The 112,443-nt window shown below is 69.7% G+C and carries 112 protein-coding genes, 1 tRNA gene and 2 riboswitches; of the genes, 64 read left to right on the forward strand and 49 right to left on the reverse strand.

Annotated features, from left to right (window positions below; genetic code table 11):
- Positions 1-269: 269 nt before the first annotated feature.
- Together ABZX02_RS33820 and ABZX02_RS33825 are read right to left on the reverse strand one after the other, a co-directional pair.
- Positions 270-872: a LytR C-terminal domain-containing protein gene (locus tag ABZX02_RS33820; protein ID WP_355304405.1), complete on the reverse strand. Its 603-nt coding sequence runs from the start codon at positions 870-872 to the stop codon at positions 270-272.
- Entirely contained in the window at positions 872-1,150 is a 279-nt protein-coding gene (locus ABZX02_RS33825) for a DUF3263 domain-containing protein (protein ID WP_089910320.1), read from the reverse strand. Before ABZX02_RS33825 ends, ABZX02_RS33820 begins: the two co-directional genes overlap by 1 nt.
- Before the next feature lie 108 nt (positions 1,151-1,258).
- Between ABZX02_RS33825 and ABZX02_RS33830 the strand changes: the two genes are divergently transcribed.
- Positions 1,259-1,840, forward strand: a complete 582-nt coding sequence (locus ABZX02_RS33830) for a peptide deformylase (protein WP_355304407.1) — start codon at positions 1,259-1,261, stop codon at positions 1,838-1,840.
- Here the strand turns inward: ABZX02_RS33830 and ABZX02_RS33835 are convergent.
- Complete coding sequence (locus ABZX02_RS33835; protein WP_355304409.1) at positions 1,837-2,775, reverse strand: aldo/keto reductase; 939 nt, start codon at positions 2,773-2,775, stop codon at positions 1,837-1,839. The two genes, ABZX02_RS33830 and ABZX02_RS33835, sit on opposite strands and share 4 nt — an antisense overlap.
- A gap of 71 nt (positions 2,776-2,846) precedes the next feature.
- Here ABZX02_RS33835 and ABZX02_RS33840 point away from each other — a divergent pair, with 71 nt between their 5' ends.
- The 4 genes from ABZX02_RS33840 (at position 2,847) to ABZX02_RS33855 (ending at position 7,200) form a co-directional block, all read left to right on the forward strand.
- Entirely contained in the window at positions 2,847-3,449 is a 603-nt protein-coding gene (locus ABZX02_RS33840) for a LysE family translocator (protein ID WP_355304411.1), read from the forward strand.
- Between the two features lie 709 nt (positions 3,450-4,158).
- A riboswitch (TPP riboswitch) is annotated at positions 4,159-4,283 on the forward strand.
- Positions 4,273-5,928 (forward strand): phosphomethylpyrimidine synthase ThiC, encoded by a 1,656-nt coding sequence (thiC, locus tag ABZX02_RS33845; protein ID WP_355304413.1) that lies wholly within the window; start codon positions 4,273-4,275, stop codon positions 5,926-5,928. Its footprint overlaps the riboswitch before it by 11 nt.
- Positions 5,925-6,740, forward strand: a complete 816-nt coding sequence (gene thiD, locus ABZX02_RS33850; protein WP_355304415.1) for a bifunctional hydroxymethylpyrimidine kinase/phosphomethylpyrimidine kinase — start codon at positions 5,925-5,927, stop codon at positions 6,738-6,740. The genes thiC and thiD overlap by 4 nt, the downstream gene beginning before the upstream one ends.
- A 34-nt stretch (positions 6,741-6,774) precedes the next feature.
- Positions 6,775-7,200 (forward strand): SRPBCC domain-containing protein, encoded by a 426-nt coding sequence (locus ABZX02_RS33855; protein WP_355304417.1) that lies wholly within the window; start codon positions 6,775-6,777, stop codon positions 7,198-7,200.
- 2 nt (positions 7,201-7,202) lie between these two features.
- On the opposite strand, the gene ABZX02_RS33860 is transcribed toward ABZX02_RS33855, so the two are convergent.
- The 4 genes from ABZX02_RS33860 to ABZX02_RS33875 form a co-directional block, all read right to left on the reverse strand.
- On the reverse strand, positions 7,203-7,646 hold the full coding sequence (locus ABZX02_RS33860) for a MarR family transcriptional regulator (RefSeq protein WP_355304419.1): 444 nt from the start codon (positions 7,644-7,646) through the stop codon (positions 7,203-7,205).
- Positions 7,647-7,721: 75 nt separating this feature from the next.
- Positions 7,722-8,477, reverse strand: coding sequence for a thiazole synthase (locus ABZX02_RS33865; protein ID WP_355304421.1), 756 nt, complete (start codon positions 8,475-8,477; stop codon positions 7,722-7,724).
- 1 nt (position 8,478) lies between these two features.
- Positions 8,479-8,679 (reverse strand): sulfur carrier protein ThiS, encoded by a 201-nt coding sequence (gene thiS / locus ABZX02_RS33870; protein WP_355304423.1) that lies wholly within the window; start codon positions 8,677-8,679, stop codon positions 8,479-8,481.
- Positions 8,676-9,638, reverse strand: coding sequence for an FAD-dependent oxidoreductase (locus ABZX02_RS33875; protein WP_355304425.1), 963 nt, complete (start codon positions 9,636-9,638; stop codon positions 8,676-8,678). The genes thiS and ABZX02_RS33875 overlap by 4 nt, the downstream gene beginning before the upstream one ends.
- Positions 9,624-9,735: riboswitch (TPP riboswitch) on the reverse strand. Its footprint overlaps the gene before it by 15 nt.
- A 26-nt stretch (positions 9,736-9,761) precedes the next feature.
- Between ABZX02_RS33875 and thiE the strand changes: the two genes are divergently transcribed.
- Both thiE and ABZX02_RS33885 read left to right on the forward strand, forming a co-directional pair.
- Entirely contained in the window at positions 9,762-10,400 is a 639-nt protein-coding gene (thiE, locus tag ABZX02_RS33880) for a thiamine phosphate synthase (protein WP_355304427.1), read from the forward strand.
- 31 nt (positions 10,401-10,431) lie between these two features.
- Positions 10,432-11,193, forward strand: a complete 762-nt coding sequence (locus tag ABZX02_RS33885) for a class III extradiol ring-cleavage dioxygenase (protein ID WP_355304429.1) — start codon at positions 10,432-10,434, stop codon at positions 11,191-11,193.
- Here the strand turns inward: ABZX02_RS33885 and ABZX02_RS33890 are convergent.
- Positions 11,176-11,739, reverse strand: coding sequence for a helix-turn-helix domain-containing protein (locus ABZX02_RS33890; RefSeq protein WP_355304431.1), 564 nt, complete (start codon positions 11,737-11,739; stop codon positions 11,176-11,178). The genes ABZX02_RS33885 and ABZX02_RS33890 overlap by 18 nt on opposite strands.
- 49 nt (positions 11,740-11,788) lie before the next feature.
- On the opposite strand from ABZX02_RS33890, the gene ABZX02_RS33895 reads away from it, so the two are divergent.
- The gene (locus ABZX02_RS33895; RefSeq protein ID WP_355304433.1) at positions 11,789-12,688 is read left to right on the forward strand and encodes an NADP-dependent oxidoreductase; all 900 of its coding nucleotides are present in this window, start codon (positions 11,789-11,791) and stop codon (positions 12,686-12,688) included.
- Between the two features lie 52 nt (positions 12,689-12,740).
- On the opposite strand, the gene ABZX02_RS33900 is transcribed toward ABZX02_RS33895, so the two are convergent.
- Both ABZX02_RS33900 and ABZX02_RS33905 read right to left on the reverse strand, forming a co-directional pair.
- A complete protein-coding gene (locus ABZX02_RS33900) occupies positions 12,741-13,727 on the reverse strand; it encodes a S1 family peptidase (RefSeq protein WP_355304435.1) in 987 nt (328 codons plus the stop codon).
- Positions 13,728-14,276: 549 nt separating this feature from the next.
- Positions 14,277-14,774 (reverse strand): hypothetical protein, encoded by a 498-nt coding sequence (locus tag ABZX02_RS33905; RefSeq protein WP_355304436.1) that lies wholly within the window; start codon positions 14,772-14,774, stop codon positions 14,277-14,279.
- Between the two features lie 63 nt (positions 14,775-14,837).
- Here ABZX02_RS33905 and ABZX02_RS33910 point away from each other — a divergent pair, with 63 nt between their 5' ends.
- Both ABZX02_RS33910 and ABZX02_RS33915 read left to right on the forward strand, forming a co-directional pair.
- Positions 14,838-15,767: a threonine/serine dehydratase gene (locus tag ABZX02_RS33910; RefSeq protein ID WP_355304438.1), complete on the forward strand. Its 930-nt coding sequence runs from the start codon at positions 14,838-14,840 to the stop codon at positions 15,765-15,767.
- The gene (locus ABZX02_RS33915) at positions 15,764-16,672 is read left to right on the forward strand and encodes a threonine/serine dehydratase (RefSeq protein ID WP_355304440.1); all 909 of its coding nucleotides are present in this window, start codon (positions 15,764-15,766) and stop codon (positions 16,670-16,672) included. Before ABZX02_RS33910 ends, ABZX02_RS33915 begins: the two co-directional genes overlap by 4 nt.
- Here the strand turns inward: ABZX02_RS33915 and ABZX02_RS33920 are convergent.
- Together ABZX02_RS33920 and ABZX02_RS33925 are read right to left on the reverse strand one after the other, a co-directional pair.
- A complete protein-coding gene (locus ABZX02_RS33920; protein WP_355304442.1) occupies positions 16,646-18,106 on the reverse strand; it encodes an MFS transporter in 1,461 nt (486 codons plus the stop codon). The two genes, ABZX02_RS33915 and ABZX02_RS33920, sit on opposite strands and share 27 nt — an antisense overlap.
- Positions 18,103-18,858, reverse strand: a complete 756-nt coding sequence (locus ABZX02_RS33925; RefSeq protein ID WP_089910302.1) for a GntR family transcriptional regulator — start codon at positions 18,856-18,858, stop codon at positions 18,103-18,105. Before ABZX02_RS33925 ends, ABZX02_RS33920 begins: the two co-directional genes overlap by 4 nt.
- A gap of 223 nt (positions 18,859-19,081) precedes the next feature.
- Here ABZX02_RS33925 and ABZX02_RS33930 point away from each other — a divergent pair, with 223 nt between their 5' ends.
- The 5 genes from ABZX02_RS33930 to ABZX02_RS33950 are packed head-to-tail and all read left to right on the forward strand — an operon-like array spanning position 19,082 to position 24,645.
- Positions 19,082-20,356, forward strand: a complete 1,275-nt coding sequence (locus ABZX02_RS33930; protein ID WP_355304444.1) for an extracellular solute-binding protein — start codon at positions 19,082-19,084, stop codon at positions 20,354-20,356.
- Between the two features lie 10 nt (positions 20,357-20,366).
- Positions 20,367-21,365, forward strand: a complete 999-nt coding sequence (locus ABZX02_RS33935; RefSeq protein WP_355304446.1) for a sugar ABC transporter permease — start codon at positions 20,367-20,369, stop codon at positions 21,363-21,365.
- Complete coding sequence (locus ABZX02_RS33940; protein WP_355304448.1) at positions 21,365-22,183, forward strand: carbohydrate ABC transporter permease; 819 nt, start codon at positions 21,365-21,367, stop codon at positions 22,181-22,183. Before ABZX02_RS33935 ends, ABZX02_RS33940 begins: the two co-directional genes overlap by 1 nt.
- 3 nt (positions 22,184-22,186) lie before the next feature.
- Entirely contained in the window at positions 22,187-23,605 is a 1,419-nt protein-coding gene (locus tag ABZX02_RS33945) for a glycoside hydrolase family 3 N-terminal domain-containing protein (RefSeq protein ID WP_355304450.1), read from the forward strand.
- A complete protein-coding gene (locus ABZX02_RS33950) occupies positions 23,602-24,645 on the forward strand; it encodes an SIS domain-containing protein (RefSeq protein WP_355304452.1) in 1,044 nt (347 codons plus the stop codon). Before ABZX02_RS33945 ends, ABZX02_RS33950 begins: the two co-directional genes overlap by 4 nt.
- A gap of 57 nt (positions 24,646-24,702) precedes the next feature.
- On the opposite strand, the gene ABZX02_RS33955 is transcribed toward ABZX02_RS33950, so the two are convergent.
- Both ABZX02_RS33955 and nagA read right to left on the reverse strand, forming a co-directional pair.
- Positions 24,703-25,752, reverse strand: a complete 1,050-nt coding sequence (locus tag ABZX02_RS33955; protein WP_355304454.1) for a serine hydrolase domain-containing protein — start codon at positions 25,750-25,752, stop codon at positions 24,703-24,705.
- A gap of 244 nt (positions 25,753-25,996) precedes the next feature.
- The gene (nagA, locus tag ABZX02_RS33960) at positions 25,997-27,196 is read right to left on the reverse strand and encodes an N-acetylglucosamine-6-phosphate deacetylase (RefSeq protein ID WP_355304456.1); all 1,200 of its coding nucleotides are present in this window, start codon (positions 27,194-27,196) and stop codon (positions 25,997-25,999) included.
- 189 nt (positions 27,197-27,385) lie between these two features.
- Here nagA and ABZX02_RS33965 point away from each other — a divergent pair, with 189 nt between their 5' ends.
- On the forward strand, positions 27,386-28,060 hold the full coding sequence (locus ABZX02_RS33965) for a FadR/GntR family transcriptional regulator (RefSeq protein WP_355304458.1): 675 nt from the start codon (positions 27,386-27,388) through the stop codon (positions 28,058-28,060).
- Here the strand turns inward: ABZX02_RS33965 and ABZX02_RS33970 are convergent.
- Positions 28,046-28,924: a LysR family transcriptional regulator gene (locus tag ABZX02_RS33970; RefSeq protein WP_355304460.1), complete on the reverse strand. Its 879-nt coding sequence runs from the start codon at positions 28,922-28,924 to the stop codon at positions 28,046-28,048. The genes ABZX02_RS33965 and ABZX02_RS33970 overlap by 15 nt on opposite strands.
- 71 nt (positions 28,925-28,995) lie before the next feature.
- Here ABZX02_RS33970 and dapA point away from each other — a divergent pair, with 71 nt between their 5' ends.
- Positions 28,996-29,853 (forward strand): 4-hydroxy-tetrahydrodipicolinate synthase, encoded by an 858-nt coding sequence (gene dapA, locus ABZX02_RS33975; RefSeq protein ID WP_355304462.1) that lies wholly within the window; start codon positions 28,996-28,998, stop codon positions 29,851-29,853.
- Here dapA and ABZX02_RS33980 read toward each other — a convergent pair.
- The 9 genes from ABZX02_RS33980 to ABZX02_RS34020 are packed head-to-tail and all read right to left on the reverse strand — an operon-like array spanning position 29,850 to position 38,380.
- A complete protein-coding gene (locus ABZX02_RS33980; protein ID WP_355304464.1) occupies positions 29,850-30,680 on the reverse strand; it encodes an amidohydrolase family protein in 831 nt (276 codons plus the stop codon). The two genes, dapA and ABZX02_RS33980, sit on opposite strands and share 4 nt — an antisense overlap.
- The gene (locus ABZX02_RS33985) at positions 30,677-31,633 is read right to left on the reverse strand and encodes an aldo/keto reductase (protein WP_355304466.1); all 957 of its coding nucleotides are present in this window, start codon (positions 31,631-31,633) and stop codon (positions 30,677-30,679) included. Before ABZX02_RS33985 ends, ABZX02_RS33980 begins: the two co-directional genes overlap by 4 nt.
- Positions 31,630-31,941, reverse strand: a complete 312-nt coding sequence (locus ABZX02_RS33990) for an L-rhamnose mutarotase (protein WP_355304468.1) — start codon at positions 31,939-31,941, stop codon at positions 31,630-31,632. The genes ABZX02_RS33985 and ABZX02_RS33990 overlap by 4 nt, the downstream gene beginning before the upstream one ends.
- Before the next feature lie 3 nt (positions 31,942-31,944).
- Positions 31,945-32,958, reverse strand: coding sequence for an ABC transporter permease (locus tag ABZX02_RS33995; RefSeq protein ID WP_355304470.1), 1,014 nt, complete (start codon positions 32,956-32,958; stop codon positions 31,945-31,947).
- Positions 32,955-34,424 (reverse strand): sugar ABC transporter ATP-binding protein, encoded by a 1,470-nt coding sequence (locus ABZX02_RS34000; RefSeq protein WP_355304471.1) that lies wholly within the window; start codon positions 34,422-34,424, stop codon positions 32,955-32,957. The genes ABZX02_RS33995 and ABZX02_RS34000 overlap by 4 nt, the downstream gene beginning before the upstream one ends.
- The gene (locus ABZX02_RS34005) at positions 34,424-35,458 is read right to left on the reverse strand and encodes a sugar ABC transporter substrate-binding protein (RefSeq protein WP_355304473.1); all 1,035 of its coding nucleotides are present in this window, start codon (positions 35,456-35,458) and stop codon (positions 34,424-34,426) included. The genes ABZX02_RS34000 and ABZX02_RS34005 overlap by 1 nt, the downstream gene beginning before the upstream one ends.
- Before the next feature lie 14 nt (positions 35,459-35,472).
- Positions 35,473-36,219: an SDR family oxidoreductase gene (locus ABZX02_RS34010; RefSeq protein WP_355304475.1), complete on the reverse strand. Its 747-nt coding sequence runs from the start codon at positions 36,217-36,219 to the stop codon at positions 35,473-35,475.
- Positions 36,216-37,523, reverse strand: a complete 1,308-nt coding sequence (locus ABZX02_RS34015) for an enolase C-terminal domain-like protein (protein ID WP_355304476.1) — start codon at positions 37,521-37,523, stop codon at positions 36,216-36,218. The genes ABZX02_RS34010 and ABZX02_RS34015 overlap by 4 nt, the downstream gene beginning before the upstream one ends.
- 2 nt (positions 37,524-37,525) lie before the next feature.
- Positions 37,526-38,380: a fumarylacetoacetate hydrolase family protein gene (locus tag ABZX02_RS34020; RefSeq protein ID WP_355304478.1), complete on the reverse strand. Its 855-nt coding sequence runs from the start codon at positions 38,378-38,380 to the stop codon at positions 37,526-37,528.
- Positions 38,381-38,493: 113 nt separating this feature from the next.
- Between ABZX02_RS34020 and ABZX02_RS34025 the strand changes: the two genes are divergently transcribed.
- Both ABZX02_RS34025 and ABZX02_RS34030 read left to right on the forward strand, forming a co-directional pair.
- A complete protein-coding gene (locus ABZX02_RS34025; RefSeq protein WP_355304479.1) occupies positions 38,494-41,310 on the forward strand; it encodes a S8 family serine peptidase in 2,817 nt (938 codons plus the stop codon).
- A gap of 51 nt (positions 41,311-41,361) precedes the next feature.
- Positions 41,362-42,285: a BadF/BadG/BcrA/BcrD ATPase family protein gene (locus tag ABZX02_RS34030; protein ID WP_355304481.1), complete on the forward strand. Its 924-nt coding sequence runs from the start codon at positions 41,362-41,364 to the stop codon at positions 42,283-42,285.
- Here ABZX02_RS34030 and ABZX02_RS34035 read toward each other — a convergent pair.
- The gene (locus ABZX02_RS34035) at positions 42,282-43,190 is read right to left on the reverse strand and encodes a LysR family transcriptional regulator (RefSeq protein ID WP_355304482.1); all 909 of its coding nucleotides are present in this window, start codon (positions 43,188-43,190) and stop codon (positions 42,282-42,284) included. The two genes, ABZX02_RS34030 and ABZX02_RS34035, sit on opposite strands and share 4 nt — an antisense overlap.
- Positions 43,191-43,394: 204 nt before the next feature.
- On the opposite strand from ABZX02_RS34035, the gene ABZX02_RS34040 reads away from it, so the two are divergent.
- Genes ABZX02_RS34040 through ABZX02_RS34080 form a run of 9 tightly spaced genes read left to right on the forward strand, consistent with a single transcriptional unit; the run spans position 43,395 to position 51,028 of the window.
- Entirely contained in the window at positions 43,395-44,189 is a 795-nt protein-coding gene (locus ABZX02_RS34040; protein ID WP_355304484.1) for a 2-amino-3,7-dideoxy-D-threo-hept-6-ulosonate synthase, read from the forward strand.
- Positions 44,186-45,259 carry a 3-dehydroquinate synthase II gene (locus ABZX02_RS34045; protein WP_355304486.1) on the forward strand — a complete coding sequence of 358 codons (1,074 nt, stop codon included), beginning with the start codon at positions 44,186-44,188 and terminating at the stop codon, positions 45,257-45,259. The genes ABZX02_RS34040 and ABZX02_RS34045 overlap by 4 nt, the downstream gene beginning before the upstream one ends.
- Position 45,260: 1 nt before the next feature.
- Positions 45,261-46,646: a class I adenylate-forming enzyme family protein gene (locus ABZX02_RS34050; protein ID WP_355304488.1), complete on the forward strand. Its 1,386-nt coding sequence runs from the start codon at positions 45,261-45,263 to the stop codon at positions 46,644-46,646.
- 24 nt (positions 46,647-46,670) lie between these two features.
- A complete protein-coding gene (locus tag ABZX02_RS34055) occupies positions 46,671-47,507 on the forward strand; it encodes a helix-turn-helix transcriptional regulator (protein ID WP_355304490.1) in 837 nt (278 codons plus the stop codon).
- Complete coding sequence (locus tag ABZX02_RS34060; RefSeq protein WP_355304492.1) at positions 47,504-47,683, forward strand: DUF397 domain-containing protein; 180 nt, start codon at positions 47,504-47,506, stop codon at positions 47,681-47,683. The genes ABZX02_RS34055 and ABZX02_RS34060 overlap by 4 nt, the downstream gene beginning before the upstream one ends.
- Before the next feature lie 33 nt (positions 47,684-47,716).
- Entirely contained in the window at positions 47,717-48,232 is a 516-nt protein-coding gene (locus tag ABZX02_RS34065; RefSeq protein ID WP_355304494.1) for a YbaB/EbfC family nucleoid-associated protein, read from the forward strand.
- Entirely contained in the window at positions 48,232-48,558 is a 327-nt protein-coding gene (locus ABZX02_RS34070) for a hypothetical protein (RefSeq protein ID WP_355304495.1), read from the forward strand. The genes ABZX02_RS34065 and ABZX02_RS34070 overlap by 1 nt, the downstream gene beginning before the upstream one ends.
- On the forward strand, positions 48,555-49,859 hold the full coding sequence (locus ABZX02_RS34075) for a hypothetical protein (RefSeq protein ID WP_355304497.1): 1,305 nt from the start codon (positions 48,555-48,557) through the stop codon (positions 49,857-49,859). The genes ABZX02_RS34070 and ABZX02_RS34075 overlap by 4 nt, the downstream gene beginning before the upstream one ends.
- Positions 49,856-51,028: a hypothetical protein gene (locus tag ABZX02_RS34080; RefSeq protein ID WP_355304499.1), complete on the forward strand. Its 1,173-nt coding sequence runs from the start codon at positions 49,856-49,858 to the stop codon at positions 51,026-51,028. Before ABZX02_RS34075 ends, ABZX02_RS34080 begins: the two co-directional genes overlap by 4 nt.
- 1 nt (position 51,029) lies before the next feature.
- Here the strand turns inward: ABZX02_RS34080 and ABZX02_RS34085 are convergent, their stop codons facing one another.
- Positions 51,030-51,677, reverse strand: coding sequence for a DUF3159 domain-containing protein (locus ABZX02_RS34085; protein WP_355304501.1), 648 nt, complete (start codon positions 51,675-51,677; stop codon positions 51,030-51,032).
- A gap of 126 nt (positions 51,678-51,803) precedes the next feature.
- On the opposite strand from ABZX02_RS34085, the gene ABZX02_RS34090 reads away from it, so the two are divergent.
- From ABZX02_RS34090 to ABZX02_RS34105, 4 genes are all read left to right on the forward strand, one after another.
- Complete coding sequence (locus tag ABZX02_RS34090; protein ID WP_355304503.1) at positions 51,804-53,015, forward strand: ROK family protein; 1,212 nt, start codon at positions 51,804-51,806, stop codon at positions 53,013-53,015.
- Between the two features lie 16 nt (positions 53,016-53,031).
- Positions 53,032-54,357 (forward strand): ABC transporter substrate-binding protein, encoded by a 1,326-nt coding sequence (locus ABZX02_RS34095; RefSeq protein WP_355304505.1) that lies wholly within the window; start codon positions 53,032-53,034, stop codon positions 54,355-54,357.
- Positions 54,358-54,368: 11 nt separating this feature from the next.
- Positions 54,369-55,343 (forward strand): sugar ABC transporter permease, encoded by a 975-nt coding sequence (locus ABZX02_RS34100; RefSeq protein ID WP_355304507.1) that lies wholly within the window; start codon positions 54,369-54,371, stop codon positions 55,341-55,343.
- A 62-nt stretch (positions 55,344-55,405) separates the two neighbouring features.
- Complete coding sequence (locus tag ABZX02_RS34105) at positions 55,406-56,233, forward strand: carbohydrate ABC transporter permease (protein ID WP_355304795.1); 828 nt, start codon at positions 55,406-55,408, stop codon at positions 56,231-56,233.
- Here ABZX02_RS34105 and ABZX02_RS34110 read toward each other — a convergent pair.
- On the reverse strand, positions 56,223-57,455 hold the full coding sequence (locus tag ABZX02_RS34110) for an RNA-guided endonuclease TnpB family protein (RefSeq protein ID WP_355304509.1): 1,233 nt from the start codon (positions 57,453-57,455) through the stop codon (positions 56,223-56,225). The genes ABZX02_RS34105 and ABZX02_RS34110 overlap by 11 nt on opposite strands.
- Positions 57,456-57,520: 65 nt before the next feature.
- Between ABZX02_RS34110 and ABZX02_RS34115 the strand changes: the two genes are divergently transcribed.
- The 3 genes from ABZX02_RS34115 (at position 57,521) to ABZX02_RS34125 (ending at position 61,197) form a co-directional block, all read left to right on the forward strand.
- The gene (locus tag ABZX02_RS34115; protein ID WP_355304511.1) at positions 57,521-58,789 is read left to right on the forward strand and encodes a 6-phospho-beta-glucosidase; all 1,269 of its coding nucleotides are present in this window, start codon (positions 57,521-57,523) and stop codon (positions 58,787-58,789) included.
- A gap of 5 nt (positions 58,790-58,794) precedes the next feature.
- Entirely contained in the window at positions 58,795-59,808 is a 1,014-nt protein-coding gene (locus ABZX02_RS34120; RefSeq protein ID WP_355304513.1) for a BadF/BadG/BcrA/BcrD ATPase family protein, read from the forward strand.
- 591 nt (positions 59,809-60,399) lie between these two features.
- Entirely contained in the window at positions 60,400-61,197 is a 798-nt protein-coding gene (locus ABZX02_RS34125; RefSeq protein ID WP_355304515.1) for an SGNH/GDSL hydrolase family protein, read from the forward strand.
- A 12-nt stretch (positions 61,198-61,209) separates the two neighbouring features.
- On the opposite strand, the gene ABZX02_RS34130 is transcribed toward ABZX02_RS34125, so the two are convergent.
- Together ABZX02_RS34130 and ABZX02_RS34135 are read right to left on the reverse strand one after the other, a co-directional pair.
- Complete coding sequence (locus ABZX02_RS34130; RefSeq protein WP_355304517.1) at positions 61,210-61,821, reverse strand: polysaccharide deacetylase family protein; 612 nt, start codon at positions 61,819-61,821, stop codon at positions 61,210-61,212.
- Between the two features lie 187 nt (positions 61,822-62,008).
- The gene (locus ABZX02_RS34135; RefSeq protein WP_355304519.1) at positions 62,009-64,774 is read right to left on the reverse strand and encodes a BTAD domain-containing putative transcriptional regulator; all 2,766 of its coding nucleotides are present in this window, start codon (positions 64,772-64,774) and stop codon (positions 62,009-62,011) included.
- A gap of 122 nt (positions 64,775-64,896) precedes the next feature.
- On the opposite strand from ABZX02_RS34135, the gene ABZX02_RS34140 reads away from it, so the two are divergent.
- The gene (locus ABZX02_RS34140) at positions 64,897-65,910 is read left to right on the forward strand and encodes an ADP-ribosylglycohydrolase family protein (RefSeq protein ID WP_355304521.1); all 1,014 of its coding nucleotides are present in this window, start codon (positions 64,897-64,899) and stop codon (positions 65,908-65,910) included.
- 341 nt (positions 65,911-66,251) lie between these two features.
- Here the strand turns inward: ABZX02_RS34140 and ABZX02_RS34145 are convergent, their stop codons facing one another.
- Genes ABZX02_RS34145 through ABZX02_RS34155 form a run of 3 tightly spaced genes read right to left on the reverse strand, consistent with a single transcriptional unit; the run spans position 66,252 to position 68,856 of the window.
- Positions 66,252-66,986: an FAD:protein FMN transferase gene (locus ABZX02_RS34145; RefSeq protein WP_355304523.1), complete on the reverse strand. Its 735-nt coding sequence runs from the start codon at positions 66,984-66,986 to the stop codon at positions 66,252-66,254.
- 9 nt (positions 66,987-66,995) lie between these two features.
- Complete coding sequence (locus ABZX02_RS34150) at positions 66,996-67,484, reverse strand: FMN-binding protein (RefSeq protein WP_355304525.1); 489 nt, start codon at positions 67,482-67,484, stop codon at positions 66,996-66,998.
- Between the two features lie 13 nt (positions 67,485-67,497).
- Positions 67,498-68,856: a ferredoxin reductase family protein gene (locus ABZX02_RS34155; RefSeq protein WP_355304527.1), complete on the reverse strand. Its 1,359-nt coding sequence runs from the start codon at positions 68,854-68,856 to the stop codon at positions 67,498-67,500.
- A gap of 135 nt (positions 68,857-68,991) precedes the next feature.
- Here ABZX02_RS34155 and ABZX02_RS34160 point away from each other — a divergent pair, with 135 nt between their 5' ends.
- Together ABZX02_RS34160 and ABZX02_RS34165 are read left to right on the forward strand one after the other, a co-directional pair.
- Positions 68,992-69,690 carry a response regulator transcription factor gene (locus tag ABZX02_RS34160; protein WP_198680521.1) on the forward strand — a complete coding sequence of 233 codons (699 nt, stop codon included), beginning with the start codon at positions 68,992-68,994 and terminating at the stop codon, positions 69,688-69,690.
- A gap of 7 nt (positions 69,691-69,697) precedes the next feature.
- A complete protein-coding gene (locus ABZX02_RS34165) occupies positions 69,698-71,113 on the forward strand; it encodes a HAMP domain-containing sensor histidine kinase (protein WP_355304530.1) in 1,416 nt (471 codons plus the stop codon).
- A 1-nt stretch (position 71,114) separates the two neighbouring features.
- Here ABZX02_RS34165 and mgrA read toward each other — a convergent pair whose 3' ends face one another.
- Positions 71,115-72,143: an L-glyceraldehyde 3-phosphate reductase gene (mgrA, locus tag ABZX02_RS34170; RefSeq protein ID WP_355304532.1), complete on the reverse strand. Its 1,029-nt coding sequence runs from the start codon at positions 72,141-72,143 to the stop codon at positions 71,115-71,117.
- 55 nt (positions 72,144-72,198) lie between these two features.
- Here mgrA and ABZX02_RS34175 point away from each other — a divergent pair, with 55 nt between their 5' ends.
- On the forward strand, positions 72,199-73,386 hold the full coding sequence (locus ABZX02_RS34175; RefSeq protein WP_355304534.1) for a hypothetical protein: 1,188 nt from the start codon (positions 72,199-72,201) through the stop codon (positions 73,384-73,386).
- Positions 73,387-73,532: 146 nt separating this feature from the next.
- On the forward strand, positions 73,533-73,793 hold the full coding sequence (locus tag ABZX02_RS34180) for a hypothetical protein (protein WP_355304536.1): 261 nt from the start codon (positions 73,533-73,535) through the stop codon (positions 73,791-73,793).
- Between the two features lie 379 nt (positions 73,794-74,172).
- On the opposite strand, the gene ABZX02_RS34185 is transcribed toward ABZX02_RS34180, so the two are convergent.
- Positions 74,173-74,245: transfer RNA gene (locus ABZX02_RS34185), tRNA-Thr, on the reverse strand.
- A gap of 259 nt (positions 74,246-74,504) precedes the next feature.
- Between ABZX02_RS34185 and ABZX02_RS34190 the strand changes: the two genes are divergently transcribed.
- The 3 genes from ABZX02_RS34190 (at position 74,505) to otsB (ending at position 79,932) form a co-directional block, all read left to right on the forward strand.
- The gene (locus ABZX02_RS34190; RefSeq protein WP_355304538.1) at positions 74,505-75,848 is read left to right on the forward strand and encodes a threonine/serine exporter family protein; all 1,344 of its coding nucleotides are present in this window, start codon (positions 74,505-74,507) and stop codon (positions 75,846-75,848) included.
- 70 nt (positions 75,849-75,918) lie between these two features.
- Positions 75,919-77,352, forward strand: a complete 1,434-nt coding sequence (locus ABZX02_RS34195) for a trehalose-6-phosphate synthase (RefSeq protein WP_355304796.1) — start codon at positions 75,919-75,921, stop codon at positions 77,350-77,352.
- Between the two features lie 48 nt (positions 77,353-77,400).
- Positions 77,401-79,932, forward strand: coding sequence for a trehalose-phosphatase (gene otsB, locus ABZX02_RS34200; RefSeq protein ID WP_355304540.1), 2,532 nt, complete (start codon positions 77,401-77,403; stop codon positions 79,930-79,932).
- A gap of 63 nt (positions 79,933-79,995) precedes the next feature.
- Here the strand turns inward: otsB and ABZX02_RS34205 are convergent, their stop codons facing one another.
- Genes ABZX02_RS34205 through radA form a run of 3 tightly spaced genes read right to left on the reverse strand, consistent with a single transcriptional unit; the run spans position 79,996 to position 82,430 of the window.
- Positions 79,996-80,529, reverse strand: a complete 534-nt coding sequence (locus ABZX02_RS34205) for a hypothetical protein (protein WP_355304542.1) — start codon at positions 80,527-80,529, stop codon at positions 79,996-79,998.
- Positions 80,498-81,016: a hypothetical protein gene (locus ABZX02_RS34210; protein WP_355304544.1), complete on the reverse strand. Its 519-nt coding sequence runs from the start codon at positions 81,014-81,016 to the stop codon at positions 80,498-80,500. The genes ABZX02_RS34205 and ABZX02_RS34210 overlap by 32 nt, the downstream gene beginning before the upstream one ends.
- A gap of 25 nt (positions 81,017-81,041) precedes the next feature.
- On the reverse strand, positions 81,042-82,430 hold the full coding sequence (radA, locus tag ABZX02_RS34215; protein WP_355304546.1) for a DNA repair protein RadA: 1,389 nt from the start codon (positions 82,428-82,430) through the stop codon (positions 81,042-81,044).
- Between the two features lie 280 nt (positions 82,431-82,710).
- On the opposite strand from radA, the gene ABZX02_RS34220 reads away from it, so the two are divergent.
- The gene (locus ABZX02_RS34220) at positions 82,711-83,145 is read left to right on the forward strand and encodes a hypothetical protein (protein ID WP_355304548.1); all 435 of its coding nucleotides are present in this window, start codon (positions 82,711-82,713) and stop codon (positions 83,143-83,145) included.
- Between the two features lie 123 nt (positions 83,146-83,268).
- Here ABZX02_RS34220 and ABZX02_RS34225 read toward each other — a convergent pair whose 3' ends face one another.
- Positions 83,269-84,024 (reverse strand): hypothetical protein, encoded by a 756-nt coding sequence (locus ABZX02_RS34225; RefSeq protein ID WP_355304551.1) that lies wholly within the window; start codon positions 84,022-84,024, stop codon positions 83,269-83,271.
- Positions 84,025-84,278: 254 nt separating this feature from the next.
- Here ABZX02_RS34225 and ABZX02_RS34230 point away from each other — a divergent pair, with 254 nt between their 5' ends.
- From ABZX02_RS34230 to ABZX02_RS34245, 4 genes are read left to right on the forward strand one after another with little or no spacing between them, the layout of a single operon-like run.
- Entirely contained in the window at positions 84,279-84,767 is a 489-nt protein-coding gene (locus tag ABZX02_RS34230; RefSeq protein WP_012782996.1) for a CarD family transcriptional regulator, read from the forward strand.
- A 43-nt stretch (positions 84,768-84,810) separates the two neighbouring features.
- Complete coding sequence (ispD, locus tag ABZX02_RS34235) at positions 84,811-85,503, forward strand: 2-C-methyl-D-erythritol 4-phosphate cytidylyltransferase (protein ID WP_355304554.1); 693 nt, start codon at positions 84,811-84,813, stop codon at positions 85,501-85,503.
- Positions 85,500-85,967 (forward strand): 2-C-methyl-D-erythritol 2,4-cyclodiphosphate synthase, encoded by a 468-nt coding sequence (gene ispF / locus ABZX02_RS34240; protein WP_355304556.1) that lies wholly within the window; start codon positions 85,500-85,502, stop codon positions 85,965-85,967. The genes ispD and ispF overlap by 4 nt, the downstream gene beginning before the upstream one ends.
- 4 nt (positions 85,968-85,971) lie before the next feature.
- Complete coding sequence (locus tag ABZX02_RS34245) at positions 85,972-86,364, forward strand: PPOX class F420-dependent oxidoreductase (protein WP_355304558.1); 393 nt, start codon at positions 85,972-85,974, stop codon at positions 86,362-86,364.
- On the opposite strand, the gene ABZX02_RS34250 is transcribed toward ABZX02_RS34245, so the two are convergent.
- Positions 86,361-86,654, reverse strand: coding sequence for a DUF6191 domain-containing protein (locus tag ABZX02_RS34250; RefSeq protein ID WP_355304560.1), 294 nt, complete (start codon positions 86,652-86,654; stop codon positions 86,361-86,363). The genes ABZX02_RS34245 and ABZX02_RS34250 overlap by 4 nt on opposite strands.
- Before the next feature lie 52 nt (positions 86,655-86,706).
- Between ABZX02_RS34250 and ABZX02_RS34255 the strand changes: the two genes are divergently transcribed.
- From ABZX02_RS34255 to ABZX02_RS34280, 6 genes are all read left to right on the forward strand, one after another.
- The gene (locus ABZX02_RS34255; RefSeq protein ID WP_355304562.1) at positions 86,707-87,651 is read left to right on the forward strand and encodes a TIR domain-containing protein; all 945 of its coding nucleotides are present in this window, start codon (positions 86,707-86,709) and stop codon (positions 87,649-87,651) included.
- 25 nt (positions 87,652-87,676) lie between these two features.
- Entirely contained in the window at positions 87,677-88,300 is a 624-nt protein-coding gene (locus ABZX02_RS34260) for an HAD-IA family hydrolase (protein ID WP_355304564.1), read from the forward strand.
- A complete protein-coding gene (cysS, locus tag ABZX02_RS34265) occupies positions 88,297-89,691 on the forward strand; it encodes a cysteine--tRNA ligase (protein WP_355304566.1) in 1,395 nt (464 codons plus the stop codon). Before ABZX02_RS34260 ends, cysS begins: the two co-directional genes overlap by 4 nt.
- A 5-nt stretch (positions 89,692-89,696) precedes the next feature.
- A complete protein-coding gene (rlmB, locus tag ABZX02_RS34270; RefSeq protein WP_355304568.1) occupies positions 89,697-90,668 on the forward strand; it encodes a 23S rRNA (guanosine(2251)-2'-O)-methyltransferase RlmB in 972 nt (323 codons plus the stop codon).
- Positions 90,669-91,265: 597 nt separating this feature from the next.
- The gene (locus tag ABZX02_RS34275; protein WP_355304570.1) at positions 91,266-92,495 is read left to right on the forward strand and encodes an MFS transporter; all 1,230 of its coding nucleotides are present in this window, start codon (positions 91,266-91,268) and stop codon (positions 92,493-92,495) included.
- A 255-nt stretch (positions 92,496-92,750) separates the two neighbouring features.
- Positions 92,751-94,172, forward strand: coding sequence for a GGDEF domain-containing protein (locus ABZX02_RS34280; RefSeq protein ID WP_355304572.1), 1,422 nt, complete (start codon positions 92,751-92,753; stop codon positions 94,170-94,172).
- Here the strand turns inward: ABZX02_RS34280 and ABZX02_RS34285 are convergent.
- The 4 genes from ABZX02_RS34285 to ugpC form a co-directional block, all read right to left on the reverse strand.
- Positions 94,158-94,973, reverse strand: coding sequence for a metal ABC transporter permease (locus ABZX02_RS34285; RefSeq protein ID WP_355304574.1), 816 nt, complete (start codon positions 94,971-94,973; stop codon positions 94,158-94,160). The two genes, ABZX02_RS34280 and ABZX02_RS34285, sit on opposite strands and share 15 nt — an antisense overlap.
- A complete protein-coding gene (locus ABZX02_RS34290; RefSeq protein WP_355304576.1) occupies positions 94,970-95,761 on the reverse strand; it encodes a metal ABC transporter ATP-binding protein in 792 nt (263 codons plus the stop codon). The genes ABZX02_RS34285 and ABZX02_RS34290 overlap by 4 nt, the downstream gene beginning before the upstream one ends.
- Positions 95,758-96,669: a zinc ABC transporter substrate-binding protein gene (locus ABZX02_RS34295; RefSeq protein WP_355304578.1), complete on the reverse strand. Its 912-nt coding sequence runs from the start codon at positions 96,667-96,669 to the stop codon at positions 95,758-95,760. The genes ABZX02_RS34290 and ABZX02_RS34295 overlap by 4 nt, the downstream gene beginning before the upstream one ends.
- A gap of 98 nt (positions 96,670-96,767) precedes the next feature.
- Positions 96,768-97,862 carry a sn-glycerol-3-phosphate ABC transporter ATP-binding protein UgpC gene (gene ugpC, locus ABZX02_RS34300; protein ID WP_355304580.1) on the reverse strand — a complete coding sequence of 365 codons (1,095 nt, stop codon included), beginning with the start codon at positions 97,860-97,862 and terminating at the stop codon, positions 96,768-96,770.
- A 117-nt stretch (positions 97,863-97,979) separates the two neighbouring features.
- Here ugpC and ABZX02_RS34305 point away from each other — a divergent pair, with 117 nt between their 5' ends.
- Positions 97,980-98,672, forward strand: a complete 693-nt coding sequence (locus ABZX02_RS34305) for a phosphotransferase (RefSeq protein WP_355304582.1) — start codon at positions 97,980-97,982, stop codon at positions 98,670-98,672.
- Position 98,673: 1 nt separating this feature from the next.
- Here ABZX02_RS34305 and ABZX02_RS34310 read toward each other — a convergent pair whose 3' ends face one another.
- From ABZX02_RS34310 to ABZX02_RS34320, 3 genes are all read right to left on the reverse strand, one after another.
- The gene (locus ABZX02_RS34310) at positions 98,674-99,570 is read right to left on the reverse strand and encodes a carbohydrate ABC transporter permease (RefSeq protein WP_355304583.1); all 897 of its coding nucleotides are present in this window, start codon (positions 99,568-99,570) and stop codon (positions 98,674-98,676) included.
- On the reverse strand, positions 99,570-100,448 hold the full coding sequence (locus tag ABZX02_RS34315) for a sugar ABC transporter permease (RefSeq protein WP_355304798.1): 879 nt from the start codon (positions 100,446-100,448) through the stop codon (positions 99,570-99,572). The genes ABZX02_RS34310 and ABZX02_RS34315 overlap by 1 nt, the downstream gene beginning before the upstream one ends.
- 101 nt (positions 100,449-100,549) lie before the next feature.
- Entirely contained in the window at positions 100,550-101,809 is a 1,260-nt protein-coding gene (locus ABZX02_RS34320) for an extracellular solute-binding protein (RefSeq protein WP_355304584.1), read from the reverse strand.
- Positions 101,810-102,031: 222 nt separating this feature from the next.
- Between ABZX02_RS34320 and ABZX02_RS34325 the strand changes: the two genes are divergently transcribed.
- Together ABZX02_RS34325 and ABZX02_RS34330 are read left to right on the forward strand one after the other, a co-directional pair.
- The gene (locus ABZX02_RS34325) at positions 102,032-103,069 is read left to right on the forward strand and encodes a LacI family DNA-binding transcriptional regulator (protein WP_355304586.1); all 1,038 of its coding nucleotides are present in this window, start codon (positions 102,032-102,034) and stop codon (positions 103,067-103,069) included.
- Positions 103,070-103,203: 134 nt separating this feature from the next.
- Positions 103,204-104,307 (forward strand): LacI family DNA-binding transcriptional regulator, encoded by a 1,104-nt coding sequence (locus tag ABZX02_RS34330; RefSeq protein ID WP_355304588.1) that lies wholly within the window; start codon positions 103,204-103,206, stop codon positions 104,305-104,307.
- Between the two features lie 28 nt (positions 104,308-104,335).
- On the opposite strand, the gene ABZX02_RS34335 is transcribed toward ABZX02_RS34330, so the two are convergent.
- A complete protein-coding gene (locus ABZX02_RS34335) occupies positions 104,336-105,007 on the reverse strand; it encodes a hypothetical protein (protein ID WP_355304590.1) in 672 nt (223 codons plus the stop codon).
- A gap of 154 nt (positions 105,008-105,161) precedes the next feature.
- Between ABZX02_RS34335 and ABZX02_RS34340 the strand changes: the two genes are divergently transcribed.
- From ABZX02_RS34340 to ABZX02_RS34350, 3 genes are all read left to right on the forward strand, one after another.
- A complete protein-coding gene (locus ABZX02_RS34340; protein WP_355304592.1) occupies positions 105,162-105,674 on the forward strand; it encodes a carbonic anhydrase in 513 nt (170 codons plus the stop codon).
- Between the two features lie 60 nt (positions 105,675-105,734).
- Complete coding sequence (locus ABZX02_RS34345; RefSeq protein WP_355304594.1) at positions 105,735-106,604, forward strand: A/G-specific adenine glycosylase; 870 nt, start codon at positions 105,735-105,737, stop codon at positions 106,602-106,604.
- A gap of 67 nt (positions 106,605-106,671) precedes the next feature.
- Positions 106,672-107,181, forward strand: a complete 510-nt coding sequence (locus ABZX02_RS34350) for a 2'-5' RNA ligase family protein (protein WP_355304595.1) — start codon at positions 106,672-106,674, stop codon at positions 107,179-107,181.
- On the opposite strand, the gene ABZX02_RS34355 is transcribed toward ABZX02_RS34350, so the two are convergent.
- Positions 107,130-107,876, reverse strand: coding sequence for an alpha/beta hydrolase (locus tag ABZX02_RS34355; RefSeq protein WP_355304597.1), 747 nt, complete (start codon positions 107,874-107,876; stop codon positions 107,130-107,132). The genes ABZX02_RS34350 and ABZX02_RS34355 overlap by 52 nt on opposite strands.
- A gap of 15 nt (positions 107,877-107,891) precedes the next feature.
- On the opposite strand from ABZX02_RS34355, the gene ABZX02_RS34360 reads away from it, so the two are divergent.
- The 3 genes from ABZX02_RS34360 to ABZX02_RS34370 are packed head-to-tail and all read left to right on the forward strand — an operon-like array spanning position 107,892 to position 110,459.
- The gene (locus tag ABZX02_RS34360; RefSeq protein WP_355304599.1) at positions 107,892-109,343 is read left to right on the forward strand and encodes a M1 family metallopeptidase; all 1,452 of its coding nucleotides are present in this window, start codon (positions 107,892-107,894) and stop codon (positions 109,341-109,343) included.
- A gap of 10 nt (positions 109,344-109,353) precedes the next feature.
- A complete protein-coding gene (locus ABZX02_RS34365) occupies positions 109,354-109,665 on the forward strand; it encodes an antibiotic biosynthesis monooxygenase (RefSeq protein WP_266041879.1) in 312 nt (103 codons plus the stop codon).
- A complete protein-coding gene (locus ABZX02_RS34370) occupies positions 109,662-110,459 on the forward strand; it encodes a Sir2 family NAD-dependent protein deacetylase (RefSeq protein WP_355304601.1) in 798 nt (265 codons plus the stop codon). The genes ABZX02_RS34365 and ABZX02_RS34370 overlap by 4 nt, the downstream gene beginning before the upstream one ends.
- Here the strand turns inward: ABZX02_RS34370 and ABZX02_RS34375 are convergent.
- Complete coding sequence (locus ABZX02_RS34375) at positions 110,431-111,405, reverse strand: endonuclease/exonuclease/phosphatase family protein (protein WP_355304603.1); 975 nt, start codon at positions 111,403-111,405, stop codon at positions 110,431-110,433. The genes ABZX02_RS34370 and ABZX02_RS34375 overlap by 29 nt on opposite strands.
- A gap of 142 nt (positions 111,406-111,547) precedes the next feature.
- On the opposite strand from ABZX02_RS34375, the gene ABZX02_RS34380 reads away from it, so the two are divergent.
- Positions 111,548-112,177: a hypothetical protein gene (locus tag ABZX02_RS34380; protein ID WP_355304605.1), complete on the forward strand. Its 630-nt coding sequence runs from the start codon at positions 111,548-111,550 to the stop codon at positions 112,175-112,177.
- Positions 112,178-112,443 lie beyond the last annotated feature (266 nt).

Below are 112,443 nucleotides of genomic sequence, written 5' to 3' on the forward strand. Positions count from 1 at the left end.
GGGGGGTGTCTCCAAAACACCCACCTTTTTCCACCAACCCCCCCCCACCCCTCAGGTGTGGCCCGCTCTTGGTGCGGCTCGTGATGGGACCCCACCGCCAACGCAAACATCTACGCAACGGGCAGCCGCTCTGAGCAACAGGCGTGCCATCAACCCGCCCACAGCGCTGGCCCCCTGATCAGATTGCCGGGGGTCTGGGGGCAGAGCCCCCAGGGGAAGCAAGCAACAGCAACCCGCCAACGCAAAGGAGCCACCAACGCAACAAAGCGCTACTTGTTCTTCGAAACACCCTGATAGTCATTGGTGACGATCAAAATGATCCCCGGCGCCGAAGACTGGATCCCGTCGAACCGAGGCTCGACCCGAGCCCGCAACACCGAAGCGAGCTCCTTCGCAGAAGCCTCTTCCTCAGTCCCAGGCCGGAAGTAAACGGTAGTGGTGGGGATGGTCCCACCCGAGTAGTTCCCAGTCCCCTCAACAGCCCACCCGTTGGCCCGAACCTCGTCCGAGGCCTTGGACGCCAACCCGGTGATCGTAGAGTTGTTGTAGATCCGCACAGGCGCCTTGGCCACCCCGGGCTGGGTGACAGGCGGAGGCGGCACCACAGAAGAAGCAGGCGGCACGGTAGGCGAAGCCGTGGTCGTCACCGGCGCAGAAGACGGCGGTGTGGACGCAGGCGGCTGCGCAGACGAGGTCTCACTGGCGGCAGGCGGCGCGGTCGAGGTCCCCTCCGCAGCCGGAGGTGTGTCGGACGACCCTCCGCCGAAGAGCGAGACGACGCCGATCACCAACGCGACGGCGGCGACGCCGAGCAGGGCGAAGCCGGCGGCCTTGGCCGGACGGGACGGGCTTGCGGACTCGGGGGAGGTCATCAGTCCTCGGTGCTCCTGGCGCGGGCTCGAACCCTTTGACGGCCTGTCCGGACTCCGCGCAGCCGCTTGACGAGCATCGGATCGGCGGCCAGGGCGGCTTCGGATTCAACGAGCGCGTTGAGCAGCTGGTAGTAGCGGGTCGCGGACATGTCGAACAGTTCCCTGATGGCCTGTTCCTTGGATCCCGAGTACTTCCACCACTGGCGCTCGAACGCGAGCATCGTGCGTTCGCGGCTGGTCAGCCCGTCAGCGGAGGTGAGCGTCTCGGCGTGATCCATCTGGCTCCCCACGGTCGCCACACCATCTCAGGTGCGGGCAATTCAATCACGTGATCGTTCCAACGTACCGCGCGACACCGACAGTTTCAGACCACATAAAGTTCTGCCATGGCCGTCCACCGCATCCGCATCGCCGGCGACCCCGTGCTCCACAACCCGACGCGCGAGGTCACCGAGTTCGACACCGAGTTGAAGACCCTCGTCGACGACATGTTCGAGACGATGGCAGCCGCTCGCGGAGTGGGGCTCGCGGCCAACCAGATCGGCTTCGACCTGCGGGTCTTCGTCTACGACTGCCCGGACGACGAGGGCGTGCAGCACCGCGGGGTCATCTGCAACCCCGTCCTGGAGACCTCCGAGATCCCGGAGACCATGCCGCACCCGGACGACGACTTCGAGGGCTGCCTGAGCGTGCCCGGCGAGGCGTACCCGACCGGACGCGCCCAGTGGGCGAAGGTGACCGGCGTCGGCCTCGACGGGGAGCCCTTCGAGGCCGAGGGCACCGGCTTCTTCGCGCGCTGCCTGCAGCACGAGACCGACCACCTCAACGGCTACCTCTACACCGACCGCCTCGTCGGCCGGTACAAGAAGGAGGCCAAGCGGATGCTGCGCGACAACGAGTGGAACCAGCCGGGCCTGTCCTGGGACCCGAACGACCCGGCCAACTTCGACGAGGACGACGAGGACTAGGGCCGGAGCACCGACTCCACCTGGGCCAGCTCGTCCGCGCTCAACGCACCGAACGCGAGCGCACCCGCGTTCTCCTCGACCTGGGCCACCGTCCGGACGCCCGGAATCGGCACCAACCGGGGAGAACGCGCCCAGAACCACGCCAGCGCGCCCTGCACCAACGTCCGGCCGCCCGACGTCAGCACGTCCCGCACCGCTTCCCGAGCGCGGAAGTACTCCGGCGACGGCTTGCCGTCGACGAAGAACCGCAGCCACGACGGGTTCGTCACGCGCACGTCGTCCGCGGGCAGCTCGGCGAACGACTCCCGCGCCAGCAGCCCCATCGCCAGCGGCCGGCGGCACAGCACCGCGTACTCCCCCGCGTACATCCCGGGGTTGTCGAACAGCAGGTTGATGTCGGCCTGCGCGGCGATCCCGTGCTCGCCCTCGCAGAAGAACCGCGCCCGCTCCACGTCGTCCGTGCTCCACCCGTAGGCGCGGATCTTGCCCGCGGCCACCAGCGCCTCGCACTCGTCGCGCAGCAGCGCGGCCTGCTCCAGCCCCAGGGCGCCGACGTGCAGCTGGTACAGGTCGATCCGGTCGGTGCCGAGCCGCCGCAACGACGCCTCGACGGCCCGGCGCAGGTACGCGACCGACCCCTCGTCACCGGTCATCCGGCGCGTCGAGGCGTCGAACCCGCAGCCCCACTTCGTCGCGATCAACACCTGGTCGCGCATGTCCGCAAACGCTTGCCCGACCACCGTCTCCGCGTGCCCGCAGCCGTAGACGTCCGCCGTGTCGAACAACGTCACGCCCAGCTCGACCGCGCGCCTCAGCGCCTTGACCGACTCGCCGTCGTCGGCGGGACCCCAGCCCACCGGCAGGCCGTCCGGACCCGAGAACGGTCCGCCCATGGCCCACGTGCCGAAACCCAACTTCCCCAGTTCCAAGGTCATGCGCCCACCGAACATCCTGGAGCGCGCTCCAGGTCAAGAAACGAGTTGCGAGCACCAGCGACCATCAACGCATGCCCATCGAAAACATCGTCGCCTTCGTCGCGGCCTCGTTCCTCATCGCACTGTCGCCCGGACCCGGCACGGCCATGGTCCTGCGACAGTCGGTGCACGGGCGAAAAGCCGCGCTCGCGACGGTGTTCGGCATGGAGGTCGGCGTCGCCTGCTGGGCGATCGCGGCGGCGCTGGGCGTCAGCGTGCTGCTCACCGCGTCCGAGATCGCCTACCACGGCCTGCGGATCGCCGGCGCGGTCTTCCTGATCTACCTCGGCGTGAAGGCCCTGGTCACCAAGACCCTGCCGAACGCCGAGCCGCCGCCCGCGAGCCACGCGTTCCGCAGCGGCCTGGTCGTGAACCTCGCCAACCCGAAGCTCGGCGTGTTCGCGATCTCGTTCCTACCGCAGTTCGTGCCTGCCGGGGAGGCCGGCCAGGGGGTTCTGCTCTTCCTCGCCGTCGGGTGGGTCCTGATCGACACCGTCTGGTACCTGGTCATCGTGTCGGTCCTGCACACCATCCGCGGCTGGCTGAGCAGGCCGCGCGTCCGCCCCGCGCTCGAGAAGCTGTCGGGCGGCGTGCTGCTGGCGCTCGGAGTCCGGCTGGTACTCGACCCGCGTTGAGATCGGGTTGCCCCGGCGCCAGAACAGCTCGGGCAACCCGGCCAGCTCGGCGAACGTGTGGCACGCGGCCATCGACTCGTAGCCGCCCGCCAGCACGTGCGCGCGGATGCGGTCGAGGCGGCCGAACTCGACCACCTCACCGGCGATCAGGAACGGCAGCACCAGCTGCCAGGCCTGCACGACGGCCGGACGACGCCGGTGAGGTGCCCTCAACGCCGCGCGGGCGACGCGGAGCAGGTGCTCGTTCGCGCTCATCGTGTACGGGTGGGCCGCGTGGTCCCAGTTCCAGCGGCGTTCCTCGGTGACCGCGCACCGCACGCACTCGACCGGCCCGGTGCCGAGCTCGGCACCGCACCTCGAACACGCGAGCAGGGTCATCGCCCAGTCCACGCACGTCCACGGGTACTGGCCGACGTCCGCCGAGGTCACCAGCTCGGCCAGCTCCCGGTCCGCGAGCTGCGACGACGTCCGCAGCGCCTCCCAGTCGGCGAGCCAGAACTGGTCGAGCAGCTCCGCGCAGAAGCCGCAGTCGGGGTAGCCGCGACCGGCGAGCTCACCGCAGGACGGGCATGCCGAGACCACGGCGGGACGCTGGCCGCGTCGCGCGCCGGGCGGGAACGGCTGGTGATCAGCCACGGGGAAGAGATTAGGGGCAAACGACGCCCTTGGCAGCTGCGGCGCGCGCTGACTATGGTCGGTTCTCGACAACTCAACACAACGCGGGAGCTCGCGCCTGAGCGGGCTGAGAGGGTGACTGGCCGTAGTGCCGGTGTCACCGACCGCCTGAACCTGACCGGGTAATGCCGGCGTAGGGAGGAATGTCGTGACGGCACTTGACGACCGTTCGGTCAAGCCCAGCGTGACCACGGGCCCCATCTCGGGCTCCCGCAAGGTGTACCGCGAGGTGTCCTCGGACATCCGCGTGCCCTTCCGCAGGGTGGAACTGACCAACGGCGAACATGTCGATCTGTACGACACTTCCGGTCCGTATACCGACGACAACGCGACCATCGACGTCCACAGTGGACTGCCCGACCTGAGGTCGGGCTGGGTCGCAGCACGGGAACCGATCAACGGAGCTGTCAGCCAGCTCGCGTACGCGAAGGCCGGGATCATCACCCCGGAGATGCGCTACATCGCGGTGCGCGAGAACCTCGACGCGGAGTTCGTCCGCAACGAGGTGGCCATCGGGCGTGCGGTGATCCCGTTGAACCGCAAGCACCCCGAGGCCGAGCCGATGATCATCGGCAAGAAGTTCCTCGTGAAGATCAACGCCAACATCGGCAACTCCGCGGTGTCCTCCTCGATCGAGGAGGAGGTCGAGAAGATGGTGTGGGCGTCCCGCTGGGGTGCCGACACGATCATGGACCTCTCCACCGGCAAGCGGATCCACGAGACGCGCGAGTGGATCCTGCGCAACTCGCCGGTGCCGATCGGCACCGTGCCGATCTACCAGGCGCTGGAGAAGGTCAACGGCGATCCCGCGAAGCTGTCGTGGGAGGTCTACCGCGACACCGTGCTCGAGCAGTGCGAGCAGGGCGTCGACTACATGACCGTGCACGCGGGCGTGCTGCTGCGGTACGTGCCGCTGACGGCCAAGCGCGTCACCGGCATCGTCTCACGCGGCGGGTCGATCATGGCCGCGTGGTGCCTCGCGCACCACAAGGAGAGCTTCCTCTACACGCACTTCGAGGAGCTCTGCGACATCCTGCGCGCGTACGACGTGACGTTCTCGCTGGGTGACGGGCTGCGGCCCGGTTCCATCGCGGACGCCAACGACGCGGCGCAGTTCGCCGAGCTCAAGACCCTGGGCGAGCTCACGCACATCGCGCGGGCGAAGGACGTCCAGGTGATGATCGAGGGCCCCGGCCACGTGCCGATGCACAAGATCGCCGAGAACGTCCGGCTGGAGGAGGAGTGGTGCGGCGAGGCGCCGTTCTACACCCTCGGGCCGCTGGCCACGGACATCGCGCCGGCGTACGACCACATCACGTCCGCGATCGGCGCGGCGCAGATCGGCTGGCTCGGCACCGCGATGCTCTGCTACGTCACGCCGAAGGAGCACCTCGGCCTGCCGAACCGCGACGACGTGAAGACCGGCGTGATCACGTACAAGATCGCGGCGCACAGCGCGGACCTCGCCAAGGGCCACCCCGGCGTCCAGGACTGGGACGACGCGTTGTCCAAGGCGCGCTTCGAGTTCCGCTGGGAGGACCAGTTCAACCTGTCGCTCGACCCGGACACCGCGCGCTCGTTCCACGACGAGACGCTCCCCGCGGAACCGGCGAAGACGGCGCACTTCTGCTCGATGTGCGGGCCGAAGTTCTGCTCCATGAAGATCACGCAGGACGTCCGCCGCTACGCCGAGGAACGCGGACTGTCCACTGTGGAGGCGATCGAGGCGGGCATGGCGGAGAAGTCCGACGAGTTCGCCGACACCGGCAACAAGGTCTACCTGCCGGTCGTGGAGACCTCGTGACCGACGCACCCCCTCGGGTGCTCACCATCGCCGGAAGCGATTCCGGCGGTGGTGCGGGCATCCAGGCCGACCTCCGCACGTTCTTCGCGTGCGGAGTGCACGGCTGCGTCGCGCTCACGGCCGTGACGGTCCAGAACTCGTTGGGCGTCACGGGCGTCTCCGAGATCCCCGCCGACGTCGTGGCCGCGCAGGTCGTCTCGGTCGCCGAGGACATCGGCGTGCAGGCCGCGAAGACCGGCATGCTCGCCTCGGCGCAGATCATCGAGGCCGTGATCCCGGCACTGGACCGCGTGGGCATCGGACGGGGCGGCGTCCCGTTCGTCGTCGACCCGGTCTCCGCGTCCATGCACGGCAACCAGCTCCTCGCCGACAACGCCCTGGACGCGTTGCGCGGCCTGCTGTTCCCGCGCGCGACGCTCGTGACGCCGAACCTCGACGAGGTGCGGCTGATCACCGGCATCGCGGTGAAGGACCGCGAGGACCAGCGCGTGGCGGCGGAGGCGTTGCACGCGCTGGGTCCGGAGTGGGTGCTCGTGAAGGGCGGCCACATGTGGGACGACCCGGAATGCCTCGACCTGCTCTACGACGGGCGCGAGTTCATCGAGTTGCCCGGGCCGCGCTACGAGACCGAGAACACGCACGGCTCCGGTGACACGCTCGCCTCGTCGATCAGTTCGGCTCTCGCGAAGGGCGCGACCGTGCCGGAGGCGGTGCGGTTCGGCAAGGACTTCATCGTGCGGTCGGTGGCGGCGGCCTACCCGCTGGGCGCCGGAGTCGGTCCGGTGTCGCCGTTCTGGAGCCTGGACGGCTGAAAATCGCTGGACCGCCTCACCATGCTTGACAACCGTGCAGAACAACGAGGTCAGGACCGAGCTGGTCATCCCGGCGCCGATCGACGACGTGTGGCGCGTGCTGGTGGACTTCGGCGGCTACGCCCGCTGGAACCCCGTCATGGAGTACACGCGGGTGGACGGGACGAAGACGAAGGTGAAGGCGGCCAAGGGCACGCCGTTCGAACGCGACTTCGACGGAGAGCTGGTCTCCGTCGAGCCGTACGTGCTGGCCTCCCAGGGCGGCGACCCGGAGACGTTCTTCGGGCGCCACCGCTGGGAGCTCAGCGAAACCGGCGGCGGCACGCTGCTGGTGAACGCCGAGACCTTCACCGGCACCATGGCCGCGGACGTGCTGGCGCAGACCCGCGAGGTGCTCGTCGCGGAGTTCGACGGCTTCAACAAGGCGCTGCTCGCGGTCTTCGCTGGCCGAAGCCGCTGACGCTACTTCGGCTCTTCGCCGACGAGCGTCTCCAGGGCGTCGAGCGCGCCCACCAGAGCCGCGATGTGCTCGGGCGTGAGCTGCTCGATCCGGCGCTGCAGTTCGCGCACCCGCGCGGACCGCACGCCGGACACCATCGTCTCGCCCTCGGGCGTGGGGGTGGCGAGCCAGGCACGGCCGTCCTGCGGGTCGGGTTCGCGCTTCACGTACCCGGCCTCGACCAGCGCGGCCACGATGCGCGACAACGTCGGGGGCGCCACGCCCTCCTTCGTCGCCAGGTCGCCGAGGCGCATGGGACCGCAGCGCGCGAGGGTGGCCAGCGCGGACACCGCGCCGGGGCCCAGACCGGGGGATCCGGTGCGGCGCAACAACCGGGCCAGCCGGCCGATCGCCAGGTACAGGCGCGCCGTCGCGTCCTCGACCTCGGCGTCAATGGGGGCGGTCACGGCTAGTCGTCCTCCTCGGCGGAACTTACGTAGTGCTCAATCATCCCCCAACACGTGAGTACCCAAGGTAGCGACTCAAAGACCCGGCGAAGACGCTTGGGCCCAAAAGCGCTGCGGAATCCGGCCGGCCAGGCGCGCCAGCCGTCCGCCCTCGACCGCACAACGCATGGCGGCGGCCATCCGTTCCGGGTCCTGCGCTCGTGTGACGGCGGTCGCCAGCAACACCGCTGAGCAGCCGAGTTCCATCGCCAGCGCCGCGTCGGAGGCCGTGCCGATGCCCGCGTCCAGGACAACTGGAACAGAAGCACGAGAAGTGATCAGCTCGATGTTGTGCGGGTTCCGAATTCCCAGCCCCGTGCCGATGGGAGAACCCAACGGCATGACGGTCGCGCACCCGATGTCCTGGAGCTTCAAGGCCAGCACCGGATCGTCGTTGGTGTAGGGCAGGACGACGAAGCCGTCGTTCACCAGCCGCTCGGCCGCGTCGAGCAGCTCGACCGGGTCCGGCAGCAGCGTCTCCTCGTCGTGCACGACCTCGAGCTTGACCCAGTTCGTCTCCAGCGCCTCGCGCGCCAGCTGGGCGGTCAGCACGGCCTCGGCGGACGTGCGGCAGCCAGCGGTGTTCGGCAGCACCTCGATTCCGAGGCGCCGCAACAACTCCAGCACCCCGGTCCGGCCCGCGGCGTCGACCCGGCGCATCGCCACGGTCGTGAGCTCGGTGCCGGACGCGACCAGCGCCCGTTCCAGCACCGAGAGGTTCGCGGCACCACCGGTGCCGGTGACGAGCCGGGACCGGAACTCCCGGCCCGCGATGATCAGCGGATCGTCCACGTCAGCCTCCCTGGACCGCGGTCAGCACCTCGACCACGCCGCCGTCCGGCACGATCGTCTTCTCCCACAACGCCCTCGGCACCACGGCGCCGTCGAGCGCCACCGCCACGCCCTTGTCGGGGGCTCCCACCAGCGTCACGACCGCGGCCACCGACGTGCCGTCGGCCAGGTCGCGGGAGGTCCCGTTCACCTGTGCCTTCACGAACTTCCTCCCAGCAGTGCGACGACTTGCCGTGCCGTGTGCGGGGCCAGCAGCAGCCCGTTGCGGTGGTGCCCCGTCGCGGCGATCACGTCCGGCTCCAGCCACCGCACCACCGGGACGTTGTCGGGACTGCCCGCGCGGAATCCCACGGCCGCCTCGGTCAGCGCGTACTCGGCGATGCCCGGCAGCACGGTTTCCGCGTCCCGCAACAGGTCCCGCACGCCCGCGACGGACACGTCGGTGTCGAAGCCGGCCTCGTACTGGGTGGCGCCGACGACCAGTCCGTCGTCGCGCGGCACCAGGTAGACCGGACGGCCCGAGACCAGCGCGCGGATCGTGTGGCGCGGCGGCGGCAACGAGCCGGGCCGGTGCGTGAGCCGCAGGATCTCGCCCTTGACCGGCCGGATCACGTCGCGCAGCGCCGGGTGCAGCGCCCCGCTCCACGCGCCCGCGGCGATCACGGTGACCCGTCCCTCCACATCGGACTGGACACCGGCGTCCCGGCATGCCTTCCACAGTGCGGAAAGCAGCAGCCTGTTGTCGACGGCCAGGTCGCCGGACGCGAACACGCCGCCACGCACCGCCGGACCCAGCGAGGGTTCGAGGGCGCGGATCTCCCGCGAGGTCAGCAACTCCCCGGCGTGCCTCAGGTCGGCCAGGTCACCGGGCTGCGTGCCGACCGCCAGCGTGCCCGCGTCGAACAGCGGCACGCCGATCGACGCGGCGAACGCGGGCCACATCTCCAGGGCCTCGACCCCCTGCGCCACCACGGCTTCCTCGCCCGGCCACGCCTCCGTCAGCGGCGCGAGCATGCCGCCCGCGACCCGCGACCCGGCGTGCGGCGACCCCTCGTCGGACACGGAGACGGAGAACCCGGCCCGTGCCGCGGCGAGTGCCGCGGACAGGCCGATGACGCCGCCACCCCGGACGGCCACTTCCACACTGCTCAAGGCATTCACGCTCCCTGCGCCGGCATGACCCGGATCAGGTTCGACGGTCGGAGCGAACCACGCTCCCTCTCAGCCCGGTGTTCTCCAGGCTCCCGTGCGGACCGACTTCAACATAACGGTTAACGTGCGTGCGTGCCAGGACTCGACGGAAACCTGATCAGGCAACGACTCGCCGACGCGACCCTCTACCTCTGCACGCCGAACCGGCCTGATCTGGCCGAGTTCGCGGACGCGGCCCTCGCGGGCGGGGTCGACATCATCCAGTTGCGGGACAAGTCACTCGAAGCGAAGCAGGAGATCGAGGCGCTCGAGGTCCTCGCCGAGGCCACCGCGCGCCACGGGAAGCTGCTCGCCGTCAACGACCGCGCGGACATCACGCACGCGGTCGACGCCGACGTGCTGCACCTCGGCCAGGACGACCTGCCCGTGCCGCTCGCCCGGAAGATCGTCGGCGACGAGGTCGTGATCGGCCGTTCCACCCACGACGTCGACCAGATGACGGCGGCCGCGGCCGAACCCGGCGTCGACTACTTCTGCACTGGCCCGTGCTGGCCGACCCCGACCAAGCCGGGCCGTCCGGCGCCGGGACTCGACCTCGTCCGCGCCACGAAGTCCGACCGTCCGTGGTTCGCGATCGGCGGCATCGACCTCGCGAACCTGCACGAGGTGCTCCAGGCAGGAGCCACCCGCGTGGTCGTCGTCCGGGCCATCACGGACGCCGAGGACCCGCGCCGCGCCGCCGAGTTGTTCAAATCCGAACTTGATCGTTGAAATTTGAACTAAAAGGCGTACGCTCGAAGTCGTGAGCGCACCTGTGCTGTACCTGAGCCACGGGGCTCCCCCGCTGGCTGACGACGAGACGTGGACCAGAGAGCTCAAGGACTGGTCCGCCACGCTCCCGCGCCCGGAGGCCGTGCTCATGGTCTCCGCGCACTGGGAGGAGGCGCCGACGACGATCGGCGCGACCACGACCGTGCCGCTGGTCTACGACTTCTGGGGCTTCCCCCAGCGCTACTACGAGGTCACGTACGAGGCGCCCGGCGCGCCGCAGCTCGCGGACGACGTGCGCAAGCTGCTCGGCGGCCACGTCGAGCAGGACGAGGAACGCGGCCTCGACCACGGCGCCTACGTGCCGTTGAAGGAGATGTTCCCGGACGCCGACGTGCCGGTGCTGCAGATGTCGATGCCCACGCTCGACCCGCGCGAGCTGCACGAGATCGGCCGCAAGCTGGCGCCGTTGCGGGACCAGAACGTCCTCATCGTCGGCAGCGGCTTCATGACGCACAACCTGAGCTGCGTGAACTTCCCTGCCGGACCGGACTACGAGCCGCCGTCGTGGTCGAAGGAGTTCGACGACTGGGCGCACCGGCAACTGGCGGCCGGCGACGTGGACGCGTTGCTCGACTTCCAGGTGAAGGCTCCCGCGGCCGGGATCGCCCACCCGCGCACCGAGCACTTCGCGCCGCTGTTCGTGGCGCTGGGCGCCGCGAGCGACGAGAAGGCCGCGAGCACCGTCGACGGCTTCTGGTACGGCCTGTCGAAGCGGTCAGTGCAGTTCAGCTGAGCCCTCCAGGAACAACGTGGCCAGCCTGCGCGCGATGGCGGGCGTCCCGTTGCGGACGCCCGAGCTCGCCATGAGCAGCAGCACCACGTCGTCGACCGAGAAGTCGGCCCGCAGCCGCCCGGTCGCCTTGGCCCGGCGGATGAGCACCGCGAGCGAGCGGAACGACGTGTCGCGCACCTCGGCGAAGTCGATCGCCTTCGGATAGGCGCTCGTGAACGCCGCCGCGAACCCGCGGTCGAGCACGTGCAGCCGGCAGACCTCCCGCACCGTCAGGCAGAACCCCTCCCAGGGGTCCGGGTGCGCGAGCCCGTCCTCGACCGCGGCCGTGCACGCCGCCATCTGCTCCGAGAAGGCCTCCACCACCAGCGCCTCCTTGGTCGGGAAGCGGCGGTAGAGCGTCGCCGGACCGACCCCGGCGCGGCGGGCGATCTCGCGCATCGGCACGTCCAGGCCCTCGACCGCGAACACCTCGCGCGCGACCGCCATGATCCGGTCGCGGTTGTCGCGGGCGTCCGAGCGCAGGTTGTGAGTCAGATTCGCCGTCACCGTCTCAGTTTCGGCTAAGCGGACGCCCTGTTCCACTAATTTCGCCGCCATGCGAGCACTCCAGTTCTCCGAGTACGGGCCCGCCGACGTGCTGCACGTCGCCGAGGTCGCCGCACCGCACGCCGGCCCCGGGCGGGTCCGCATCGCCGTCCGCGCCTCCGGGGTCACGCCGGCGGACACCTACCTGCGCTCCGGGCGGTTCGGTGAGCGGCTGTCGCTGCCGCACGTGCCCGGCATCGACGCGGCCGGCGTCGTCGACGAGGTCGGCGAGGGGGTGACCGGGGTCCGCGCGGGCGACGAGGTGTTCGGGATGGTCGACCTGGCCCTGCTCGGCGGCGCCAACGCCGAGTTCGCCGTGCTGACGGCGTGGGCGCCGAAGCCGGCGGCGCTGAGCTGGGAGCAGGCGGGAGGCGCGGCGGGCAACGTCGAGACCGCGACCAGGGCACTCGACCTGCTCGGCGTGGGCGATGGCACGACGTTGCTGATCGCGGGCGCGGCGGGCGGGGTCGGCACCGTCGCGATCCAGCTGGCGGCCGCGCGGGGCGCGAAGGTGATCGGCACCGCCGGCCCGGCGACCCAGGACTTCGTCGCGGGCCTGGGCGCGGTCCCGGTCGTCTACGGCGAGGGCCTGGGAGACCGGGTCGGGCAGGTCGACGCGGTCCTGCACTGCGCGGGCACGGTGCCCGACCTGGTGGCGATCACGGGTTCACCGGACCGCGTCGTGACGATCGCCGACCTCTCCGGCGAGCACGGGATCCGCCTGACTCACACGGCCGGCGGCCCCGGCGCCGACCCGCAGGCGCTGCACGGTCTCGAGATCGCCGCGGAACTGGCCGTGCAGGGGAAGTTCACCGTTCCGCTCGCCGGGGTCTTCCCGCTCGCCGCGGCGGCCGACGCGCACCGGCTGAGCGAGACCGGCCACGCGCACGGCAAGATCGTGCTGGTCTGAGAACGCGAAAGCGCCGCGACACCGAGGTGCCGCGGCGCTTCCAGGCCGAGTTCTAGCCCCGCGTGAGGGTCAGGCCCCAGCGCGACAGGATCGGGTTGACCGGCTGGAAGTAGGTCGTGCCGCCGGACGAGCAGTTGCCCGAACCACCGGAGGTCACGCCCTGGGCCTGGCCGAAGCCGGAGCCCGCCACCCACGAACCACCGGAGTCACCCGGCTCCGCGCAGGCGTTCGTGCGGGTGAGGCCGCGCACGGTGCCCTGCGGGTAGTTCACGGTCTGGTTGTAGGCCTGGACGGTGCCGCAGCGCCATCCGGTCGTCGAACCCGAGCGGCAGATCTGCGAGCCGATGGCCGCCACCGTGGAACCGCGGACGATCACGTTCGTGCCGTTGTAGCGGTTGACCCACGGCCGCGGGGTCCAGTTCGCGTTGGTGCGTACCCAGGCCATGTCGCTGCCGGGGAACACCGAGCCGGCGAACGAGCCGGCCGCGACGCGGTTGTAGCCGGAGACGGAGGTGCCCGTCGTGCCGCAGTGGCCCGCGGTCACGAAGCCACCGGTCACCGAGAAGCCGAGCGAGCACCGGCCGCCGCTGCCCATGTAGATGGCGTCGCCGCCGCGCAGGTCGTAGAGGGTCGTCGGGCTCTCGGCGACCTCTTCGACCTTGACGGTCGAGCCGATGGACTTCGCGGTGGCGATGAAGCTCTCCGCCGCGGCGTCACGGGTGTTCTTGTTCACCTCGACCACGACGGAGTTCGACTTCTCGTCGACCCGCCAGGCCGTGATGGACTTCGGGGCGTTCATCACGTCGAGGACGGACTTGGTCCCGTTGAGCTGGGTGAGCGAGTGCCGGACGACCTGGGTGTCCGCTCCGGTCACGGAGAGTCCCGATTTGGTCACCGCGACAGTCAGTCTGCCGCTCGCCTGGTCGATCCACGCTCCGCCGAACGCGTCGCCCAGAGAGGTCTTCGCGGCCTCCGCGATCTCGCTCGACTTCTGGTCAGAGGCCAACCGGACGCGGGCCTGGTCAGCGTTCAGGCCCAAATCACGCTCCACCGCTTGGAGCAATTCGGCCGGGTAGCTCTCCGTATCGGAACCGGATGAGGCGACCGGTGCGGCAGGGGCGCCAAACGCCGGTACGCTGAGAGCAGTCACGACTCCGGTGGCGAGCAACACGGCACCGGTTACACGGGCCGCACTCGTGCGGTTCATCAGACGTCTCCCTCACTTTCGGGTGCAGGGGTACCCGAGAGATCGGTTGCAGGGACCTCTCTCGGGGGCTCTAGGGGGACGGGTGGTGGGGCGGCGGCAGGGGTCGCCCCACCCCTCCCATCCCTTCTTGCCTCTCGAACCCGGTGCAGGCGCCGGGCCCTCGACGGCAGGCGCAGGGCTCAAGCGGACGTGCCACGAGCCTCATTGCGCCTCCTCCCGGTCTCTTTCGGACCGAATCCTTACGCCCGTTCGAGTGAAGTTGCGAACCTGTCGGCTATGACGGCCCGCCTCGAACGTGAACGAAGTGTGTCACAGCTCACGACAGATCAACTGCGGTGCGTAGCAATTGACAGTTAACTATCGCTCAACGTGATTACGTGATCACCGAATGGGGTCGGTGGTCGTGGAGGGCGTCGAGCTGTCCGACGAAGGCCGCGACTCGGTCGTCGTCGAGGGCGTCGTCGTGGTGGTGCCGTCGGAGGTCGGCGGCGCGGAACCGCCGGTAGACGAGCTCGGCGGCGCCGTGACGGTGACCGTCTCGGTCTTCGTCGTCTCGGTGTGCGTCTCGGTCTGGGTGCTTGTGGACGGTTTGCCCGGATCGGCGGTGACGGGTTTGCCGGTCACGAGCTGGACGCTCGTGACTGTGAGGACGGTCACCACGAACACGAGCAGTCCGCCGACAGCGATTACCTGCCAACGCTTCTCGCGTTCCATCGACCGTTGGTAGAACACGGCACCCACGGTGGTCACCAGACTCGCGAGGATCGCGCCGATGACGGTGCCGACGAGGTTCAGGCGAAGGCTCAGCACGGCCGCCGTGGCGGCGGCGAGCACACTCGCGACGAGCTTGACGGGGGTGATCTTCTCCTTCTCAGACATGACACCCGTAGGACGTTGGGCACAGTTCACCGGTTGTGGCCCGGTGACGTGCATCATCAACCCATGCGCCTGGTGACTCTCGAAGATGTCCAAGCGGCCGCCGCCGCGATCGCCCCGCATGTCGTCCACACCCCGTTGCTGCCCTTCGACTCCGGCCTGTGGATCAAGCCCGAGTCGCTGCAGCCGATCGGCGCGTTCAAACAGCGTGGCGCCGTGAACGCGTTGTCCCGCATACCTTCCGAGGACCGCGAGCGCGGTGTCGTGGCGTACTCGAGCGGTAACCACGCGCAAGCGGTCGCCTACGCCGCCAAGACCCTCGGCATGCCGGCCGCGATCGTCGTGCCGGAGAACACCCCGCAGCTCAAGATCGACGCGACGCGCGCGCACGGCGCCGAGGTGTTCGTCGTCGGCATCACCGAGCGCGAGTCCCGCGCCTACGAACTGGTCGAGGAGCGCAAGGCCACGCTCATCCCGCCGTTCGACCACCCCGACGTGATCGCGGGCCAGGGCACGATCGCCCTGGAGGTCGTCGCGGACCTGCCCGAGGTGGCGACGATCCTGGTGCCGGTGAGCGGCGGCGGACTGATCTCCGGCGTCGCCGCGGCCGCGAAAGCGTTGCGCCCCAACGTCCGCGTCATCGGCGTCGAGCCCGAACTGGCCGGCGACACGGCCGCGTCGTTCGCCGCCGGCGAGCAGGTCCACTGGGACGCGCACGACCGCGCCCGGACCGTCGCGGACGGACTGCGCGCCGAGCCGTCGGACCTGACGTGGGCGCACATCCAGGAGTACGTGGACGACGTGGTCACCGTGTCCGAGGACGAGATCCGGGACGCGGTGAAGCAGATCGCGCGCCGCACGCGGATCGTGTCCGAGACGAGCGGAGCGGTCGCCGTGGCCGCCCACCTGAACCGTCTCCTGCCGTCCGGTCCGGCCGTCGCGGTGGTCTCCGGAGGCAACATCGAACCCACCCTGCTCGCGTCGATCCTCGGATGATCGCGCTCCCAGAAATCCGTTCGGCGGCGACGGTCATCGCACCGCACGTGGTGCGCACGCCGTTGCTGCCGTTCGGTGCTGGATGGATCAAGCCGGAGAACCTGCAGCCGATCGGCGCGTTCAAGCTGAGGGGCGCGCTGAACGCGTTGGCACGCCTGGAGAACCGTTCGTCGGGAGTGGTCGCGTACTCGAGCGGCAACCACGCCCAGGCCGTGGCGTTCGCCGCGAGGCTGCACGGCGTGCCGGCCGCGATCGTGATGCCGGACAACACCCCGCCGGTGAAGATCGAGGCCACGAAGGCCCTGGGTGCCGAGGTGTTCATCGTCGGCATCACCGAACGGGTCGAGCGCGCCGAAGCCCTGGTCGCCGAGCGCGGCGCCGCCCTGATCCCGCCGTTCGACCACCCCGACGTGATCGCCGGGCAGGGCACGATCGGCCTGGAGGTCCTCGACGACCTGCCGGACGTGGACACCGTCGTGGTGCCGATGTCCGGCGGCGGGCTGATCTCGGGCGTGGCCACGGCGGTGAAGTCGCTGCGCCCGGACGTCCGGGTGCTCGGCGCGGAACCCGAACTGGCCGCCGACATCGCGGAGTCGCTGCGGGCGGGCTCACTGGTGCGGTGGGACCCGCTGCGGCGGGCCCGGACGGTCGCCGACGCGCTGCGGGACGGGCCTTCGGCGCTGACCTGGGCGCACATCAGCCGGTACGTGGACGACGTGGTCACGGTGTCGGAGGACGAGATCCTCGCGGCGGTGGGCGGGCTGGCGCGCCGGGCGCGGCTGGTCGCGGAGCCGAGCGGGGCCGTGGCGGTGGCGGCGCTGGAGAAGGTCGGCGGGAAGGGCGTGGCCGTCCTGTCCGGCGGCAACGTCGACCCGGCCCTACTGGCGCGCCTTCTCGCCACCTGAGCGGATGTGCGTGGGCGGCCCCTCCACCCCGCAGTGCAGGCACTCCCCGGGGTGCGGGGCCTCCTGCTGCTCCGGCGCCGCGGCCAGCACCCGGTTGTCGACCCCGAGCGCGAGCAGGCCGCCGACGACCGCGGCCACCGCGCACAGCACCAGCGCCATCTCCCACCCGGCCGTCATGACCTCCGGGTTCGCGTAGTCCTCCCCCATCAGCCCGACCGCCGCGGGCAGCACGGCCATCGCGAGCAGGCTGCCGGTGCGCGCCACGGCGTTGTTCACGCCCGACGCGACGCCCGCGTGGTGGTCGGGTGCGGAGGCCAGCACGGTGGCCGTCACCGGGGCGACCACGACCGCGAGGCCGAGGCCGAACACCAGCACGCCGGGCAGCACGCCGAGGACGTACGAGGCGCCCGGAGCAGCGTTGCGCAGCAGCAGCATGCCCAGGCCGACCAGGATCGGGCCGACCACGAGTTGCAGGCGCGGGCCGTAGCGCTGGGCGATCTTCCCGGACGTCGAGGAGGCCAGCAGCATGATGATCGTGATCGGCACGCTGGCGAGGCCGGAGGCGGTCGGCGAATAGCCGAGGGAGATCTGCAGCTGCAGCACGAGCAGCACCATCACGCCGCCCAGTGCCGCGTACACCAGGAATGTCAGCAGGTTGGCCACGAGAAATGTCCGGTTGCGGAACAACTCGGGTGGCACGAGCGGATCGGCGGACCTTTTCTGGACCACGCCGAACGCGACCATCGCAACCACGCCGGCCGCGGCGACGAAATACGACTGCTCGACCAGGCCGCCGGTGAGCAGGGCCAGTCCCACGGCTCCGACCAGGGCGGACAGGTAGTTCGGGTGTCCGGCGGAATCGTCGCGGGACTCCGGCACGAAACGCAGTGCGAGGAAAACGCACAAAGCGGCGACCGGCAGGTTCACCAGGAACGCGAGCCGCCACGACCACGCCTGCACCAGCAATCCGCCGACCAGAGGGCCGACCGCCGTCGCGACACCGGAAAGTCCCGACCACGCGCCAATGGCACGGGAACGGTCCTCGCGGTTGAACGACGACTGCAGAATCGCCAGAGCGCCCGGTGTGAGCAACGCCGCGCCGACGCCTTGCAGCACCCGCGCGGCCACCAGCACCGGGACGTTCCACGCGGCGCCGCACAGCAGCGACGCCACGCCGAACCACACCACGCCGACCACGTAGACCCGGCGGCGGCCGAACCGGTCGCCGAGCGACCCCGCGACCAGGATCAGCGACGCGAGGGCCAGCAGGTAGCCGTTGAGGATCCACTGCAGGTCGGTGACCGACGCGCCGAGCTCCGCGCCGATCCGGGGCAGCGCCACGTTGACGATCGTCCCGTCGAGCATCGCCATGCCCGAGCCGAGGATCGTCGTCGCCAGCACCCAGCGGGCGCGCGGCGTGCCCCAGGCGATCAAGACGGCCGGTTCAGCGTGGCCACGAACTTGTAGCGGTCGCCGCGGTAGACCGAGCGCACCCATTCGATCGGGTTGCCGTCGGTGTCGTACGAGTGCCGCGACAGCAGCAGCATCGGCAGGCCGATGTCGGCGCCGAGCAGCTCTGCCTCTTCGGGCGAGGCCAGCGCCGTCTCGATCGTCTCCTCGGCGTGGCCCATCTCGACGCCGAAGCGCTCGGACAGCACCTGGTACAGCGACGCGCCTGGCGCCAGGTACCGGCGCAGCCCGCGGAAGCGGCCCAGCGCGAGGTGCGTCGTCTCGATCGCCATCGGCTCGTTGTCGGCGAGGCGCAGGCGGTGCAGCCGCAGGACCTTGGCCCCCGGACGCACGCCCAGCAGGCGGGCGAGCTCGGCCTCCGCCGGCATCTCCGAGGCCTCGATCAGCTTCGACGAGGGCACGCGGCCCTGGGCCCGCATGTCCTCTGTGTACGAAGACAGCTGCAACCTCTGGGCGACCTTCGGTTCGGCCGCGAAGGTGCCCTTGCCCTGCACTCGGAGCAGGCGGCCTTCCACCGTCAGCTCGGCGAGCGCCTGGCGGACGGTCGTCCTGGAGACGTCGAACTCCGCCGCGAGCGACCGTTCCGTGGGGATCGGTGAGCCGGGCGGCAGCGCCCTCAACAGGTCGAGCAGGTGCCGCTTGAGACCCCAGTACTTGGGTTCGCGTTGCGCACGCGTCCTGGCGTCCACGCCCGATGCAGGCGTCGTCTCCAGCATGGCCTCCTCCTCGCACTCCATGTCACGCATCACAAGGATGCCTTGTCCGTGTCGATTCGTGCGTCCGAACCCCCGACATCAGTCCCGAAATTCGTCCGATGACTTCGCAACGTCTTGGTCACGCGCTTGACAGACGCGGTGACGCAGCACACGCTGTTCCGCATTGGTCTACACCACTTGGACGTTCCGGCCGAGGGCCGGGCTCGGTGAAAGGGCGCGAACTGTGAAGGGCTGGAGAGGACTCGCTGCTGGTGCCGCCGCACTGGCAGTGGCCGTGTCGGGTTGCGGCACGAGCACGAACAGCGGCAGCGGCACGGAGACCAAAGAGATCACCGTGTGGCTCATGGACGGCTCCGCGGCGCCGACCCTGACCGACGCCTTGAACAAGGAGTTCGAGTCGGCGAACGGGATCAAGGTCAAGTACGAGGTCCAGAAGTGGACCGGCATCCAGGAGAAGCTGACCACCGCACTGGCCAGCAGCACGCCGCCGGACGTCATCGAGCTCGGCAACACCCAGATCGCGAGCTTCGCGGACCAGGGCACGCTGGCCGACCTGACTGCGGACGCGGGCCAGTTCAACAGCGGTGAGTGGCTGGGCGGCCTCAAGGACTCGCTGACGCTGAACGGCAAGCAGTACGGCGTGCCGTTCTACGCCGCGAACCGCACCGTCATCTACCGCACGGACCTGTTCCAGGCGGCCGGCATCGCGCAGCCGCCGACCTCGCGTGCCGAGTGGATCGACGCGATCAACAAGCTCAAGGCCGCGAACGCGTCCAACCCGGACTTCCAGGCCCTGTACCTGCCCGGTCAGTCCTGGTACTTCCTGCTCTCCCTGATCTGGGACGAGGGCGGCGACATCGCCAAGCAGGACAACGGCAAGTGGACGAGCACGCTCGACAGCGCGCAGTCCAAGGCCGGCTTCGAGGCCTACAAGGCCCTCTACGACGCGTCGGCCGCCAAGAAGGCGCCGGCGGACATCGACGAGGCCAAGCCGCAGCAGTACGAGGTCTTCCAGACCGGCAACGTCGGCATGATGATCGGTCTCCCGTGGGAGCTCGGCAGCGCCGTGAAGGACAAGCCGGAGCTCAAGGAGAAGACCGCCGCGTTCCCGATCCCGTCCAAGAAGGCCGGCTCGACCGCCCCCGTGTTCCTCGGTGGCTCGAACCTCGCCATCCCGACGGCCAGCAAGAACGCCGAGGCCGCGAAGAAGTGGCTGGCGCTGCTGTCGTCCAAGAAGTACCAGGACATGCTCGCCGAGGGTGGCGCGGTGCCCGGCACCTCGAAGGACACCTCGAAGCTCGAGTCCAACGCGGTCGGCAAGGCGCTCGCCGCCTCCGCCCCGAACGGCAAGGTCACCCCGAGCTCGCCGAAGTGGGCGGCCGTCGAGGCGGGCCAGAACCCGCTGAAGGACGCGCTCACGGCGTACCTCTCCGGTGCCAAGCCACTGGACGCGGCAACGAAGGACGCAGCCGACGCCGTCACCAAGGCACTGGGCTAGCCCAGCTGAGATGACGGCCGTCAAGACGACCGAAACGGCAGCGCCGGCAGGGGACATCCCTCCGGCGCTGCCGCCTGCCGTGACGGGTGGGGCGCGCCAGCGCCGCCGCCGGGGCGGCGCCTCCGACAGGGCGCTGCCGTACCTCCTGCTCGCTCCCGCGTTCATCGCGATCCTCTGGCTGATCGGCTGGCCGATCGTCTCGGTGTTCGTGACGAGCTTCCGCCAGCTGAACCTCGGTGAGCTGGTCCGCGGCGAGGTCGTGTGGACCGGGTTCGACAACTACGTGACGGTGCTGCAGGACGAGCGCTTCTGGGACGTCTCGATCCGGACCGTGCTGTTCACCGCCGCCGTCGTCGTGGGTTCCGTCGGCACCGGCCTCGGGATCGCCCTGCTGATGCGCGTGCTCACGCCGTGGGTGCGGGTGGCGCTGCAGGTCGCGATGCTGTGCGCCTGGGCCATGCCGATCCTCGCGTCGACCACGGTCTACCAGTGGATGTTCGACCAGAACTACGGCATCTTGAACAAGACGCTGGTGCAGCTGGGCTTCGACTCGTTCGCCGGCTACTCGTGGTTCTCCTCGGGCACCTCGACGCTGTCCGTCGTCGGCATCCTGATCGTGTGGCAGGCGATCCCCTTCCTCGCCTTCTCGCTCTACGCGGGCCTCGTCGGCATTCCGCGCGACCTCTACGAGGCCGCGGGCATCGACGGCGCGTCCGGCCTGCAGACGTTCCGCGCGGTGACGTGGCCGGAGATCAAGTCGCTGCTGATGATGGTGACGTTCCTGTCGACGCTGTGGGACTTCAAGGTCTTCGCGCAGGTCTGGGTGTTCCGCGAGGGCGGTCCCAGCGGGCAGAGCACGACGCTGCCGGTGCTGCAGTACCTGGAGGGCATCGCGAAGAGCCACTTCGGCGTCGCGGCCGCGATCTCCGTGCTGATGATGATCATCCTCGGCCTGATCACGTTCCAGTACCTGCGCAAGCTGCTGCAGACCGAGGAGGGCAAGATCTGATGCTCAAGAAGTCTGCGGCGAACGTCGTGGGCATCGTGCTCGCGGTGTTCTTCTTCTTCCCGACGTACTGGATGGTCACGTCGGCGCTGAAGCCCAAGGGTTCGACGATCACGTCCGACTACGACCTGATCCCGTTCTCGGTGACGTTCCAGAACTTCGTGACAGCGTGGACGAAGCCCGGCTTCCTGTCCTCGCTCGGCAACAGCCTCCTCGTGACGCTGACCGCCGTCGTCGCCGCGATCGTCGTCGGCATCACGGCCGCGGTCGCCATGTCGCGCTTCCGGTTCCGCGGCCGCAAGAGCTTCGTGCTGCTGATGCTGGTCGCGCAGATGGCGCCGTTCGAGGCGTTGCTGATCCCGATGTTCCTGATGATGCGGGACCTGCAGCTCTACGAACACCTCTCGTCGCTGATCCTCGTGTACTTCGCGGTGACGCTGCCGTTCTGCGCGTGGACGTTGCGCGGGTTCGTCAACGGCATCCCGATCGAGCTCGAGGAGGCCGCGATGGTCGACGGCTGCGGCCGTTGGGGCGCCTTCCAGAAGGTGACCCTGCCGCTGCTCGGACCGGGTCTCGTGGCGACGTCGGTGTTCGCGTTCATCACGGCGTGGAACGAGTTCCTCTTCGCGAAGGTGCTGATCCGCAGCCAGGACAGCGAGACGCTGCCGGTGTGGCTGTCCGGGTTCCAGACCGCCTTCGGCACGGACTGGGGTGGCGCGATGGCGGCCTCGGCGCTGTTCACGGTGCCGGCGCTGGTGTTCTTCCTGATCGTGCAACGCAAGATGGTCGCCGGCGTCACAGCCGGTGCTGTGAAGGGATGACGCGTGGATCAGTTGGCCGCTGCCGTTCTGCTTCCCGGTTTCACCGGAACGACCGCTCCCGACTGGTTGAGGCGGCGGGTCGCTGACGGCCTCGGCGGCGTTGTGCTCTTCGGGCGCAACGTCGTCGACGACGCCCAGGTGGCCGCGCTGTGCTCCGAACTGCGTTCGGTGCGCCCGGACGTGGTGATCGGCATCGACGAGGAGGGCGGCGACGTCACGCGTCTCGACGCGGGTCGCGGTTCCGAGGTGCCGGGCAACTACTCCCTGGGCGTGGTGGACGACCTCGACCTCACGCGCTCGGTGGCCGCGTCCATCGGGTCGCGGCTCGCGAAGTGCGGGATCTCGCTCAACCTCGCCCCGTCCGCCGACCTCGTGCTGACGCTCGACGACCCGATCATCGGCGTCCGCGCGTTCGGGTCGGACCCGGTGCTCGCCGCGCGGCACATCGCCGCGTGGGTCGAGGGCCTGCAGGCCGTGGGCGTCGCCGCCTGCGCCAAGCACTTCCCCGGCCACGGAGCGTCCACTGAGGACTCCCACCAGGAGCTCCCGGTGCTGCCGCGCACCGAGGAGCAGCTGCGGGCCGTGGAGCTGGTGCCGTTCCAGGCGGCCGTGCACGCGGGCGTCCGCTCGATCATGACCGGCCACCTCGTGATCCCCGAGTGGGGTCCGGCGCCGGTGACGCTGAACAAGCACGCCATCGACCTGCTGCGCACCGAGCTGGGCTTCACCGGCGCGGTGATCACCGATGGCCTCGACATGAAGGCCGTCGGCGGTGACCTGGCGCACGGAGCCGTGCGCGCGTTGGCCGCCGGTGTCGACGCGTTGTGCCTGGGCGGCATCTCCCTGGGCGACGACGACATCCAGTGGCTGATCGACTCGATCGTCGCGGCCGTGAAGTCCGGTGAGCTGTCCGAGGAACGCCTGACCCAGGCGGCCAAGCGGTCGCTGGCCCTCGGCCTCCCGCCGTCCACTGTGGACGCGCACGACACCGAGATCGGTCTCACAGCCGCTCGGCGGGCGGTCCGGGTGCGCGGAGAGGTTAGTGTCGGATCCGACCCGGTCGTCGTCGACCTGGTCGTGGACCCGTCGGAGGCCGTGGGCGACGTCCCGTGGGGGCTCGGCCCGTACCTCGGCGAGGTCCTCCCCGGCACCGAGGTGATCGCCTCGCGCGACGTCACGGCGGAAGAAGTTGCGCGGACCGCGAGCGGCCGCACGATTGTGGTCGTGACCAGGGACGCCCACCGCCACACTGCCGCTCGACAACTGATAACAAACTTAACTAATCTGGGCCAGGACGTGGTGCACGTCGAGACCGGCGTGCCGGGTCCAGACCTGGGCAGCGTCGCCCGCATCGACACCCACGGCGGTTCTCGGGTGAGCCTCCGAGCCGCGGCCGAGCTGATCCTGAAAGGCACGACATGACCACGCCCCAGCCAGGCCGGCACATGGCCGAAGAGATCGCGGCCCAGCCGTCGGTCTTCGCCGACCTCTACGCCTCGCGGTCCGCGATCGCCGAGGTGGCCGCCGTGATCCGCGACCGTGCCCCGCGCTTCGTGCTCTTCGCGGCCCGCGGCTCGAGCGACCACGCCGCGATCTACGCGAAGTACCTCACCGAGATCCTGCTGCAGCTCCCCGCGGGCCTGGTCTCCGCCTCGACGACCACGCTCTACGGCGCCGAGCCCGACCTGCGCGACGTCCTGCTGGTCACCGTCTCGCAGTCCGGCGGCTCCCCCGACCTGCTGGAGGTCACCGCCTCCTACCGCAGGCGCGGCGCCCTGACCGTGGCCGTGACGAACACCCCGGACTCGCCGCTGAACGCGGCCGCCGAGCTCTCGGTGAACGTCTCGGCGGGCGTCGAGCACGCGGTGGCCGCCACCAAGACGTACTCGGCGACGTTGCTCGCCCTCTACCTGCTGATCGACGCGGTGCGCGGCGGCAACGGCGAGGCGGCGGCGCAGCTCGGCGAGCTGGCCCAGGTGACGCTCGACCAGTCGGCGCCGACCGTCGACGAGGCCGTGCGCCGGTACCGGTTCGTGGACCGCGTCCTCACCACCGGCCGCGGCTACTCCTACGCCACGGCGCTGGAAGCCTCGCTGAAGCTCGCGGAGACGTCCTACCTGGCGGCCCGCGCCTACAGCGGCGCCGACCTGCTGCACGGTCCGGTCGCGGCGGTCGACGGCGAGACCGCGGTCCTCGCCATCGCCTCGTTGGGCAAGGGCGGCGACTCGATCCGCGACGCCCTCGACGTGGTGCACCAGCGCGGTGCCGACATCGTCGCCGTCGGTTCGGCCTCGGAGAAGGTGGGCGCGACGCTGTCCGTCGCCATCCCGGAGACGGCCGAGGAAGTGGCGCCCGTGCTGGAGATCCTGCCCGTGCAGCGGCTGGCCCACGGCCTGGCGCTCGCCCGCGGCGGCGACCCCGACAGCCCGCGCGGCCTGAACAAGGTCACGCGCACGCTCTGATCGCGCGCGCAGCGAAGAGCCCCGCCCGGCCCCCCCGGGCGGGGCTCTTCTCGTTGCTCAGCCGAAGATCTCCGCGACGAGGTTCTTCGTGACCTCCTGGAACGCCTGCGCCAGCGACAGGTCCGCGTCGTCGACGTAGCTCAGCGCGGCAGTCAGGGTCTTCGAGCCGTCGGCCGTCGTGTACATCAACGCGCCGTGGCCGATCGCGCCGCCGTTGTGCGTGATCACCTTGCCGCTGCCGGTCTCCTGCACGAACACGCCCAGGCCGTAGCCCACCTCCGACTCCGGGGTGAGCATCTCGGCGAGCAGCGGGGCGGGCAGCAGCTCACCGCGCACGAGAGCCGTGACGAACGTCGCCAGGTCCGCGGTCGTGGAGATCATGTCGCCGCCGCTGGAGATCCAGGACGGGTCGATGCGAGTGACGTCGACCGTCCTCTCCTCGCCGCCGTCGTCGTAGCGGTAGTAGGCGTGGGCGTGCGGCTCGGGGATCTCCGGGCCGGCCGGGGCGGACGTGTCGCGCAGCCCCAGCGGGTCGAGGACCAGGTGCCGGACCGCCTCGGCGAACGTGCTGCCGGTGACCTTCTCGATCACCAGACGGGCGATGACGTAGTTCGTGTTGGAGTAGCTCCAATCCGTGCCCGGCTCGAACCGCGCGGGCTTGGCCAGCGCGAACCGCACCAGGTCCTCCGGCCGGTGGGAGGTGAACCGGCTGTCCAGGAACTCCTTGCCCTGCCAGCAGATGCCCTTCGCGACCGTGCCGTCCTCGTAGTACTCGCCGGTGTGGTTGAAGATCCCGCTGGTGTGCTGGAGCAACATGCGGACGGTGACGCGGGGGTCGACACCGAACTCGGGCAGGTGCGCGGCCACCTGGTCGTCCAGCCCGATCCGGCCCTCCGCGACGAGGCGCAGCACCGCGGCCGCGACGAACGTCTTGGTGTTGCTGCCGATCCGGACGTGGCCGTTCGGCGGCGGTCCCGCGTCCCCGTCGAGCTCGCTCCGGCCGGCTCGCGCGGTGCGGTCACCCCGGTCGTCGCGCAGGCGGAGTTCCACCCCGGTGAAACCCGCGTCGACCATGTCCTGGGCGATCTTCTGCAACTGCTCCGACATCTCCGACTCCCTGTGGCTCGGTGTTTCTGATGAGCGAAACGCTACGTTGCGTTTGCGGGGCCAGCCAACAAGCTCGTTGCACAAGAACTGAGTATTTGCAGTTCATCGGCACAATTTCGTTGCAACAGCGTGGATATTTAACGCAACGGCCGTTGCAATGAGAATGCGGTGAACGCTATGCGCACGACGAAGGGCGCCTCCCTCCCCGTGCGACGGGGGAGGAAGGCGCCCTTCGTGGTTCGGACTACTGACCCGCGGTGGCGTACCCGGCCGCGACCGGCGCGACGGGCACCTCGGCGTCGAACACGACCCGACCGTCGACCCAGACCTTCTTGGGCCGCAGGTCGTCGTCCCACCACACCAGGTCGGCGACGGCACCGGGGGCGAGCCGGCCGAGACCGGACTCCCCGATGACCTCGGCCGGGACGATCGTCGCCGACGCCAACGCGTCGGCGACCGGCACGCCCACGGACACGATGTTGCGCACCGCGCGGTCGAGCGTGAGCGCGGAGCCCGCGATCGTGCCCTCCGGCGAGCGCGGCACGCCGTCCTCGGTGAGCAGCACGTCCGCACCACCGAGGTGGTAGCGGCCGGGCGGCATCCCCGCGGCGGCGACGGCGTCCGTGACCAGGGCGACCCGCGCCCCGGCCGCGTTGAACACGAGGCGGCACACGTCCGGCCCCACGTGCGCGAGGTCGGCGATCAACCCGAGCGTGAAGCGCTCGTCGACCAGGGCGACACCGGGCACGCCGGGTTCGCGGTGGCCGAGCGGCCTCTGGGCGTTGAACAGGTGCGTCACCATGCGGGCACCGGCATCGGCGGCGGCGCGGGTCTGCTCACCCGTGGCGTCCGAGTGGCCCACCGCGACGAGCACGCCGGCCTCGACGAGGCGGCGGACCGCCTCCAGACCGCCGGGCTGCTCGGGAGCCATCGTGACCATCCGCAGCGCCCTGCGGATGAGGTCGTCGTCCAGCAGCGCCGAGATCTGGTCCGGACCAGGCTCGACCATGAACGACGGGTCGTGCACCCCTGCCCGTTTGGGCGACAGGAAGGGGCCTTCGAGATGTACGCCCAACGGCCGCGCGCCCACCCCGTCCGGCAGGGCGGCGGACGCGGCCAGCACGGCCCGGGTCTGCCTGAGGATCACGTCGACCGGTGCGGTGATCAACGTGGGCAGGAAGCGGGTCACACCGGTGGACGGCAGTGCTTCGGCCACGGAACGCATCCCGGTGGCGTCCACCTCGGCGAAGTCGACGCCCACGGCGCCGTTCACCTGCACGTCGACCAGGCCCGGTGTCAGCAGGCCGTCGGATAGGACCTCCGCGCCGGGTGGTGCTTCACCGGTGGTCACCTCGACGATGCGGCCGTCCCTGATCCGCACCGAGGCAGGACCGACGATCGTGCGACCGAGCAATGCGCGCGGTGCTGCGACAACGGCGTCCAAGATCCCTCCTTGAATGGTCCAGACCATTATGGCGACAACAGAGGTCCGCGTCACGTGTCGTTAGGAGATAACCATCTTACATAACACCTGGTGAATCATGCCCGAAATGCCCGGGATGCCACGAAGATGACCAACGGTGCCGCATACTGGTGCCCAGACATCCGAGGTCTACGACGAGTTGAGGGTGCCGTGGCAGTCACCGACGATGCGATCCTGCGCGTCAAGGAGATGATCGTTTCGGGCGAGCTCAAGCCCGGCGACCGCCTCCCGCGAGAGGCTGACCTGGCAGAACGCCTCGGCCTGTCGCGCAACTCGCTGCGCGAGGCCGTGAAGGCGCTGTCGCTCGTCCGCGTGCTCGACGTCCGCCAGGGCGACGGCACGTACGTCTCGTCCCTGAGGGCTGACGACCTGCTGGGCGCGCTCTCGTTCGTGCTCGACCTCCACCGAGGCGAGGATTCGGTGCTCGAAGTCCTCCAGGTGCGCCGCATCCTGGAGCCCGCGGCGGCCGCCATGGCCGCCCAAAGGGTGGAACCGGACGAGATCGTGAAGCTGCGCGCGCTCTGCGACGCGGCCGAAGGAGCCAAGTCCGTCGAGGAACTGGTCGAGCACGACCTCGACTTCCACCGCGCGATCGCCCAGTGCTCGGGCAACGCCTACCTGGCGCAGCTGCTCGACACGCTGGCCGGGCCGACCGTGCGGGTGCGGATCTGGCGCGGCATCACGCAGTCGAACGCGGTGGACCGGACGGTGGCCGAGCACCGGGCGATCGTGGACGCGCTGGCGGCGCGGCAGCCGGAGTTGGCTCGGAGCTGGTCGACGGTGCACGTGGCCGGCGTCGAGCAGTGGCTGTCAGACCTGGCGTAGCTCCTCCAGCACCGCCCGCACCGCCGGCTGACCGTCCGCCCGGTTGCGCACCACCGCCGACACGGTCCGGAACACCTGCTGCGTCAACGGCCGCAACGCCACCCCCGGCCGTCGCGCCACGGACGGCACCAGCGCCACCCCGAGCCCGGCCTCGACGAGCCCGCACATCACCCCAAAGTCGTCGCAGTACGCCTGCGCCCGCGGCACGAACCCGGCGGCGCCGCACGCCCGCTGGGTCAGCTCGTGGCACGACGCGTCGGTGCGCGGCATGATCCACGGCCGGTCGGCCAGCACCGACAGGTCCACGGAGTCTTGCTGCACCAACGGGTCCGAGAGCGGCAGGGCCACGTTCACCGGTTCCACGAACAGCTCGAACGACTCGCAGGATTCGGGCAGCGAGCGCGGCATGATGTTGTACGAGTGGATCACCGCGATGTCGATGTCGCCGCGGCGCAGGGCGGGCAGCGAGGCCTCGGGTTCCATCTCGTGCACGAACAGGTCCACATCGGACCCGTGCTTCGACCTCAGCACCTGGATCACGCGCGGCAGCAACGCGGCCACCGACACGAACGCCCCGACGCGCACGGCGCCCGACACCGACGTGCGCAACGAGGCCAGGTCGGCTTCGGCGGCGGCCAGTTGGTCCAGGACCAGTTGGGTGTGGGCCGCGAGCACGTGGCCGGCGCGGGTCAGCACGAGCCGTCGGCCCTCCCGTTCGACCAGCGCGACGCCCGCTTCGCGTTCCAGGGCGGCCAGTTGCTGGGAGACGGCCGGCGAGGTCACGTGCAGGGCCTCGGCGGCGGCCGTGACCGTGCCGTGGACCGACAGGGCGTGGAGCAGGCGGAGTCGTCGTACGTCCAACACAAAGCTCAGCTTAACGTTCCGGGCAGAACTTCTAACTGGAACTTTCCGAACGCTCAAGTCACCCTGGAGTCATGTTCGGACGAGTGCTGGTAGCGATGGTCACCCCGTTCACCCCCGACGGTGACCTGGACCTCAAGGGTGCGCAGGAGCTGGCGGCGCACCTCGTCGACAAAGGTGGCGCGGACGGGCTTGTCGTCAACGGCACGACCGGCGAGGCGCCCACCACCACGGACGCCGAGAAGGCGCAGATCATCAGGGCGGTGAAGGAGGCCGTCGGCGACCGCACGCAGATCCTCGCGGGCGTCGGCACCAACTCCACGCGCCACACGATCGAGCTCTCGAAGCAGGCCGAGGAGAGCGGCGCCGACGGCCTGCTGGTCGTCACGCCCTACTACAGCAAGCCCACGCAGGAGGGCGTCGAGAACCACTTCCGGCAGGTGGCCGACGCGTCCGGGCTCCCGGCGCTGCTCTACGACATCCCCGGCCGCACCGGCACGGCGATCGACACCGAGACGCTCCTCCGGCTCGCCGAGCACCCGCGGATCGTCGGCGTGAAGGACTGCAAGGTCGACCTGCTCGCGACCGCCCGCGTGATCGCCGAGACCGGCCTCGACTACTACTCCGGCAACGACGAGCTGATCCTGCCGCTCTACTCGATCGGCGGCGTCGGCACGGTCAGCACCGTCGGCCACGTCGTCGGCAACGAGATCAAGGCGATGCTCGACGCCTACGACGAGGGCGACAACAAGGAAGCCCTGCGGCGCCACCAGGCGTTGCTGCCGGTGATCACCGCGATCATGACCCGCGAGCCCGGTGCGGTGGCCGTCAAGGCCGCTCTCAACCTGCTCGGGCTGCCGTCCGGGCCGGTCCGCGAGCCGCTGGTCGGCGCGACCCCGCAGCTGATCAACGAGCTGAAGGCGCTGTTCTAGAGCGAGTACACCCGGCGAGCAGTGCCTGCGAAGATCGCGTCCTGCTCGCCGGGTGACAACTCCGCCACCAGTTCCCGTGCCGCGCCGAGCCACTCGTCGTAGGTGGCGGCCAGCAGGCAGACGGGCCAGTCCGAGCCGAACATCAACCGCTCAGGCCCGAACGCGTCGAGCACGACCTCGAAGTACGGCCGCAACGCAGCCACGTCCCACGACTTCCAGTCGGCCTCGGTGACGAGACCCGACAGCTTGCACGTCACGTTCTCGTGCGCCGCCAGCGAACGGATCGACGAGGCCCACTCCCCCGGATCCGTTCCGATCGCGGGCTTCGAGCAGTGGTCCACCACGAACTCCACCTGCGGCAACGCCGCGACGGTCCGGCGTGCGGCCGGCAGCTGGTGCGGCAGCGTCAGCAGCTCGTAGACCAGCCCGTGCGCGCCGACCTGGGCGAGTCCGTTCCACACGTCCCTGCGGCACAACCACTCCGGGTCCGGCTCGCCCTGCACCTGGTGCCGGATCCCGCGCAGCCACGAGCCGTCGGGCGAGTCCACCAACGCGGTCAGCGCGTCGCCGACGTCCGCGGCCGTCAGGTCGACCCAGCCCACCACCGCGCCGACGACGTCCGAAGAAGCCGCCACGGCGAGGAACTCCGGCGTCTCCTCGGGCACGCACACCGTCTGCACCAGCACGGAGGCGGAGACCTCCGAAGCAACCGCGACGAAGTCGGGCTCCAGGAACGACCGCCGGATCGCGCCCATCGGCGGATCGGTGATCCAGTCCTGGTCCCGCACCGACAGGTCCCACAGGTGGTGGTGAGCGTCGACGATCACGGCGTCGGAACCTCCGGGTCGACGAGGTCCAAGGCCTTCAGCTCGTTCCACAGGTCCTCGGGAACCGAGGCCGAGAAGTACGCGGCGTTGGCGGTCATCTGCTCCGCCGTCCGTGCGCCGATCACCACCGACACCACCGCGGGATGGCCCAGCGCGAACTGGATCGCGGCCTCGGGCAGCGTCACGCCGTGCCGACCGCACACCTCCGCGATCGCCCTCGCCCGCTCCACCAGCTCAAGGGGCGCTTCCTCGTAGTTGTACTTCGCACCGGCGGCCACGACCGGCTTCGACAGCAGCCCGGAGTTGAACACCCCGCACGCCACCACGGAGACACCCCGGTCGACGCAGGCGGGCAGGAACGACGTCAGTGAAGGCTGCTCGAGCAACGTGTACCGCCCCGCCAGCATCACCACGTCGATGTCGGTCTCGCGGACGAACCGCTCCGGCATCTCCCACTGGTTCATGCCGACGCCGATGGCGCCCACGACACCCTGCGACCGCAGGTCCTCCAACGCCGGGTAGGCCTCACCGACAGCGGAAGCCCAGTGGTCGTCGGGGTCATGGATGTAGACGATCTCCACCCGGTCGGTCCCGAGACGCTCCAAAGAGGACTCGAGCGACCGCAGAACACCATCGCGCGAGTAGTCCCGCACCCGCCGGAACGCCTGCGGCACCGCGAAACCCTCGTCGTCGAGCCCGGATCCGTCGAACGGTTCCAGCACGCGCCCGACCTTGGTCGAGATCACGTACTCGTCGCGCGGACGGCCGGCGAGCCCGAGGCCCAGCCGCCGTTCCGACAGCCCGAGCCCGTAGTGCGGCGCGGTGTCGAAGTAGCGGACACCCGCCTGCCAGGCCGCTTCCACCGCACCGAGAGCGTCGGAGTCGGACGTCTCCCGGTACAGGTTGCCGATCGGCGCACCGCCGAAGCCGAGACGGGACACAGCGACCTTCACGGCAGCTCCCACACGAGTCGCACAGCGGGTTCGGCGCCGGAGTAGTCGTCCTCGACCTCCAGCAGTTCGGCCATCCGAGCCTGCCACGGAACGTTGGCGGGGTGCTCGGCCAGATGCGCGCGCATCGCCCGGTAGTCATCGACCTCGACGAGGTGGAAGAGCTCGCGTCCAGAGCGCCAGATCCGCCACGACCGCACCCCCGCCTCGCGCAACGCCCCGTCCAGCGCGGTCGGGATCGAGGCGTGGACGCGGTCGTACTCCTCCTCGCACCCCGGCCGCAGCCGGGTGTGCAGCGCAACGGTCTCCACAGCTCACTCCTGCTTCTGCCCGGTCGCGAACCGCGTGACGATCAGCGCGAGGATGATCACCGCGCCGTACGAGGCCTTGATGTAGAAGCCGGACACGCCCTGCAGCCGCAGGATCTGCTCCACGAGCCCCAGCATCAGCACGCCGGACAGCGCACCGAACAACGTGCCCTTGCCGCCCTGCAACGAGATGCCGCCGATCACCGCCGCCGCGAAGACCTGGAAGATCATGCCCTCGCCCTGCGTGGCCGCGACCGACCCGAGCCGTCCGGTCATCAGGATACCCGCGATCACCGCCAGCACCGAGCCGATGATCAGCACGGCCCACACCACCCGGTCGACCCGGATGCCCGCGGCCCGCGCCGCCTCGGAGTTGCCGCCGATCGCGTACAACGAACGCCCGGCGCGCAGGTACTTCAGCACGAAGATGCCCACGGCGTAGCAGACGACGCAGATCCACACCGCCGCCGGCAGCCCGAGCCACGTCGTGGAACCCAGGTACAGGAACGACTCCGGCACGTCGATCAGCGACTTGCCCTCGGTGATCGCCAGCTGCAGGCCGCGCAGCATCGTCAGCATGCCGAGCGTCACCATGAACCCGGACAGCCCGACCTTGAGGATCAGGAACCCGTTCAGGCCACCGATGGCGATGCCGATCAGGATGCACAGCGGCAACGCGAGCCAGGCCGCGAGCCCGACGTCGAGGCCGCCCGACGACGCCGGGATGATCAGCGCGACCGCCAGCGCGGGCGCGAGACCGACCGTCGACTCGAGCGACAGGTCCATCTTGCCGACGATCAGGATCATCGCCTGTCCCAGCACCAGCAGCGACAGCTCGCTCTGCTGGGTCAGCACGGCGATCAGGTTCGCGGGCGTCAGGAAGATCGGCGAGAGGACCGCCCCGATGATCAGCAGCAGGATGATCACCGGGACCAGCGCGAGGTCCTGGTAGCGCGCCAGCCGGAACTTCTGCTTCTCCGGCGCGGGTGCGGCGACCGGCGGTGTCATGGCCTTCGTCATTCCATTCCCTCAATCGCGGAGATCAGTTCCTGGTCCCGCCAGCCGCGGCCGAACTCGCGCACGACCCGGCCGTGGAACAGCACCAGCACGCGGTCGCAGACCCGCAGGTCGTCGAGCTCGTCCGAGACGACGATCGCCGCCTTGCCCCGCCGCGCCTGCGTGTCGACGACCCCGAGCAGCGACTCCTTGGACTTCACGTCGACGCCCGCGGTCGGGTTGATCAGCACCAGCACCGACGGGTCGCCCGCGAGCGCCCGCGCCATCACGACCTTCTGCTGGTTGCCGCCGGACAGGTCGGACACCGGCTGGTCCGGTCCGGCGGCCTTCACGTCGTAGGACGCGATCGCCGTGCTGCCGGACGACCGTTGCGCCGACGGCCACACGAACGCGCCGGCCGTGCTCATCGTCGCGTTCTCCGCGATCGACAGGTCCAGCACGAGTCCCTGGTGGTGCCGATCCCGTGGCACACAGCCGATTCCTGCGCGGAGTGCGGCCGGAACGTCACCGCCGCGCACCACGGACCCGTCCACGGCAACAGAACCGGCGGACGGCTTGCGCAGCCCGTAGATGGTCTCCGCGAACTCGTGCTTGCCCGACGACGCGCTGCCCGCGAGGCCGATCACCTCACCGCGCGTCGCCGCCAGCGAGATGTCCGAGAAGTGGTCGCCGCTCAACGACGACACGGCCAGCACGGTCTCGTCGGACGACGGCCGGTCGTCGCCGGACGGCACGTTCAGGCCGCCGACCTCGCCGGTCATCGCCTCGATGAGGTCGGGCTTCGACATCTCGGCGACCGGCGCGGTGACGATGTGCCGCGCGTCGCGGTAGACCGTCACGGTCTGGCAGACCTCGTAGACCTCCTGCAGGTGGTGGGAGATGAAGAGGAACGTCACTCCCCTGTCCTGCAACGACCTCATCCGGTCGAACAGCCGCTCGATCGCCGGACCGTCGAGCTGCGCGGTCGGTTCGTCGAGGATCACGAACCGCGAGCCGATCGACAGCGCCCGCGCGATCTCGACGAGCTGCCGCTGCTCGACCGTCAGCGTCGACACCAGCGCGTCCGGGTTCACCGCGACGTCGTAGGTCTCGAGCAGCGCCGACGCCTCCGCGCGGAGCTTCTTCCACCTGATCAGCCCGCCGCCGAGGTCCTGCCGGTTGATGAACAGGTTCTCGGCGACGGACAGCTCCGGCACGACCGTCGACTTCTGGTAGACGCAGGCGACGTGCCGCCGCCACGCCGCGCTGTCCGCGACGGACGGCGCGGGTTCGCCGAAGAAGCTGACCTCACCCGCGTCCGGCACCTGCATGCCGGTGAGGACCGAGACCAGCGTCGACTTGCCCGCACCGTTGCGACCGACGAGCGCGTGCGACTCACCGGCGCGGATCTCGATGCCCACGTCGTCCAGTGCGAGCGTGCGCCCGTACCTCTTCGTCACGCCCCGCGCGACGGCCGCGTAATCGTTCATCAGATCTGGTTGCCCCAGAACGCCTTGTCGTCGACGTTCTCCTTGGTGATCAGCGGGGCCGGCAGCTGGTCCTCGAGACGGCCGCCGCCGGTGTCGACGATCGTGGAGTCGTGGTCGGTCGGGCCGGGCTGGAACGTCTTGCCCTCGACGGCGGCCTTGGCGTAGAAGAGCGCCCACTGCGCGTACAGGTCGGCCGGTTGCGAGACGGTGGCGTCGATCTCGCCCTTGCGGATGGCCTCCAGCTCCTGCGGAATGCCGTCGTTCGAGACGATGAAGATGTGCTTCGGGTCGGTCGGCGGCACGATGAGGTTCTTCTGCCGCAACACCTGCAGCGTCGGCGTGAGGAACGCACCACCGGCCTGCATGTAGATGCCGTTGATGTCCGGGTGCTGGTTGAGGCGGGTCTGCAGGGCCGCGGACGCCTTGGCGCCCTCCCAGTCGGTCGGCTCCTCGAACACCGTGATGCCGGGGTAGTTCTGCTTCATGCAGGCGGCGAACGCCTCGGACCGGTCGCGGCCGTTGACCGACGCGAGCGCACCCTGGAACTCGACGACCTTGCCCTTGCCGCCCAGCTTGTCGCCGAGGAACTTGCAGGCCTTCTCGCCGTACGCCTTGTTGTCCGCGCGCACGACCATGTAGGTCTTGCCCTTGTCGGGACGGGTGTCGACGGTGACGACCGGGATCTTCGCCTTCTCCAGCCGGTCCAGGGTGGACGCGATGGCACCGGTGTCCTGCGGCGCCATGATGATCGCCTTGGCGCCCTGCGACTGCAGCGACTGGGCGTTGGCGACCAGGTTCTCGACCTTGTTCTGCGAGTTGGTCGGGTTCAGCAGGTTGATGCCGAGGTCCTTGGCCTTCTCCGGGAAGTACTTGATGTAGGAGTTCCAGAAGTCGGTGTCGGCGCGGGGGTGGTCGGCGCCGATCGGGCCGACGCCGCCGGCTCCCGTTCCGGCTGCTCCGCTGCCACAGGCGGACAGTGTCAGTGCTCCGGCGAGCGCGAGGCACACCGCGGCGGTGAGGTTGCGACGCTTCATCGTTGTCTGGCCTTTCACTGGGGACGCAAGCGCAAGCCGTGCATGCCGCCGTCGACGGCGAGGATCGTGCCGGCGGTGGATCCGGAGAGCGGGCTCGCCAGGTAGGCGATGGCTCCCGCGACCTCGTCGGCGGAGACGAGCCGGCCGTGTGGCTGGCGCGCCTCCAACGCGGCCCGCTCGGCGGCGGGGTCGGGCGCCGAGTCGAGCAGACGGCCCACCCACGGGGTGTCCGCCGTGCCGGGGGCGACCGCGTTGACGCGAATGCCTTCGCGGACGTGGTCGGCGGCCATCGCGAGGGTCAGCGCGTACACCGCTCCCTTGCTGGCCGAGTACAGCGCTCGCTGCGGGAGCCCGGCCCAGGCAGCGATCGAGCAGGTGTTGACGATCGCCGCGGCCGGCGAGTTGCGCAGGTGCGGCAGCGCGGCCCGCGACACCCGGACCATGCCGAGCACGTTGACGTCGAGCACCTTCGCCCACTGCGCGTCGTCGTTGGCCGTGACGTCGCCCTGAGCGCCGATGCCCGCGTTGTTCACCACGACGTCGAGCCGTCCGAACCGCTCGACGACCTCGTCGATCGCGGCCCTGACGCTCTCGTCGTCCGACACGTCCGCGCGGATGCCGACGAGCGGGTCCCGCACGTCCGGGTTCAGGTCCAGCGCGACGGCCGTGGCGCCGCGGCTGCTCAGCAGCTCGGCGGTGGCGAGGCCGATGCCGGACGCGCCACCCGTGACGACGGCGACCAGTCCTTCGAAGTCGGTCACCGCCCACCCTCCAGTTCCGTCCACACAGGACCGCCGGGGTAGACGTAGTCGGTCAGCGTCTCGTCCTTGAGCTGGGCGGAGAAGCCCGGCTCGGTGGGAGCCAGGTAGCGGCCGTGCTCGACGACCGCCGGGTCCAGGAAGTGCTCGTGCAGGTGGTCGACCCACTCGATCACGCGGTCGCCGACCTCGCCGGAGATCGCCACGTAGTCGAAGAACGACAGGTGCCGGACCAGCTCGCACAGACCCACACCGCCGGCGTGCGGGCACACCGGGACGTCGAACTTCTTGGCCAGCAACAGGATCGCGACGTTCTCGTTGACGCCCGCGACCCGGCAGGCGTCGAGCTGCAGCACGTCGATCGCGCCGGCTTGCAGGAGCTGCTTGAACACCACGCGGTTCTGCACGTGCTCGCCGGTGGCGACCCGGATCGGGGCCAGCGCATCGGCGATCGCGCGGTGCGCCAGCACGTCGTCCGGCGAGGTCGGCTCCTCGATCCAGTACGGGTCGTGCGGCGCGAGCTCCTTCATCCAGCGCACGGCCGTGTCGACGTCCCAGCGCTGGTTCGCGTCCACGGCCACGCGGACCTCGTCGCCGACGACCTCGCGGGCGAGCTTCATCCGCCGGACGTCGTCGTCGAGGCTGCCGCCGACCTTGAGCTTGATCATGTCGAAGCCGTCGGCCAGCGCCTCGCGCGCCAGCCGGGCGAGCTTCTCGTCCGAGTAGCCGAGCCAGCCCGGCGACGTCGTGTAGGCCGGGTAGCCGTCCCGGGTGATCGTCTCCACCCGCTCGGCCTTGCCGTGCTCGACCCTGCGCAGGATCTGCAGCGCCTCGTCCGGCGTCAGGGCGTCGGAGAGGTACCGGAAGTCGACGAGACCGACGATCTCCTCCGGCGACATCCGGGCGAGGAACCGCCAGACCGGCAGCCCGGCGCGGCGGGCGGCGAGGTCCCACGCGGCGTTGACGACGGCGCCGATCGCCATGTGCGCGACGCCCTTCTCGGGGCCGAGCCAGCGGATCTGCGAGTCGCCGATGAGCTCGAAGTACAGCTCCCCCAACGCTTTCGCGTCCTCCGGCACGTCCTTGCCGACGACGTGCGGCGACAGCGCCTTGATGGCGGCGGCCTGCACGTCGTTGCCGCGGCCGATGGTGAACGCGAGCCCGTGGCCCTCGGGTCCCTCGTCGGTCCGCAGCACCACGTACGCGGCGGAGTAGTCCGGGTCCGGGTTCATCGCGTCGGAGCCGTCGAGCTCGCGCGAGGTCGGGAACCGGACGTCGAGGACGTCCAGCGCGGTGATCTTCGGCATGGTCAGGCCTGCCCGAGGGTCTGGCGCTGCTTGCCGAGGCCTTCGATCTCCAGCTCGACGACGTCGCCCGCGCGCAGGTACGGCTTCGGCTCCGGCTGGCCGAGCGCCACCCCGGCGGGTGTACCCGTGTTGATCACGTCACCCGGTCGAAGGACAAGGAACTGGCTGAGGTAGCGCACGATCTCCGCGACCGAGAAGATCATGTTCTTGGTGGACGAGTTCTGCTTGATCTCGCCGTTCACCCAGAGCCGCATCTCGAGGCTCTGCGGGTCGGCGATCTCGCCGGCGGGCACGAGGAAGGGACCGAGCGGGTTGAACGTCTCGCAGTTCTTGCCCTTGTCCCACGTCCCGCCGCGCTCGATCTGGAACTCGCGCTCGCTGACGTCGTGTGAGAGCACGTACGCGCCGACGCACGCCAGAGCGTCCTCTTCGGACTCCAGGTAGCGAGCCGTGCGCCCGATGACGACGCCGAGCTCGACCTCCCAGTCGGTCTTCACGGACCGGCGGGGCACGAGCACCTCGTCGTACGGGCCGACGATCGTGTCCGGCGTCTTGAGGAACATCACCGGCTCACCCGGGATGTCCGCGCCGGTCTCCTCCGCGTGGTCGCGGTAGTTGAGGCCGATGCAGATGACCTTGCCCGGATGCGCGAGCGGCGGTCCGACGCGCAGGCCCCCGATGTCCAGCACGTCGAGCTCGCCCGCGTCGAGGGCGGCCCGGACCCGCGCCACGCCGTCGTTCGCGAGGAACGACCCGTCGATGTCCGGGGTGATCGGCAGGAGGTCGTACGTGATCCCGTCGTCGGTCCTGACCGCGGGACGTTCGTCACCGACCGGCCCCAGGCGCAAGAACTGCACGGCCGTTCCTCCTCTGCTCACACCCTACGAAATACATCGGATGTATAGCCCTGCGGGACCGCCTGCGTCTAGGGCTCAGCAGGAAGTCGTCCGATGAATATGAGGAGTTGATCATGAATTTGCTGGCTGCGTCGCTCCTGGCGGGCGCACTGCTCGCCCCGGTGGCACCGGTCGACACTGTAACCGTTTTCGTGGAGCTGACCTCGGACGCAGCCGCGGACAAGGGCTCCGCCGCGCAGGCCCGTTCCGCCCGCGACCGGACCTCCGAGCACGTGTCCCGGGTGATCTCCCGGTCCGGTGGCCGGGAAGTCGCCCGAACGACCAACGCGGTCCCCGGCGTGGTGCTCGCGACCGACAGGTCGCGCCTGTCCGCCCTGTCGCGGATGCCCGAGGTGCGGGCGGTGCACCGGATGGTCCCCAAGACCACCTCCAACGCGCACGCCGTCCGGCTCACCCGGACGTCCGAGGTGTGGAAATCGCTCGGGCACCTCGGCGACGGCGTGCGGATCGGCGTGGTCGACACCGGCATCGACTACCGGCACGCGGACTTCGGCGGCGGCACGTTCCCGAACGCCAAGGTCGTCGGCGGGTACGACTTCGCGGGCGACGCCTACACCGCCGAGCCGGGGTCGCTGCCGGAGCCGGACGCCGACCCGGTGGACTGCGACGGCCACGGCACGCACGTCGCCGGCACCGCGGCCGGGTACGGGGTCAACGCGGACGGCACGACCTACCGCGGCTCCTACTCGTCCATCGATCTCGACTCGCTGAAGATCGGCCCCGGCACGGCCCCCAAGGCGTCGCTCTACGCGCTCAAGGTGTTCGGCTGCGAGGGCGGCACGAACCTGACCGCGCGGGCGCTCGACTGGGCCCTCGACCCCAACGGCGACGGCGACTTCTCCGACAAGCTCGACGTGGTGAACCTGTCGCTGGGCAGCGACTTCGGCGCCCCGGACGACCCGGACGCGCTGTTCGTGCGCAAGCTCGTGGAGCACGGCGTGGTGGTGGTCGCGGCGGCCGGCAACGGTGGCGACTTCTACGACGTGTCCGGTTCGCCGGGCAACTCGCCCGAGGCGATCTCCGTGGCGAACACCCGCGACTCGTTCTCGATGCTGGACGGGCTGGAGGTCGCCGGGCAGCGGTACGCCGGGCAGTACAGCCAGAACTTCAAGGAGCCGTTCGACCTCACGAAGCCCGTGGTGCGCCTGTCGTCCAACGTGGACGGCTGTCAGCCGATCACGGAGCCGCTGGCCGGGAAGATCGTCTGGCTGGAGTGGGACGACAGCGACGCCACCCGTGCCTGCGGTTCCGGTGCGCGGACCGACAACGCCTGGAAGGCGGGGGCGGCCGGCGTGCTGCTGCCGACCGCGCTGCCGGTGTTCGCGGCGGGGATCGCCGGCAACGCGCACATCCCCGCGTTCCAGCTGACGGCGGCGGCGTCGTCCGCGCTGCGCCCGGCGCTGGAGGCCGGGACTCTGAACGTGCGCCTGACCTCGGCGTTGAAGGTCGCGGTGCCCTCGGTCGAGCCGTCGATCCAGGACACGATCACTCCCTCGTCGTCGCGCTCGCGGTCGTCGATCGCGGTGGCGGCGCCCGGTGACACGATCTTCTCCGCGGCCTCCGGGACCGCCTCGGACGGCGTCTCGATGGGCGGCACGTCGATGGCGTCACCGCACGTCGCCGGCATCGCCGCACTGCTGCGCGAGGTCCATCCGGAGTGGACGGTCGCGGAGGTCAAGGCGGCTCTGGTGAACACCGCGTCCGGCGTCGTCAAGGACTCGAAGGGCGTGCGCGAGGCGCCCATGCGGGTCGGCGCGGGCCGGGTGGACGGCCTCGCCGCGCTGTCGTCGGACGTGCTGGCGCTCGGCGACGCGTCGTTCGGCACGGTCGAGGTCGGCGGCCCGGTGCTGACGAGCCGGACCCTCACGCTGGTCAACAAGGGTTCGCAGACCGTGCGGCTGCGCGCGGGCTACGAGCCGATCACCAGCGTGCCCGGGGTGTCGTTCCGGGCCGCCGTGCCGTACGTCGTGCTGCCGCCGGGCGGGTCGGCGTCGGTGCCCGTGCAGCTGCGGATCGCGAACCCCGCGGCGTTGCGCAAGACGCCCGATCCGACGGTGTCGCTGGACGAGGGCCGTCAGTTCCTGGCGGAGGCGTCCGGCCTGGTGACGTTCACCGGCGACCGCACGCTGCGGGTGCCGGTCCACGCCGCGCCCAAGCCGGTGTCGCGCCTGTCCGTGGCCGGGGGCCGCGCCGCCGGACGTGGCGTCGACCAGCCCGGCTACCAGGCGCGGATGACGACGCTGCAGCTCGGCGCGCGCTCGGACCGCCTGCCCGCGTGCGGTCCCGACGTGCAGGACGACTGCGCCGTGAACCGCACCGCGCGAGGCGGCGACCTGCGGTACGTCGGTGCGACGGCGACGCCGGACCTGCTGGCGTTCGGCGTCGCGACCTGGGACACCTGGGCGAACATCGGCAGCACCACCAGGCCGGAGGTGCGGTTCTCGGTGGCCGGCAAGGACTTCGTGACGACGGCCGTGAAGACCACCAACCCCGACGGTGACGTGACCGCCGACGTCTGGCTCGCCCGGACGAAGGCGGCCGGGTCGGACGAGGTCCTGGACGAGCAGCCGCTGAACGGGTTCGACGGCGCGACCGACACGAACCTGTTCGACAGCGACGTCGTGGTGCTCCCCGTCGCGCGGTCGGTGCTGCCGTCCGGCCCGGTCACCTACACCGTCGGTGTGCAGAGCCGCTACACCGCGCCGGCGGACCCCGACGACCTGGTCGACGTGGCCCCCTCCGCCACGTTCGACTACAGCTTGATCGTTCCGTCACTGTCCACTGTGGTTCGTCCGGGTGATCCTGTTCCGTCCGGATCGCTGGTGTTCTTCCACCACAACGCGTCGGGTAACCGCGCGCTCGTGAGGTGACACCCGGTTGGACGTGCCTCAGCGGAGCGTCTCTCGGCATACTCGGTCTTTATGGATCTGGTCGTGGGACTCGACGCTGGCGGCACGTCCACCAGGGCGCTGGTGCTCGGACTCGACGGCGCCCGCCTGGGCCAGGGCCTGGCGGGCGGCGCGAACCCGAACTCGCACCCTCCCGCCGTCGCCGCCGCGCACATCGGCGAGGCGCTGACGGAGGCGTTGGACGGCCTCGACTCCCGCAAGGTCCGGTCCGGCGTCCTCGGCATGGCGGGTGCCTCCCGGTTGGCCGACCCGGCCGTCCTCGACCTCTTCCAGAACGCCTGGGAACGCGCGGGCCTGCACTGCCCGATGCGCGTGGTCACCGACTGCGAGGCGGCCTTCGCCACCGGCACGTCGTCCCCCGACGGCACGGTCCTGGTGGCGGGCACCGGGTCCATCGCGGGCCGCATCGCCGACCACCGCATGGTCGGCCAGTCCGGCGGCTACGGCTGGCTGCTGGGTGACGACGGCTCGGGGTTCTGGCTCGGCCGCGAGGCCGTCCGCGCCACCCTGAAGCTGCTCGACCTCGACGCGCCGCTCGAAGGCCTCGCCACCGCCGTGCTCACCGCCGCGGGCGCGAAGAACCGCGGCCAGCTGATCACCGCCGTCAACACGCAGCCGCCGATCAGGATCGCCCAGTTCGCGCCGCTCGTGAGCTCCGCCTACCACCACGGCGATCCCGAGGCCCTGATCATCGTCGGCACCGCCGCCCGCCTGCTCGCGGACCTGGCCACGGCGGTGCGCGAACCCGCCGACACCTCGCCGATCGTGCTGGTCGGCAGCCTGATCAAGACGCCGGTCGGCACGCACCTCAAGGGGCAGCTGATCTCCCGCTGCAACGCCGAGGTGATCATGGCGACGGAGGGTGCGGCGGGTGCGGCCTGGCTCGCCGCGGTCGACGTGCTCGGCCCGGACGCGCCGCGGCCCAGCAGGTCCTAGGAGGCCAGCAACCGGCCCGAGTGCGGCGTGCGCTCGTGGTAGGCGCGCAGCAGTCCGGCGTGCACGTCGTCCACGTGCTCGGCGGCCTCGGTGTTCCACACCAACGTGATCCGCCGGTGCACCGGGTTGCCGATGATCGGCTTGAGCAGCACGCCCGGCAGCTCGTGACCGGGGAAGAAGCCCGCCACGGCACCGGTCGAGCGCACCAGGTCGGCCGCCGCCACCGGGTCGACGCCGAAGTGCGCGCAGCGCGGCGTGAACCCGACGGCCTCGCAGGCGAGGTCGAGGGTGAGCCGTCCGCCGTGGTGCTCGTCCGGCACGACCCACTCCTCGCCGGCCAACTCGGACAGCAGGAGCTCGCTGCGGCCGGACAGCCGGTGGCCCACCGGGACGCCGACGAGCATGCGCTCCGTGACGACACCGCGCAGGCCGACGGCCTTCGGGTAGCGCAACGGACTGCGCGGGAACTCCACCACCAGCGCCAGGTCCAGGTCGCCGGTGCGGACGTGTTCGAGCACGGCGTCGCCGCCGCGTTCGATGTGCGTGGTCTGCGGCACGCCGGGCAGCACCTCGCGGACCGCCCCGACCAGCAACGCGGTCGGCGCGCCCACGACGCCGCCGAGGCGGATGCCCGAGTCGCCGCGGCAGGCCAGCTTGTGCGAGGTGGCGAGCAGGTCGTCGAACCGTTCGACCAGGTCCTGGGCCCGCAGCACGACGTGGCGCCCCAGTTCGGTGAGCTCGACGCCGTCGGTGCGGCGCAGGAACAGCGGTCCGCCGAGAGTCGCCTCGATCCTGCGCACCTGCGCGGTCAACCCGGCCTGGGCGATCTTCATCTGGGAGGCGGCCCGGCTGATGCTGCCTGCTCGCGCGACGGTCAGCACGACGTGCAGGTGTCTCAGCTCCATTCGCACCGACGAAGCCTAAAGCAGTGAAGGGGCAACAAAATCGGCCACGCGGGTGTCACCAGATGACGCTCCGTGGCCGTCGTAGGGGGCGTTGCGCTGTCAGGCCGATAACTCGGGAGTTATCGCCATCTCACACCTGCCGCTGGGTGAGCGGACTGCTCCAGGCTGCAATTGACACCAAACGACCCAGGGGGTGTGAGCGCCATGAGGAAAGCGTTGCGGCTGCGACGCCTTTCCCGTCCGCACGACGACAGGTACCTCTTCGTGCCGTTGGACCACAGCGTCTCGGACGGCCCGGTGGTGCCGCGGGACCGGTGGCAGGACCTGATCCGCGCGGTCGTGCTCGGCGGCGCCGACGCCATCATCGTCCACAAAGGACGGGTGCGGACCCTCGACCCCGCGGTGCTCGGCGGGTGCGCGCTGATCGTGCACCTGAGCGCCGGCACCGCGCACATGGCCGACGCCAACGCGAAGGTGCTCGTCGGCGAGGTCGACGAGGCGCTGCGGCTCGGTGCCGACGCGGTCAGCGTGCACGTCAACATCGGCTCGGACACCGAGGCCCGCCAGCTCGCCGACCTCGGCGTGGTCGCGGCCGCGTGCGACTCGTGGAACGTCCCGCTGGTCGTGATGGCCTACGGCCGCGGCCCGCGCATCGGCGATCCCCGCGACCCGGCACTGCTCGCGCACGTCGTGAACATCGCGGCGGACCTCGGCGCGGACATCGTCAAGACGAACCTCGCGAATCCCGCCGAGGACATGGCGGACGTGGTCGCGAGCTGCCCGGTCCCCGTCGTCGTCGCCGGAGGTCCCGCCTCCGCCCACAGCCTCGCCGGGCACGCCCGCACCGCGATGTCCGCCGGCTGCGCGGGCCTCGCCGTGGGACGGCGGGTCTTCACGTCGCCGACGCCGATGCAGCTCGTCGCCGAGCTCGCGGCGATCGTGCACACGCCGACCGAGGCGAGTCTCATCCACGCCCTGACAGCTTTGGAGAACCGGTGAAGTTCGCCTGGATCGACCTCAGGACCGTCCCGCAGGAGCAGCGGACCGCGGTGGTCGACGCGGCCGTGCACAGCCGCGTCGCCGGCGTCGTCGCGGACGACCCCGCACTGCTGGACCCGTTGCCGCCCACGATCACCCGCGTGCTGGTCGGCGCCGACCTCCCGGACAGCCCGCACCTCGTGGTGGTGCCGGTGGACGACCAGGACCAGCTCGACCGGCTGCCGTCGAGCGCCGCGTTCGTGACGGTCAGCGACGACCGCACGCTCAAGCTCGCCTGCGCCGCCGCGGAACGGCTGGACCACACCGTCGTCGCGTTCACCGACCCGACGAAGATCCCGCTGGAGATCGTGATCGCCGCTGCGGACGGCGCCCCCGGCAAGCTGATCACCGTGGTGACCGACCTCGTCGAGGCCGCGATCGTGCTGGAATGCCTGCAACACGGCTCGGACGGCGTGCTGATGGCCCCGCGCGACGCCACCGAGGTGTTCCGGCTGGCGCGCCTGCTGGAGGCGACGTCCCCTCCGCTGACCTTGACCACGCTGACCGTGGAAGCGTTGACCCACAACGGTTTGGGCGACCGCGTCTGCGTCGACACCGCCTCGCACTTCGCCGAGGACGAGGGCATCCTGGTCGGTTCGTTCTCCTCGGGCTTCGTACTTTGTTGCAGCGAGACGCATCCGCTGCCGTACATGCCGACCCGGCCGTTCCGCGTCAACGCCGGCGCCCTGCACTCGTACGCGCTCGGGCCGGCCAACCGCACGAACTACCTGTCCGAACTCCGGTCCGGCAGCAAGGTCCTCGCCGTGAACGCCGAGGGCCGCACCCGCGAGATCACCGTCGGCAGGGCCAAGCTCGAGTCCCGCCCGATGCTCACGATCACCGCCCGTTCCCCGGAGAACGTCGTGGTGGACCTGATGGTGCAGGACGACTGGCACGTCCGCGTCCTCGGCCCGGGCGGCAAGGTCCTGAACGTCACCGAGCTCCGCCCCGGCGACGAACTGCTCGGCTACGTGGCATCGGAACAACGGCACGTGGGCCTGCCGATCGGCGAGTTCTGCAAGGAGTCCTGACGTGCGCGCGTTCATCACCGACCTCCTGCACCGGCACGACGACTCCACGCCGATCTTCAGCTTCGCCACCACCGTGACGCACGGCCTGCTGCGCGCCGACGTGGACGCGCACGCCCGCCGCTTCGCCGCCGTGGGCATCGGCGAAGCCAGCACGGTCGCCGTCCAGGTGCCGCCGAGCTTCAGCCACCTGGAGGCCGTGCTCGCGCTGTGGAGCCTGGGCGCGCAGGTGATCTCGATCGACCACCGCCTGACGTCGTCCGAGGCGCACGTCCTGCACTCGTTGACCCGCCCGGAGTTCCTCGTGCACCCGAGCGGCGAGGTGGCCACCGGCTTCCGCGAGCGCTACGGCCTGGTCGCGTCACGGGTCGACGGCACGCCCGCCGTCACGCCGCACCGCCTGGTCCAGTTCAGCTCCGGCTCGACCGGCCGCCCGAAGGTGATCGGCCGCGGCACGTCGTCGTTGATCGACGAGGTGGCGCGCTTCGAGGCGTCCGACGGCATGGTGCGGGCCGGCGAACGCCTGCTGCTGCTCAACTCCCCCGCGCACAGCTTCGGCCTGGTCGGCGGCCTGCTGCACGCGCTGGCCGTGGGCGCACACCTCGTGTTCTCCGCCAGTCCCGCCGCCTCCGACGTCCTGCACCAGGCCCGCGCGTTCGAGGTCGACTTCGTGACGGGCCTGCCGTTCCACTTCGACCTCCTGACCTCCACCCCCGACCGCTCCGCCCTGAGCACCGCGCGAGGCGCGTTCGCCGGCGGTGAGCTGATGCCGCAGGAGGTGGCCTCCCGCTTCGCCGCGGCCTACGGCTTCCCGGTGGGCGAGTGCTTCGGCACCACCGAGACCGGCGCGCTGACGATGGCCGTCGGCGGCACCATCCGCCCGTCCGTCGGCAGTCCGATGCCCGGCGTCACGATGCGCGTGCGCAACGGCCTGGTCGAGGTGGCGCTGCCGGAAACGCCGTACCTGTCGGGGAACGACCCTGCGCGCTACTCCGGCGGCTGGTTCCGCACGGGCGACCGCGGCGAGTTCACCCCGGCCGGCGAGCTGCGACTCCTGGGCCGCGCGGACTCGCTGGTCGTGGTGCGGGGCAACAAGGTCGACCTGACCGAGGTGGAGAGCGTCCTGCGTGGACACCCCCAGGTCACCGAGGCGGTCGCCGTGGGACCTTCCGAGATCCGCGCGTACGTGGGCACCACCAGCCCGACCCTCACCGCGCAGGCGTTGTCCGAGTGGTGCACGGAAAGACTCGCGGAATTCAAGCTCCCCCAGCACATCCACGTCATGGACACACTGCCGAGAACGCCCACCGGCAAGATCATCCGAAACATGGAGCCGCTCCACGCGTCCTACCTTCAGGCACACCTGACCGGAAAGAATGGCGCGAAATGAGTTGCCGGGCCTAGCTTTCCGAGCATGCCCAAAAGATCGTCCAGCGTGGTGGGACGGGAATTCGGCGGCGAAGTCCGCGCGATCATCGCGCGCACCGGCCTCACCCACCGCGAGCTCGCCGAACGACTCGGCTGGCAGGAAGCCAAGATCTCCGACATGACCCTCGGCAAGGGTGGCGTGACCGAGCAGGACGTGATTCTGCTGCTCGGTTACTGCCACGCGACGGTCAGCGAACGAGAACACCTGCTGTCGCTCTTCCGCGAGTGCGGCAGCGCCTGGCTCCAGATGCCGAAGAACGGCGTGCCCGACCAGGTCCGCACGCTGATCGAGCACGAGCAGATCGCCGACGAGATCGTCACCTGGTCGATGATCCTGGTCCCCGGCCTGCTGCAAACACCCGACTACGGCTACGTCGTGACCGAGAGTTCGCCGGTGATCGAGGCGGACGACGTGCCTGCGGTCGCCGCCGCCAGGGCTGCTCGCGCGGACATCCTGGAGCCCGGCCGGAAATTCGTGTTCCTCGTCCACGAACAGGCGCTGGAACTCCCGGTCGGCAGCGTCGAGGTGTGGCGCGAACAGCTGGCCCACCTGCTCAGGATGTCCGTGCGGAAATACGTCAGCATCCGGATCGTCCCTCGCTCAGCGGGCGTGCACGCGGGCACCTGTGGCGACTTCTGCCTGATGAAGTTCCCGAAATACCCACCGGTGGTCTACGCCGACAGCGTCAACTACTGCCTGTTCTTCGACGACCCGGAAACCGTCAAGATCCACGAGGACATCCTGTCGGCCCTCGCCGCCGTCGCACTGTCTGAGGAAGAATCGAGGGTGGTGATCGACAACATCTTGGAGGGCCTCCAATGACCGCCTGGCGCAAGAGCAGCTACAGCGGCAGCAGCAACAACTGCGTCGAGGTCGGTCACGGCATCGGCATTCGCGACAGCAAGGCCCCGGCCACCCACCTTCCGATCTCGTCGGACGCCTGGTCGGCATTCCTGCGCTTTGCCCGTTTCCCAGCACACCCCGGTAACCCTCGGTAACGTCCCTCTCACGCACGTGCAAGGGGGACCCACATGACCGACCCGAACCAGCTCATCGAGGACTACGAACAGCGCACCGCGGCCCTGCTCGAACAGGCCGAGGAGGCCAAGTCCCGGATCGCCACCCTGACCGGCGCCGCCACCAGCACGGACGGCGCCGTGACGGTCAGCGTCAGCGCAGGGGGAGCGCTGCTCGGCCTGTCCTTCGGCACCAAGGCCGACGAGATGCCCAAGGACCGCCTGGCGGCCCTCGTGATGGCCACGGCCAAGCGGGCACAGGCCCAGGCCGTGGGGCAGATCGCCACGATCATGGCCCCGCTCATCGGCGACAACAGCGAAGCCATGCAGTTCGTCCAATCCCAGATCCCGCCGATCGACGTCCCGGACGAGCCCGCACCCGCCGCGCCGCAACAGTTCGTGGTGAACGAGGAACAACAGGACGCCGCCGCCACCCGGCCCGCGCCGCCGCGCCCGGCCCGCCGCCCGGTCGAGGACGACGACACCGACTTCGACCAGCGCAGCCTCTTCAAGAAGGAAGGTGGCTGGTGATGTCGGGCTTCGAGGTGGACCTCCAGGCACTCGAGGTGCACGAACGCGAACTCAGGGCCTTGCTCGAAGGCCTGCCGTCCGCCGCCGACGCCGCTTCCTCCTACACGGGCAACTTCCAGGCCTGGGGCATCGTCGGCATGTTCTTCGCCGAAGTCATGCGGAACTGGACGAACGAGGCGGGCGACTACGTCGACGCGGTCGAGAAGGCCGGCGACTCCGTCGTGGAGAGGTTCTCCGGCATGCGCCAGGACTACGCCGACCGGGAGGAGGCCGCGTCGCAGATGTTCGCGAAGCTGCGCGCGGGCCTGGACGGGACCAAGCCGTGAGCGACGAGCCCAAGAACATCGGAGAGCTAAACCCGCTCAACGCGACCGAGAAGTTCGAATCCGGGGACGTGACCGGGTTCTCGAACTTCGACAGCCCCACCCAGGCGTGGGACGCGGCGGGCATCTTCAGCAGCTCAGCCAACCTGATCTACGACGGTGCCAAGGGCGACTGGACGGCCGTGCTCGGCGACCTGGCCGGTTTCGGCATGGACCTGCTCGGGTTCGTGACGAACCCGCTCGGCAGCTTGCTGTCCGCCGGCATCGGCTGGTTGATCGAGCACCTCGGCTTCCTCAAGGAGGCACTCGACTTCCTCGCCGGCGATCCGGACGCGGTCAACGCGATGGCGACGACCTGGAGCAACATCGCCGAGCGCATGCAGCAGACGGCCGACAAGTACTCGGGCACGCTGGACACGTTGAGCGGCTCGCAGGGACCGGCGATCGAGGGCTACCGCAAAGCCGTGCGGGACTTCTCGAACGTGGTCGCCGGCGGTGCGAGTCACGCGACGTCGGCGGCACAGGCGATGACGGTCGCGGCGTCCGCGATCGGTGTCGTGCGGGGCGCGGTCCGGGACGCGATCGCGTCGTTCGTCTCCAACGCGATCATCAAGTTCGCGGCCGCGTCGGCTCTGACACCGATCACCTTCGGTGCCTCGCAGGCCGCGTTCATCGCCGACACGGTGGCGCAGGGCGCGATCACCGCGGGCAAGAACGCGAAGAAGATCAGCAAGATGGTCACCCAACTGGAGAAGGTCGCCGAGAAGGCCAGGCACTCGCGGGACACGATGGGGAACACCACCAAGAACCTCAGGCGAACCGTGACCGACTACAACCAGAAGGCCGCGCGGCAGGCCACCGACGCACTCCACCTCGCGAAGAAGGCGGAACAGGGCAAGCTGGACGCCAAGGACCTGAAACGCCTGGAGGAACTCGGCGAGAAGGGCGAGGCCCTCAAGCACCAGCGGGGCGACGCGGTGAAGTCGCTCGAGGAGACCCGTGCGGCGAACCTGCGGGACAGCCTGCACACGGGAAATCCACGCTTCGACAACGCGGCCGAAGTGCTCGAAGGCGGGGTGAAGCCGAGGGTGTTCGGCCACGAGCTACCCGAGGTGTCCTTGCCGAAGTACCCCAAGGTCCTCGGCAACGCGGTGGTCCAGGAGTGGAGCGACCAGACGCATCGCGAGGCGGACGCCGAGGTCAAGCAGGACGAGAAGAACGCGGCCTGGCGCGAGTACTGGGAGGGCCAGCGCACGAACGTGGAGCAGCCCGGGTCGTTCAAGCGCATGGAAGGCGACCTGTGATCGAAGTCCTCGCGCGCAGAGCGGCCGCACTGGTGCTGGTCGCTCTCGCCGCGTTCACCCCGGTCGCCGCGTATCCACACCTCACCGCCTGGGACGCGAGGCTCAGGGGCGGCACCTCGGCCGACCAGGGCGTGGTCGAGTTCGTCCTCGGCGGTGGTGCCATCTGGCTGGTCATCGCCATCGGACTGGCCTGGCACTGGAACCGTTCGACGATGTGGTCGATCTGGGCACGCTGGGCCGCGCTCCCAGGCCTGTTCCTCTCCGTGATCACCTGCTTCTTCATCGCCGGCAAGCGGAACGCGCCCATCGCACTCGCGATCGGTGTCGGACTCGTCGTGGTGTGCTGGGCGGCGGGCGAAGCGGCGCGACTCGTGCTGACCCGGCCCGTCACGAGCAGGTTGGCCGCGTCGCGACTGGAGATCCCCTTTCCCACCAGAGGTCTCAGGGCGCGGTTGTGCGTGAGGGCGGACCGCCTGGTGCTCGACAGCCTGGTGTCACGGCGCAAACGTTCGCGCGACGTGATCGCGGTGCCGTGGTCGTCCGTCAGGTCGATCGAACTCATCGAGGTCGCCGTGGAAACCGTCTGCCAGGTCAAGGTGTTCTCGAACTGGGTCGTCGCGAACGAGCGCGAGTTCACCGTGACGCCCGGTCCGGCGTTGCACGTCGTCGGCACGTCACGCGAACTGCTCGTACCGGTGACCGCGGAGGTCGGCCAAACCGCGCTCACCGCCGTGCGCGCCAGGTCCTCGGCCGTGGAGTTCGTCGAGAACCCGTTCGCGGGCCGGAGCTGGAACTCGACGACCGGCGTCTATCCGCAGAACCGGCGCAAGGAAGCCGTTCGCACCGACAGCCGCCCCTACGTGCTCGGGATCGTCGGCGCGTTCCTGCTCATGCCGCTGGTCATGCTGACGGGGATGGCGCTGTCGCTCGCCACGGGTTCGGCGAAGATGCAGGAACAGTTCTACGCGGCCGGCGGCGTCATGGACCCCTTCGCGGTCGCAACGCTCGGCATCGCTTCCGCAGTCTTCCTGTACCTGCTGCACCGCTTCGTGATCAAGGTCTTCCTGAAGGGCATGCGGACCCAGGACTTCATCGAGGCCTTCCCGGAGCCACCACCGGTCCCGACCGAGCCCGTGCCCGGCTCCGGCAAGAAGCGGAAGAGGCGCTGACCTAAGAGGCAGACTCCGGCACCTGCGGATGCCGGAACCCGGGGTGGTCAGCAGGCAGCGCCCGCCGCAGCACCCACCCCGACACGACGATGCAGACGATCTGCAACGGCCACGACATCGCCACCCGCAACGTCGTCAGCCAGAACACCTGCGCGTCCAGCCACAGTGGAGTGAACACGGCGACACGCAGCACGTACTGCCCGACCCACGGCCACGAGGCGATGGAGTACGCACGCAAAAGGGCAGGATCTCGGCGCCAACGGGTCTTCTGGCCCAACAGCGTGCCCACCACCACTCCGAGCAGTGGCCACCGCACGACGATGGAGCCTGCCCAGGCCAGCGCCGAGGCCATGTTGGACAGCAGCTGGATCAGGAAGAAGTCCTCCACACGGCCCGTGTAGAGCGCGATCAGCGAGGCCGCGACCACGGCCAGCACGGAGAACACGACGGCGCGGGGCTTGCCGCCTCGGACGAAGCGGAAGACGCCGATCGCCACGCCGCACAGCACGGCGGCGATGGCGCCGGCGCCGATCGAGTGGCCCCAGATCAGCCAGCCTGCGACGAACGCGAGAGGCGGCAGGGAGGCGTCGAGGGCGCCGCCTCGGCCTCCCAGCAACGAGGCGAGTGACTCTTGGCGCACGTCCGTCATGGTTCCAGAGTGCCTTAGGTCAGCCTAAGTCAGGTAACGGACCCGTATCGGGGATTGACCCGGGTGAACGGCGTCACTACCGTTGCCCGAAATCGTCTGGAAAGTTAACAGACAGGAGCGGACCTAATGCGTGCCGGAAGCCCACGACTGCTGCGGGAGATCAACGACCGCGCAGCCATCGAGGCTCTGCTGCGCAACGGGCCGCTGACCAGGTCGGAGTTGGAAGGCCTGATCGGTCTTTCGAAGCCGGCGACCGCACAGCTGCTCACGCGGCTCGAGACGTCCGACACCGTGGTCCGCAACGGACTGCGCGGCGGAGGTCGTGGGCCACGCGCCCAGCTGTGGTCGGTCAACGGGGCGCTTGCGCACGTGGCGGCTGTCGACCTCACCCCCGAGACGGTCGACATCGCGATCGCGGACATCTCCGGTGCCGTGCTCACCGAGCACAAGGCGCCGATGCCCGCGAAGCACGGCGTGCTGGAGGCGTTCGTGAGCGCGGTCGGCAAGGCCTGCGGTCAGGCAGGTCTGAGCGCCGACCAGCTGCTGCACGTCGTGGTCGGCTGTCCGGGAGCGGTGAACCCCGCGAACGGCGAGCTCGGCTACGCACCTCATCTGCCGGGCTGGAACAGCTTCGACGTGCCCGGCCGGTTGCGGGAGCAGCTCGCGACGTCGGTGAGCGTCGAGAACGACGTCAACCTCGTCGCGCTGGAGGAGATGGTCGCCGGACGGGCCACCGAGGTGCGCGACTTCGTCGTCATCTGGCCCGCGGATCTGGTCGGTGCCGCCGTCGTCGTCAACGGGTCGCTGCTGCGCGGCGCGTCCGGTGGCGCGGGCGAGATCGACGGACTGATGATCCCGGACCGCGCGGCGGCCGACACCGACACGGACCGCTCCGGCGGCACGTTCGGTGAACTGCTCAGCAACACGTCGATCTGCAAGCTCGCACGGGCCCACGGGCTCGCCGCGCGCAACGGCCACGGGGCCGTGCGCAAGGCGCTCGCCGCGGGTCCGGCGGGCCGTGAGTTCATGGCCGATCTCGCCAAGCGCATCGCCACGGGCGTGGCTAGCGTCGTCGCGGTGCTCGACCCGGAACTCATCCTCCTGTCCGGCGACATCGCCCAGGCAGGCGGAACCACGCTGAACGACCTCGTTGCCGCGGAACTGCGGCAACTGGTGGTGCCGAGAACACCCATCCAGCTGGCTCTGGTGACCGGGAAACCGGTGCGCAGCGGCGCACTGCACTCGGCCCTGGCCGTGGCACGTGAACAGGTGTTCGGCCTCCCGGCAGCCACCACGGCTCCATTCCGCGGCCCTGTGGTCGCCGGGTCCCCACGTTGATCGAGAAGGAGTGCACATGCGCAAGCACACCCGTGCTGCCTTGCTCTGTGTCGCCGCAGCGCTGACCCTCACCGCATGTGCGGCGGGGAAGGGTGGCGGCGCGAGTTCCGACGCCGCAGCTGCTCCTGGCAAGGACGACAAGCTGACGCTCACGGTCTGGAGCAACTACTCCGACCGCGAGCTCGAAGAAGTCACGAAGGCCCTCAAGACGTTCAACAAGAAGTTCCCGAACATCGAGATCAAGCACGAGGGCTCGCAGGACGACGACAAGATCACCGCGGGCATCCGCTCCGGCAACACGCCGGACGTCGCGCTGTCGTTCACCACGGACAACATCGGCCAGTTCTGCTCCTCCGGGGCGTTCCAGCCGCTGAAGGCCTACATCGACCGCGACAAGGTCGACCTGAACCAGCTCTCCCCGGCGGTCCAGGAGTACACCGAGTACAAGGGCAACCGCTGCGCGATGCCCATGCTCACCGACGTGTACGCCATGTACTACAACAAGGACCTGCTCACGGGCGCCGGCGTCACCACCGCGCCGAAGACGCTCGACGAGCTGTACGACGCGGCCGTGAAGGCGACCAAGAAGGCGCCGAACGGGGACATCGAGGTCGCGGGCTACCTGCCCACGATGGGCTTCTACGCCAACCGCCCGACCATCCTCGCACCGACGTTCGGCGGCGAGTGGGAGAAGGACGGCAAGTCCAACCTCGCGGGCTCGCCCGGCTTCACCGAGATGCTGACCTTCCAGAAGAAGCTCGTCGACTTCTACGGCTACGACGCGCTCGAGCGCTTCCGCGCCGGTCTCGGCCAGGAGTACTCCGCGGACCACGCCTTCCACCAGGGCAAGATCGCGATCATGATCGACGGTGAGTACCGCACCGCGTTCCTCAAGGCCCAGGCGCCGCAGATCAAGTTCGGCACCGCGCCGTTCCCGACGGCCAAGGGCGTCGACTACGGCACCGCCTTCACCACGGGCACGATCATGGGCATCCCCAAGGGTGCCAAGAACCCCGGCGCCGCGTGGGAGCTGATCAAGCACCTGACGTTCGACACCGACACGATCGTCGGCCTGTCCAACGCCATCAAGAACGTCCCGAGCACCAAGGCCGCGCTGGAGAGCCCGCAGCTCGAGGTGGACGAGCAGTTCAAGACGTTCATCGACCTCGCCAAGAGCGACAAGCTCAAGGGCAACCCGGTCACCCCCATCGGTGACGCGCACATCAAGGCCGTCACCGACTTCTCGATCTCCTACCAGTCCGGCAAGGTCCCGGACCTGGCGGCAGGTCTCAAGGAAGTCGACAAGAACATCGACGACCAGATCGCCAAGAGCGGCAAGTAGGGATTCGCCAGATGACCGCCACGCTCGGCGCCCGACCCGCCCCCGGCAGGGGGCGGGCTCGTGCCCGCCACCGTCTCGCCGTGCTCGGGTTCATGGCCCCGGCCATCATCGGCTTCGCCATCTTCTTCGTGTACCCGTTGGTCGCCACGGTCGTCTTCAGCTTCACGAAGTACGACCTGATCAACGCGCCGGAGTTCAACGGCCTCGCGAACTACGAGTTCATGTTCAAGGACCCCTTGCTGGGCAAGGCGATCGCGAACACGCTCTGGTTCGTCGTGGTGCTCACGATCGCGCGGACGGTGTTCGCGCTGGGCGTGGCATCGGTCATCGCACGTCTGAAGTCGGGCGTCGGGTTGATCCGGACGCTCTGCTACCTGCCGTCCCTGGCACCGCCGGTGGCCGCGACCCTCGTGTTCTTCATGGTGATGCGCCCCAACGGCGGCCCGCTCGACAGCGTCCTCGGCTGGTTCGGCGTCGACTCGCCGCTGTGGTTCGCGGACCCCGCGTGGTCCCGGCCCGGCATCACCGCGATCATGCTGTGGATCTCCGGCGACCTGATGATCATCATCCTCGCCGCGATCCTCGACGTGCCGCAGGAGCAGTACGAGGCCGCCGAGCTCGACGGCGCCGGCCCGGTCCGGCGCTGGTGGCACGTCACGCTGCCGACCATCTCGCCGGTCCTGCTCTTCGGCGTCGTGAACTCGGTGATCCTCGCGTTGCAGCTCTTCACCCAGGCGGTCGTCGCGGGGTCGGCCGCCTCCGGAGCAGCGGACGCCACGGGATCGACCAAGTACCTCGGATTCCCGGACAACTCCACGCTGACGTTCCCGGTCTACCTGTACACGCAGGGCTTCCGCTACTTCGACATGGGCTACGCGGCCGCCATGGCCACGGTCCTGTTCATCATCTCGTTCGCCGTGACCATCGTGCTGGTGCAGCGGATGCGCAAGAACTCCACCGCCGAGGAAGGGGGTCCGGGAGCATGACCGCCACGCTGACCAAACCACCGGTCGACGTCCCCGCGGAACCCGAGCAGCCGCGCCGGAAGATGAACGCCGGCGCCGTGCTCAACTGGGTCGCGACGCACGCGCTCGGCCTCGCACTCGGCCTGATGTTCGCCACGCCCGTCGTGTTCGTCTTCCTCACCGCCGTGATGTCGGACAGCCAGGCGTTCACCGCCGACCTGTGGCCGCGCGAGTGGCACTGGGAGAACTTCGTCGAGGTCTTCGAGAAGGCCCCGCTGTTCCAGTACCTGGTCAACAGCCTCACGTACTCGCTGCTGGCGACCGCGGGCATGCTGATCTCGTCGATCCCGGCGGCCTACGCCCTCGCGAAGCTGAAGTGGCGCGGCCGGAACATCGCGTTCATCCTCGTCATCGGCGCCATGATGCTGCCGCCGCAGGTCGTGGCCGTGCCGCTGTACGACACCTGGTCGTCGCTGGGCCTGACCGGCTCGCTGGTGCCGCTCATCGCGCCGTACTTCCTGTTCGACGCGTTCAGCATCTTCCTGCTGCGCCAGTTCATGCTGACCATCCCGCAGTCCTACGTGGACGCCGCGCGGGTGGACGGCTGCTCGGAGTTCCAGGCGCTGGTGCGGATCATCGTGCCGATGGCCAAGCCGGGCATCGCGGCGACCGCCCTGTTCTGCTTCCTCTTCACCTGGAACGACTACTTCGGCCCGCTGCTCTACACGGGCGAGGTGAAGGACCAGTGGACGTTGTCGCTGGCGCTGGCGACGTTCAAGGGCATGCACATCGTGCAGTGGAACTCCTCGATGGCCGTCACGTTCCTGACGATGATCCCGGCCGTCGTCCTCTTCGTCTTCGCCCAGAAGTCGTTCGTCAAGGGCATCACGTTCACGGGAGTCAAAGGTTGACTTCTTCTCGCTCGTGTCCGAGGAGAGTCCTACGGCTCGCGCCGCAGGGTTTCTGCTTCATCGCCGACAACCCGCTCGGAGTGTTCCGTTGAGGACTTACGTCAGCTCCACAGACCGAAGCCGCCAGCCCGGCGGCCAGGATGTTGCGTGCTGCGTTCACGTCCCGATCGTGGGTCGTGCCGCAGGCACAGGTCCACATGCGCACGTGCAGCGGCAGTGCTGCGACGAGCGCACCGCAGACCGAGCACAGCTTGGACGACGGGAACCAACGGTCGACTACGACCACCTGCCGCCCGTACCAGCCGGCCTTGTACTCCAGCAGCTGCCGGAACTGTCGCCGGCCCGCGTCGCTGATGGCGCGAGCCAGGTGCCGGTTGCGAACCATGTTGGACACGGGCAGGTCCTCGATCACGAGCGTTTGGTTCTCACGCACGAGCCGAGTGGTGACCTTGTGGAGGAAGTCGGATCGCCGATCGGCGATCCGAGCGTGCAGTCGGGCGACTCTGACGCGGGCCTTGTCCCGGTTGGCGCTGTCCTTCTGCTTGCGGCACAGGGATCGCTGGGCTCTGGCGAGCGCCGCCCGGTCCCGGCGTCCGTGACGGGGATTGCCGACCTTCTCTCCGGTCGACAGCACCAGCAGGTGGTCGAGGCCGAGGTCGACACCGACTGCGGAATCCACCGCGGGCAACGGCGTCACTCCAGGGTCGTCGCAGACCAGGGACACGAACCAGCGTCCGGTCCTGTCCTGCGACACGTAGACCGTCGAGGGCACCGTGCCCTCCGGCAGTGGGCGCGACCAGCGGATGTCCAGCGGCTTTGCCATCTTGGCCAGCGTGAGCACGCCCTCACGCCAACGGAAGGCCGAGCGCGTGTACTCGGCACTGGCGCGCGAGTTCTTGCGCGACTTGAACCACGGATGCCTGGCACGCTTGGCGAAGAAGTTCCCGAAAGCCGCCTGCAGGTGCCGCAACGCCTGCTGCAACGGCACCGACGAGACCTCTTTGAGGAACGCGAGTTCGTCAGTGCGCTTCCAGGCGGTCAGCAACGCCGACGTGGCGTCGTAGCCGATCCGTTCTCCGCGCTGCGTCCACGCGTCGACGCGTTCCCGCAACGCCAGGTTGTAGACCTTGCGGACGCACCCGAACGTGCGCAACAGCTCCGCCGCCTGCGCCTCTGTCGGATAGAAGCGGTACCGAAACGACCGCCTCACCTGCCCGTTCATCGTTCGCAAGGTACCAAACGATTCCTCCCCCTCTTGCCGGACGGGGTCTTCGCGAAGGACTTCTCATGAAACTCACGGTCGTCGGTGGCGGGTCCACCTACACACCGGAGCTGATCGACGGCATCGCCGGCCGTCGCACCAGCCTGGCGGTGGACGAGATCGTCCTCGTCGACCCGGACCAGCACCGCCTCGGCATCGTCGGCCCGTTCAGCCAGCGCCTGCTGGACCACGCGGGCCACCCGGCGAAGGTGCGCACCACCTCGTCGCTCGAAGAAGGCATCGAGGGCGCGTCGGCCGTTCTCCTCCAACTGCGGGTGGGCGGGCAGACGGCGCGGGCCTCGGACGAGACGTTCCCGCTGACCTGCGGGTGCGTCGGCCAGGAGACCACCGGCGCGGGAGGCCTCGCCAAGGCCCTGCGGACCGTGCCGGTGGTCCTGGACATCGCGGACAAGGTGCGCCGGCTCGCCGGTCCCGACACGTGGATCGTGAACTTCACGAACCCGGTCGGCATCGTGACGCGCGCGCTGCTGCAGGAGGGCCACAAGGCGATCGGCCTGTGCAACGTGGCGATCACGTTCCAGCGCTGGACGTCCGCACTGCTCGGCGTCGATCCGTCCACTGTGGAGCTGGAGCACGTGGGCCTGAACCACCTCACGTGGGAACGCGGCGTGTACGTGGACGGTGTCGACCGCCTGCCGGAACTCCTCGCGGACCACGTCGAGGGCCTGGCGGAGCACATCGGCATCGACGGCGGGCTCATGCGGCGCCTCAACATGGTGCCGTCGTACTACCTGAACTACTTCTACAACCACGACGCCGTCGTGAAGAAGCAGCTCGACTCGCCGCCGCGCGCGGAGGTCGTCGCGGCGGTCGAGAAGGAGCTGCTCGACATCTACGGCGACCCGTCGGTCGTGACGAAGCCGGAGCAGCTGGGGCAGCGCGGCGGCGCGTACTACTCCGAGGCGGCCGTGCAGCTCGTGCACGCGCTGACCGGCGGTGAAGGTGCCGAGAAGCACGTCGTGAACGTGCAGAACAACGGCTCGCTGCCGTTCCTGCCCGACGACGCCGTGATCGAGGTCTCGTCCACTGTGGACGCGAACGGCGGCAAGGCGCTGCCCGTGCGTCCGGTGGAACCGTCCATCTCCGGCCTGATCTCGCACGTCACCGCGTACGAGTACCTGGCACTGGAGGCAGCGATCCACGGTGGCCGCGACCGCGTGGCCGACGCGCTGCTCGCACACCCGCTGATCGGCCAGCACGCCATCGCGGACCAGCTGGCCGACGAGCTGATCGCGCAGAACCGCGACCTGCTGCCGTGGGTGAAGGGACTTTGACAACGATGACCGACCGGGTGCTCGCCATCGACGGTGGGAACAGCAAGACCGCTGTGCTGCTGGTCGACGCGGACGGCAAGGTGCTCGCGCAGGTGCGCGGCCCCGGCGCTCCGCCGCAGACCGTGGGCATGAAGCGCGGACTCGACGTGTTCGAGGGACTGGCACGCGAGGCCGCTGCTCAGGCGGGACTGTCCCCCGACGAGCCGATCGCCGCGCACACGTCCGCCTACCTCGCCGGGGCGGACCTGCCCCGCGAGGAGGAGGAACTGACGCGGGCGATCACCGAGCGGGGCTGGTCGCGCACGACGTTCGTCGGCAACGACACCTTCGCGCTGTTGAGGGCGGGGACCGCCGCCGCCGGGGGTGTGGCGGTCGTCTGCGGCGCGGGCATCAACGCCGTCGGTGTCGCGAAGGACGGGCGGACGCACCGCTTTCCCGCCCTGGGCGCCATCTCCGGGGACTGGGGCGGCGGTGGGCAGCTCGGCAACGACGCCCTCTGGCACGCGGTGCGCGCCGAGGACGGCCGGGGCCGGCCGACCCTGCTGCTGGACGCCCTGCTCGCGCACTACGGCGAGGCGTCGATCTTCGACGTCGTGGAGAAGATCCACTTCGAGGAGGTCGAGCTGGACCCGCACGCGCTGTGCCCGCTGGTCTTCGAGGTGGCCGCGCAAGGTGATGCCGTTGCGCTGCAGCAGATCGACCGCCTGATCGAGGAGATCGTCCTGCTTTCCACCGTCTCGATGCGCAAGCTCGACCTGATGGACGAGCCGGTGGACGTGGTGCTGGGCGGCGGTGTCCTGACCAACACCGGCGAGACCGTGGTGGGTCCCGTCCGGCAGCAGATCCTGGAAGCCGCGCCACTCGCCCAGGTCCGCCTGGTCGACGTCCCTCCCGTGGTGGGCGCGGCGCTGCTCGGCCTCGACCGCATCGGGGCCTCGCCGAGCGCGGAGCTGAGGCTGCGCTCGGCCTACCACGACCACGTGCCGCAGGCCGCGCTGGACGTGGCGGCCAGCGGCTGACCCACCAGACCCCGTCTCAGGGGGTAGATCGGCGGCGGCGCCCCCTGAGACGGTCCCAAGCCCTTTCCGGGGAGCAAGTCCGGCGGCGGCGCTCCTCGGAAAGGCCCTACGACCCCCGCAGTGACCTCACGCGCCGAGGTCGCTGCGGGGGTTTTCACGTTCAGCGCACCAGGCGAAACATCCGCGGGCCAGACTACGGGGCGGCTACCGCGGGGATGTCCCGCTCTCCGGGGTGACCACGGGGTTGGAGTGGGGCGGCGGGGTGCCCGTGCCGGGTCCGGGTGAGGCGAGCCCGGTCAGGGCGGCGCAGGCCAGGACCCCGGCTGTGACAAGCGCTACACCGAGGGAGAGGAAAGGAAGCGGCAAACCAGAACGCATCCGGCAAAAGGTAGCGATCCAGGTGGACGAATCCCCCGGATCACCCTCCAGCTTCCCTCGATCGAGTGGTAAAAGAATCGTCACCTACAGCCACCAAACCTACGATGCCGTAACCGACGGTGGCGTAACCACGGGTTCGTTGTGCATGCTAACTAGTCGCCTTCGGACGGGAGCCCGCGGGCGAGCAGGCACCACGCACGAGAAGGGGATGTTGTGCTGCTGCGATGGAACAGTCTCGTGTCCCTGGGGGACAGCTTCACCGAAGGCATGGACGATCCCGGCCCGGGAGACACCTACGTGGGCTGGGCGGACCGGCTGGCCGGGATGATCGCCCAGCGGGCACCTGAGTTCAGGTACGCCAACCTGGCGGTCCGGGGCAAGATGCTGCAGGAGATCATCGACGACCAGGTGCCGCTCGCGATCTCCCTCAAGCCCGACCTCGTCACGTTCTGCGGCGGCGGCAACGACATCATGCTGCCCAACAGCGACCCGGACGCGCTGGCCGAGGTCTACGAGGTGGCCGTGGCCGAGCTGCGCGCCACCGGCTGCGACGTCGTGATCTTCACCGGGTTCGACACGCGGTCGACGCCCCTGCTCCGGAGCATCCGCGGCAAGGTCGCCATCTACAACACGCACCTGTGGTCGATCGCCGAGCGCTACCACTGCCGGATGGTCGACCTGTGGGCGATGCACCCGCTGCACGACCGTCGCGCGTGGAGCGAGGACCGGCTGCACCTCTCGCCGGAGGGGCACCAGCGGGTCGCGCTCAAGGCCGCCGAGGTGCTCGGGCTGGTCGACGACCACGCGTGGAACGCGCCGTGGCCCGCGCTGGAGCAGACCGACTGGGTCACCCAGCGCAAGGCGGACCTGAAGTGGGCGCGCGAGCACGTGGTGCCGTGGATCGGCCGCACGCTGCGCGGTGAGTCGATGGGCGACGGCCTGGCGCCCAAGCGGCCCGAGCTGCTGCCCGTGGCGCGGTGCGGCGACGACAGCCGCGTCGTCAACAACTGAGGAGCGCGCGGTTCACAGCGCCGTGAACCGCGTTCCCCGGTCGAGCAGCACGGGCAGCGCCTCGCCGAGCGCCGCCACCGTGCCGGACCTGTCACCGCCGCCGTCGTGGCACAGCACGATGTCCCCCGGCCGGCTCCCGCCGACGACCCGCGCCACGTGCTCCGCGCCGGGCTCGCTCCAGTCCTCCGGGTCAACGCTCCAGTCGACGCCGCGCAGGCCGTGCGCACGGAGTCGGCGCAGCACCAGCGGTGACCAGTCGCCGTAGGGCGCGCGGAACCACGTCGCCGCGATTCCCGTCACGTCCTCGATGCACCGCTGTGCGTCCACGATCTCCTTCTCCAGCACGGTTTCCGGCAGGGCCGCGAACCGTTCCGGGTGGTGCATCGTGTGGTTGCCGACCGAGTGCCCCTCGGCGACGATCCGCCGGGCGAGGCCGGGGTGCGCGCGGACCTCGCTGCCGATCAGGAAGAACGTCGCGCGGATCTCGTGCCGTGCCAACAGGTCCAGCAGCCGCGGTGTCCACTCCGGGTGCGGGCCGTCGTCCACCGTCAGCGCGACCGCCGCCGGGTCCGCGCCGAGGTCGCCGAGGACGTGGGCAGGACCACCGAGCTCCTTTTCCCGCACGCACCGCAGGCTAACGGGTCCGCGGCCCGAACGGACCTGCCCGAACAGAGGAAGACCCGACCGGCACTCTCCCCCGAATGCCGGTCGGGTCTTCCAGACGCAGGCGCCTTACCCCCTCGGTAATCCCCCACTCGGCGGCCTGCTGCTCCAACATCCCATGTTTTGGGACCAGATGACTAAACGGTGGCTAAACCTCGGACGACAGCGAGTCCAGCAGGGCCCTCACCTCGACCGCGCGGGCCGAGTTGACCTGCGCGTACAGGTTCAGCGCCTCCGTCAATTCCGCTGCCGCAGCAACCCATTCCGCCCGCCGGAGCAACACCCCGCCGAGCACGTGCCGGCCGAACCCCTCCAGGTACGTCACCTCGGCGACGGCGGCCTGGTCGACGACCTGGCGGGCCAGCACCTCGGCCTGGTCCAGCGCGCCCGCCTGCAGGTGCAGCTCCGCGAGGTTCGCGAGACCGCGCAGCAACGCGACGTTGTCGCCGGAGCGCCGGTACACCTCGACGGCGTGGGCCTGGTGCTGCAGCGCGATCTCGACGTGCCCGCGGGCCTGTTCGACCTGCGCCACGTTGTTCAGGCCGTGCGCCTCGCCGACGACGTCGCCGGACTGCTGCGCGAGCTGCACCGACTCCCAGAAGTGCAGCAGCGCCTCGTCGTGCTGTTCCAGCCGGAACAGGACGTCGGCGAGCTGGGCGAGCGTCAGCACGAGGTACTGGCGTTCGCCGATCTCGACCGCGAGCCGGTGCGCACGGCGGGCGTCGGGCAGCAGGAGGGGCCGTCCCAGCCGGGCGTTCGTCGTGTAGGTCGTGTCGAGCATGAGGACCTGGCCGAGGCGGCTCCCCGTCACCTCGGCGGCGGCCAGGCCGAACCCGACCAGCGCCACCCACTCCCCGGTGAGCGCGCGCATGGTCGCGTAGTGGTGCAGCAGCCGGACCAGCTGCCACACCTGGTCGTGCAGACCGCGTTCGGCGGAGGCGTGCACGACCGCGACGATGTTGGGCCACTCCTGGTCGAACCAGTCGACCGGGTCGTCGAACGCGGGCAACGCCGTGGAACCGTTGTCCCGCAACGCGAAGTCCAGGCCATCGCGGACCGGGCGGATGGCGCGCCGGACGTGGTCGCACGCGACGAGGTAGTAGTTCACCAGGCGCCGCAACGAGTCCAGGTCGGACAGGCCGGTGCCGCGCACGTACAGGCGCACCAGCTCGTGCATCGTGAAGCCGTCCGGCCACGGTTCGACCAGCAGGTTCACCCCGACGAGCTCGGTGAGCCGGGAGCGCGCCGACTCGACCCGCGTGCGGGTCAGCGCGGCGACGGCGTGCGACGACATCCACCGGCCGGGCGCCATGCCCACGGACTGGAAGACCTCGCCCAGGTCGGACGGCAGGTCGCGGGTCGACAGGTCCAGCGCGCGGGCCACCCCGACGCCCGCCTCCGGCAGGTCGAGGCCGTGCAGCCGGTGCTCGTCGTCGGCGAGCTCGCCGACCAGCTCGTCGACCGTCCACTCCGGACTGATCACGAGCTTCGCGGCGGCCACCCGCAGCGCGAGCGGCAGACCGCCGCACAGTTCGGCGAGCTTCTGCGCCGCGATCGGGTCCTGGGTCGACAGCGGCCTGCCGAGCACGTCGTCCACGAGTTCGCGGGCCGCCGGGTCGTCCAGCGGGCCGAGCTTGCGCACGCGGGCGCTGTTGGTGACCACGAGCCGTTCCAGCTGGGACCGCGAGGTCACCAGCACCACCGACCCGGACCCCGGCGGCAGCAGGGGCTGGACCTGCTCGAACGCCGTCACGTCGTCCAGCACCACCAGCACGCGCCGGCGGTTGAGCAGCGAGCGGTACAGCCCGACGCGGTCCGGCACACCGACCGGCACGCCGTCGGCCGGCACTCCCAACGCCACCAGGAACCGGGTCAGCACCTCGCCCGGCTCGGTGTCGCCGAGCGACGCGAACAGCACGCCGTGCGGGAACTGCTCGGAGTTCTCGTGCCCCCACGTGATCGCGAGGGCGCTCTTGCCGACCCCGGGCGGGCCGGTCAGCACGGACACCGAGGTGGCCAGCAGGTTCCGCGTCGCCACGACGTTGTCGAGCCACGCGCTGTCGTCGGCGCGGCCGAACAGCCGCGACGCGGACGCGGGCAGCAGCGCCGGCGCCACGATCCCGGCACGCGGCGCGACGGGCCGCGACTCGACCGGCCCGACGACGCTCAGCGACGGGTCGTCGCGCAGCACCTGCTCGTGCAGCGCGCGCAGCTGCGGACCGGGGTCGATGCCGAGCTCGTCCACGGCGCGGCGCTGGAACCGCTGGTAGGCCTCCAGCGCGTCGGCCCGCTGGCCGCTGCGGTAGAGCGCCCGCATGCTGTGGGCGACCAGCCGTTCGCGGAACGGGTACTCGGTGCACAGCCCGCGCAGCTCGCCGACCAGCTCCAGGTGGCGGCCGAGCTCGAGCTCGGCGTCGATGCGCTCCTCCAGCGCCGACAGCCGCAGCTCTTCCAGGTCGGAGGTCATCGGGTCACCCGGTACGTCCGCGAGCACCGGACCGCGCCACAGCCCCAACGCCTCGCGCAGCAGGCCCGCCCTGATGGCGGCGGGCTTGCCGCGGGAGGACGCCACGAGCTGCTTGGCGCGGTGCAGGTCGAGGCGCCACGGGTCGACGGTCAGCTCGTAGCCGGTCGGCGTGGTGCGGATGGTCGCGGAGCCCGCGGGATCGGACTCCTCCAGCACCTTGCGCAACCGCGAGACGTACCCGTGCACGATCGTCCGCGCCGTGGCCGGAGGCGTGTCCGTCCACAGCGCGTCGACGATCTGGTCGATCGAGACGGGTCGGTTCGCCTCGACGACCAGCATGGCCAGCAGTCCGCGCATGCCACGACGGCCCAGCTGGACGAGCCGTCCGTCCGCGAGCACCTGGAGTGGACCGAGCACGCCGAACTCGAGTCCGGTTTTGCTCCGCATGCCCCTCCTCAGGTGCGCTGACCTCGTCACTTCAACAGGTGCACAACCGGGAGTCTCAGATACAAGTTCGGCGTGAGTTCGCGGGACGCTACTGTTCACCTGTGCCGCGTGACAGGAATTCCGTGGTTGACCGCGGCGCCGGGTGCCTTCTCGGCGGCGCTCTCGGTGATGCGCTCGGTGCGCCGGTGCAGTACCTCGGCTGGGCCGACATCCAGCGCGAACACGGTCCCGAGGGCGTGCTGGGCCCACCGAAGCCCGCGCTGTTCACCGACGACACCCAGCTGACCCTGTTCACCGCCGACGGCTACCTGCGCGCCTGGGTGCGCGGCAAGCGCACCGGCGAGTGGGAACCGTCCGAGATGGTCTGGCACAGCTACCGGCGGTGGCTGATCACCCAGCAGCAACCGGCTCCCGAGCACGGAGCGGCCGGACTGCTCGCCGACGAGCGGCTGTACGAGAGCCGCTCGCCGGGCCTCACGTGCCTGCGCGCGCTGGCCGCCGAGACACCGTCCACTCCGGAGAACCCGCACAACGAGTCGTCCGGCTGCAACGGCGTCACGCGCACCGCGCCGGCGGGCTTCGCGCCGTCCGCGGCGATCGCGTACGACCTGGGCTGCCGCTTCGCCGCGCTGACGCACGGCGGCACGGGCGGCTGGGTCTCCGGCGGCGCGCTGGCGCTGCTGATCCACCTGCTCGCCGTGAAGGCGCGCCCGTTGCGCGAGGCGATCGACCAGGTCATCGGCCGCGTGCTGCGCGACGACACGTACACCGCGACGGTGCTGACCCGCGCCGTGGTGCTGGCGGAGGAGCACGACGGTTCGTCGCCCGTGCGCGTCGACCGGCTCGGCAGCGGCTGGACCGGGCCCGAGGCGCTGGCGATCGCCGTCTACACGGTGCTGACGCACCCGAAGCCGTCGCAGTTCGTGGACGCGATGCGGGCGGCCGCCAACCACTCCGGCGGCAGTGACGCGACGGCGGCGTTGACGGGGAACGTGCTGGGTGCGTTGCACGGCACCGAGGCGCTGCCCCGCGACTGGCTGATGGGGCTCGAGATGGTGGACGTGCTGGACGCGATGGGCCGCGACCTCGGCATGTCCGCGGTGAACCTGGACTTCAACGAGGACCGCTACGCGTAACTTTGGCCGCTGCTCCGCAGACGGCGGCGAGTTCGCCGGGAAGTCGGTCGTCCGGCTGCCGGTTCGGGCCGAATCGCCTGCGGCGGTTGACCTGAACCGGCAGCCGGACGACCGACGCGAACTCGCGGAAACTCGAACTCGTCGCCGACCGCTGCGGAGCAGCGGCCAAAAACACAGAAAAGGCCCGCTGTAGCGCGCTCCCGAATTCGCGCTGCAGCAGGCCTTCTCGCACGATCACTTGGTCAACAGCAGGCCGGGTCTTGCCCCGAGCGCGAGCTCCGATCCAGCTCTTGATCAACGAAAAACGTGCCCCGGAGTCAAGGCTCCGTTGGGCGAGCATGTTAACAGATGTGTACGGGAAGTCCAGGGCTGGAGTACACGCGACGATCTTCGTCGACGATGAAGACCTCGCAGTCCTCCTGCGCCGCCGCCCACTCGATCCCGTCCCTGCCCAGCGCAAACGCTGCTGTGGCAGTGGTATCCGCGATCGCGAGGTCGTCGGAGAAAACAGTGACCGAAAGAATTCCCGAGACCGGCTGACCGGTACGGCCGTCCAGGATGTGCTGCCCGCGTTCGTACAACGCTGACGTGGCAACGGCTCCGTCGCGCACGCCGAGCACGACGGAGAGCTGGTCGGCGATGTCGGGGTGGCGAACGCCTACGCGCCAAGGCTTTCCGGGTTCGGGCTCGCCGGCCGTCACCACGTCGCCGCCCGCGTTGACGCAGAACGACGTGGCGCCGCCCGCCCGCAGCATGTCCGCCGCCCGTTGCACAGCCCAGCCCTTCACCACGGCGCACGGGTCGAGCCCGCGGCCCGGCACCCGCGCGGTGAACGCGCCACCGGTCGACTGCTCGTACCAGTCGCACAGCGACAGCACCTCGACCAGGTCCGGGGTGAGCTCTTCCCTGGTGAGCTCACCCCGGTCCAGCCGGGACACCTCGCTGTCCGGTTTGAACGGCGAGAACTGGGCGTCCGCCGCGCGCAGCCAGGCGAACGCGCTCTCGGCCAGTGCGGCGTCACCGTCCCGCAGGTCCACCGAGATCGGCAGGCCCATGATGTGCTCGACGCGCCGCACGACCGCTCCCTACTTGGCGTTGTCGAGGGCGGCCTGCAGCGACTGCTTGTAGCCGTCGGAGGTCGCGGTCGCGCCGGACACCGTGTCGATGTCCGCGCTCTGCGCCTTGAGTGCCGACTCGCGCAGCAGCGGCAGGGCCATCCTGGTCGGGTTGCTGTTGGGTGCCCGCAACGCCTTCACGTCCACGATCTTGGTGCCCTGCAACGTCACCTGCACCTGCACGGTGCCCTCGGACGTGTTCACCGCGGGACCCGGCACGGTGCGGTTCTGGGCCTGCTGCTGGGTCTGCTGCTGCGTCGTCTTGGGCGCGGCCGACCCGGACGTCTTCGGCGCGGTCGCCTGCGGCGTGGTGGTCTGCGGCGCGGCCTGCTGCTCCTGGGTGACCGGCGGCGCGGCGGCCTCGTTGATCTCGCCCTCGTGCGCCGCGCCCGGCGTGTAGAGCCACACCGGGACGAGGCCGGCCACGCTGAGCACCGCTACGGGAATTGCCCACTTCACGTCGTCGAACCCTTCAGTTGGCCAGCGCGAAGCGCTCGGCGTGGATCTGGTTGGCGGGCACTCCCAGCGCCTCGAGGCTGGTGATCACCGCGCCGGTCATCCCGTTCGGGCCGCAGATGAACACGTCGCGGTCCTGCACGTCCGGCACGAGCGCGGCGATGTTCTCCGGGCCGAGCAGCGGTCCGTTCGCGGTGATGGTCTTCGACGAACCGGTGACCAGGCGCAACGCCGCGCCCTTCGCCCTGGCGAGCCCTTCGAGCTCGCGCAGCAGCACGGCTTCGCGCGGGTCGCTGACCCGGTAGAGCACCACGACGTGGCCCTTGATCTCCTCCAGCAGCGCCCGGACCGGCGTGACGCCGACACCGCCCGCGACGAGGAGCGCGTTGGGCTTGGTCTGGTGCATGGTCGTGAACGCGCCGTACGGGCCCTCGGCGAACACGCGCGTGCCGACCTTGATGTTGCGGATGTCCGCGCTGCCGGTGCCCAAGGCCTTCGCGGTGAGCCGCAGGTACTTGCCGTTCGGGGCCGCGGACAGCGAGAACGGGTTGGCCTGCCACCAGCGGTCCTTGGTCACGAAGCGCCACAGGAAGAACTGGCCGGCGCGGGCGCCGAGCTGGTCCAGGTCCTTGCCCTCGATGTAGACCGAGACGACGTTGTGCGCCTCGGGCACGACGGCGGCGACGCGGAACTGGTGCTTCCAGTTGCGGTAGAGCGGCAGCGCGACGCGTCCGATGAGGACGGAGCCGAGCGCGAACGCCCAGAGGCCCCACCAGTAGCCCGTCGCGAGCGCGGACTTGCGGAACGTGCTGCCCACCGCGACCTGGTGCGAGAACGCGAGGAAGATCGCGATGTAGGTGTAGAGGTGGATGAAGTGCCAGGTCTCGTAGGCGAGCTTGCGGCGCGCGAACCGGGCCGAGACGATGCCGACGACCATGATGATCGCCCACGCCACCAGAGCGCGGAGGATGCCCTCGAGCTCGGTCGCCTGCCGGACGATCTCCGCGATCGGCCCGGAGTCGCCCGCGTTGCCGAACGCGATGAAGACCAGGTGACCGACCAGCAGCCAGAAGATCGAGAACCCGACCCAGCGGTGCCACGAGGTGAGCTTGTCCATGCCCAGGCGCCGGTCGAGCCACGGCAGCCGCGCCACCAGGAGCAGCTGGAACGCCATGGCGAGCGCGCCGTAGAGACCGGCGAGGCGGCCGAAGTTCACCAGCTTGTTCGAGCCGACTCCCGCCGCATTGAACAGGTAGGTCACGAACGCCGCGTTGGCCAGGAGGAACACGTACAGGCCGGCTTTGGCCAGCACCTTGTGCGGCGTCGCGCGGCCGGCCGGAGCCGTTCGCGCGGGTGGCTGCAGGGTGGTCGTCACGGCGGGCTCCTCGGTCGGGCGGTCTCTGGCGGTTGATCTCGATCCTGGGCTTTCGAGCTGTGGCTCCCCTATGCCCGCGCTGTCGACTTCCTGTCGATCGAGCGGGAGAGCCACGGGGTGACGCACCATGAGCACGTGGACAAGGGGAATTCGGTTCGACTGCTCGTCGTCGACGACGAGCCGCACATCGCTGACCTGGTCGCGACGGTCGCCCGGTACGAGGGCTGGCAGGCCGCGACCGCTCTCAACGGCGAGGACGCGTTGAGAGAGGCGGCCGAGTTCCAACCCGACATCGTCGTGCTCGACCTCATGCTGCCTGACCTGGACGGATTCACCGTTCTCGATCGAATGCGGGCGGCCGGCGCGATGGTCCCCGTGGTCTTCCTGACGGCCCGTGACGGCACCGCGGACCGTGTGGCGGGACTCACGCGAGGCGGCGACGACTACCTCGTGAAACCTTTTTCCGTCGAGGAACTGATGGCGCGGCTCAGGGCCGTGCTGCGCCGTTCGACGGGTCCGTCGTGGAAGCGTTCGGTGCTGAAGGTGTCCGACCTGGTGATGGACGAGGACACCCGCGAGGTCCGCCGCGGCGGCAAGCTCGTCACGCTGACGCCGACCGAGTACGAGTTGCTGCGGTACCTGATGCGGCGCTCGCCCGCCGTGCTGACCAAGGCGCAGATCCTCGACCACGTGTGGGAGTACGACTTCGGCGGCCGGTCCAACGTCGTCGAGCTCGTCATCTCCCACCTGCGCCGCAAGCTCGACGACGGCCGCGAGCCGTTGATCCACACCGTGCGCGGTGTGGGGTACGTGCTCCGCCGAGCAGCGGAGTGAGCCCGCGATGAAGCTCCGCCTCACCCCCGTCCGCGAGTGGCGGCTCGGCACCCGCCTCGCGCTGGGCCTCGGCGCGCTCGCGCTGACGGTGTTCGTGATCGTCGGTTGGGTCATGGTCACGTCGATGAAGGACTTCCTCGACCGCCGCCTGGACGACCAGATGGTGATCAGCCAGCAGGGCTCGGCCAAGGAGGTCGAGTACTACGGCAAGATCACCAAGATCCCGCCGGACTGGTTCGCCGTCGTCTACAAGATCGAGAACGGCGAGCTGCGGCCGCAGCCGGGAGAGCAGCAGCCGGACGACCGCGAGAAGTTCGACGCCCTCGCGAAGAAGGCGCTGGTCGCCGACGAGTTCCAGACCGAGTACCTGCGCGGCGAGGGCAAGTTCCGGCTGCGGGCCTGCCAGGTCGTCAAGGGCGAGTGGATCGTGGTCAGCGCGGCCCCGACCCAGGACCGCGACGGCACGATCTCCCAGCTCGTCACGGTCGGCGTGATCACGTTCCTGGCGGCGCTCGTCGCGCTGGTCGTCGGTGGCCAGGCGCTGATCCGCAAGGGCATGCAGCCGTTGTCGGACATGGCCGACACCGCGCACGACATCTCGTCGCACGACCTGACCGACTCCGGCGACCTGAAGATGCGCGTGGACGGCAACGGCGGCGGCGTCGAGGTGGAGGAGCTGCGCGAGGCGTTCAACAAGATGCTCGCGCACATCGACTCTTCTTTGGCCGCGCGCACAGCCGCAGAGCAACGCTTGCGCCGGTTCATCGCCGACGCGTCACACGAGCTGAGGACGCCCCTCACGTCGTTGCGCGGCTACGCGGACCTCTTCAAGTACGCGGCGGCCAACGAACCGGGCGAGCGCGAGAAACACCTGGAGAAGCTGCGGTCCGAGGCGTCGCGGATGAGCGTGCTGCTCGACGACCTGCTGCTGCTGGCCCGCCTGGACTCCGCCGCGACCGAACCGCCGTTGCGCCCGGAGGAACTGGACCTCTCGGTGATCGCCGAGGCTGCGGCGGACGCGTTCCGCGCGGGCAGGCCGTCGCACGAGCTGACCCTCGACGCCGACACGGTGACCATGACCGCCGACCCGACGCGGGTGCGGCAGGTGCTCGACAACCTGCTGACCAACGCGGCCGTGCACACGCCCGCGGGCACGGCGGTGACGCTGAAGGTGACGGCCGAGAACGGCTGGGCGGTGATCAGGGTGACCGACACCGGCCCCGGCATCCCGGAGGCCGACCGGGCCCGGATCTTCGACCGGTTCTACCGGGTCGACGACTCGCGGACCCGGCAGCGCGGCGGCAGCGGACTGGGGCTCGCGGTGGTGAAGTCGCTGGTGGAAGCGCACGGCGGCACGATCGAGCTGGCGAGCCGGCCGGGGTCGACGGTCTTCACGATCCGCCTACCCCGGCACCCGGCCTAGCTCACTCCGCCTGCGAGCTCGTCGCCCACAGGTCGATGCCCGACTCGACGGCGTACTTGTCGATCTCGGCGAGCTCGTCGTCGGTCAGCGGCGGCGCCTGCAGGGCCGCGAGGTTCTGCTCCAGCTGCCCGACCGAGGACGCGCCGATCAACGCCGAAGTGACGCGCGAGTCGCGGATCGTCCAGGTCAGCGCGAGCTGCGCGAGCGACTGGCCGCGCGACTTCGCGATCTCGTTCAGCGACCGGATGCGGCTCAGGTTCTCGTCGCTCAGCAGGTCCGTCGACAGCGACTTGCCCTGCGTGGCGCGCGAGCCCTCGGGGATGCCGTTCAGGTACCGGTCGGTCAGCATGCCCTGCGCGAGCGGCGAGAACGCGATGCAGCCGGCGCCGACCTCCTCCAGGGTGTCCAGCAGCTCCGGCTCGATCCAGCGGTTGAGCATCGAGTACGACGGCTGGTGGATCAGCAGCGGCACGCCCGCGGACCGCAGCAGCTCGGCGGCCTCGCGGGTCTTGGTCGGCGAGTACGACGAGATGCCGACGTAGAGCGCCTTGCCCTGCTGGACCGCGGACACGAGCGCGCCCATGGTCTCTTCCAGCGGCGTCTCCGGGTCGAACCGGTGCGAGTAGAAGATGTCGACGTGGTCGAGGCCCATCCGGGTCAGCGACTGGTCGAGAGAGCTCAGCAGGTACTTGCGGCTGCCCCACTCCCCGTACGGCCCAGGCCACATGTCGTAGCCCGCCTTCGTCGAAATCACGAGCTCGTCGCGGTACGGCCTGAGATCATCCTTCAAGATCTGCCCGAACGTGATCTCCGCACTTCCGTAAGGAGGCCCGTAGTTGTTGGCGAGGTCGAAGTGCGTGACACCGAGGTCGAACGCCCTCCGCGCGATCCCGCGGCCCAGTTCGTAGGGCCGGTCTCCGCCGAAGTTGTGCCACAGGCCGAGCGAGATGGCGGGCAGCTTGAGGCCGCTGCGTCCCGTCCGCCGGTAGGTCATCTGGTCGTAGCGCGCGCTATCCGCGAGGTAGGACATGGGTCCCACAATGTCACGTCCTAACGAGACAGAGCAGGACGAGAAACACGTTTTCATGCGGGCAGAGGACGTGCGCGCGTTGGTGCTCGACGCACGTGACTCACCCACGGGCGTGACGCTCTACCGGACGTGGATCGACGGCACGCTCGACCTCGACTTCCTGACGATGGCCGGGCCGCTGACCCTGGTCGGCTGCCACCTGCCGGGCGAGGTGTCGCTGCGGCACGCCGACATCGCCACGATCGACCTGAGCAGCACCTCGATGTGGGACCTGCGTGCGGAAGGCTTGCGCACCAGGAACTTCGAGATGACTTACGCGCGGTGCGCCGACAAGTTCGACATGGACCACGCACGGGTCGATGGCACGCTCTCGCTCAACGGCAGCAGCATCGGCTCGTTCACCGCGTACGGCCTGAAGGTCGGCGGTTCTGTCATGGCGCGTGAGCTGTACTCGTGGCCGGGGTGGCGCGGCGGGTGCGCGCTGTTCCTGGACAACGTCGACGTCGGCGGCGACCTGGTCCTCGACGACGCCTGCGTCACCGGCCTCGCCGGACCGGCGATCACCGCGAACGGCGCGCGGATCGGCGGCGTGCTCTCCGCCGAGAACGCGATCGTGCGCGGCGACGGCGCCGACGCGTTCTTCCTCGTCGAGGCCGACATCGGCGGGCTGGACCTGCGCGAGACCGTGCTGCGCGGCGCACTGTGCACCGACGGCGCGCGGATCCGGTCCGAGGTGAAGCTCGGCGGGATCGACGCGGTCGCGCAGGAGGGGTCCGCGACCATCCGCATGGTCGACACGAAGATCGGCGCGGGCCTGCTCCTCACCGGTCTCGTCCGCAACCGCGCGGGTCAGGCGATCTCGCTGCACATGACGACGATCGGCGCGAGCCTGACGGTCCGCGACGCCGAGATCGACGCCGCGGGCGACGAGGCCGCGCTGGAGATCAGCAACTGCGACGTGGGCAGCGAGCTCACGCTCCGCCCCGACCTGATCCGCAACCGCGGCACGGGGATCGAGCTCGACCTGCGCAGCACCGACGTGGGCAGGGCGCTCGGGCTGGAGCCGGAGCACCTCGCCGGGGCGTCGGTCACCCTCGACGGACTGTCCTACCCGGACGCTCCGGACGACGTCGGCGGCTGGCTCGCGATGCTGCGCGACGACACCCCCGCCTACGAGGCCCAGCCCTACCAGCAGCTCGCGACCGCGCCGCGGGCCACGAGCACACCGCCCGCCGGGTCCTGATCGCCCAGCAACGCGACCTCGGCCACCGCGGCGACCCCGGAAACCGGCTGTGGCACCGGTTCCTCGGCCTCACCCTCGGCTACGGCTACCGGCCGTCCCGCGCGGTCGCGGGTCTGCTCGCCACGTTCCTGCTCGCGCTCTGCCTGGTGTGGACGGCCGGTGCCCACGGCGGTCTGACGCCGGCCAAGGACCGCCCCGCCGACGCGTGCTCGCCGGTGAACAGGATCGGGCTCGCGGCGGACCTCGCCCTCCCGCTGGTGAAGCTCGGCGGCAGCCCGCGGTGCGAACCCTCGAACGGACCGGCCGGGCAGTGGACGACCGGGGTGGGCTGGGTGGTGCAGGTGCTCGGGTGGTCGTTCGCCACGTTGAGCGTCGCGGGGTTCACCGGTCTCGTGCGGAAGAGCTGAGCGCCACTCGATCGGACCACGCTGGAAGGGCGCGGCCGTTCGCCGAGAACCGCGTCCCGCGCTATCTCCGCCGAACCGGCCGGCCACCGCCGTTCGCATATGTGGTCCGGACATTCCTGACCGTTGACTCACCAGGTGCAAATGAAGGTGTTATCCCGGTTCGGAAGTCAATGCGCGACCAAACGACTACGGAACGCACAGGAAGCGGTGCGGATAGTGCTGGAAACGCCATGGGCGCGACACGCCGAACAAGACGGGGAACCGGCGGCGACCAGCGGGAAGGGCATCCACTTCGCCCCGGGAAACAAGGCGGCGATTGGGCCGGGGAAGCAAGAAGGCTCCCCGACCAACCATCGTGGCTGGTCAGGGAGCCGAATTGAGCCGGCGAGGGGAATCGAACCCCTAACCTTTCGCTTACAAGGCGAGTGCTCTGCCAATTGAGCTACGCCGGCGGGCGCGTGTTCGCGAACATCGTAAGCGCCCGTTGCGGGTGCCACCTGCGGCGAACGGTCTGCTCTCAGTGTGATCGGATTGCTCCAACAGGAGCCACACCAACCAACCGAGTGGATCAGGGCGTCGGACCTACCGCCTTGACCAGGTCAGGAGGGTAACCAACGGATAGTGATCATGTCCTCCTTTTCGGGTCGCCCGATCGGAGGTGGCCGACGACACAGCAACAGCCGAAGTGCCCGTCACGATCACACGACGGAGGTGCGCAAGATTTCCACGAACAGCCTGCACGGCCCTGCTCTGCCCGATGACACCACGGTTCACCTGGTACTCGATCTCGCACTGAAGATCGGCGAGGTCCAGATGGCCAGCGGGGCCGGCGCCGCCGACGTGACAGCGACGATTCTCTCGGTCACCGAGAGCTATGGACTTCCGCACACGGAAGTCGACGTGATCTACACCTCCATCAGCGTGTCGTGCCACCGCGGCACGGAGGCACCGCCGATCACGTCCATCCGCGTCGTCCGTCAGCGCAGCCTCGACTACACGCGGCTCGCCGACGTCGAGCACCTCGTGCGCAACCTGGGGCCGATCGAGGAAGCTCACGCGCGCCTGGAGGACATCACGAACGCGGCGCACCCGTACCCGCGTTGGGTCGCCACGGTCGCGTGGGGCGGCATGGCCGCCGCGGTCGCGTTCCTCGTGGGCGGCGGGCTCGTGCTCGCGCTCACCGCCGCCGCGATCACCGCCGTGGTCGACCGGGTCGGCAGGGTGCTCAACCGGCGCAACCTCCCGTTCTTCTTCCAGCAGCTCGTCGGCGGCGCGCTCGGCACGGGCGCCGCGCTGGCGATCTACTCGACCGGCCTGCTGCCGGTGCGGCCGAGCCTGCTGGTCGCCGTCGGGATCGTCGTGCTGCTGTCCGGGCTCGCGCTGGTCAGCACCGTGCAGGACGCGATCTCCGGCTACAACGTCACCGCCGCCGGCCGCACCGTCGAGACCGTGCTGCTCAGCGCCGGCCTGATCGCGGGCGTCGCGCTGGCCATCCGCTCGGCAGTCCACTTCGGACTGGACATCAGGCTGAGCGACCCGTTGCCCGCGCTGATCTCCGCGGTGCCGATGCAGTTCGCGGCCGGTGCGGCGACCAGCGCGTTCTTCGCGCTCGCCTGCTACGCCCGGCCTCGCGCGCTCGTCGCCGCCGCCATCTCCGGCGCGATCGGCACGGCCGCGTACGGCCTCATGACGAGCCTCGGGCTGGACGCGTTGCTGAGCTCGGCCGTGGCCGCCGCGATCACCGGGTTCGGCGGCGCCACGATGACCCGCCGGCTGCGCATCCCGACCCTCGTCGTCGTGCAGGCGGGCGTCGTCCCGCTGCTGCCCGGCTGGACGACCTACCGAGGTCTGTTCCAGCTCACCGCCGAGGGCGATCCGGCCGGCCTGAGCACGTTGGTGTTCGCGAGCGGCATCGCTCTCGCCCTGGCCGGAGGTGTCGTGTTCGGCGAGTACCTGGCCCAACCCGTGCGCACCGGACTCGGTCGCCTGGAGCGCAAGTTCGCCGGACCGCGGCTGTCCGGGCCGCTCAGGCCGACCAAGCGTCGGTTGGAGTGAACCTCCTTGTGATGGCCGTTACACGACACGCGACACGTTCGCGTCGGCACTAACGTGGGCATTTGTGAGCATGGACATTGGCGAGAACGGGGCGGAATTCGTAGTCGTGGCCAACCGGCTGCCGGTTGACCTGGAGCGTCTTCCCGACGGGACAGAGCGCTGGAAGCACAGCCCCGGTGGGCTCGTCAGCGCGCTCGAACCGTTCCTGCGCTCACACAGCGGCGCCTGGGTCGGCTGGCCCGGCATCGCGGACGCCGAGGTGGCCCCGTTCGAGGACGACGGCCTGCTGCTGCACCCCGTGGAGCTCTCGGCCAAGGACGTCGAGGACTACTACGAGGGCTTCTCCAACGGCACCCTCTGGCCGCTCTACCACGACGTGGTGGCGCAGCCCGCGTTCCACCGCCACTGGTGGAACACCTACGTGAAGGTCAACCAGCGCTTCGCCGACGCGACCGCGAAGGTGGCCGCGCAGGGCGCGACCGTGTGGGTGCAGGACTACCAGCTGCAGCTCGTCCCGGCGATGCTGCGCGAGCAGCGACCCGACCTCAAGATCGGCTTCTTCCTGCACATCCCGTTCCCGCCGGTCGAGCTGTTCATGCAGCTCCCGTGGCGCACGGAGATCATCCGCGGTCTGCTCGGCGCCGACCTGGTCGGCTTCCACCGGCCGGGCGGCGCGCAGAACTTCCTCTGGCTGGCCCGCCGGCTCGTGGGCCTGGAGCCCTCGCGCGGCACCGTCGGTGTCCGCACGCGCCCCGGCGTCGTGCAGGTCGGCGACCGCACCGTGCGCGTCGGCGCGTTCCCGATCTCGATCGACAGCGCGGGCCTCGACGCGGTGGCGCGGCGCAAGGAGACGCAGGCCCGCGCGAAGCAGATTCGAGCGGACCTCGGCAACCCGAAGCGCATCCTGCTCGGCGTGGACCGCCTCGACTACACGAAGGGCATCGACGTCCGGATCCGCGCTCTGTACGAGCTGATCGCGGACGGACGCGTGGACCCCGAGGACGTCGCGATGGTCCAGCTCGCCACGCCCAGCCGGGAGCGCGTCGACCACTACGTGACGATGCGCAAGGACATCGAGCAGTCCGTCGGCCGGATCAACGGCGAGTTCGGCCGCGTCGGCAAGCCCGTCGTGCACTACCTGCACCAGTCGGTGAACCGCGAGGAGCTCGTCGCGTTCATGAGCGCGGCGGACGTCATGGTCGTCACACCCGTTCGGGACGGGATGAACCTCGTGTGCAAGGAGTACGTGGCCTGCCGATATGATCTTGGTGGGGCTCTGGTGCTCAGCGAGTTCGCCGGCGCTGCCGCAGAGCTGACCAGTGCGTTCCTGGTGAACCCCCACGATCTGGACGGTGTCAAGAACGCTCTGCAGGCCGCCCTCGACATCGATCCCGCCGAAGGCCGCCGTAGGATGCGCGCGCTGCGCCGCCAAGTCCTGACCCACGACGTCGATCGCTGGGCGAGGTCGTTCCTGGAGGCGTTGGGCACGCAGACCTCGGTCTGAATCCTTTCAGATCTGCCATATGACCCATCGAATGCTCCAGGAGGGGCGTTGACCGCCGAGGCCCTCCCCGCCGAACTGCGCAGAGCCATCGTTCAGCTCGCGCGGACCCCACGACTGCTGGTCGCCAGCGACTACGACGGAACACTCGCTCCGATCGTGGCCGACCCGGAGCAGGCCCGCCCGCTCCCGGAGTCGGTGAACGCGCTGCGCTCGCTCGCATCGCTGCACGAAACCACATCCGCCGTGATCTCAGGTCGTGCGCTGCGCGACCTGGCCACGCTGTCCCGCCTGCCCGGCGAGGTCCACCTCGTCGGCTCGCACGGCTCCGAGTTCGACGTCGGCTTCGTCCACGCGCTCGACGCCGACGCCAAGGCGTTGCTGCGCCGGCTCGAAACCGAGCTGGAGCAGATCGCCGAGGGCCAGGAGGGCGTCCAGCTCGAGGTCAAGCCCGCGTCGATCGCCGTGCACGTGCGCCGTGCGGCGAGCGAGGCCATCGGCACCGCGGTGCTCGACGCCGTCCGCTCCGGCCCGTGCACCTGGGAAGGTGTGCAGGTCACCGAGGGCAAGGCCGTCATCGAGCTCGCCGTCGTCGAGACCAACAAGGGCCACGCCCTCGACATCCTGCGCCACCAGGTCGGTGCCACCGCGGCGATCTTCCTGGGCGACGACGTGACGGACGAGAAGGCGTTCGCGCGCCTGTCCGGCCCGGACGTCGGCATCCGCGTGGGTGCCGGGGAGTCGCTGGCGTCGTACTACGTGGCCGACCCGGCCGACGTGGCGACCGTGCTCGCGTTCCTGCTGGAGGAGCGCCGGGCGTGGCTGCACGGCGACCAGGCCGTGCCGATCGAGCGCCTGACCATGCTCGCGAACGAGCGATCGGTCGCGCTGGTCACGCCGGACGCCAAGGTGAACTGGCTGTGCCACCCCGAGCCGGACTCCGCGGCGATCTTCGCGGACCTGCTCGGCGGCCCCGCCGCGGGCCACTTCTCGATCAAGCCGGAGCACGGTTCGCTGCCCCTGGGCCAGCGCTACCTGCCGGGCACGATGATCGTGGAGACCCGCTGGTCTCGGCTCCTGGTGACGGACTACCTGGAGCACGACCTCGCGTCGCACCGCACCGACCTGGTGCGCCGGATCTCCGGTTCCACCAACGCGGTGATCACGTTCGCGCCGCGGCCCGAGTTCGGGCAGGTGCCGGTGCGGCTGCTGCGCGAGCGCGACGGCCTGCGGATCGTCGGCACCTCGGACCCGATGGTGCTGCGTTCGCCCGGCGTCGACTGGGAGATCAGCTCGGACGGCATGCAGGAGACGGCGAAGGCCGTCGTGCGACCGCGCGAGGGCGCGCCGGTGCTGCTGGAGCTGCGCTGCGGCACGGACGACCTGTCCGAGCACGCGTCGCCCGAGTCGGTCCGCCGCGACCGCGCCGCCGGCTACTGGTCGGACTGGGCCGCCGGACTGCACCTGCCGAAGGTGCAGACGGACCTCGTGCTGCGGTCCGCGCTCACGCTGCGCGGCCTGGTGCACAAGGACTCCGGCTCGATCATGGCGGCAGCCACCACGTCGTTGCCCGAGGAGCTCGGCGGCGTCCGCAACTGGGACTACCGCTACTGCTGGCTGCGCGACGGCGCGATGACCGCCGCCGCGCTGGTGTCGGTGGGCTCGTTCGCGGAGGCCGACGGCTTCCTGGCGTGGCTGCACGGCGTCCTGGAGACCATCCCGGGCCCGGAGCGGCTGCACCCGCTGTACACGCTGCACGGCACCCAACTGGGCGCCGAGGCCGTCATCGAGTCGCTGCCCGGCTACGCCGGCTCCCGCCCGGTCCGCGTGGGCAACCTCGCGAACCAGCAGGTGCAGCTCGACGTGTTCGGCCCGGTCGTGGATCTCGTGGTCCAGCTCGCCACCGCGCGCGGTTCGTTGTCGGACGCCGACTGGGCGATGGTCCAGGCGATGGCCGAAGCCGTCTCGCGGCGCTGGCACGAGCCCGACCACGGCATCTGGGAGGAGCGGCACGCGCCGCGCCACCACGTGTACTCGAAGGTCATGTGCTGGCTGACCATCGACCGCGCGATCAAGCTCGGCGAGCAGTTCGGCCGCTCGCTGGACGACTCGTGGGTGCCGCTGCGCGACACGATCGCCACCGACGTCCTGAAGAACGGCTGGAACGACGAGGTCCAGTCGTTCACCACGGCCTACGACGGCGACGACCTCGACGCCGCCTCGCTGTTCGTGGGCCTCTCGGGCCTGATCGACCCCACCGACGAGCGCTTCCAGTCGACGGTGACGGCCATCGAGGCGGAACTGCGGTCCGGTTCCACCGTGTACCGCTACCACCGCGACGACGGCCTGCCGGGCGACGAGGGCGGCTTCCACCTGTGCGCCGCCTGGATGATCGAGTCCTATCTTCTGACTGGTCGTCGCACCGAGGCCGAGGAGCTGTTCGGCCAGATCGTCGCGGCCGCGGGCCCCACCGGCCTGCTGCCCGAGGAGTACGACCCAGTGGCCGAGCGCTCGCTGGGCAACCACCCGCAGGCGTACTCGCACCTGGGCCTGATCCGCTGCGCCCAGCTGCTCTCGCAGTGAGTTCGTGATCTCCGCGCCGCCGCGGTCCTGGTCTCCAGGGCCGCGGCGGTGTCGTTTTCCGTCTCAGGGCCGCGGCGGCACCCTCTCGATGATCTTCGCGGTGCCCGGCGAGCGGCCGTGCAGCGTGATCACGTCACCTCTGATCAGGTGCGCCCACGCCGGCGGCACGAACGGCCGCAGCCGCGCGATACCCCGTTCCCCCGGTCCCAGCACCGGCTTGGACTCGAGCCACAGCGCGGCGACCCGTTGCTCCCGGCCCGTGACGTCCCACGTCGGCCGTTCTCCCCTGGCGCGCAACGGTTCCGCGTCGACCGACAGCGTCAGCTCGACCCGCAGCAGGCCCTGGATGGACTCCACGCACCGCCACTGGAACCAGGCCTCGTCCTGGTCCATCTGGGTCGCGGCCTCGGCGAGCAGGGCCCAGTAGCGCGGCGTCTGCCAGGTGTGGCCGTCGATCTCCCCCAGCAGCTGGAGCACCAGCTCCCACTCTTCGAGGTCCAGGTAGTCGAGCAGGTCGGCGCTGCGCACCTCGGCGGGCACGATGGACGCGGCGAACCGCAACAACTCACCGATCTCGTCGTCGTGTCTCCCCAACACGGGCCAATTCGATCACAGTCGCGGTGCCGACCACCGGTTGTCCCTCGTGCATGGTGACGACGTCGCCGGGGACGAGGTGGTCCCAGCCCTCCGGGGAGAGCGCCAGCAGCCGCACGACCGCGTGGTCACCCGGCGCCAGCTCGGCGCGCCCCTCCACCCACACAGCGGCCACCCGGTGGTCGCCGCCACCGACGTGCCACAGCGGGCGGTAGACGCCCTGCCCCGGGATCGGGTGCCGGCGCTCGTGCGTGAGCTCCACCCGGATCATCCCCTGCCGGGTCTCGTTGGCGCGCCAGTGGAACCACTTGCAGGGCAGGTGCAGCTCCTCGGCGGCGTTCGCGAGCAGACTCCAGTACTCGCCCGGCTGCCACGCGATGCCACCGAAGTCGCCGAGGAGGTCGAGCGCGAACTCCCACTCGTCCTGGTCGAGGTACGCCGCCACGTCCTCCGCCGAGGCACCGATCTCGGTCCGCACGTCCGGCGGCACGAGAGCGAGGGCCCGGCGCAGCAGCTCAGTCGTCGCTCTCCTCCTTCTTGGACGCGCGCCTGCGGTTGAGCCCCAGCACGTCCAGGGCGGACACGAGGTCGTTCGCCACCAGCGCCCGCACACCGTCCGGCAGCGGCCCGTGGTCCGGCGGCACCAGGGCCTTCTTGAAACCGAGCCGTGCGGCCTCCTGGAGCCGTTTTCCGACGCCGTTGACGCGCCGGATCTCCCCCGCGAGCCCCACCTCGCCCAGCACGACGAGATCGGCGGGCAACGCGATCTCCCGTTCCGCCGACGCGACCGCGAGCACCACGGCGAGGTCCGCGGCGGGCTCGGTGAGCCGCATGCCGCCCACCGTCGCGGTGAAGACGTCCTTCTGGAACAGGTTGACCTTGCCGCGCTTCTCGAGCACCGCCAGCGCCATCGAGATCCGCGCGGAGTCGAGCCCGCTCACCGCACGCCGTGGCGCGGGCAGGTTCGTCTTGGCCACCAGCGCCTGCACCTCGCCGAGCATCGGCCGCTTGCCCTCGACGATCACCGTGACGCAGGTGCCCTCGACGGCCTTCTCGCGCCGCGTCAGGAAGAGCCCGGACGGATCCGGCACGCCGACGATGCCGTCGTCGCGCAGCTCGAAGCAGCCGACCTCGTCCGCCGCGCCGTACCGGTTCTTGATGCCGCGCAGCAGCCGCAGACTGGAGTGCCGATCGCCCTCGAACTGCAGCACGACGTCCACCAGGTGTTCCAGAACCCGAGGCCCCGCAACGGATCCGTCCTTGGTGACGTGTCCAACCAGGACGACCGGCAGCCCGCGCTCCTTGGCCATCGCGATCAGTCCGGATGCGACGGTCCGCACCTGCGTGACACCGCCCGGCACCCCCTCGACGCTCACCGTCGACATGGTCTGCACCGAGTCGACGATCAACATCGACGGCTTCACCTGGTCCACCTGCCCGAGCAACGCGCTGAGCTCGCTCTCGGCGGCCAGGTACATCTCGGCGTGCAGGTTCCCGGTCCGCTCCGCGCGCAACCGCACCTGCCCGGCCGACTCCTCACCCGTGACGTAGAGGCACCGCCCGTGCGACTCCGCCCACCGGTGCGCCGTCTCCAGCAACAACGTCGACTTGCCCACACCGGGCTCACCGGCGAGCAGCACGACGGCACCGGGCACCAACCCGCCACCCAGCACCCGGTCGAACTCGCTGACACCGGTCGACAGGGCCCGTGCGGACTCGATGTCGACCTCGCCGATCGGCCGGGCCGCCGACGTGGGCGCACCGGCCACCACCCGCGTCACCGACGCGGTCCCGCGTTCCTCGATGCTGCCCCAGGCCTGGCACTCGGGGCAGCGGCCGAACCACTTCGCCACCTCGTGCCCGCACTCGGCACAACGGAAGATCGGCCGCGCTGTCTTCGCCACGAAACGAACGTTAGAGGACAGCACCGACAGTGTTGGATTGCCGCTGCTCCCACTGTTGGACGGCCGCTGCTCCGCAGACGGCGGCGAGTTCGCCGGGAAGTCGGCCGGACGACCGACGCGAACTCGCGAAACTCGTCCCCAACCGCTGTCAAAGCGTGCGGTTCGCGCTGGTGGCGGGGTCGGCGAAGAAAACTTCCGAGATTTTTCGGGGCGTTGTCGATCCGCCGGGGTGCCTGTTCGACGCATCAGTGGAAGGACACGACACAGCCTGGAGGACACCGTGAGCACCGCAACCGCATCCGCGACGCAGACCCGCAAGTTCGCCGTCGGCCGCTACGCCACCGTCGTCGCCCGCGTGCTGACCGGCCTGCTGTTCGCCACGACCGGCCTGAACGGCTTCCTGATGTTCATGCCCGCCCCGGACCCCAGCACGATGGCACCGGAGGGCGTGGCCTTCAGCGGCGCGCTCTACGCGACCGGGTACATGCTGCAGCTGACGTCCGGCGTGCAGCTCGTCGCGGGGCTGCTGCTCGTCGTCGGGCGGTTCGTGCCGCTGGCGCTGGCCCTGCTCGCCCCGGTGGTCGTGAACATCTTCCTGTTCCACGTCTTCCTGGAGCCGAGCGGCATGGTCATGGCACTGCTCGTGGTCGCCGCCGAGATCGGCCTGGCGTGGGCCTACCGCGACCGGTTCGCCCCGATGCTGCAGCCCCGCTAGTCCACAACGCGAAACGCCGCCCCCAGCCACAAGGCGGGGGCGGCGTTCGTGTCTGTGCGAGTTCGCGTCGGACGACCGACTTAAGGGCGAACTCGCCGCCGCTGCGGAGCAGCGGCCAAAAACTCAGTGTCCTTCGCCGTGGTTCTCGCTCGTCCGCTTGTGCTCGGACGGCGCCACCGGCACCTCGAGCGTCAGCGAGCCCGCCTTCTCGAACAGGAAGGTGATCTTGACGGTCTGCGCCGCCACCACCTCGCGGTTCAGCTTATTGAGCGTGCAACGGATCTGCAGCACCTCGAGGTCCGGGTCGACCGTCGGCGCGGCGGACGAGCTAGACGGGCGGCCCGTCGACGACGCGGCCGAGGACGCGGAGCCGGTGGACGACACGTTCGAGGACGGCGCGCCCGAGGAGGGCACACCCGACGACGGCACACCCGAGGACGGCGTCACGTTCGAGGACGACGGCGCGCCCGAGGTCGGCACGACCGACGAGGACGAGGCAGCGGAAGAAGACGGCGCGGAGGTCTTCGTCGGCGCCTTGGAGGCGTCGTACTCGGCCCGCAGCGCGTACTGCGCCGGGATCTCCTTCGAGCCGACGACCTCGGCCTCGGCGTCCGAGGCGTCCGACTTGATCGACAGCAGCTTGTCCGCGGTCGAGCCGGCGTTCGCGATGACGAACGTCAGCGGCACGTCCTCGCCGTCCTTGTACCGGTTGCCGTCCGGCGGGAAGGCGAGCATGACGTTGCGCACCGCGATCGGGCCAGCGTTGCCGCTCGCACCGTCGACGGCGGCGACCTGGGTGTCGGTCTGGGTGACCTGACCGGCGCTGCAGCCGACCGCCACCAGGCCGAGGCCCGCGGCCAGCGCTGCCGTCACGATCATCCGGCGAGACACTCCTGAGTTCACGGCTCCAGCGTCCTTCCTAGGGAACAACCACCAGGCAAGGAGCCTAACCGGGACCCGAATCGAGGACGCGACGGGCTGCCAGTCGATCTTCGATGAGACGTACCTTGCACGCGAACAGGTGGTTTGTCAACCCCCCGCATGGCCCTGACCAGCACTAACGGATCATCGAGCAGCGATCGAAGGGTTGCCGGACGTGTTAGGATGGAGCTATCGAAAGGGGCAGAGGACACATGGTTTTCAAGGTCGGAGAGACCGTCGTCTACCCGCACCACGGTGCCGCTCTCATCGAAGCAATCGAGACCCGCGTGATCAAGGGCGAGGAGAAGAAGTACCTCGTTCTCAAGGTAGCGCAGGGCGACCTCACCGTACGGGTTCCCGCTGACAACGCCGAAATCGTAGGCGTGCGTGACGTTGTCGGCCAGGAAGGGCTCGACAAGGTTTTCGAGGTCTTGCGTGCTCCCCACACCGAGGAGCCGACCAACTGGTCTCGGCGGTACAAGGCCAACCTTGAGAAGCTCGCCTCCGGCGACGTGAACAAGGTTGCGGAAGTGGTGCGCGACCTCTGGCGGCGCGAGAAGGATCGCGGGCTTTCCGCCGGCGAGAAGCGGATGCTGGCGAAGGCGCGGCAGATACTGGTCAGCGAGCTGGCGCTGGCCGAGGGCACCGACGAGGACAAGGCCGAGGTTCTCCTCGACGAAGTTCTCGCCACCGCCTCGTAGTTTTCACCAAATCACATAAAGAGCATCGGATTCAGTCGCGAACATGAGTGTTGTCGCGCTCGTGCCCGCGGCAGGGCGGGGTGAGCGTCTGGGCTACGGGATGCCCAAGGCGCTCGTGCCGGTCAACGGCGTACCGCTGCTGACGCGTGCCGTGCGAGGTCTGTTCGAGTCAGGCCTGGTTCAACACGTCGTCATCGCCGCTCCGTCGTCCGATGTGGACTCAGTGCACACCGCAACCGCCTCGCTGGCCCCGGCCGGCGGGGCGGTGCACGTGCTTTCAGGGGGCGCCGAACGCACCGACTCGGTGCGCCTCGCCCTCGACCACGCGCTCCGCGTGATTCCGGACACCTCGATCGTGCTGGTCCACGACGCCGCTCGTGCCTTCACCCCTCCCGAGGTCATCGCCGGTGTCGTCGCCGCGGTGCGCGACGGGTACGACGCCGTCATCCCGGTGTTGCCGGTCGCCGACACGATCAAACAGGTGGACGAGGTCGGAGTGGTCGTCTCCACGCCTGATCGAGCCGCTCTGCGGGTCGTGCAGACCCCGCAGGGTTTCCGCGCCGAGATTCTCAGAGCCGCCTACAGCTCCGGTATCGCCGCGACTGATGACGCAGGTCTCGTCGAGAAGAACGGTGTCCGGGTCCACACGGTTCCCGGCCACGCGCACGCCATGAAGATCACCACTCCGTTCGACCTGGCGGTCGCGGAGGCACTGTTCAGCGGAGGCCAGGAGTGAGGATCGGCCAGGGCGTCGACGTCCACCCGATCGAGGCAGGTCGGGAGTGCTGGATCGCCGGCCTGCTGTGGGAAGGCGTCGACGGGTGCGCGGGGCACTCCGACGGCGACGTGGCCTCCCACGCGCTGTGCGACGCGCTGCTGTCCGCGGCGGGCCTCGGTGACCTCGGCGCCGTCTTCGGCACGTCGGACCCGCGCTGGTCGGGCGCGCACGGCGTGGTCCTGCTCACGGAGGTGCGCCGCCTCGTCGAGGAGGCCGGCTTCCGTGTGGGAAACGCCACAGTCCAGGTCATCGGCAACGCACCGCGCGTCGGCAAGCGCCGCGAAGAGGCCCAGAAGACCCTCTCGGAGGCCGTCGGAGGCCCCGTCTCGGTCGCCGGCACCACCACAGATGGCCTCGGTCTCACAGGGCGGAACGAGGGCATCGCCGCGATCGCGACGGCCCTGCTCCTCCCCCTAACCTGAGAGCATGGCCACGCTTTCAGAAACGCAGCGCGAACTCCTGGACAGCCCCAACTACGGCACGGTCGCCACGCTGACCAAGGACGGCAGCCCGCAGACCTCCGTCGTCTGGGTCAAGCGCGACGGCGACGACGTCCTGTTCTCCACGGTCGTGGGCCGCGCGAAGGAGCGCCACCTGCAGAACGACCCGCGGGTGAGCATCACCGTCATCAACAAGGACAACCCGTACCAGTACGCGGAGTTCCGCGGTGACGCGCAGCTGACGACCGAGGGCGGCAAGGCGCTCATCAACGAGCTGTCGCACAAGTACCTCGGCAAGGACTACCCCGGCGACGAGGGCACGGACAACGTCCGCGTGATCGTGCGGGTGAAGGTCGCGAAGACGACCGGCAACGCCTAACGGGTCCGCTGCGCCGGCACGTTGAGCACGGCCGTGCCGCCGTCGAGGTCCACGAGGCTTCGCGGCGGCGCGCCGTCGTTCTCGTCGTCGCGCAGCTGCCGCTCCTCCTTGCGGTACTCCAGTTCGTCGCGCTTGCCCGCCTCGAACGTCGCGCCGAGCTCACCGATGCCGGCGGAGGCGATCGGCGTGCCCTTCTTCTTGTTGCGCACGAACCTCTCGACGACGGCGAGCACGAACAACGCCGCCACCAACGCGGGCAGCGACATCGCGAACAGGAACCCCGGGTTCATACCTTCCCAACTCCGCGCACGGCGGTGTGGTTCCCGCCACTAACATCGCCTCGTGCCCAAGTACGACGTGTGCCTCTCCTTCGCCGGCGAAGACCGCCCCTACGTCGACGAGGTGGCCCGCCACCTCACCGAACTGGGCGTGACGCGCTTCTACGACACCGACGAGCAAGCCGATCTCTGGGGGAAGAACCTCGTCGAGCACCTCGACCAGATCTACCGCCACGACTCGCGCTTCTGCGTGATGTTCGTGTCGCGGCACTACGCCGCGAAGATGTGGACCAAGCACGAGCGGCAGTCCGCGTTCGACCGCGCGCTGGTCTCCGACACCGAGTACGTGCTGCCCGTGCGGTTCGACGACACCGAGCTCCCGGCGCTGCGGGCGGGCACCGGCTACCTCGACCTGCGCCGCCTCACCCCGCGCGAGCTGGCCCAGATGATCGCGCAGAAGGTCGGTACCGCGGTCGCCGCGCCGCCGGCGGGCTGGGAGTACCAGCTGTTCTCCGACACCGTGGGGCTGCACATGCGCAACCTCAAGGACAAGCGGATCAGCCACGAGATGGGCTTCGCCGCAGCCGGGCGCACGATCACCACGGACACCGACGCGATCGACTACTTCAACGCCCGGTCCCGCGCGTTCGACAAGGTCATCAACGAGATCGCCGACCTGCTGTCGCCGGGCAAGCAGCAGTGGGCGTTCGGTCCCGCGGGCCGGCCGGGCGACAAGGACAAGATCCGCCTCCTGGCCAACAAGTTCGTGGAGCAGTACGAGAACCTGCTCGACTGGTCCGCCGACCTGCGCGGCACCACGGTGCCGGACCGGTTCGAGAACCTCTACGCCACCGCCGCGAAGCTCACCGACGCACCGCTGCGCCAGATCGAGCAGTTCGTGGAGGAGTTCACGACGGCCAGCGAGCGCGGGGCGGGCGACCTGCAGCTCAACCTGGTCTACGACGACGGGCCGGTCAGGGCCGAGCTCCAAAAGGTCCAGACCAACTAGGCCTGCGGCACGTAGAGTCGGGAGCGTGACGATCCGCGCCGCGCTCTTCGACTTCTCCGGCACGCTGTTCCGGCTCGAGCACCCCGAGCTCGAGTCCAACGGTGCCCTGATGCGTGCTCTCACCGCCCCGGTCGGCATCGCCGACGACATGGACCCCGAACTGGTCGAAGCCTGGCACCGCCGCGACCTCGACGCGGACGTCCACCGCTGGGTCCACGTCCGCGTGCTGCAGGACGCCCTGGTGCCCGACGCCGAGGCCTTCTACGACAAGCTGCTGCTCCCCGAGTCCTGGGTGCCGTACCCGGACACCAAGGCGACGCTGGAGCATCTGAAGGACGTCCCGGTCGCGGTCGTCAGCAACATCGGCTGGGACATCCGCACCGTCTTCGAGCTGCACGGCCTGACGCACCTGGTCGACGAGTTCGTGCTCTCCTACGAAGAAGGTGTGGTCAAGCCCGACCCGAAGATCTTCACCACCGCCTGCGAACGGCTGGGCGTGGACCCCCGCGACGCCGTCATGGTCGGCGACAGCGAGGAGGCGGATGGCGGCGCCGAGGCGATCGGTTGCTCCTTCCGGCTCGTCAACCCGGTTCCGACGAGTGACCGGCCCAATGCTCTTTTGGATGTGGCCCGTACCATTCCCGTGTGAGCCTCCACATCTACGACACCGCGAGCCGGTCCATGCGGGAGTTCCACCCGCAGGTCAACGGAACGGCGTCGATCTACGTATGTGGGGCGACCGTGCAGGGCGTGCCGCACATCGGGCACGTCCGCAGCGGCCTGAACTTCGACGTCCTCCGGCGCTGGCTCGCCCGCGACGGGGCCGACGTCACGCTGGTCCGCAACGTCACCGACATCGACGACAAGATCCTCACCAAGGCCGCCGAGCACGACCGGCCGTGGTGGGAGTGGGCGTACACGCACGAGCGCGCGTTCGAGGACGCCTACGACGCGCTGGGCTGCCTGCCGCCGTCGTACGCGCCGCGCGCGACCGGCCACATCACGCAGATGGTCGAGCTCATGCAGCGCCTGATCGACAAGGGCCACGCCTACGACGTCGACGGCGACGTCTACTTCGACGTGCGCTCGTTCCCCGAGTACGGCGCGCTGTCCGGGCAGAAGCTCGACGCCGTCGAGCAGGGCGAGACCGCGGTGCGCGGCAAGCGCGACCCGCGCGACTTCACGCTGTGGAAGGCCGCGAAGCCGGGTGAGCCGTCCTGGCCGACGCCGTGGGGCGACGGCAGGCCCGGCTGGCACCTGGAGTGCTCGGCGATGGCGACGGAGTACCTCGGCAGCTCGTTCGACATCCACGGCGGCGGGCTCGACCTGATCTTCCCGCACCACGAGAACGAGCAGGCCCAGTCGCGGGCGGCCGGCGACGGCTTCGCGAACTACTGGATGCACAACTACTGGGTGACGCTGTCCGGCGAGAAGATGGCCAAGTCGCTCGGCAACACCGTGTCCATCCCCGCGATGCTGGAGAAGGTCCGCGCGCAGGAACTGCGGTACTACCTGGTCTCCCCGCACTACCGCTCGCACATCGAGTACTCCGAGGGCGCGCTGGACGAGGCGGTGACGGCGTACGGCCGCATCGAGTCGTTCCTGCGCCGCGCCGCGGAGCGCCTCGGCCCGATCGAGCTGCGCGGCGAGATGTGCCCGGACTTCGTGACCGCGATGGACAACGACCTGAACACGCCGCAGGCCGTGGCCGCACTGCACAACAAGGTGCGCCAGGGCAACACGGCGCTCGCCGACGGCGACGACGAGGTGGTCCGCGAGGCCGCCGAGTGCGTGCGCCGGATGGCCGACATCCTCGGCGTCGACCCGTTGTCGCCGAAGTGGAACGACGCCTCGAGTGCCGACCTCGGCATGCGGCAGGCGTTGACCAAGCTGGTGGAGCGGCTTCTCGCCGAACGCCAGGAAGCCCGCAAGAGCAGGGACTTCGCGCGCTCCGACGCGCTGAGGGACCAGCTGAGCGACGCGGGCATCGCCGTCGAGGACACCCCCGGCGGTCCGCAGTGGACTTTGAAGGACGACTGACTTCCGTGGCTGGCAACTCCAAGCGCAAGGGCGCGATGCGCAATCCGGGCTCGAAGAAGGGCGCGGTCGTCGGCTCCGGCGGACAGAAGTCCAAGGGCCTGCAGGGCAAGGGTCCGACCCCGAAGGCGTCGGACCGCCCGAACCACCCCGCGTACAAGCGGGCGAAGGTCGCGGCCAAGAGCGACGCGGCCAAGACGCAGCGCCGTCAGATCAAGGACAAGGCCCAGGCCGAGACCGTGGCGGGGCGCAACCCCGTGGTCGAGTGCCTGCGCGCGGGCACGCCCGCGACGGCGCTGTACGTGGCGCTGGGCATCGACGCGGACGACCGCGTGCAGGAGGCCGTGCGCCTTGCCGCCGACCGGGGCATCTCCGTGCTGGAGGTGGCCCGCGGTGAGCTCGACCGGATCACCGGCGGCGCGATGCACCAGGGCCTCGGCCTGCAGGTGCCGCCGTTCGAGTACGCGACCCCGGACGAGCTGCTGGAACTGGCCCAGCGCGCCGGCACGCCGCCGCTGCTGGTGGCGCTGGACGGCGTGACGGACCCGCGCAACCTGGGTGCCGTCGTGCGGTCCGCCGCCGCGTTCGGTGCCCAGGGCGTCGTGGTGCCGCAGCGCCGCAGCGCGTCCATGACGGCCGTGGCGTGGCGCACCAGTGCGGGCACGGCGGCCAAGCTGCCGATCGGCATGGCCACGAACCTCACCCGCACGCTCCGCGACTGGGCCGAGGCCGGCCTGATGATCGTGGGCCTCGACGCGGACGGTGACGTGGACGTGGACGGCCTCGACCTCGCGACGGGTCCGCTCGTCGTCGTGGTGGGGTCGGAGGGCCGCGGGCTCGGTCGTCTGGTCAAGGAGACGTGCGACCAGACCGTGTCGATCCCGATGGCCACGGGCGTCGAGTCGCTCAACGCGTCCGTCGCCGCCGGTGTCGTGCTGGCGGAGGTGGCTCGCCGCCGCCGGGTCGCGGCGAAGGGCTAGAAAACCCTACCGACGGGGCTTGCCCGTCGGGGTGCCTGACGTTATCTGCCGGTTCGCGACGCCAATCGCGTCCATTGCCGACGTTAGTGATCGTTTTCCTCGCCTGCGAAACCGGTTTCGTCACGCGGGCGAGGAAACGAGATCTCCACACTTGCCAGAACTCCCGGCTTGATCGGGATGACAAACCGCATGGCCTATTCCGCGCCACTCCCGGGCGCGGGTACCTTCGTCTCGATCGCAATTCGCAGGTCACGCCGGTGCAGCAGCCGGAGCGGGTTGCACCGGTTGGCGGAGGTGGCGACGCCCGTTTGGCACCAGCTGACACACAACGTGACCATTTGGGGTCCAATCAGGCGAACCCGAGGTCAACTGTGAAGAAGATCAGCTCCACGTTTCGCTATTGTAACTACTTTAGGTAACTGGCCTGCTCCGTTTAGGTACACACTGTGGTAGGACAGACGTTGAACGGTCAGGCAGCTTCTACCGTGATTGTCGATAGGAATTGATTACCACCGGCGGGGGCGACGTGACTCGGCGTAGAGCGAATCGGGGCGAGCCGATTCGTCGCGCGCGGGCAGCTACTCCGCGAGGTACCGCATGACGACGCGCGGCACCCTCCGCGAGCTCGCCGCCATGCGTGAGTTCCGCGCCATGTGGATCGGTTCGACCGTTTCGACCGCCGGTGACCAACTCGCGGCGGTCGCTTTGTCACTGCTCGTATTCGAGCGGACACAATCCGTTGCCGCGACCGCGCTGACGTGGTCGTTGACGCTCTTCCCGCCGCTGATTTCCGGGCCGTTGCTCGGCTGGGTCGCCGACCGGTTCCCACGACGCACGGTAATGGTGACGACGGCCTGGTTGCAGGCCGGGCTGATGGCCGCGATGGCCATTCCGGGCATGCCCCTGTGGGCCATGATCGTGCTGCTGGTGGTGGTCCTCGCGATCTCCTCGCCGTACCTCGCGGCGCAGGAGGCGAGCCTGCCGAACGTGCTGCCGCCGAACCGCTACGACGACGGCGTGGCGTTGTTCGGCACGTCCGTCGACATAGCCCAGATGGGTGGCCTCGCGGCCGCGGGCTTCCTCGTCGCGCACACCAGTCCCGGCCTCGCGCTGGCGATCAACGCCGGCACGTTCGTCGTGCTGGCGGTCCTGGTGCAGACGTCGGTGAAGCACCGCCCGGCCGCGGACCCGTTGGGCCGCAAGAAGAAGGACGACGAGGAACAACCACGCGGCGTGCTCACGCTGATGGTGTCCGAGCCGCGCCTGAGGACGCTGCTGGGCGTCCGGCTGCTGGCGGGCCTCGCGATGGTCCCGGAAGGCCTCGCGGTGCCGCTGGCGGCCAGCCTGAACGCCGTCTGGGCGGTGGGCCTGATCCTCGCCATCGAACCCGCCGCGAACGTGCTGGGCGTGGCGCTGCTCTTCCGGCTCGTCCGGGACCCGGCGAAGAGGGAACGGCTCATCGGACCGCTCGCGATCCTGTCGCTGGCGCCGTTGATCATGTTCGCTTTCAACCCGAACCTGACCTGGACGATCGTTTTGCTGGTGATTGCCGGTATAGGCGGGGCTTATCACACACCCGCTCGTTCGGCGTGGATGCGGCTGCTACCCGACCAGTACCGAGGAAGGGCTTATGGCATTGGGCGCGCGGCGTTGCGCTCGAGCCAGGGCGGAGGAATGGCGCTGGCGGGTGTCGTCGCCCATTCGGTCGGATCGGTAACGGCCACGATCGCGGGAGCGGGCGGTATCGGACTGCTGCTGGCGACACAGGCCACCTTCGCCTGGCGACGTGCCCGGGGTCGCGACGGCACGAAGGCGGTGGCAATCTGAAACAGAACGGTCACCAATAGCGATATCCGTAGTGGAGGCACCATGATGTTCTCGGTGCGTGAATGAAGCCGGGTAGAGAGAGGTGGCGTTCAGAAGTCTCGGTTGCACATGGAAGGACACCTCCTCGTTGCGACGAGCGGCAGCGTGGTGGTCTACGACCTGGTCAGCGGCGGCTTGGCTCATGAAGTGCCATGAGCGTAGGGGGTCGTGGTGAAGAACAGTTTGACTGATCGCAGGCGATCGCGGGCACTCGGCTTGACTCCGATTCGCAACTGGGACCTTTGGACCGTTGCGCCCAGCGCGATCGCGTACTTCTTCGTGCTCGAAGCAGCCGTGGCCGTCGCCGCCATCTGGCTCCTGACGAAGCTCACCGCCGTGTCCGACGAGGACTGGCTGCGCTTCGCCGCGCTCGTGGCCGCGATCACGATCCACCTGACGATAGTCCGCAGAGACGAAGAGGCCCGCCGCAACGAGGCCTCCGGTCCGCACATCGACCTGACGTCCGTCTGGACGTTCGCCGCGGCCGTGGCGCTGCCCGGCGGCCTGGCCGTGATCGCCACGATCTGGATGCGCATCCTGATCCAGCCGATCGCCCGCCGCCAGCCGTACCGCTTCGTCTTCGGCACCGCCTCCATGCTGGCCTCCACGCTGCTGTCGTGGGCACTGGTGCACCTGTCGGGTGTCTCCCTGGCCGCCACCGGAAACGTCCCGACCGACCTCAGCCTGGTCCTGATCCTCGCGATAGCCGCGCTCGTCTACTGGTTCGTCCAGGTGATGACCGTCGCCGCGGCGTTCAAGATCGTCACCCCGAACTCGAAGGTGCTCGACTTCCTCGGGTCCAAGGTCGACAACATGCTGGAGATGAGCACGCTCGGCGCGGGCGCCATGCTCGGCATGCTGATGACCTCGCACTGGGTGGGCCCGCTCCTGCTCGTGGTCCCGGTGATCCTCGTGAACGCGCTGCTCTCCCGCGCGGGCGAGCGCCGCACCCACCTCGAGCGGTTGCTGCGCGAACAGGAACAGCTCCACCAGCGCCTCGCCGCCGACGCCCACACCGACTACCGGACGGGCCTGCTCAACACCAACGGCCTCGCCGAGTACGCGGGCAGGCTCGCCGAACGCTGCCGCCTCGACGGCGAACCGATGACCGTCCTCGTCATCGACCTCGACCACTTCAAGCGCATCAACGACACCTGGGGCCACCCCGCGGGCAACGCCGTGCTGGCCGAGGTCGGCCGGATCCTGCGCGAGAAGCTCCGCCCGGGAGACGTCGCGGGCCGCGACGGCGGCGAGGAGTTCGTCGTGGCGCTGAAGGACACCCCGGTCGCCCAGGGCGTGACGATCGCCGAACGCATCCGCGAGGCCATCGGCTCCCTGGCCGTCCCGACCACCGACAAGCACCGCAACGTGGTCACGCTCTACGGCCGCGAGATCCAGCCGCCGGAGCCGGAGGGCGAGTCGCTGCAGGCGATCTCGGCGTCGATCGGCGTCGCGGTGATCCCGGACAACGGCCCGGACATGGCGACGGCCCAGCACTCGGCGGACGCGGCGCTGTACAAGGCGAAGGAGAACGGCCGCAACCAGGTCCGCGTGGCGGGCCTCGACATCCCGCCGCGCCTGATGCCGGCGCCGCGGCAGGACGACGTGACGAAGCCGATCAGCTCACGCAGTGCGTGACCTGCGCCCGGACACCACCCGGCACACCAGGTAGATCACGAAGCTGACCGCGGTGACCAGCGCGGACACCGGGAGCCCCGGCTGCAGCGACAGCAGGATCCCGCCGACGGCCGCGAGCTCGGCGAACACCACCGACAGCACGGTGGCCCGCACCGGCGAGGCGGTGATCCGCATGGCCGCGGCGGCGGGCGTGATCATCAGCGCCAGCACCAGCAGCGCGCCCACCACCTGCACGGACAGCGCGGTGGCGACGCCGACCAGGACGGCGAACACGATCGACAGCGTCCGCACCGGCACCCCGCGCGAGATCGCGACGTCCGGGTCGACCGAGGCGAAGAACAGCGGCCGGTAGATGAACGCGAGCACCACCAGCACGACGATCGAGGAGACCACGAGCAGCTTCAGGTCGGTGGAGTCGACCCCGACGATCTGCCCGGTCAGCAGCCCGAACTTGTTGGCGGCACGGCCTTTGTAGAGCGCGAGCATCAGGATGCCCATGCCGAGCCCGAACGCGAGGATCGCGCCGATCACCGAGTCGCGGTCGCTCTCCCGGCGGGACAGCACGCCGAGCAGCACGGCGGCGATGATCGACCCGGCGAGCGCGCCGTAGCCGATCCCGATGCCGAGCAGCAGGGCCGCCGCGCCACCGGTGAACGCGAGCTCGCTGGTGCCGTGCACGGCGAACGCCATCTTGCGGGTCACGACCAGCGGCCCGAGCACGCCCGCGACCAGGCCCAGCACGGCGGCCGCGATCAACGCGGTCTGCACGAAGTCGAGTTCGAGCAGGTCGACGAACGTCACGACGCGGCCTCCGCCGACAGGTGGTGCGTCTGCTCCTCGCAGGCGCCGGCTCCGACCACCAGGATCTGGTCGCGCACCCGCACGACCTCGACCGGGGTCCGGTACAGCTCGGACAACGTCCGCGAGTTCATGACCTCTTCCGGCGTGCCGATCCGGAACCGGCCGCCGACGAGGTAGAGCACCCGGTCGACCAGCGGCAGCACCGGGTTCAGCTCGTGCGTCACGAACAGCACGGCCGTGTCCGCCTCACGGCGGCGCTTGTCGATCAGTTCGGAGACCACCCGCTGGTTCGCGAGGTCGAGCGACAGCAGCGGTTCGTCGCAGAGCAGGACCTTCGGGTCGCCGACGAGCGCCTGGGCGACGCGCAGCCGTTGCTGCTCGCCGCCCGACAGCAGGCCGATGGGTTCGTCGGCGTACCGCGTGCCGCCCACGGACTCGATGGCGGCGTCCACGCGGATGCGGCGTTCCTTGCGGCCCTTGAGCCCGAAGCCCCACGTGTGGCCGTCGAGGCCGAGGCCGACGAGGTCGCGGCCCCGGAGCGTCATGGACTGGTCGAGCGCTCGCTGCTGCGGGACGTACCCGATGGCGTGGTTGCCGCCGGCGATCTTCACGGTGCCGGAGGTCAGCGGCTGGAGGCCCAGCAGCACGCGCATCAGGCTGGTCTTGCCGGAGCCGTTCGGGCCCAGGACCGCCAGGAACTCGCCGGGCTCGACGTCGAGGTCGAGCCCGTCCCACAGCACCCTGTCCCCGTAGGACAGGTGTGCCCCGCGCAGCGAGATCGCGGTCATGCCTTGAGCGCCTGCGACAGCGCGTCCACCTGCTTGGTCATCCAGTCAAGGTAGCCGGTCACGCCCTCGGGCAACGTCTCGGTGACCTGCACGACCGCGACACCGGCCGACTTGGCCTTCTCGACGACGCCCTTGGTGACCTGGTTCTCGGTCTGGGTGTTCTCCACCAGGACGTTGACCTGCTTGGACTCGACCAGCTGGTTCATCTCGGCGAGGGCTGCGGCCGGCACGTCCGACTCCTCCTCGATCGCCTTGCTGAACGCCTCGGGCGTCACGTCCTCGGCGCCGGTCGCCTCGACCAGGTAGTGCGCGATGGGCTCGGTGGCGGCGACCTTCTTGCCCTTGCCGATGTCCGCGATCTTCTTCTCGAGCTCCTCGATCTTGGTCTTGAAGCTCGCGGTGTTGCTCTCGAACGTCGCCTTCTTGTCCGGCGCGATCGCGGTGAGCTCGGTCGCCGCGGCCTCGGCCACCGCCTCGACGGTGTGCAGGTCGTACCAGACGTGCTCGTTCACGCTGTGGTCGTGACCGTCGGCGTCGGGCGCCTCGCTGTGGGGCTCGGCGTGGTTGTCGGCCAGCGGGAAGGCCTCGACCTTCTTGGTGGCGTCACTGGTGATCAGCTTCGCGAAGAAGTCGTCGTAGCCGCCGCCGTTGAAGACGACCAGCTTGGCGTCCTTGACCAGCGCCGCGTCCGCGGGCTTGCTCTCGTACGAGTGCGGGTCCGCGCCCGGGTCGTCCAGCAGCGCCTTGACCTCGACCTCGTCGCCGCCGACGGCCTTCACGACGCTGCCCCACACGTTGGTGGAGGCGACGACCTGGATCTTGCCGTTGTCGGCGGACGGCGTGGACGTGCCACACGCGGCCAGGCTCGCGACGGCAAGAGCGCCGACCAGAGCGTTGCGGAGAGTCATCACGCCGTCCCTCGATCAGGTAATGGAAACCGTTGTCGAGTTCAGTTTACGACACGAAAAAGCCCCCGACGGTCACGCCGGGGGCTTGAACGTGTGAATCAGGACTCCAGGCGGTCGCCCGACTCGGGGTGGAACAGGTGGATCTCGCTGTGGTCGCGGACGGCGACCTTCACGTGCTGGCCCAGGGTCGGCGGCGTGCGGCCGTCGACGCGGACGACGAAGCGCTGCGACGAGTCACCGATCTTCACGGCGCCGTGCACGAGCGCGTCGGCACCGAGCTCCTCGACGAGCTCGACGGTCATCTCCATGCCCTCCTCGCCCGACGGCACGATGCCGAGCGCCTCGGGGCGGATGCCGAAGGTGACCTCGTCCAGACCGCCGGCGGCGGCGATCGCGTCCCTGCTGAGCGGCACGATGATGCCGTCGAGCTTCGCGCCCTCCGACGTGATCGGCACGGTCTTGAGGTTCATGGCCGGCGAGCCGATGAACCCGGCGACGAACGCGTTGGCCGGGCGGTCGTACAGCGCGCGAGGCGTGTCGCACTGCTGCAGCAGGCCGTCCTTGAGCACCGCGACGCGGTGGCCCATCGTCATGGCCTCGACCTGGTCGTGCGTGACGTAGATCGTGGTGGTGCCGAGGCGCTGCTGGAGGGCGGCGATGTTCGCACGCGTCTCGACGCGCAGCTTGGCGTCCAGGTTGGACAGCGGCTCGTCCATGAGGAACACGGAGGGCTCGCGGACGATGGCGCGACCCATGGCGACACGCTGACGCTGACCACCGGAGAGCGCCTTCGGCTTGCGCTCCAGGTACTTGGTGAGGTCGAGCATCTTGGCGGCCTCTTCGACCTTCGCCTTGATCTCGGTCTTCGACACACCGCGCAGCTTGAGCGCGAAGCCCATGTTCTCCGCGACGGTCATGTGCGGGTAGAGCGCGTACGACTGGAACACCATCGCGATGTCCCGGCCCTTCGGCGGCACGTTGGTGACGTCCTTGCCACCGATGTGGATGGCGCCCTCGTCGATGTCCTCGAGGCCCGCGAGCATGCGCAGCGCCGTCGACTTGCCGGAACCGGACGGACCGACCAGCACCAGGAACTCGCCGTCGGCAACCTCCAGCGAGAGCTCGTCGACCGCGCGGACCGGCGGGTTGCCGGAGAACACGCGCGACGCCTTGACGTAGGACACCTCTGCCATGTGACGCACCTTTCACCCTTGTCTGGACGCGACGTTAGGGATTGCAAGCGCTTACGTGAACAGACGAAAGCGCTTACGTTCCGGCGCGGCACAACGTAAGCGCTTACGTTCAGAGGCGTGAACGAAACGCCGCTGCCAGGCGGCTTCATCAACGAGGTCGTCCGGATCGGCGACACGGTCCGGCGGCCGCTCCACGCTCGCTCGCCGTTCGTCCACCGGCTGCTGCTCCACTTCGAACGGCAGGGGTGGCGGGGTGCGCCGCGGTACCTCGGCGTGGACGGCAAGGGGCGGGAAGTGCTGGCTTTCGTCGACGGGCACGTGCCGGCGCGGTCGTCCGAGGGCCTGGCCGCGGTGGCGCGGCTCGTGCGGGAGTTCCACGACCTGACGGCAGGAACCGACCTCGCCGGCGACCAGGAGGTGGTCTGCCACAACGACCTGTCGCCCAAGAACACCGTCTACCGCGACGACCACGTGCCGTTCGCGTTCATCGACTGGGATCTCGCCGCACCAGGCAAGCGCATCCACGACATCGCACACGTGTGCTGGCAGTACGTGGACCTCGAAGATCCACCGGTTGTGGCGGAGGGACTCCGCACGGTCTGCGACGCGTACGGGCTGGACGACCGCGGCCGGCTCGTGGAGACGATCCTGTGGTGGCAGGACCGTTGCGCGCACGGCATCGAGACCGATCCGGCGCTGGCCGGGCTGCGCGAGTCGGGCGCCGGCAGGTCCGTTCGCGCCGCGCACACCTGGTTCACCGAGCACCGGGCAGAGCTGGAGGCGGCCCTGAAGCCGCCCCCAGCACCGTGACTCAGCCCTTCACGGCACCGGACGCGAGCCCGGTCACCAGGAACCGCTGCACCAGGTAGAACACGACGATCGCCGGGATCGCCACCAGGATGGACGCCGCCGCGAGGTGACCCCACTCCGTGCGGTTCTGCTGCACGAACACCTGCAGCCCGACCGCCAGCGTCTTCGACTCGTCCGCCGCGGACAGGAACGCGGACGCGAACGCCACCTCGCCCCAGGCCGTGAGGAACGCGTAGAACGACGTCACCGCGAGACCCGGCTTGGCCAGCGGCATGATCAGCCGCCAGAACACGCCGAACGGCGACAGCCCGTCCACCCGGCCCGCCTCGTCGATGTCCGACGGCACCGTGTCGAAGTAGCCCTTGAGCATGTACGTGCAGAACGGCACCGCGGTCGTGCAGTACACGAGCACGAGACCGAACGTGGAACCGTTGAGCCCCAACGCGATGAGGATGTTGTACAGCGGCACGATCAGCACCGCGAACGGGAACATCTGCACCAGCAGGAACGACATCATCAGCGATCGCTTGCCGGGGAACCGGAAGCGCGAGGCCGCGTAGCCGGTGGTGGCCGACAGGAACACCGCGATGACCGTGGTGAGCAACGCGATCACGACGGAGTTGCCGAACCACGCGAGGAAGTTGCCCTTGTCGCCCGAGAGGATCCGCGTGTAGTTGTCCACTGAGGACTCGTTGAACAACCGCGGCGTGGGCTCGACGGCGCGGGCGTCCGGCTTCAGCGAGGTGATGAACACCCAGAAGACCGGGAACACCGAGATCACCGAGGCGATCACCAGGGCACCGTGCAGGCCGATGGAGGCGAGCGGCGAACGGTCGGTGCGCTTGCGGACCGGACCGGCGGCCTGGACGACCTTCAGGGACGAAGCGTCGAGCGTCATCACCACACCTCGCCCTGCTTGCGCAGCGCCCGCCGGTAGACCGCGGCGAACACCAACAACACCGAAAGGATCAGCACGCCGTAGGTCGACGCGATCGCGTAGTCGCGGGACGCACCGGAGAAGAAGCGCTCGAACGCGTAGGTCACGAGGATCCGCGTGTTCGGGTTCGGGCCCGCGATCAGGTAGATCACCGGGAACATGTTGAACGTCCAGATGATGCCGAGCAGCACCACCGTCGACGACACCGAGCGCAGGCCCGGCAGCGTCACGTGGCGGAACCGCTGCCACGGCGTGGCGCCGTCCATCTCCGCGGCCTCGTAGAGGTCACCGGGGATCGACTGCAGACCACCGAGCAGCGCCACCATCATGAACGGCGTGCCCAGCCAGACGTTCACGATGATCACCGACACCAGCGCCCAGTTCGACTGACCGAGCCACACGGGGTCCGGCAGGCCGACGGAACGCAGCAGCTGGTTGATGATCCCGTACTGCGCGTTGAACATGTACTTCCACGCGAACGCGCTGATGAACGCGGGCACGGCCCACGGCAGGATCAGCAGCACGCGGTAGAGCGTGCGGCCCTTCACCTGGCGGTTCAGCAGCATCGCGAGACCGAGACCGATGGTGTAGTGGAAGAACACGCACGAGAACGTCCAGATCAGCGTGCGCACCAGCGTGCCCCAGAACGCGCCGAACGACTCCCCGCCGGAGAGGACGTTCAGGTAGTTCTTGAAGCCCACCACGTCGTAGGTGGCCGGCCGATCCAGGATCGGGTTGGCGATGTTGCCTTCGTTGATGTTCGTGAAGGTGAAGAACACGCCCTGCGCGAGCGGGTAGAGCACCAACACCGCGATGACCACCACGACCGGCAGCACCATCGCATACGCGTACCAGTACCTGTCCAGGAACCGACGCACCGAGACTCCCCTTCCGGCGAGCGGCCGAGGTTCAGGAGAGAAACCCCGGCCGCTCAACACGATCAGCCGATCGAGTACTCGGTGACGACCTTCTCCTTGTACGCCTTCGCGACGTCGTCAAGGGCGGTCTTGGCGTCCTTCTTGCCGGCCAGGAAGTCCGCGTAGCCGATCTTCAGCGGGTCGAAGAGCTCGCCGCCCTCCGGGATCCACGGGCGCTCGTGCGCGGTCTTGGTGACCGGCTCGAACGCGGCCACGACGGCGTTCGCCTTGACGTCGGCGTTCTGGTAGGCCGACTTGCGGGTCGGCAGCAGGCCGAGCTCCTTGGCGATGGTCGCCTGCGACTCCGCCGAAGCCATGCACTGGATGAACTTGATGGACGACTGCTTCGCCTTGGTGCCCTGGCGGATCACGTAGTCGTGGCCACCGACCGGCGCACTGCCCTTGCCCGCGGCCGGGCCGGGGACCGGCGCGATGCCGAGGTTCGCCGGGTCGCTGAACGCGGCGCCCTTGAGGTAGTCGGCGACGGCCCACGGACCGTTGACGACCATGGCGGCCTCACCGGACGAGAACGCGGCCTGCATGTTCGAGTACGAGTTCGTCGCGTCGAGCGCCGTGGTGGCGGCCTTCGCGTCGAGCAGGCTCTTCGCGGTCTCCAGCGCCTTCACGTTCTGCGCGGAGTTCACGACGATCTTCTTGGCGGAGGCGTCGACCAGGTCGCCGCCCTCGCCGTAGATGAACGGCAGCGCGTAGTACGCGTCGTTGTTGAGGAAGAAGGCCTTCTCGCCACCCAGCTTCGCGGCGGCGGCCTTGAGCTCGTCCCACGTCTTCGGCGGCTCGACGCCGGCGTCGGCGAGCTTCTTCTTGTTGTAGAGCAGCGCGAGGGAGTCGGTCACCTGCGGCACGGCGTAGGTCTTGCCCTCGAACTTCGTGGAGCCCAGCGCGGCCTCCAGGAAGTCGGAGGTGTCCTTCGCGAGGTCGGTGTCGGACAGGTCGGCGACGTAGCTCAGCTTCGCGAGCTGCGGCACCCAGGCGACCTCGGAGCGGAAGACGTCGGGGCCCTGACCGCCCTGGGCGGCGGTCTTGTAGTTGTTGAGCGCGCCGTCGAAGGCCTGCGTCTCGACCTTGACCTTGTAGCCGTCCTTGGTGGCACAGCCTTCCGCGATCTTCTTGAACACGGGGCTCTCGTTGGGACCACTGGTGTCCCAGAAGGTCACCTCGCCCGAGTCGGATCCGCTGTTGCTGCTCGATCCGCCGCTTCCGCACGCGGTGAGCACGAGGGCGACACCCGTCGCCATGGCGGTCACGAGGGTTGTCCGTCGCATCGTTGCTGCCGTTCCCTCCAGCTGGGGCCCCATCTCCGAGTGAGACGAGGGTCTTGCAAGGTTTTGCGAGAATGTTGCGGGCGATTTCACTACCAGAACCATGGTCAGGTCAAGACGTGGACCGTAACCAAGCCGTAACGGCGCTGTCTTGCAAACGCTCGTTGCAAAATTTTTCCGAACGGTGCAGGCTTGCGCCGAACCCGATCTGAGCTGGGAGGCAACGTGTCCGGACTGTCCGAGATCGCCAGGGCAGCCGGGGTGTCCATCTCGACCGTGAGCCGTGTTCTCAACAGGCGCGCAGGTGTGAACGAGGAGACCCGGCAGCGCGTGCTGTCGGTCCTCGCGGAGATGCCGTACACCCCGCGCGGACTCGGTGCGTTGCAGCGCACCGGCGTGATCGGCCTGCTCGTGCCGGAGCTCTCGAACCCCGTCTTCCCCGCGTTCGCCGAGGCGCTCGAGACCCGTGCCGCGCGCCTGGGCTACTCGTCGCTGCTGTGCAACACCCGCAGCGGCGCGCCGATGGGCGAGGAGGAGTACGTCCGGATGCTCCTGGCCCGCGGGGTCGAGGGCATGGTGTTCGTGTCACCGGAGATCACCAACGTCGAGGTGCCGCTCGGTCAGGCGCCGCGCCCGAGCTATTACGCGAAGCTGCTCGCGGACGGCGTCCACATGGTCTTCCTGAACGGTGCCACGCCCGCCCTGGACGTGCCCGACGTGACGGTCGACGAGCAGCTCGCGGGGTACATGGCGACCCGGCACCTGATCGAGCTCGGGCACCAGCGGATCGGGTTCGTCTCGGGCCCGGCGCGCTCGCTGCCGTCCCGGCTGAAGCGGGCCGGCTGGGCCGCCGCGCTCGAGGAGGACCACCTGCCGGCGGGCGGCGAGTACGTCGCGCACGCGCCGTTCAGCGCGGAGGGCGGCGGCCAGGCCGTGGCGCAGCTGCTCGACACCGTGCAGCCCACGGCCGTGATCTGCTCCTCCGACCACATGGCCCTCGGCGTCATGCGCGAGGCGCACCAACGAGGGATCTCCGTACCGGAACAGCTCTCGGTCGTCGGGTTCGACGACATCCCGCTGGCTGCCTACTCCTCGCCCGCTTTGACGACGCTCGCGCAGCCGATCGAGGAGATGGCGGCGGCCGCGATCGACGAGCTCGTGCTGCGCCTCGACCCGGATCGCCGCAGGCAGAGCACCGACAACTACACCCGCGTCTTCCGGCCCCGGCTGGTCGTCCGGGAATCGTCTGCGCCCCCGAAGTGAGATGACCGGATGCCCTAATTGGTCTGGACCAACTTCTTGACGGGCCAGATGGAACGACCAGCGCTGATGCGTCATTTGAGGGACGCAGGTCACCCTGACTTCACGAATTGGTTCTGAACCGTTACGGTCCTTTCATGGCGCGGTCGATGCATGTGCGACGTCCGGCAACGTTGGCCTCTCTGGCCGCTGAGCTGGGCGTTTCCCGGACAACGGTGTCCAACGCGTACAACCGGCCCGACCAGCTCTCTCCCGAGCTGCGTCGGCGGGTGTTGGACACGGCCCGAAGGCTGGGTTATCCCGGCCCGGATCCTGTGGCGCGCTCGTTGCGCACGCGCAAGGCCGGGGCGGTGGGCCTGCTGCTCACCGAGAACCTGTCGTACGCGTTCCGCGACCCGGCGGCCATCGGGTTCCTCGAAGGTCTCGCGCTGGCGTGCGAGGACGCGGGAACCGGTCTGCTGCTGGTGCCCGCGAACCCCGAACGCGAGGACGTCGCGTCCGTCCACCGCGCCGGCGTCGACGGCTTCGTCGTCTACTCGGTGCCGGACGACGACCCGCACCTCGCCGCCGTGCTGGAGCGTCCCGTCCCGACCGTCGTCTGCGACCAGCCGGACCTCGGCACCGTGGACCGCGTCGGCATCGACGACCGCGGCGCGATGTACGAGCTCGCGAAGCACCTCATCGGCCTGGGCCACCGCCGCATCGGCGTCGTCTGCATGCGCCTGGCGCGCGACCGCAACGACGGCTTCGTGACGCCGGACCGCCAGCACGCCGCGCACTTCCACGTGCAGCGCAACCGCCTGTCGGGCCTCGCCGAGGCGTTCAGCGAGGCGGGCGTCGACTGGTCGCAGGTGCCCGTGGTCGAGCGCTTCGACCACAACATGGCCTCCGGCGCGTCCGGTGCCGCCCAGGTCCTCGACCGCGACCCGCAGGTCACCGCCCTGATCTGCACCTCAGACGTGCTGGCCCTGGGTGCCATGACCGAGGCCGCCCGCCGCGGCCTGCGCGTGCCGCACGACATCACCGTGACCGGCTTCGACGGCATCCGCGCCGGCGAGGAGGCCGGGCTCACGACGGTGCGCCAGCCGGTGCTCGAGAAGGGCCGGGCGGCGGGCAAGCTGCTGCTCGACGCGAACGAGCGCTCGCGGCCGCGGTCGGTGAACCTCGCGACCGAGCTGATCATCGGCAAGACGTCGGGGGCGCCGCGCGGCGGTGCCGAGGAGCGCTGGTTCGGTCCGTGAGAAGTGCTGCGACCGCCGGTCGCAGCACTCAGCCTTCGAGCCTGAACACCACGGGTGAGCTGGCCTTCCCGGCCAGCTTCGCCACCAGCAGGTAGTCGCCGGCGCCCACGCGCGTGTGGGCGCCGCACCCCGCCTGCGAGGTCGAGCCCGCCCACTTCGTGCCGTAGTTGAAGAGCTCCTTCGGCTGCATCACGCGGGTCTCGGTGCCCACCGCCGAGAGGCAGTGGTTGCTCGACCACAGCACCGTCGCGCCGTCCGCGGTGAGCACCGTGAGCTCGCGGTGCTGGCGCCCGATGTCCTTGATGCACGGCACCGGCCCGTTGTTGGCGATGTCCATCGACAGTTCGGGCTGGTCACCGACGGTGTAGAACGGCTTGTTGGCCTTCGCCACGATCCCGATCACGTCGTCCGGGCACGGCTGCGGCGGCCCGGGAGGCGGGGGCGGGGGCGCTGCCTCGGTCGGTGAGGGCGGCGGGGTCGTGGAGGACGACGACGCGGCCGCGGGGCTCTCCGACATGCTCGACGGAGGGTTCGAGGCGGACGCCGCGGCCGCGTTCGTGGGCTGGGCGGTCTCGGCGTCGGAGCCGAACATGCCGACGATCCAGATCACCAGCAGCAGTGTGACCAGCGCGGCCCCGATCGCGGCGAGGCGGCGGCGCCAGTACACCGTGGACGGCAGCGGACCTGTGGGCTCGATCACGGCCCGAACGTAACGCCGAGTGGTCTGATCCAGGCGTAGGCGAGCGTCGCTCGATCCGGTGAACGTGATATTGACCGGAAACCCCTTGTGAACGTGCGCTAACTCCGGTTCCAATCGACGTGGGGTCCGCCGGTAGGCCATGGAGGTGTGTCACATGACCGCGATCGACGAACTGATCAAGCGGAACTACGAGCTCGGGAACGTGGTTCCCGGAGACCGCTCGTCCGCGAAGCCGTCCCTGCAGGTGGCGATTCTGACCTGCATGGACTCGCGCATCCGCGTGTTCGAGATCTTCGGTCTGAAGCAGGGTGAGGCGCACGTGCTGCGCAACGCGGGAGGGGTCGTCACCGACGACGCCATCCGGTCGCTCGCCCTGAGCCAGCGCAAGCTCGGGACCCGTGAGGTCCTGCTCGTCCACCACACGAACTGCGGTCTCGAGATGGTGACCGAGGACGACTTCAAGGACGAGCTGGAGGCCGACACCGGCCTGCGCCCGACCTGGGCCGTCGAGGCGTTCAAGGTCGTGGAGCAGAGCGTGCGCGGGTCGATGGCGCGGCTGCGGCGCAGCCCGTTCATCCCGCACACCGACAAGATCCGCGGGTTCGTCTACGACGTGCACACCGGTGAGCTCCGCGAGGTCGACGCGGCGGAGTCCGCGGCTGCCTGAGTCCGTGCGTTGCGAGGGCCCCCTTCGGGGGGCCTTTTCGTTGCGCGACAATGGCGGGCGATGAATCACGAGTTGCTGCTGGGCTGGTGGGACACCGCAGCCCGCGACCTTCCGTGGCGCCGTCCCGACTGCACCGCCTGGGGCGTGCTGATCAGCGAGATCATGCTGCAGCAGACGCCGGTGTCGCGCGTCGAACCGATCTGGCACGAGTGGCTGGCGAAGTGGCCCGTGCCGTCCGCGATGGCGGCCGCGCCGCAGGGTGAAGTGCTGCGCATGTGGGGCAAGCTCGGCTATCCCCGCCGTGCGCTGCGTCTGCACGAGGCCGCCACGGCCATCGCACGCGACCACGGCGACGTGGTGCCGTCCGACGTGGAGACGCTGGAATCGCTGCCCGGCATCGGGAGCTACACGGCCCGTGCGGTGGCCACGTTCGCGTACGGGCAGAAGTGCGCCGTCGTCGACACGAACGTCCGTCGCGTCGTAGCGCGCGCTGTGCACGGTGCCGGGGACGCGGGTCCACCGTCGACCAAGCGCGACCTCCGCGACGTCGAGGCGATCCTGCCCGAGGACCAGCACGACGCGGCGGTGTTCTCGGCGGCGTTGATGGAGCTCGGCGCGTTGATCTGCACGGCCAAGAACCAGAAGTGCGCCGACTGCCCGCTGTTCGCCGAGTGCGCCTGGCAGCTGGCCGGGCGGCCCGCCTACGCGGGGCCGGAGAAGAAGGTGCAGAAGTTCGCCGGCACCGACCGGCAGGTGCGCGGCAAGCTGCTGGACGTGCTGCGGGGTGCGCCGGGGCCGGTGCCGAAGCTCCAGCTCGACATCGTGTGGAACGACGTCACGCAGCGCGAGAAGTGCCTGGTCTCGCTGCTCGACGACGGCCTGGTCGAGCTGACCCGGGACGGCCTGTTCGCGCTGCCGGGCGAGCACTGATGACTCGTTGGATTGTTGAGCAATCCAACGAGAGGATCGTTCCACAATCCAACAGGGGGACAAGCTGATGCACGCGCTGGTGGCGTTCTTCGACGACGAGGCGGACAAGCGCGTCCGTGCACTCCAGGCGCGCGTCGGCGCGACGTACAAGTACCCGCCGCACCTCACGTACGCCGTGGCGACCACGATCGGCCCGAAGGTTCGCAAGGAGCTGCGCGAGGACCTCGAACGCCTCTGGCTGCCGGACCTCTACCTGCACTCGCTCAGCACCTTCTCCACCTCCGAGAACGTGCTGATGCTCGCGGCCGTCGTCGACACCGAGCTGCTGGCGGTGCACTCGGCGATCCACGACGTGCTGGCGAGCAAGGTGAAGAACCCAAGCGCCTACTACCTGCCGGGCAACTGGGTCCCGCACTGCACGATCGCCCACGACATCGACGACGAGGCGATGAAGGCCGCGTTCGCCGCCGTCTTCCCGGTCGAGCCGATCCGCGCGAAGGTCCGCGAGGTGTCGATCGTCGACACTCAGACCGGCGAGATCGACGTGCTCAAGAAGGCCTCCACGGCACCGCGGTAGACCCACGGCGCGCTGTCGTGCACGACGTGACCGGCCTCCTCGACGTAGAGGTGCTGGCCTCGCGACCGTGCGGCCGCTTCTGCCATCTGCCCTGGTAGCTGGCCACCCTTGCCCGCCTCGATCACGAGCGATGGGCACCGCACGGCGTCGATGAACTCCCAGTACGCCCGCGTGCCCCAGTGACCCGCGATCTCGTACAGGTCGTCCATCTCGGCGATCAGGTGCCAGCCGTCCTCGCGTTCCTCGAAGTACTCGGCGAACAGCGCCGAGCCGAAGTACGACCGGACGTGACCGAGCGACTGGAACGGCACCGGCCACGCGTCGAAGAGCCACTTCCACTCGTCGACCGTGCGGCCCCGGTTGTCCGGGGCGAAGTCCTCGACCACAATCGCGCGCACCAGGTCCGGACGGGTCGCCGCGAGACACCACGCGTGCAGCCCGCCCATGGAGTGCCCGATCACCACGGCGGGCCCGAGCCCGAGCTCCTCGATCGCCGCCGCGGCGTCGGCGACGAAGTCCTCGGTGCGGAACGGTCCCCGCCGCGGGTTCCTGCCGTGCCCGCGCTGGTCGATCCCGGCCACGCGCCCGAACGGCGTGAGCCACTGCGCGACCGGCCACCAGGCGGTGGCCCTGCTCATCAGGCCGTGCAGGAGCAGCACGCCCTGACCCGTTCCGCCGAACTCGACCACCGACACAGGGATGATTAACGCATGAAGGCCCGCCCGTACCTGATCGCCCTCGTGTTGATCGTGCTCGTCGCAGGTCTGCTCGTCGTCTTCAGAACGCCGAGCAACGACCCGGCCCAGCAGGCGCGGGAGACGTCACCGGAGGCCGCGGTGGAGGCCGGGGCGGGCGCGGGCGACGCGTACTACCCGACGGACGGCAACAGCGGCTACGACGTGACGCTCTACGACCTGGCGATCACCTACGACCCGGGCACCAGGAAGCTCGACGGCGTCGCCACGATCACCGCGACGGCCGCTGCCGACCTCTCCCGGTTCAACCTCGACCTCGAAGGTCTGAAGGTGAGCGAGGTGGAGGTCGGCGGCCAGCCCGCGAAGTTCGCGCAGGAGGGCGACCACGAGCTGGTCATCACCCCGTCCGCGCCGCTCGCCTCGGGCAGGCCGTTCACGACCGTCGTCACCTACGGCGGCGAGCCCACGACGATCGACGACGCCTCGCTGGGTCGCAGCGGCTGGCAGATCTCGTCCACCGGCGGTGCCTTCGCCGCAGGTCAGCCGCACTCCGCGACGACGTGGTTCCCGGCCAACGACACCCCGCGCGACAAGGCGGCGCTGAAGGTCGCGGCCCGCGTCCCGGACGGCTGGACGGCCATCTCGAACGGCCTGGAGGGCGAGGTGAAGCGAGACGGCGGCTGGACCACGTTCACCTGGAACGAGGAGACCCCGCTCGCGACCTACCTGGCCACCGTCGCCATCGACAAGTTCGAGGTCGTCCGCTCGACGCTGCCAAATGGCACCCCGGTGGTCGACGCCTACGCCCCCGGCACGTCCGCCGCGAAGAAGCCGATCCAGTCGCAGGGCCCGGAGGTCCTCGCGTACCTGGAGACGAAGTTCGGCCCGTACCCGCAGCGCGCGGCGGGCAGCATCTGGGTGGCGGACCAGATCGGGTTCTCGCTGGAGACGCAGACACGGCCGATCTACGCCGCGTGGGCCGACCTCGAGACCGTGGTGCACGAGAACGCCCATCAGTGGTTCGGCGACTCGGTGTCGATCGAGAACTGGGCGGACATCTGCCTGAACGAGTGCCTCGCGTCCTACGCGCAGTGGCTGTGGCTGGAGCACGAGGGCACCGACCTCGACCAGCGCTACCGCGACCAGGTCGAGCAACGGCGCGAGCGGTCGTCGTTCTGGGCGCCGAAGCTCTACGACATGGGGCGCGGCAACGAGTTCCGCGGCGTCTACGACAAGGGCCTGCTGGGCATGCACGCGCTGCGCAAGCAGGTGGGCGACGACGTGTTCTTCAAGGCGCTGCAGTCGTGGCTCGTGCAGCACCGCGACGGCAACGCGTCGTGGCCCGAGTTCGAGGAGCACTTCAAGAAGGCGTCGGGGCAGCCGCTGGACCCGTTCTTCAAGGCGTGGTTCCGCGACTCGGGCATTCCGGAAGATCAGTACCTGCTGCCTGTCGGAGTGCGCCGCTAGAGTCGGTGTCATGGCAGTCGTGAAGATCAACGCGATCAAGGTCCCCGAGGGCAACGGCCCCGAGCTCGAGAAGCGGTTCGCCGCCCGCCTCGGCGCGGTCGACAACCAGCCCGGCTTCCTCGGCTTCGAGCTCCTGCGCCCGGTCTCCGGCGACGACCGCTACTTCGTCGTCACGCACTGGGAGACGCACGAGGACTTCGTGGCGTGGCGCGACGGCCAGGCCGGTGCGGCCGCGCACGCCGGTGAGCGCGCGAAGCCCGTGGCGTCCGGTGCCGACCTGCTGGAGTTCGAGGTCGTGCTGGGCAGCAAGCCCAAGCAGTGACCGAGCCCGACTACGACAGAGCCGCCGAGCTGATCGCCGGCGCGGACGCCGTGCTCGTCTGCGCCGGGGCCGGCATCGGGGTCGACTCGGGGCTGCCGGACTTCCGCGGCACGGAGGGTTTCTGGCGGGCCTACCCGCCGTACGAGCGGCTCGGGCTGAAGTTCGAGGAGATCGCCGACCCGGTGCACTTCGCGGACGACCCCGCGCTGGCGTGGGGCTTCTACGGCCACCGGCTGCACCTGTACCGCGACACCGTGCCGCACGACGGGTTCGCCGTGCTGCGGTCGTGGGGTGCGCGCGTGTTCACGTCCAACGTGGACGGGCAGTTCCAGAAGGCGGGCTTCGCGGACGTCGCCGAGGTCCACGGGTCGATCCACCACGTCCAGTGCGTGGAGCCGTGCACCGACGAGATCTGGGAGTGCTCGTTCGACGTCGCCGTCGACCCGGAGTCGATGCGGGCGGTGGGCGAACTGCCGTCGTGCCCGAACTGCGGTGGCCTGGCGCGGCCCAACATCCTGATGTTCGGCGACTGGGGCTGGGTGCCGCACCGCAGCCAGCGGCAGCTCGACGAGCTGAACGAGTGGCGGCGCGCGCAGCGGAACCTGGTGGTCGTCGAGATCGGCGCCGGCACCGCCGTGCCGACCGTGCGGCGTCAGGCCGAGCTGGCGAGCGCGGCGTCCGGCGCGCTGATCCGCATCAACGTGCGCGAACCGGCGATCCGGCACGGCCGGGGCGTCTCGCTGCCCGTGGGAGCGCTGGAGGCCCTCACGGCCCTGGCACGACGAACTGCGTGACGACGGCCCGGTGGTCGCTGCCGGGCACGTCGAACACGTCCACCGTGTCCACCAGGATCTTCGAGTCCACCAGCACGTGGTCGATGGTGACCGGCGGCGGCCAGAACCCGCTGCGCGCGGGCCAGGTGTGGATGAGCCCCTTGCCCACCTGGTCGGCCGCGTCCACGTAGCCCTTGTTGAGCAGCCGGGTCATGCCGACGTGGTCGAGGGTCGCGTTGAAGTCGCCCGCGAGCACGCGGATCGCACCGGTCGAGTCGGGCGCGGGCAGCCCGGCGAGCTCGCGCTGCCACGCCTCGGGCCCCGCGGTGACCACGGGCGGCAACGGGTGCACCGAGACGACCTCGATGTCGCGTCCCGGCAGGTCGACGAGCGCGCCGGCCTGCTGCAACGTGCCGGGCGGCGTGAGGTTCCGCCGCGAGAGCGGGAACCGGGACGCGATGCCGCTGCCGGACCCGCCCGGTTCGTCGAGGAACACCCGGTTGGGCAGCACCTGGTTCAGCCCAGCCCGGTCGAGGTCGCCCACCATCTGCGGCGTCAGCTCCTGCATGGCCAGCACGTCGATCCGGCGCTTGCGGACCTCCTGCACGATGAACTCGGCGTCCGCGATGCCGACGAGCAGGTTCGAGGTCATCAACCGGACCTGCTGCCCCACCCCGTTCGCCCGCGCGTCGGGAAACGCCCGCGGCGCGACGTTCGCGACCAGCACGACTCCAACGAGCGTCATCGTCAGCCCGACGACCCACCGCTTGCGGAACAGCGCGAACAGCCCGACGAGCAACCCGGCGACGGTGATGTACGGGGTCAGCGAGGTCGCGGCGATCATGTACCGCGTCCCGTCGATGCCGAGCAGCCTGACCAGCGCCGCCGTGACGAACGCCAGCGCGCACAGGACCAGCAGGAACGTGGCGAACCCGTTGCGGGACGGCTTCACCTCGGTGGTGACCACGTCGTGCAGTGTCGCCGAACGCTCGTCAGTCTTCGGTGTGGTGTCCACTATCGGAGGACGGCCGAACGCCCACCTCCGTTGCCCGCCGAAAATTGTCGGACCTCGCCGCCACACTGTTCCCAACCGACCTCAGGGGGCCTCAGTGGGTGCGAAGGACTGGATGCTCTTCTACGCGTCCGACGACGTCAGCAAGGTGCTGCGCTCGTCGCCGCAGATCGACCGCGAGGCCACGAAGGCCCTAGTGGAACGCCTCTACCCGTCCCACGACCTGACCCCGGGCGAGGACGTCACGCTGTACGACGGCAATCCGCCGCAGGGCACGGTCCACGCCGCGGTGTTCGACGGCCTCTCGATCGTCTGCACCTGGGAGGCGGCGGGCGACTCGTACGAGGACTTACCGGCCCGCTTCATCACCGAAGCCGCGGGCCGCACCCTGTACCTGCACGCGATGCACAGCGTCGTCGACTTCTTCTCGTACGCCATCTGGGAGCCGGACGGCACGCTGCGCCGCGCGTACAGCCTCTCCCCGGACAGCGGCGTGATCGCCGACGTAGGCACTCCCCTGCCGTTCGAGGAGAGGTACCGCGCCGGCGATCCCGAGTTCCTGGCATCGCTCGAGGGAGACGAGTACCCGTTCCGCTTCCACCCGCTCGACCTGGCGGAGGCCGCGCTGCGCGACCTGTTCGGCTTCACCTACGAGGGCGTCTACGAGGACGACGACCCGGAGTTGGAGGAGGTGGTGCTGGCGGCCTACTCCGTCACGCCCCGCTGAGCCGCAGGCGGCGGGCGCAGGGCTCAAGCGGCGGGCGCAGGCGGTGAGCGCAGGCCTCAGGCGGGTGGTGCCGGCGGCCCACCCCGTCACGCCGCACTGAACCTCAAGCGGTGGCAGCGGGCGGTGAGCGGTGAACACAAGCCTCAGGCGGTGGTGCTGGCGGCCCACCCCCGTCACACCACGCTGAACCTCAAGCGGTGGCAGCGGGCGGTTGGGGTGGGCACAAGCCTCAGGCGGTGGTGCTGGCGGCCCACCCCGTCACTCCA

This window comes from Lentzea sp. NPDC003310, assembly GCF_040610935.1.
Lineage (GTDB): Bacteria > Actinomycetota > Actinomycetes > Mycobacteriales > Pseudonocardiaceae > Lentzea.

Excerpts from the sequence above, each read along its gene's own strand:
- ABZX02_RS34290 (WP_355304576.1), bottom strand. The coding sequence starts at position 95,761 with ATGACCGCGATCTCGCTGCGCGGGGCACACCTGTCCTACGGGGACAGG.
- ABZX02_RS33950 (WP_355304452.1), top strand. The coding sequence starts at position 23,602 with ATGACCACGCCCCAGCCAGGCCGGCACATGGCCGAAGAGATCGCGGCC.
- ABZX02_RS34060 (WP_355304492.1), top strand. The coding sequence starts at position 47,504 with ATGACCGCCTGGCGCAAGAGCAGCTACAGCGGCAGCAGCAACAACTGC.
- ABZX02_RS34360 (WP_355304599.1), top strand. The coding sequence starts at position 107,892 with ATGAAGGCCCGCCCGTACCTGATCGCCCTCGTGTTGATCGTGCTCGTC.
- ABZX02_RS33995 (WP_355304470.1), bottom strand. The coding sequence starts at position 32,958 with ATGACGAAGGCCATGACACCGCCGGTCGCCGCACCCGCGCCGGAGAAG.
- ABZX02_RS33910 (WP_355304438.1), top strand. The coding sequence starts at position 14,838 with ATGCGCCTGGTGACTCTCGAAGATGTCCAAGCGGCCGCCGCCGCGATC.
- ABZX02_RS34135 (WP_355304519.1), bottom strand. The coding sequence starts at position 64,774 with ATGCGGAGCAAAACCGGACTCGAGTTCGGCGTGCTCGGTCCACTCCAG.
- ABZX02_RS34165 (WP_355304530.1), top strand. The coding sequence starts at position 69,698 with ATGAAGCTCCGCCTCACCCCCGTCCGCGAGTGGCGGCTCGGCACCCGC.
- ABZX02_RS34295 (WP_355304578.1), bottom strand. The coding sequence starts at position 96,669 with ATGACTCTCCGCAACGCTCTGGTCGGCGCTCTTGCCGTCGCGAGCCTG.
- ABZX02_RS34175 (WP_355304534.1), top strand. The coding sequence starts at position 72,199 with ATGCGGGCAGAGGACGTGCGCGCGTTGGTGCTCGACGCACGTGACTCA.
- ABZX02_RS34245 (WP_355304558.1), top strand. The coding sequence starts at position 85,972 with ATGGCCACGCTTTCAGAAACGCAGCGCGAACTCCTGGACAGCCCCAAC.
- ABZX02_RS34350 (WP_355304595.1), top strand. The coding sequence starts at position 106,672 with ATGCACGCGCTGGTGGCGTTCTTCGACGACGAGGCGGACAAGCGCGTC.
- ABZX02_RS33905 (WP_355304436.1), bottom strand. The coding sequence starts at position 14,774 with ATGTCTGAGAAGGAGAAGATCACCCCCGTCAAGCTCGTCGCGAGTGTG.
- ABZX02_RS34055 (WP_355304490.1), top strand. The coding sequence starts at position 46,671 with ATGCCCAAAAGATCGTCCAGCGTGGTGGGACGGGAATTCGGCGGCGAA.
- ABZX02_RS34365 (WP_266041879.1), top strand. The coding sequence starts at position 109,354 with ATGGCAGTCGTGAAGATCAACGCGATCAAGGTCCCCGAGGGCAACGGC.
- ABZX02_RS34315 (WP_355304798.1), bottom strand. The coding sequence starts at position 100,448 with ATGGTGCTGCCGGTCGTGGTGGTCATCGCGGTGTTGGTGCTCTACCCG.
- ABZX02_RS34320 (WP_355304584.1), bottom strand. The coding sequence starts at position 101,809 with ATGCGACGGACAACCCTCGTGACCGCCATGGCGACGGGTGTCGCCCTC.
- ABZX02_RS33835 (WP_355304409.1), bottom strand. The coding sequence starts at position 2,775 with ATGACCTTGGAACTGGGGAAGTTGGGTTTCGGCACGTGGGCCATGGGC.
- ABZX02_RS34015 (WP_355304476.1), bottom strand. The coding sequence starts at position 37,523 with ATGCCGAAGATCACCGCGCTGGACGTCCTCGACGTCCGGTTCCCGACC.
- ABZX02_RS33895 (WP_355304433.1), top strand. The coding sequence starts at position 11,789 with ATGCGAGCACTCCAGTTCTCCGAGTACGGGCCCGCCGACGTGCTGCAC.
- ABZX02_RS33840 (WP_355304411.1), top strand. The coding sequence starts at position 2,847 with ATGCCCATCGAAAACATCGTCGCCTTCGTCGCGGCCTCGTTCCTCATC.
- ABZX02_RS34070 (WP_355304495.1), top strand. The coding sequence starts at position 48,232 with ATGTCGGGCTTCGAGGTGGACCTCCAGGCACTCGAGGTGCACGAACGC.
- ABZX02_RS34085 (WP_355304501.1), bottom strand. The coding sequence starts at position 51,677 with ATGACGGACGTGCGCCAAGAGTCACTCGCCTCGTTGCTGGGAGGCCGA.
- ABZX02_RS34035 (WP_355304482.1), bottom strand. The coding sequence starts at position 43,190 with ATGGAGCTGAGACACCTGCACGTCGTGCTGACCGTCGCGCGAGCAGGC.
- ABZX02_RS34040 (WP_355304484.1), top strand. The coding sequence starts at position 43,395 with ATGAGGAAAGCGTTGCGGCTGCGACGCCTTTCCCGTCCGCACGACGAC.
- ABZX02_RS34110 (WP_355304509.1), bottom strand. The coding sequence starts at position 57,455 with ATGAACGGGCAGGTGAGGCGGTCGTTTCGGTACCGCTTCTATCCGACA.
- mgrA (WP_355304532.1), bottom strand. The coding sequence starts at position 72,143 with ATGTCCTACCTCGCGGATAGCGCGCGCTACGACCAGATGACCTACCGG.
- ABZX02_RS34345 (WP_355304594.1), top strand. The coding sequence starts at position 105,735 with ATGAATCACGAGTTGCTGCTGGGCTGGTGGGACACCGCAGCCCGCGAC.
- ABZX02_RS34230 (WP_012782996.1), top strand. The coding sequence starts at position 84,279 with ATGGTTTTCAAGGTCGGAGAGACCGTCGTCTACCCGCACCACGGTGCC.
- ABZX02_RS33820 (WP_355304405.1), bottom strand. The coding sequence starts at position 872 with ATGACCTCCCCCGAGTCCGCAAGCCCGTCCCGTCCGGCCAAGGCCGCC.
- ABZX02_RS34065 (WP_355304494.1), top strand. The coding sequence starts at position 47,717 with ATGACCGACCCGAACCAGCTCATCGAGGACTACGAACAGCGCACCGCG.
- ABZX02_RS34310 (WP_355304583.1), bottom strand. The coding sequence starts at position 99,570 with ATGACGCTCGACGCTTCGTCCCTGAAGGTCGTCCAGGCCGCCGGTCCG.
- ugpC (WP_355304580.1), bottom strand. The coding sequence starts at position 97,862 with ATGGCAGAGGTGTCCTACGTCAAGGCGTCGCGCGTGTTCTCCGGCAAC.
- ABZX02_RS34120 (WP_355304513.1), top strand. The coding sequence starts at position 58,795 with ATGACCGACCGGGTGCTCGCCATCGACGGTGGGAACAGCAAGACCGCT.
- ABZX02_RS34025 (WP_355304479.1), top strand. The coding sequence starts at position 38,494 with ATGAATTTGCTGGCTGCGTCGCTCCTGGCGGGCGCACTGCTCGCCCCG.
- ABZX02_RS34005 (WP_355304473.1), bottom strand. The coding sequence starts at position 35,458 with ATGAAGCGTCGCAACCTCACCGCCGCGGTGTGCCTCGCGCTCGCCGGA.
- ABZX02_RS33925 (WP_089910302.1), bottom strand. The coding sequence starts at position 18,858 with ATGCTGGAGACGACGCCTGCATCGGGCGTGGACGCCAGGACGCGTGCG.
- ABZX02_RS33915 (WP_355304440.1), top strand. The coding sequence starts at position 15,764 with ATGATCGCGCTCCCAGAAATCCGTTCGGCGGCGACGGTCATCGCACCG.
- ABZX02_RS34105 (WP_355304795.1), top strand. The coding sequence starts at position 55,406 with ATGAACGCCGGCGCCGTGCTCAACTGGGTCGCGACGCACGCGCTCGGC.
- ABZX02_RS33830 (WP_355304407.1), top strand. The coding sequence starts at position 1,259 with ATGGCCGTCCACCGCATCCGCATCGCCGGCGACCCCGTGCTCCACAAC.
- ABZX02_RS34330 (WP_355304588.1), top strand. The coding sequence starts at position 103,204 with ATGGCGCGGTCGATGCATGTGCGACGTCCGGCAACGTTGGCCTCTCTG.
- ABZX02_RS33825 (WP_089910320.1), bottom strand. The coding sequence starts at position 1,150 with ATGGATCACGCCGAGACGCTCACCTCCGCTGACGGGCTGACCAGCCGC.
- ABZX02_RS34030 (WP_355304481.1), top strand. The coding sequence starts at position 41,362 with ATGGATCTGGTCGTGGGACTCGACGCTGGCGGCACGTCCACCAGGGCG.
- ABZX02_RS34275 (WP_355304570.1), top strand. The coding sequence starts at position 91,266 with ATGACGACGCGCGGCACCCTCCGCGAGCTCGCCGCCATGCGTGAGTTC.
- ABZX02_RS34095 (WP_355304505.1), top strand. The coding sequence starts at position 53,032 with ATGCGCAAGCACACCCGTGCTGCCTTGCTCTGTGTCGCCGCAGCGCTG.
- ABZX02_RS34225 (WP_355304551.1), bottom strand. The coding sequence starts at position 84,024 with ATGATCGTGACGGCAGCGCTGGCCGCGGGCCTCGGCCTGGTGGCGGTC.
- ABZX02_RS34000 (WP_355304471.1), bottom strand. The coding sequence starts at position 34,424 with ATGAACGATTACGCGGCCGTCGCGCGGGGCGTGACGAAGAGGTACGGG.
- ABZX02_RS33955 (WP_355304454.1), bottom strand. The coding sequence starts at position 25,752 with ATGTCGGAGCAGTTGCAGAAGATCGCCCAGGACATGGTCGACGCGGGT.
- ABZX02_RS34195 (WP_355304796.1), top strand. The coding sequence starts at position 75,919 with ATGGACATTGGCGAGAACGGGGCGGAATTCGTAGTCGTGGCCAACCGG.
- ABZX02_RS34090 (WP_355304503.1), top strand. The coding sequence starts at position 51,804 with ATGCGTGCCGGAAGCCCACGACTGCTGCGGGAGATCAACGACCGCGCA.
- ABZX02_RS34100 (WP_355304507.1), top strand. The coding sequence starts at position 54,369 with ATGACCGCCACGCTCGGCGCCCGACCCGCCCCCGGCAGGGGGCGGGCT.
- ispD (WP_355304554.1), top strand. The coding sequence starts at position 84,811 with ATGAGTGTTGTCGCGCTCGTGCCCGCGGCAGGGCGGGGTGAGCGTCTG.
- ABZX02_RS34115 (WP_355304511.1), top strand. The coding sequence starts at position 57,521 with ATGAAACTCACGGTCGTCGGTGGCGGGTCCACCTACACACCGGAGCTG.
- ABZX02_RS34250 (WP_355304560.1), bottom strand. The coding sequence starts at position 86,654 with ATGAACCCGGGGTTCCTGTTCGCGATGTCGCTGCCCGCGTTGGTGGCG.
- ABZX02_RS34340 (WP_355304592.1), top strand. The coding sequence starts at position 105,162 with ATGACCGCGATCGACGAACTGATCAAGCGGAACTACGAGCTCGGGAAC.
- ABZX02_RS33940 (WP_355304448.1), top strand. The coding sequence starts at position 21,365 with ATGCTCAAGAAGTCTGCGGCGAACGTCGTGGGCATCGTGCTCGCGGTG.
- dapA (WP_355304462.1), top strand. The coding sequence starts at position 28,996 with ATGTTCGGACGAGTGCTGGTAGCGATGGTCACCCCGTTCACCCCCGAC.
- ABZX02_RS33935 (WP_355304446.1), top strand. The coding sequence starts at position 20,367 with ATGACGGCCGTCAAGACGACCGAAACGGCAGCGCCGGCAGGGGACATC.